The sequence below is a fragment of the Nocardia sp. NPDC059154 genome (assembly GCF_042755705.1).
Taxonomy (GTDB): Bacteria; Actinomycetota; Actinomycetes; order Mycobacteriales; family Mycobacteriaceae; genus Nocardia.
In genome coordinates this window covers 1-106,171 of record NZ_JBHZCS010000038.1, presented here as the reverse complement: position 1 = coordinate 106,171, position 106,171 = coordinate 1, and the positions used below count along the sequence as shown (strand labels likewise).

Annotated in this window: 100 protein-coding genes, 1 tRNA gene, 5 pseudogenes and 1 riboswitch; of the genes and pseudogenes, 46 read left to right on the top strand and 60 right to left on the bottom strand. The window is 67.6% G+C overall.

All coding sequences use genetic code 11. The features are described 5' to 3' along the window. Positions 1 to 179: 179 nt before the first annotated feature. On the top strand, positions 180 to 542 hold the full coding sequence (locus ACFXN1_RS29745) for a hypothetical protein (RefSeq protein WP_379444308.1): 363 nt from the start codon (positions 180 to 182) through the stop codon (positions 540 to 542). Between the two features lie 30 nt (positions 543 to 572). On the opposite strand, the gene ACFXN1_RS29740 is transcribed toward ACFXN1_RS29745, so the two are convergent. Continuing rightward, positions 573 to 1,211, bottom strand: coding sequence for a helix-turn-helix domain-containing protein (locus ACFXN1_RS29740; RefSeq protein ID WP_379444309.1), 639 nt, complete (start codon positions 1,209 to 1,211; stop codon positions 573 to 575). Between the two features lie 74 nt (positions 1,212 to 1,285). Here ACFXN1_RS29740 and ACFXN1_RS29735 point away from each other — a divergent pair, with 74 nt between their 5' ends. Both ACFXN1_RS29735 and ACFXN1_RS29730 read left to right on the top strand, forming a co-directional pair. Next, entirely contained in the window at positions 1,286 to 2,032 is a 747-nt protein-coding gene (locus ACFXN1_RS29735) for an AzlC family ABC transporter permease (RefSeq protein ID WP_379444311.1), read from the top strand. A gap of 43 nt (positions 2,033 to 2,075) precedes the next feature. Continuing rightward, entirely contained in the window at positions 2,076 to 2,393 is a 318-nt protein-coding gene (locus ACFXN1_RS29730) for an AzlD domain-containing protein (RefSeq protein ID WP_379444312.1), read from the top strand. A gap of 53 nt (positions 2,394 to 2,446) precedes the next feature. On the opposite strand, the gene ACFXN1_RS29725 is transcribed toward ACFXN1_RS29730, so the two are convergent. The 8 genes from ACFXN1_RS29725 to ACFXN1_RS29690 form a co-directional block, all read right to left on the bottom strand. Beyond that, the gene (locus tag ACFXN1_RS29725; protein WP_379463718.1) at positions 2,447 to 3,175 is read right to left on the bottom strand and encodes a dienelactone hydrolase family protein; all 729 of its coding nucleotides are present in this window, start codon (positions 3,173 to 3,175) and stop codon (positions 2,447 to 2,449) included. Positions 3,176 to 3,570: 395 nt separating this feature from the next. After that, positions 3,571 to 4,245 carry a hypothetical protein gene (locus tag ACFXN1_RS29720; RefSeq protein ID WP_379444314.1) on the bottom strand — a complete coding sequence of 225 codons (675 nt, stop codon included), beginning with the start codon at positions 4,243 to 4,245 and terminating at the stop codon, positions 3,571 to 3,573. A gap of 13 nt (positions 4,246 to 4,258) precedes the next feature. After that, on the bottom strand, positions 4,259 to 4,654 hold the full coding sequence (locus ACFXN1_RS29715; protein ID WP_379399034.1) for an acyl-CoA thioesterase: 396 nt from the start codon (positions 4,652 to 4,654) through the stop codon (positions 4,259 to 4,261). A gap of 95 nt (positions 4,655 to 4,749) precedes the next feature. Next, positions 4,750 to 9,654, bottom strand: coding sequence for an NAD-glutamate dehydrogenase (locus ACFXN1_RS29710; RefSeq protein ID WP_379444315.1), 4,905 nt, complete (start codon positions 9,652 to 9,654; stop codon positions 4,750 to 4,752). 455 nt (positions 9,655 to 10,109) lie between these two features. Continuing rightward, entirely contained in the window at positions 10,110 to 11,786 is a 1,677-nt protein-coding gene (ettA, locus tag ACFXN1_RS29705; protein WP_379398976.1) for an energy-dependent translational throttle protein EttA, read from the bottom strand. A gap of 10 nt (positions 11,787 to 11,796) precedes the next feature. After that, on the bottom strand, positions 11,797 to 12,246 hold the full coding sequence (locus ACFXN1_RS29700) for a single-stranded DNA-binding protein (protein ID WP_354834641.1): 450 nt from the start codon (positions 12,244 to 12,246) through the stop codon (positions 11,797 to 11,799). Between the two features lie 130 nt (positions 12,247 to 12,376). Then, positions 12,377 to 13,321, bottom strand: a complete 945-nt coding sequence (locus ACFXN1_RS29695) for a threonine/serine dehydratase (RefSeq protein WP_379399035.1) — start codon at positions 13,319 to 13,321, stop codon at positions 12,377 to 12,379. 11 nt (positions 13,322 to 13,332) lie between these two features. Further along, positions 13,333 to 15,372, bottom strand: a complete 2,040-nt coding sequence (locus ACFXN1_RS29690) for a cytochrome c oxidase assembly protein (RefSeq protein ID WP_379444322.1) — start codon at positions 15,370 to 15,372, stop codon at positions 13,333 to 13,335. A gap of 203 nt (positions 15,373 to 15,575) precedes the next feature. Here ACFXN1_RS29690 and ACFXN1_RS29685 point away from each other — a divergent pair. Further along, positions 15,576 to 15,649 (top strand) — tRNA-Arg (locus ACFXN1_RS29685). Between the two features lie 98 nt (positions 15,650 to 15,747). Beyond that, positions 15,748 to 16,686: a tyrosine-type recombinase/integrase gene (locus ACFXN1_RS29680; protein WP_379444323.1), complete on the top strand. Its 939-nt coding sequence runs from the start codon at positions 15,748 to 15,750 to the stop codon at positions 16,684 to 16,686. 472 nt (positions 16,687 to 17,158) lie between these two features. Here ACFXN1_RS29680 and ACFXN1_RS29675 read toward each other — a convergent pair whose 3' ends face one another. The 4 genes and pseudogenes from ACFXN1_RS29675 to ACFXN1_RS29660 all read right to left on the bottom strand — a co-directional run. Next, the gene (locus ACFXN1_RS29675; RefSeq protein WP_379444324.1) at positions 17,159 to 17,944 is read right to left on the bottom strand and encodes a hypothetical protein; all 786 of its coding nucleotides are present in this window, start codon (positions 17,942 to 17,944) and stop codon (positions 17,159 to 17,161) included. Between the two features lie 9 nt (positions 17,945 to 17,953). Next, complete coding sequence (locus ACFXN1_RS29670) at positions 17,954 to 18,265, bottom strand: hypothetical protein (RefSeq protein WP_379444326.1); 312 nt, start codon at positions 18,263 to 18,265, stop codon at positions 17,954 to 17,956. Between the two features lie 49 nt (positions 18,266 to 18,314). Further along, positions 18,315 to 19,082 (bottom strand): hypothetical protein, encoded by a 768-nt coding sequence (locus tag ACFXN1_RS29665; protein ID WP_379444327.1) that lies wholly within the window; start codon positions 19,080 to 19,082, stop codon positions 18,315 to 18,317. Positions 19,083 to 19,338: 256 nt separating this feature from the next. After that, a pseudogene (locus ACFXN1_RS29660) lies at positions 19,339 to 19,611 on the bottom strand (transposase family protein); the annotation flags it as partial. A gap of 292 nt (positions 19,612 to 19,903) precedes the next feature. Between ACFXN1_RS29660 and ACFXN1_RS29655 the strand changes: the two are divergent. Further along, entirely contained in the window at positions 19,904 to 20,743 is an 840-nt protein-coding gene (locus tag ACFXN1_RS29655; protein ID WP_379444328.1) for a hypothetical protein, read from the top strand. On the opposite strand, the gene ACFXN1_RS29650 is transcribed toward ACFXN1_RS29655, so the two are convergent. Both ACFXN1_RS29650 and ACFXN1_RS29645 read right to left on the bottom strand, forming a co-directional pair. Then, on the bottom strand, positions 20,740 to 21,447 hold the full coding sequence (locus ACFXN1_RS29650; RefSeq protein WP_379444330.1) for a GntR family transcriptional regulator: 708 nt from the start codon (positions 21,445 to 21,447) through the stop codon (positions 20,740 to 20,742). The two genes, ACFXN1_RS29655 and ACFXN1_RS29650, sit on opposite strands and share 4 nt — an antisense overlap. Positions 21,448 to 21,921: 474 nt before the next feature. Further along, complete coding sequence (locus ACFXN1_RS29645) at positions 21,922 to 22,536, bottom strand: class I SAM-dependent methyltransferase (RefSeq protein ID WP_379444331.1); 615 nt, start codon at positions 22,534 to 22,536, stop codon at positions 21,922 to 21,924. A 484-nt stretch (positions 22,537 to 23,020) separates the two neighbouring features. On the opposite strand from ACFXN1_RS29645, the gene ACFXN1_RS29640 reads away from it, so the two are divergent. Further along, a complete protein-coding gene (locus ACFXN1_RS29640) occupies positions 23,021 to 23,218 on the top strand; it encodes a hypothetical protein (protein ID WP_379463717.1) in 198 nt (65 codons plus the stop codon). Positions 23,219 to 23,654: 436 nt separating this feature from the next. On the opposite strand, the gene ACFXN1_RS29635 is transcribed toward ACFXN1_RS29640, so the two are convergent. Then, complete coding sequence (locus ACFXN1_RS29635; RefSeq protein WP_379446118.1) at positions 23,655 to 23,894, bottom strand: hypothetical protein; 240 nt, start codon at positions 23,892 to 23,894, stop codon at positions 23,655 to 23,657. Between ACFXN1_RS29635 and ACFXN1_RS29630 the strand changes: the two genes are divergently transcribed. Together ACFXN1_RS29630 and ACFXN1_RS29625 are read left to right on the top strand one after the other, a co-directional pair. Then, positions 23,778 to 24,017, top strand: a complete 240-nt coding sequence (locus ACFXN1_RS29630; RefSeq protein ID WP_379399036.1) for a hypothetical protein — start codon at positions 23,778 to 23,780, stop codon at positions 24,015 to 24,017. The genes ACFXN1_RS29635 and ACFXN1_RS29630 overlap by 117 nt on opposite strands. Positions 24,018 to 24,355: 338 nt before the next feature. After that, on the top strand, positions 24,356 to 24,559 hold the full coding sequence (locus tag ACFXN1_RS29625; protein ID WP_379446110.1) for a hypothetical protein: 204 nt from the start codon (positions 24,356 to 24,358) through the stop codon (positions 24,557 to 24,559). Between the two features lie 369 nt (positions 24,560 to 24,928). Here ACFXN1_RS29625 and ACFXN1_RS29620 read toward each other — a convergent pair whose 3' ends face one another. Continuing rightward, positions 24,929 to 25,573 carry a TetR/AcrR family transcriptional regulator gene (locus ACFXN1_RS29620; RefSeq protein ID WP_379446111.1) on the bottom strand — a complete coding sequence of 215 codons (645 nt, stop codon included), beginning with the start codon at positions 25,571 to 25,573 and terminating at the stop codon, positions 24,929 to 24,931. 79 nt (positions 25,574 to 25,652) lie between these two features. Here ACFXN1_RS29620 and ACFXN1_RS29615 point away from each other — a divergent pair, with 79 nt between their 5' ends. The 8 genes from ACFXN1_RS29615 to ACFXN1_RS29580 all read left to right on the top strand — a co-directional run bounded on the left by ACFXN1_RS29615 (position 25,653) and on the right by ACFXN1_RS29580 (position 34,637). After that, positions 25,653 to 26,570 carry a TIGR03620 family F420-dependent LLM class oxidoreductase gene (locus ACFXN1_RS29615; protein WP_379446112.1) on the top strand — a complete coding sequence of 306 codons (918 nt, stop codon included), beginning with the start codon at positions 25,653 to 25,655 and terminating at the stop codon, positions 26,568 to 26,570. 375 nt (positions 26,571 to 26,945) lie between these two features. Further along, positions 26,946 to 30,131, top strand: coding sequence for a BTAD domain-containing putative transcriptional regulator (locus ACFXN1_RS29610; protein ID WP_379463716.1), 3,186 nt, complete (start codon positions 26,946 to 26,948; stop codon positions 30,129 to 30,131). Between the two features lie 73 nt (positions 30,132 to 30,204). Beyond that, on the top strand, positions 30,205 to 30,642 hold the full coding sequence (locus ACFXN1_RS29605; RefSeq protein WP_379399013.1) for a DUF4267 domain-containing protein: 438 nt from the start codon (positions 30,205 to 30,207) through the stop codon (positions 30,640 to 30,642). 7 nt (positions 30,643 to 30,649) lie between these two features. Continuing rightward, the gene (locus ACFXN1_RS29600) at positions 30,650 to 31,111 is read left to right on the top strand and encodes a DUF2871 domain-containing protein (RefSeq protein WP_379446114.1); all 462 of its coding nucleotides are present in this window, start codon (positions 30,650 to 30,652) and stop codon (positions 31,109 to 31,111) included. Further along, positions 31,108 to 32,559, top strand: coding sequence for an amidase family protein (locus ACFXN1_RS29595; RefSeq protein ID WP_379446116.1), 1,452 nt, complete (start codon positions 31,108 to 31,110; stop codon positions 32,557 to 32,559). The genes ACFXN1_RS29600 and ACFXN1_RS29595 overlap by 4 nt, the downstream gene beginning before the upstream one ends. A 25-nt stretch (positions 32,560 to 32,584) precedes the next feature. Further along, positions 32,585 to 33,892 (top strand): FAD-binding oxidoreductase, encoded by a 1,308-nt coding sequence (locus ACFXN1_RS29590; protein ID WP_379446117.1) that lies wholly within the window; start codon positions 32,585 to 32,587, stop codon positions 33,890 to 33,892. Between the two features lie 210 nt (positions 33,893 to 34,102). Continuing rightward, entirely contained in the window at positions 34,103 to 34,399 is a 297-nt protein-coding gene (locus tag ACFXN1_RS29585) for a DUF899 family protein (RefSeq protein WP_379445929.1), read from the top strand. Beyond that, positions 34,365 to 34,637, top strand: coding sequence for a hypothetical protein (locus ACFXN1_RS29580; protein ID WP_379445930.1), 273 nt, complete (start codon positions 34,365 to 34,367; stop codon positions 34,635 to 34,637). The genes ACFXN1_RS29585 and ACFXN1_RS29580 overlap by 35 nt, the downstream gene beginning before the upstream one ends. 51 nt (positions 34,638 to 34,688) lie before the next feature. On the opposite strand, the gene ACFXN1_RS29575 is transcribed toward ACFXN1_RS29580, so the two are convergent. Continuing rightward, on the bottom strand, positions 34,689 to 34,964 hold the full coding sequence (locus ACFXN1_RS29575; protein WP_379445928.1) for a hypothetical protein: 276 nt from the start codon (positions 34,962 to 34,964) through the stop codon (positions 34,689 to 34,691). A gap of 238 nt (positions 34,965 to 35,202) precedes the next feature. Here ACFXN1_RS29575 and ACFXN1_RS29570 point away from each other — a divergent pair, with 238 nt between their 5' ends. After that, positions 35,203 to 36,126 carry an esterase/lipase family protein gene (locus ACFXN1_RS29570; RefSeq protein WP_379445927.1) on the top strand — a complete coding sequence of 308 codons (924 nt, stop codon included), beginning with the start codon at positions 35,203 to 35,205 and terminating at the stop codon, positions 36,124 to 36,126. A 23-nt stretch (positions 36,127 to 36,149) separates the two neighbouring features. On the opposite strand, the gene ACFXN1_RS29565 is transcribed toward ACFXN1_RS29570, so the two are convergent. After that, positions 36,150 to 37,037: an alpha/beta hydrolase gene (locus ACFXN1_RS29565; protein ID WP_379445926.1), complete on the bottom strand. Its 888-nt coding sequence runs from the start codon at positions 37,035 to 37,037 to the stop codon at positions 36,150 to 36,152. Positions 37,038 to 37,042: 5 nt separating this feature from the next. Beyond that, complete coding sequence (locus ACFXN1_RS29560) at positions 37,043 to 38,551, bottom strand: flavin-containing monooxygenase (protein ID WP_379445925.1); 1,509 nt, start codon at positions 38,549 to 38,551, stop codon at positions 37,043 to 37,045. A gap of 127 nt (positions 38,552 to 38,678) precedes the next feature. On the opposite strand from ACFXN1_RS29560, the gene ACFXN1_RS29555 reads away from it, so the two are divergent. Next, a complete protein-coding gene (locus tag ACFXN1_RS29555) occupies positions 38,679 to 39,932 on the top strand; it encodes a PucR family transcriptional regulator (protein ID WP_379445924.1) in 1,254 nt (417 codons plus the stop codon). 469 nt (positions 39,933 to 40,401) lie between these two features. Further along, a complete protein-coding gene (locus ACFXN1_RS29550; RefSeq protein ID WP_379400970.1) occupies positions 40,402 to 40,638 on the top strand; it encodes a hypothetical protein in 237 nt (78 codons plus the stop codon). A gap of 157 nt (positions 40,639 to 40,795) precedes the next feature. On the opposite strand, the pseudogene ACFXN1_RS29545 reads toward ACFXN1_RS29550, so the two are convergent. Then, positions 40,796 to 40,933 (bottom strand): annotated as a pseudogene (locus ACFXN1_RS29545) (GMC oxidoreductase); the annotation flags it as partial. A 306-nt stretch (positions 40,934 to 41,239) separates the two neighbouring features. Here ACFXN1_RS29545 and ACFXN1_RS29540 point away from each other — a divergent pair. Next, positions 41,240 to 42,421, top strand: coding sequence for a PucR family transcriptional regulator (locus ACFXN1_RS29540; RefSeq protein WP_379445923.1), 1,182 nt, complete (start codon positions 41,240 to 41,242; stop codon positions 42,419 to 42,421). Here the strand turns inward: ACFXN1_RS29540 and ACFXN1_RS29535 are convergent. The 8 genes from ACFXN1_RS29535 to ACFXN1_RS29500 form a co-directional block, all read right to left on the bottom strand. Then, positions 42,385 to 43,038 (bottom strand): TetR/AcrR family transcriptional regulator, encoded by a 654-nt coding sequence (locus ACFXN1_RS29535; RefSeq protein ID WP_379445921.1) that lies wholly within the window; start codon positions 43,036 to 43,038, stop codon positions 42,385 to 42,387. The genes ACFXN1_RS29540 and ACFXN1_RS29535 overlap by 37 nt on opposite strands. Positions 43,039 to 43,118: 80 nt before the next feature. Next, on the bottom strand, positions 43,119 to 43,814 hold the full coding sequence (locus tag ACFXN1_RS29530; RefSeq protein ID WP_379445920.1) for a transporter: 696 nt from the start codon (positions 43,812 to 43,814) through the stop codon (positions 43,119 to 43,121). A gap of 72 nt (positions 43,815 to 43,886) precedes the next feature. After that, the gene (locus ACFXN1_RS29525; RefSeq protein WP_379445919.1) at positions 43,887 to 45,179 is read right to left on the bottom strand and encodes an NAD(P)/FAD-dependent oxidoreductase; all 1,293 of its coding nucleotides are present in this window, start codon (positions 45,177 to 45,179) and stop codon (positions 43,887 to 43,889) included. 6 nt (positions 45,180 to 45,185) lie between these two features. Continuing rightward, positions 45,186 to 46,511 (bottom strand): saccharopine dehydrogenase family protein, encoded by a 1,326-nt coding sequence (locus tag ACFXN1_RS29520; protein WP_379445918.1) that lies wholly within the window; start codon positions 46,509 to 46,511, stop codon positions 45,186 to 45,188. 244 nt (positions 46,512 to 46,755) lie between these two features. Next, positions 46,756 to 47,406, bottom strand: a complete 651-nt coding sequence (locus tag ACFXN1_RS29515) for a GAP family protein (protein ID WP_379442627.1) — start codon at positions 47,404 to 47,406, stop codon at positions 46,756 to 46,758. Between the two features lie 43 nt (positions 47,407 to 47,449). Then, positions 47,450 to 48,466, bottom strand: a complete 1,017-nt coding sequence (locus ACFXN1_RS29510; protein ID WP_379442626.1) for a hypothetical protein — start codon at positions 48,464 to 48,466, stop codon at positions 47,450 to 47,452. Beyond that, positions 48,463 to 49,797 carry a Dyp-type peroxidase gene (locus tag ACFXN1_RS29505; protein WP_379442625.1) on the bottom strand — a complete coding sequence of 445 codons (1,335 nt, stop codon included), beginning with the start codon at positions 49,795 to 49,797 and terminating at the stop codon, positions 48,463 to 48,465. Before ACFXN1_RS29505 ends, ACFXN1_RS29510 begins: the two co-directional genes overlap by 4 nt. Before the next feature lie 11 nt (positions 49,798 to 49,808). Next, positions 49,809 to 50,330, bottom strand: a complete 522-nt coding sequence (locus ACFXN1_RS29500; protein ID WP_379400982.1) for a hypothetical protein — start codon at positions 50,328 to 50,330, stop codon at positions 49,809 to 49,811. Between the two features lie 163 nt (positions 50,331 to 50,493). Between ACFXN1_RS29500 and ACFXN1_RS29495 the strand changes: the two genes are divergently transcribed. Continuing rightward, positions 50,494 to 51,507, top strand: a complete 1,014-nt coding sequence (locus tag ACFXN1_RS29495) for an AraC family transcriptional regulator (protein ID WP_379442623.1) — start codon at positions 50,494 to 50,496, stop codon at positions 51,505 to 51,507. A 2-nt stretch (positions 51,508 to 51,509) separates the two neighbouring features. Here the strand turns inward: ACFXN1_RS29495 and ACFXN1_RS29490 are convergent, their stop codons facing one another. From ACFXN1_RS29490 to ACFXN1_RS29470, 5 genes are all read right to left on the bottom strand, one after another. Next, on the bottom strand, positions 51,510 to 52,613 hold the full coding sequence (locus ACFXN1_RS29490; protein ID WP_379442622.1) for a family 43 glycosylhydrolase: 1,104 nt from the start codon (positions 52,611 to 52,613) through the stop codon (positions 51,510 to 51,512). 127 nt (positions 52,614 to 52,740) lie between these two features. Beyond that, a complete protein-coding gene (locus ACFXN1_RS29485; RefSeq protein WP_379442621.1) occupies positions 52,741 to 53,913 on the bottom strand; it encodes a serine hydrolase domain-containing protein in 1,173 nt (390 codons plus the stop codon). 94 nt (positions 53,914 to 54,007) lie between these two features. Continuing rightward, positions 54,008 to 55,288 (bottom strand): RNA polymerase sigma factor, encoded by a 1,281-nt coding sequence (locus ACFXN1_RS29480; RefSeq protein ID WP_379442619.1) that lies wholly within the window; start codon positions 55,286 to 55,288, stop codon positions 54,008 to 54,010. A gap of 11 nt (positions 55,289 to 55,299) precedes the next feature. Next, positions 55,300 to 55,719, bottom strand: coding sequence for a YciI family protein (locus tag ACFXN1_RS29475; protein WP_357011886.1), 420 nt, complete (start codon positions 55,717 to 55,719; stop codon positions 55,300 to 55,302). Positions 55,720 to 55,839: 120 nt separating this feature from the next. Next, positions 55,840 to 56,256, bottom strand: a complete 417-nt coding sequence (locus ACFXN1_RS29470) for a serine hydrolase (protein WP_379442618.1) — start codon at positions 56,254 to 56,256, stop codon at positions 55,840 to 55,842. A gap of 83 nt (positions 56,257 to 56,339) precedes the next feature. Between ACFXN1_RS29470 and ACFXN1_RS29465 the strand changes: the two genes are divergently transcribed. Then, positions 56,340 to 57,710 (top strand): flavin-containing monooxygenase, encoded by a 1,371-nt coding sequence (locus tag ACFXN1_RS29465; protein WP_379442617.1) that lies wholly within the window; start codon positions 56,340 to 56,342, stop codon positions 57,708 to 57,710. Positions 57,711 to 57,731: 21 nt separating this feature from the next. Here ACFXN1_RS29465 and ACFXN1_RS29460 read toward each other — a convergent pair whose 3' ends face one another. Both ACFXN1_RS29460 and ACFXN1_RS29455 read right to left on the bottom strand, forming a co-directional pair. Continuing rightward, entirely contained in the window at positions 57,732 to 58,784 is a 1,053-nt protein-coding gene (locus ACFXN1_RS29460; protein ID WP_379442615.1) for an AraC family transcriptional regulator, read from the bottom strand. Positions 58,785 to 58,788: 4 nt separating this feature from the next. Next, positions 58,789 to 59,427: a TetR/AcrR family transcriptional regulator gene (locus ACFXN1_RS29455; protein WP_379400954.1), complete on the bottom strand. Its 639-nt coding sequence runs from the start codon at positions 59,425 to 59,427 to the stop codon at positions 58,789 to 58,791. Positions 59,428 to 59,508: 81 nt separating this feature from the next. On the opposite strand from ACFXN1_RS29455, the gene ACFXN1_RS29450 reads away from it, so the two are divergent. Both ACFXN1_RS29450 and ACFXN1_RS29445 read left to right on the top strand, forming a co-directional pair. Further along, positions 59,509 to 60,930, top strand: coding sequence for an amidase (locus ACFXN1_RS29450; protein WP_379442614.1), 1,422 nt, complete (start codon positions 59,509 to 59,511; stop codon positions 60,928 to 60,930). A gap of 130 nt (positions 60,931 to 61,060) precedes the next feature. After that, positions 61,061 to 61,414 (top strand): hypothetical protein, encoded by a 354-nt coding sequence (locus tag ACFXN1_RS29445; protein WP_379400952.1) that lies wholly within the window; start codon positions 61,061 to 61,063, stop codon positions 61,412 to 61,414. A 60-nt stretch (positions 61,415 to 61,474) separates the two neighbouring features. On the opposite strand, the gene ACFXN1_RS29440 is transcribed toward ACFXN1_RS29445, so the two are convergent. Together ACFXN1_RS29440 and ACFXN1_RS29435 are read right to left on the bottom strand one after the other, a co-directional pair. Continuing rightward, positions 61,475 to 61,723: a hypothetical protein gene (locus tag ACFXN1_RS29440; RefSeq protein WP_379429231.1), complete on the bottom strand. Its 249-nt coding sequence runs from the start codon at positions 61,721 to 61,723 to the stop codon at positions 61,475 to 61,477. A gap of 7 nt (positions 61,724 to 61,730) precedes the next feature. Beyond that, a complete protein-coding gene (locus ACFXN1_RS29435; RefSeq protein WP_379442613.1) occupies positions 61,731 to 62,426 on the bottom strand; it encodes a PucR family transcriptional regulator in 696 nt (231 codons plus the stop codon). A gap of 306 nt (positions 62,427 to 62,732) precedes the next feature. On the opposite strand from ACFXN1_RS29435, the gene ACFXN1_RS29430 reads away from it, so the two are divergent. Then, on the top strand, positions 62,733 to 64,295 hold the full coding sequence (locus ACFXN1_RS29430; protein WP_379442612.1) for a xanthine dehydrogenase family protein molybdopterin-binding subunit: 1,563 nt from the start codon (positions 62,733 to 62,735) through the stop codon (positions 64,293 to 64,295). Between the two features lie 6 nt (positions 64,296 to 64,301). Here ACFXN1_RS29430 and ACFXN1_RS29425 read toward each other — a convergent pair whose 3' ends face one another. Then, a complete protein-coding gene (locus ACFXN1_RS29425) occupies positions 64,302 to 64,727 on the bottom strand; it encodes a DUF6636 domain-containing protein (RefSeq protein WP_379442611.1) in 426 nt (141 codons plus the stop codon). A 187-nt stretch (positions 64,728 to 64,914) separates the two neighbouring features. Beyond that, a riboswitch (M-box (ykoK) riboswitch) is annotated at positions 64,915 to 65,093 on the top strand. A gap of 340 nt (positions 65,094 to 65,433) precedes the next feature. Between ACFXN1_RS29425 and ACFXN1_RS29420 the strand changes: the two genes are divergently transcribed. After that, complete coding sequence (locus ACFXN1_RS29420; RefSeq protein WP_379442632.1) at positions 65,434 to 67,206, top strand: NRAMP family divalent metal transporter; 1,773 nt, start codon at positions 65,434 to 65,436, stop codon at positions 67,204 to 67,206. Positions 67,207 to 67,362: 156 nt separating this feature from the next. On the opposite strand, the gene ACFXN1_RS29415 is transcribed toward ACFXN1_RS29420, so the two are convergent. The 3 genes from ACFXN1_RS29415 to ACFXN1_RS29405 all read right to left on the bottom strand — a co-directional run bounded on the left by ACFXN1_RS29415 (position 67,363) and on the right by ACFXN1_RS29405 (position 69,396). Beyond that, entirely contained in the window at positions 67,363 to 67,638 is a 276-nt protein-coding gene (locus ACFXN1_RS29415; RefSeq protein WP_354834502.1) for a hypothetical protein, read from the bottom strand. Between the two features lie 248 nt (positions 67,639 to 67,886). Continuing rightward, entirely contained in the window at positions 67,887 to 68,795 is a 909-nt protein-coding gene (locus ACFXN1_RS29410; protein WP_379442609.1) for a LysR family transcriptional regulator, read from the bottom strand. A 46-nt stretch (positions 68,796 to 68,841) separates the two neighbouring features. Then, on the bottom strand, positions 68,842 to 69,396 hold the full coding sequence (locus tag ACFXN1_RS29405; protein ID WP_379442608.1) for an inositol oxygenase family protein: 555 nt from the start codon (positions 69,394 to 69,396) through the stop codon (positions 68,842 to 68,844). A 184-nt stretch (positions 69,397 to 69,580) separates the two neighbouring features. Here ACFXN1_RS29405 and ACFXN1_RS29400 point away from each other — a divergent pair, with 184 nt between their 5' ends. After that, on the top strand, positions 69,581 to 70,348 hold the full coding sequence (locus ACFXN1_RS29400) for a glucose 1-dehydrogenase (RefSeq protein WP_379442607.1): 768 nt from the start codon (positions 69,581 to 69,583) through the stop codon (positions 70,346 to 70,348). A 33-nt stretch (positions 70,349 to 70,381) separates the two neighbouring features. Here the strand turns inward: ACFXN1_RS29400 and ACFXN1_RS29395 are convergent, their stop codons facing one another. The 7 genes from ACFXN1_RS29395 to ACFXN1_RS29365 form a co-directional block, all read right to left on the bottom strand. After that, entirely contained in the window at positions 70,382 to 72,064 is a 1,683-nt protein-coding gene (locus tag ACFXN1_RS29395) for a bifunctional metallophosphatase/5'-nucleotidase (protein ID WP_379442605.1), read from the bottom strand. Between the two features lie 73 nt (positions 72,065 to 72,137). Next, positions 72,138 to 74,072, bottom strand: coding sequence for an AAA family ATPase (locus ACFXN1_RS29390; protein ID WP_379442604.1), 1,935 nt, complete (start codon positions 74,070 to 74,072; stop codon positions 72,138 to 72,140). A gap of 67 nt (positions 74,073 to 74,139) precedes the next feature. Continuing rightward, positions 74,140 to 74,421, bottom strand: coding sequence for a hypothetical protein (locus ACFXN1_RS29385; protein ID WP_379442603.1), 282 nt, complete (start codon positions 74,419 to 74,421; stop codon positions 74,140 to 74,142). Positions 74,422 to 74,571: 150 nt separating this feature from the next. Beyond that, positions 74,572 to 75,717 (bottom strand): LLM class flavin-dependent oxidoreductase, encoded by a 1,146-nt coding sequence (locus ACFXN1_RS29380; RefSeq protein ID WP_379442601.1) that lies wholly within the window; start codon positions 75,715 to 75,717, stop codon positions 74,572 to 74,574. Between the two features lie 10 nt (positions 75,718 to 75,727). Further along, a complete protein-coding gene (locus ACFXN1_RS29375) occupies positions 75,728 to 76,723 on the bottom strand; it encodes an ABC transporter substrate-binding protein (RefSeq protein WP_379442600.1) in 996 nt (331 codons plus the stop codon). Continuing rightward, positions 76,720 to 77,523: an ABC transporter ATP-binding protein gene (locus tag ACFXN1_RS29370; RefSeq protein ID WP_379442599.1), complete on the bottom strand. Its 804-nt coding sequence runs from the start codon at positions 77,521 to 77,523 to the stop codon at positions 76,720 to 76,722. The genes ACFXN1_RS29375 and ACFXN1_RS29370 overlap by 4 nt, the downstream gene beginning before the upstream one ends. Next, positions 77,496 to 78,308 carry an ABC transporter permease gene (locus ACFXN1_RS29365; RefSeq protein ID WP_379442597.1) on the bottom strand — a complete coding sequence of 271 codons (813 nt, stop codon included), beginning with the start codon at positions 78,306 to 78,308 and terminating at the stop codon, positions 77,496 to 77,498. The genes ACFXN1_RS29370 and ACFXN1_RS29365 overlap by 28 nt, the downstream gene beginning before the upstream one ends. A gap of 133 nt (positions 78,309 to 78,441) precedes the next feature. On the opposite strand from ACFXN1_RS29365, the pseudogene ACFXN1_RS29360 reads away from it, so the two are divergent. Next, positions 78,442 to 78,678: pseudogene (locus ACFXN1_RS29360) on the top strand (protein kinase); the annotation flags it as partial. 219 nt (positions 78,679 to 78,897) lie between these two features. Here the strand turns inward: ACFXN1_RS29360 and ectB are convergent. Next, a pseudogene (gene ectB, locus ACFXN1_RS29355) lies at positions 78,898 to 80,145 on the bottom strand (diaminobutyrate--2-oxoglutarate transaminase); the annotation flags it as partial. A gap of 209 nt (positions 80,146 to 80,354) precedes the next feature. On the opposite strand from ectB, the gene ACFXN1_RS29350 reads away from it, so the two are divergent. The 3 genes from ACFXN1_RS29350 (at position 80,355) to ACFXN1_RS29340 (ending at position 82,952) form a co-directional block, all read left to right on the top strand. Further along, positions 80,355 to 81,158, top strand: a complete 804-nt coding sequence (locus tag ACFXN1_RS29350; RefSeq protein WP_379442595.1) for an ABC transporter permease — start codon at positions 80,355 to 80,357, stop codon at positions 81,156 to 81,158. Continuing rightward, positions 81,151 to 81,966, top strand: coding sequence for an ABC transporter permease (locus tag ACFXN1_RS29345; RefSeq protein WP_379442593.1), 816 nt, complete (start codon positions 81,151 to 81,153; stop codon positions 81,964 to 81,966). Before ACFXN1_RS29350 ends, ACFXN1_RS29345 begins: the two co-directional genes overlap by 8 nt. Positions 81,967 to 82,070: 104 nt before the next feature. Next, positions 82,071 to 82,952, top strand: coding sequence for an ATP-binding cassette domain-containing protein (locus ACFXN1_RS29340; protein WP_379442631.1), 882 nt, complete (start codon positions 82,071 to 82,073; stop codon positions 82,950 to 82,952). Here ACFXN1_RS29340 and ACFXN1_RS29335 read toward each other — a convergent pair. Then, the gene (locus tag ACFXN1_RS29335) at positions 82,916 to 83,557 is read right to left on the bottom strand and encodes a DUF4389 domain-containing protein (protein ID WP_379442591.1); all 642 of its coding nucleotides are present in this window, start codon (positions 83,555 to 83,557) and stop codon (positions 82,916 to 82,918) included. The genes ACFXN1_RS29340 and ACFXN1_RS29335 overlap by 37 nt on opposite strands. Before the next feature lie 331 nt (positions 83,558 to 83,888). On the opposite strand from ACFXN1_RS29335, the gene ACFXN1_RS29330 reads away from it, so the two are divergent. Genes ACFXN1_RS29330 through ACFXN1_RS29315 form a run of 4 tightly spaced genes read left to right on the top strand, consistent with a single transcriptional unit; the run spans position 83,889 to position 87,844 of the window. Beyond that, on the top strand, positions 83,889 to 86,393 hold the full coding sequence (locus tag ACFXN1_RS29330; protein WP_379463715.1) for a nitrate- and nitrite sensing domain-containing protein: 2,505 nt from the start codon (positions 83,889 to 83,891) through the stop codon (positions 86,391 to 86,393). A gap of 11 nt (positions 86,394 to 86,404) precedes the next feature. Beyond that, entirely contained in the window at positions 86,405 to 86,833 is a 429-nt protein-coding gene (locus ACFXN1_RS29325) for a roadblock/LC7 domain-containing protein (protein ID WP_379400929.1), read from the top strand. Continuing rightward, positions 86,830 to 87,267, top strand: coding sequence for a DUF742 domain-containing protein (locus tag ACFXN1_RS29320; protein ID WP_379382751.1), 438 nt, complete (start codon positions 86,830 to 86,832; stop codon positions 87,265 to 87,267). Before ACFXN1_RS29325 ends, ACFXN1_RS29320 begins: the two co-directional genes overlap by 4 nt. Before the next feature lie 16 nt (positions 87,268 to 87,283). Beyond that, positions 87,284 to 87,844 (top strand): ATP/GTP-binding protein, encoded by a 561-nt coding sequence (locus ACFXN1_RS29315; protein ID WP_354835302.1) that lies wholly within the window; start codon positions 87,284 to 87,286, stop codon positions 87,842 to 87,844. 340 nt (positions 87,845 to 88,184) lie between these two features. On the opposite strand, the gene ACFXN1_RS29310 is transcribed toward ACFXN1_RS29315, so the two are convergent. Continuing rightward, the gene (locus tag ACFXN1_RS29310) at positions 88,185 to 88,505 is read right to left on the bottom strand and encodes a hypothetical protein (protein ID WP_379400928.1); all 321 of its coding nucleotides are present in this window, start codon (positions 88,503 to 88,505) and stop codon (positions 88,185 to 88,187) included. 462 nt (positions 88,506 to 88,967) lie between these two features. Between ACFXN1_RS29310 and ACFXN1_RS29305 the strand changes: the two genes are divergently transcribed. Continuing rightward, on the top strand, positions 88,968 to 89,594 hold the full coding sequence (locus ACFXN1_RS29305) for a DUF4254 domain-containing protein (RefSeq protein ID WP_379436958.1): 627 nt from the start codon (positions 88,968 to 88,970) through the stop codon (positions 89,592 to 89,594). Positions 89,595 to 89,644: 50 nt separating this feature from the next. Here ACFXN1_RS29305 and ACFXN1_RS29300 read toward each other — a convergent pair whose 3' ends face one another. Genes ACFXN1_RS29300 through ACFXN1_RS29290 form a run of 3 tightly spaced genes read right to left on the bottom strand, consistent with a single transcriptional unit; the run spans position 89,645 to position 92,236 of the window. After that, positions 89,645 to 89,992, bottom strand: coding sequence for a hypothetical protein (locus tag ACFXN1_RS29300; RefSeq protein ID WP_379436956.1), 348 nt, complete (start codon positions 89,990 to 89,992; stop codon positions 89,645 to 89,647). After that, the gene (locus tag ACFXN1_RS29295; protein WP_379436955.1) at positions 89,993 to 91,141 is read right to left on the bottom strand and encodes a fatty acid desaturase family protein; all 1,149 of its coding nucleotides are present in this window, start codon (positions 91,139 to 91,141) and stop codon (positions 89,993 to 89,995) included. Positions 91,142 to 91,171: 30 nt separating this feature from the next. After that, positions 91,172 to 92,236, bottom strand: a complete 1,065-nt coding sequence (locus ACFXN1_RS29290) for a ferredoxin reductase (protein WP_379436953.1) — start codon at positions 92,234 to 92,236, stop codon at positions 91,172 to 91,174. A 222-nt stretch (positions 92,237 to 92,458) separates the two neighbouring features. On the opposite strand from ACFXN1_RS29290, the gene ACFXN1_RS29285 reads away from it, so the two are divergent. Then, the gene (locus tag ACFXN1_RS29285; RefSeq protein WP_379436952.1) at positions 92,459 to 93,070 is read left to right on the top strand and encodes a TetR family transcriptional regulator; all 612 of its coding nucleotides are present in this window, start codon (positions 92,459 to 92,461) and stop codon (positions 93,068 to 93,070) included. A gap of 19 nt (positions 93,071 to 93,089) precedes the next feature. On the opposite strand, the gene ACFXN1_RS29280 is transcribed toward ACFXN1_RS29285, so the two are convergent. Both ACFXN1_RS29280 and ACFXN1_RS29275 read right to left on the bottom strand, forming a co-directional pair. Further along, on the bottom strand, positions 93,090 to 94,424 hold the full coding sequence (locus ACFXN1_RS29280) for an MFS transporter (RefSeq protein WP_379436950.1): 1,335 nt from the start codon (positions 94,422 to 94,424) through the stop codon (positions 93,090 to 93,092). A 78-nt stretch (positions 94,425 to 94,502) separates the two neighbouring features. Beyond that, positions 94,503 to 95,486, bottom strand: coding sequence for a helix-turn-helix transcriptional regulator (locus tag ACFXN1_RS29275; protein ID WP_379436949.1), 984 nt, complete (start codon positions 95,484 to 95,486; stop codon positions 94,503 to 94,505). A 347-nt stretch (positions 95,487 to 95,833) separates the two neighbouring features. On the opposite strand from ACFXN1_RS29275, the gene ACFXN1_RS29270 reads away from it, so the two are divergent. Next, complete coding sequence (locus ACFXN1_RS29270) at positions 95,834 to 96,667, top strand: SDR family NAD(P)-dependent oxidoreductase (protein ID WP_379436947.1); 834 nt, start codon at positions 95,834 to 95,836, stop codon at positions 96,665 to 96,667. A gap of 128 nt (positions 96,668 to 96,795) precedes the next feature. Continuing rightward, the gene (locus ACFXN1_RS29265; RefSeq protein ID WP_379436946.1) at positions 96,796 to 98,220 is read left to right on the top strand and encodes an MFS transporter; all 1,425 of its coding nucleotides are present in this window, start codon (positions 96,796 to 96,798) and stop codon (positions 98,218 to 98,220) included. Positions 98,221 to 98,244: 24 nt separating this feature from the next. Here the strand turns inward: ACFXN1_RS29265 and ACFXN1_RS29260 are convergent, their stop codons facing one another. Both ACFXN1_RS29260 and ACFXN1_RS29255 read right to left on the bottom strand, forming a co-directional pair. After that, positions 98,245 to 98,892: a response regulator gene (locus tag ACFXN1_RS29260; RefSeq protein ID WP_379436944.1), complete on the bottom strand. Its 648-nt coding sequence runs from the start codon at positions 98,890 to 98,892 to the stop codon at positions 98,245 to 98,247. 4 nt (positions 98,893 to 98,896) lie between these two features. Further along, positions 98,897 to 100,069, bottom strand: coding sequence for a sensor histidine kinase (locus ACFXN1_RS29255; RefSeq protein ID WP_379436942.1), 1,173 nt, complete (start codon positions 100,067 to 100,069; stop codon positions 98,897 to 98,899). 108 nt (positions 100,070 to 100,177) lie between these two features. On the opposite strand from ACFXN1_RS29255, the gene ACFXN1_RS29250 reads away from it, so the two are divergent. Then, on the top strand, positions 100,178 to 101,119 hold the full coding sequence (locus ACFXN1_RS29250) for an ABC transporter ATP-binding protein (RefSeq protein WP_379436941.1): 942 nt from the start codon (positions 100,178 to 100,180) through the stop codon (positions 101,117 to 101,119). Positions 101,120 to 101,121: 2 nt separating this feature from the next. Continuing rightward, positions 101,122 to 101,865, top strand: coding sequence for a hypothetical protein (locus ACFXN1_RS29245; protein WP_379400914.1), 744 nt, complete (start codon positions 101,122 to 101,124; stop codon positions 101,863 to 101,865). A 72-nt stretch (positions 101,866 to 101,937) separates the two neighbouring features. Here the strand turns inward: ACFXN1_RS29245 and ACFXN1_RS29240 are convergent, their stop codons facing one another. After that, complete coding sequence (locus ACFXN1_RS29240) at positions 101,938 to 102,141, bottom strand: cold-shock protein (RefSeq protein ID WP_040813159.1); 204 nt, start codon at positions 102,139 to 102,141, stop codon at positions 101,938 to 101,940. 393 nt (positions 102,142 to 102,534) lie between these two features. On the opposite strand from ACFXN1_RS29240, the gene ACFXN1_RS29235 reads away from it, so the two are divergent. The 4 genes and pseudogenes from ACFXN1_RS29235 to ACFXN1_RS29220 form a co-directional block, all read left to right on the top strand. Next, entirely contained in the window at positions 102,535 to 102,969 is a 435-nt protein-coding gene (locus ACFXN1_RS29235) for a flavodoxin family protein (protein ID WP_379436939.1), read from the top strand. A gap of 252 nt (positions 102,970 to 103,221) precedes the next feature. After that, positions 103,222 to 103,800: a PadR family transcriptional regulator gene (locus ACFXN1_RS29230; RefSeq protein WP_379400912.1), complete on the top strand. Its 579-nt coding sequence runs from the start codon at positions 103,222 to 103,224 to the stop codon at positions 103,798 to 103,800. Continuing rightward, complete coding sequence (locus ACFXN1_RS29225) at positions 103,797 to 105,824, top strand: FAD-dependent oxidoreductase (protein WP_379400911.1); 2,028 nt, start codon at positions 103,797 to 103,799, stop codon at positions 105,822 to 105,824. The genes ACFXN1_RS29230 and ACFXN1_RS29225 overlap by 4 nt, the downstream gene beginning before the upstream one ends. Next, a pseudogene (locus tag ACFXN1_RS29220) lies at positions 105,824 to 106,171 on the top strand (hypothetical protein); the annotation flags it as partial. The gene ACFXN1_RS29225 and the pseudogene ACFXN1_RS29220, both read left to right, overlap by 1 nt.

Here is a 106,171-nt window from a genome sequence, read left to right as displayed (position 1 = left end):
GGCTTGAGATCGAGGGTTTCGATGCGCGCGGCGAAGCGGTCGGCGACCACCGAACCCACCGTGCCCAGCCGGAACGAGACGGTCTTCGGGAGTCCGGTCGGCTTCTTGACATCGTTCACGGGTCAGATGATACTTCCCTCGAAACATTCAGAGCCTGAATGATTTAGGGAGTGAAGGAAATGGACGCGTACACCGGAATCGCCATCGCGAACGCGGCGGTCGCCTTGATCTCGGGAGTCTCCAGCGTGGTGGGCATGGCACGGCCCGCGATGGCGGTGCCGGACGGTGGCCAGATCAATACGGGCACACTGTTTTTCGCGTATGCGTACGGGGCGCGGGCGGTGCCGCTGAGCATCGTGATGCTGATCCTGCTCGCGGTCGGGGCCCGTAGCGGACTGGCGCCGATTCTGGTGGTCGCCGGACTGGCTCAGATCGGCGACGCGGTCATCGGTGCGGGACGGCGCAACTGGCCGATGGCGGCCACCTGCGTCGGATTGGCGGCCGTGCACCTGCTGTCCGCCTGGTGGGTGGCCGGTCAGTGAGATCAGCTGCGCCGCAGCCGGATTCGCGGATCAGCTGTATTCGCTGACCAGCAGGGCCCAGGTGCCCGGTTCGAGAGCCTCGAAGACGTGCGGCAGATCGCCGGGGTAGCAGATGTAGTCGCCGGGCCCGAGTTCCACCGGATCCTCGGCGAGCCCGACCTTGGCGCGACCGGCGCACAGCACGATGTGCTCGACGACGCCGCGGGAGTGCGGGGCGGAGTCACGGGGGTGGCCGGGTTCGGCGGTGACACGGTAGACATCACGGCGAGCCGCAGGCGGGGAGGCCGCGAGCAGGGTGGTCCGGTACTCGGACCGCGCCGAGGCGAGGACCTGGCCCTCACCCGCGCGGATCACCTGAACCTGCGGGGTCGGCGGATCCAGCAGCCGCGAGAACTGGATGTCGAGGGCGAGGCAGAGCGCCCACAGCGTTTCGATGCTGGGGTTGCCGGAGCCCGATTCCAGTTGGGACAGTGTGGATTTGGCGATCCCGGCGCGACGGGCGACCTCGGTCAGCGAGAGTCCGGAGCGAGCCCGCTCCCGGCGCAGAGCGGCGGCGATCGCCTCCTGCGGCGACGCGGGCGCCTGCTGCGGGGACGTCGGCGCCTGCGGGGCAGACTCGGGCACCTGCTGGGCAGACACGGGCTCGGAGCGGTCGGACTGCTGGGTCATGGTGGCGTTCACAGTACCGGGATGTCGGCACGTCCCTTTGACGAACCTGGCCAGTTGTGTTCATTATAGAAAACATGCGTTCGGCATGGCGAACACTCGATCGGGGTGTGCTCACAGGTATCGCGGCGATCTGCCTGGCAGTCGCCATGATCGGCGTATCCTACGGCGCTACCGCGGTGACCTCCGGACTGCCCGGCTGGCTGCCGGTGCTCATGAGCGTCGCCGTGGTGGCCGGCGGCTCGGAATTCGTCTTCATCGGCATTCTGACCGCCGGCGGCGGGCTGGTCGCCGCCGTGCTGGCGGGACTGCTGGTCAACGCCCGGCACCTGCCCTATGGACTGTCCGTGCCCGATGTGGTCGGCACCGGCTGGCGGCGTCTGCTGGGCACCCACGTCATGAACGACGAATCGGTGGCCATGGCCCTGGCCCAGCCGGATCGGGATCGGCGGCGCGCCGCCTACTGGGTGTGCGGGCTCTCGGTGCTGGCCGCGTGGCCGCTGGGCGCGGCGCTCGGCGCCATGCTCGGCGCGGTGGTGCCCGACCCCAATGCGTTCGGTCTGGACGCCGTCTTCCCGGCCGTACTGTTCTCGCTGGTGCTGCCCGCCTTGCGCGAACCCCTCACCCGCACAGCCGCTCTGGCCGGCGCGGTGGTCGCCGCGACGACCACGCCGTTCCTGGGCGCGGGGCTGCCGGTACTGCTCGCGCTGACCGCGGTACTGCTGGTCGTGCGCCGCGCGGGCGCGAGCGAAGCCACCACCACCGCGAACGCGGATCAGGCGGCGAGGACCGAGAGCACCACCGCTGCGGCTGGGACCGTGTGATGCGGGCGATCTTTCGACGGCTGGGCTCCAGGAGCGCGCGCCGATGACCAAGACTCTCCTGGTGGGTGCCATGGCATTGGCCATGGGCACCTTCGCATTCCGGTTCGCCGGGCCGCTGTTGCGCAGCCGGGTCAGAATTTCGCCGCGCACCATCCGGCTGCTGGAGATCGCGTCGGTCGTGCTGCTCACCGCGCTGGCGGTCACCACGCTGGTGCCCACGGGCAGCGGCCAATTCGGGTGGGCGCTGCCCGCGGGTGTGCTGGTCGCGGCGGGGCTGGCGTGGAAGCGCGCGCCGCTGCTGGTGGTGATCCTCTCCGCGGCGGTGGTCACGGCGGGGCTGCGGATGCTCGGCGTGCACTGAGGAGCGACTCCTCGGTGTCTGCTGAAGAGCAAATCCTCGGCGTGCCGAATTCGCTAGCCGCGCAGCAGGTCCGCGAGCCGGGCCCAGGAATCCTCGGCGACCTCGGGCCGGTACCAATCGCGGCCAGGGAAAAGGAAGCCGTGCGGGGCGTCGTCGTAGACCACGATCTCGTGCTGGATATTGGCCGTGCTCAGCGCCTCTTCGAGTTCGTCGCGAGCCTCGGGGTCGATCAGCGGATCCTCACCGCCGAAGAACAACACGACCCGGCCCGTGATGCCGGGGGTGGCTTCGATGGTGGGTTCGGGTGTGGACAGCGGGATATCGGTATTGGTGAGCCAACCCGGGTAGAACGCGGCGGTGGCGGCCAGCGGGAGTTGAGTGGCGGCGTAGTAGGCGGCGTGCCCGCCCGCACTGAAGCCGACCATGTTCAGCGAGACCGCGCCGCGGCCGCGCAATTCGTCGAGACAGGCCGAGACATCGTCGACCACCCCGGGACGGGTCAGGGTGCGCAGCAGTTCCAGGCCGCGTTCCCGGTCGACGTGCAATTCCAGCTCGGCGCGCGGCGCGACGCGGTGGAACAGGTCCGGCAGGACGGCGATGACGCCCAGGGACGCCAGGCGGTCGGCGGCCGCTCGCGCCGTGGCGTGCTGGCCGTAGATCTCGTGTCCCACAACGACTCCGGGATACTCACCCGTTTCGGCCTGACGGGCCAGATAGGCGCTCATCACGGCATCGCCGACCTTCAGGTCGATCCACTCGGTCACGATCGCGGCATCGCTCATGCCGCCAAGGTAATCGGCACGGAGCGGGGCGACCAATCATTGCGGCTATACCGGCCATCGCGATTCCGATGGCCGGCGGACCGGCTGTCGCGTCAGCCGCCCACGGCGGGCGCGAAGGCCGGAGCCAGCAGGGCGATGCCCAGCGCCACACCCGCGAGAATGCATCTCAGGATCGTCATGATGATGGCCCCTCCCTGGTTGCGTTCGGCCCGACTCGAACGTATCCGGGCTCGAAAAACCTTACGAGCCAGGATATTCGGTGCCCCGCGCATTGGGGGCGGGTTCGGGCCGGGACTCGGTGCCGGAAGGGCGGCAGAGCCTCAGTGCCGGAGCAACGGCAGAGCCTCAGTGCCGGAGCAACGGCAGAGCCTCAGTGCCGGAGCAACGGCAGAGCCTCAGCGCGGGAGCAACGGCAGGGCGGGGCCACGACGGCGGGCCACCGAACCGTAGCGGGCGTCCAGGCGCAGCCAGGTACGAGCCGCACGCACCCGCACGATCTCGTCCACCGGGATGCGGCGGGAGTCGGTCTTCTCGCCGCCGTGCGGAATGAAATCCATGGCGGCGAGGGCGAACACCACCCGCATGGGCACCTCGACCTGCTCGCCGCCACCGGACACGGTCAGCACCGTCTGATCCAGCAGGGCGGCCGGCGGGCCGTGCTGGCTGCCGTGCTCCTGCGCCAATTCGGCTCCGCGCTCGGCCAATTCGACGAGTTTGCGGGCGGGCACGTCCTCCACATGGACGAAGCCCACCTCCGGCGGCAGCGCGGCGCGCCAGGCGGAGTCCATGGCATAGCCGAGCCCGAACGCGGCGCCCGCGTCCGGCCCGCGCAGCCCGGCGAGGACGGCGTCCGCGCCGACGGACACATCGTCCATCCCGAGGTTGGCCACCACCGTGCGCACCGCCAGCGCCTCGAATCCGGTGGTCGCCCAGGCGGAGACGTAGCGGTCCCCGCGCCGGCGCAGCCGGATAACGGCCGCCGGGTCGAGGCGAAGGGCGTGCGTGATGAAGGTGGCCAGGTTCTCGCGTTCCGCGGGATCCGGAACGTGCAGGGTCAGCTGTCCCGACAACGGTCGTTCTCGGTCAGTCGGCCAGCCACTGCGCGAGGTAGTTGCGTTCCTCGGCGGTGAGGCGGCGTAGGCGCTGGGTGTCGATGTCGAAGGCGGCCAGCTGGGTGGAGGCGATCACCGCCGGCGGGGAGTCCGGGGCGGCGCCGGCCGCGCGCACCTCGTAGCCGACGGTGAAGTCCACCGCGCGCAACCGGTCGATCCACATGGACACGTCCAGCGGCGAATCCTCATGGCGGAGCTGGCCCTTGTACTGCACCCGCAGATCGGCCAGCACACAGCCGGACCGCAGCGCAACCGTCGGTCGCTCATCCAGGAACAGCCACGGAATGCGGGCCTCCTCCAGCAGAGTGACCATGCGGGCATGGTTGATGTGCTGGAAGGCGTCCATATCCGACCAGCGCACCTCCACCGTGGTGTGGAAACGCTTCGGCTCGGCCGAGACCGGGGACTCCCCCGGACTCGGCGCTGCCGTCTTCGCCTGGCCGTTCAGCGAACCGACACTCGTCAACGCGGTACCTCCGATTGCGCACCCACCCCACTCACCATGCTGCGCACCTGCCGCGCCGCAACCGACAGCGTGGCCAGATCGTGGGTTCCGGACTCGAACAGTTCCGACAGGGCAGAGCGCGCACGGCCCAGCCGGGACTGGTTCTTGGACTCCCAGTATGCAATCTTCTCCTCGGCCGTCTCCTCCGGGTCACCGCCGGAGAGCACGTCGAGGGTGAGCGAGCGCAGCGAGCCGTACATATCATCGCGCAGCGCGAGCCGGGCCAGCGCGTGCCAGCGATCACCGCGCTCGAGGTGGCTGACCGCCTGCAACAGCCAGTCGATCTTGAGGTGATCGTTGAGCGCGTAGTACAGCGCGCCCACCTCATCACCGCTGCGATCGGTGATGTCGGCGATATCGAGCACATCCAGCAGCGGGAACTGGTTCAGCAGGCCGAACACCTCGGTGGCCAGCTCCGAGGGCGCGCCCTGCTCGACGATCGCCTGGGACTGCGCATTGAGACTGTCGATGTGGTGACCGCGCAGCCAGCCCGGCACCTTGGGCGAGAGCGTACGCACACCCTGCGCGTAGCGATGGATCTCCGCGCCCACCGCGACCGGCTGCGGGCGGTTGTTGAGCAACCAGCGCGAGGCCCGGTCCAGGGTGCGCTTGGTCTCCAGTTCCAGCACGTCTTTCATCCCCGTGGAGATCTCCGCGGCGCGAATACGACCCCACACCGAGTGCAGATCGAAGATCTGGGTCGCCGCGGTGAAGGCGCGGACCGCGTCGGAGGCCGAGGCCCCGATCTCCTCGCCCAGGCGGAAGGCATATGTGATGCCGCCCAGGTCGACCACCTCGTTCACCAGCATCGTGGCGGTGATCTCCCGGCGCAGGCGATGCCGCTTGATGGCCACACCGAAGCGGGTGCGCAGCGGGGTCGGGAAGTACAGCGGCAACCGTGCGGAGAAGTACGCCATATCGGGCAGATCGCTGGCCAGCAGATCGGCCTTGAACGAAAGCTTCACGTGCGCCATGAGATTCGACAGCTCCGGCGAGGTGAGGCCGGTGCCCTCCTCGGCGCGATACTTCATCTGCGCGTCGCTCGGCAGCGCCTCGAGCTCGCGGTCCAGGCCACGGCGTTCCTCGAGATCCTCGATGACGCGCTGGTGCACATTGAGCATGTGCGGGGCCTCGGCCCGGGACATACCCATAAGGATGTTCTGGGAGACGTTGTCCTGCAGCACGAGTGCGGAAACCTCGTCGGTCATGGAGGCCAGCAGCGGATTGCGCTCGACCTCGGGCAGCTCGCCGGAGGAGACCACGCCGTCGAGCAGGACCTTGATATTGACCTCGTGGTCGGAGCAGTCCACACCGGCGGAATTGTCCAGCGCGTCGGTGTTCATCTTGCCGTCGTGGCGGCAGAACTCGATGCGGCCCAGGGCGGTGACGCCGAGGTTGCCGCCCTCGCCGATCACCTTGACCCGCAAGGCGTTCGCGTTCACCCGGACCGCGTCATTGGACTTGTCGCCCACCTCGGCATTGGTCTCGGTGCTGGCCTTGATGTAGGTACCGATGCCGCCGTTCCACAGCAGTTGCACGGGGGACTGCAGGATGGCGCGGATCATCTCCGGCGGCGACAGCGAGACGACGTCGGCGGCCAGGCCGAGCACCTCGCGGACCTGGTCGCTGACCGGGATGGCCTTCACCGTGCGGTCGTAGACCCCGCCGCCCTCGCTGATCAGGGACCGGTCGTAGTCGGCCCAGGACGAGCGCGGCAGCGCGAACATGCGCTCTCGCTCGGCGAAAGACGTTGCGGCATCGGGGTTCGGGTCCAGGAAGATGTGGCGGTGGTCGAAGGCCGCGACCAGCCGGATGTGGCGCGAGAGCAGCATGCCGTTGCCGAACACGTCACCGGACATGTCGCCGATGCCGACCACCGTGAAGTCCTGCGACTGGGTGTCGATATCCATCTCGGCGAAGTGCCGCTTCACGCTCTCCCACGCGCCCTTGGCGGTGATGCCCATGGCCTTGTGGTCGTAGCCCACCGAACCGCCGGAGGCGAAGGCGTCGCCGAGCCAGAAACCATACTGCAGGGCAACATCATTGGCGATATCGGAGAAGGAAGCGGTGCCCTTGTCGGCGGCGACCACGAGGTAGGTGTCGTCGGCGTCACGGCGCAGCACCCGCTCGGGCGGCAGCACCGCGCCGGTGGCGCGATCGACATTGTCGGTGACGTCGAGCAGGCCGGAAATGAAGGTGCGGTAGCAGGCGATGCCCTCGGCCTGCAGCGCCTGCCGATCGGCGACCGGATCGGCGGTCGCCGCCGGCGGCTGCTTGACCACGAAACCGCCCTTGGCGCCGACCGGCACGATCACCGCGTTCTTCACCGCCTGCGCCTTGACCAGACCCAGGACCTCGGTGCGGAAGTCCTCCAGGCGGTCCGACCAGCGCAGGCCGCCGCGCGCCACCGGGCCGAAGCGCAGGTGCACGCCCTCCACCCGCGGGGAGTAGACGAAGATCTCGAATTGCGGCCTGGGCTTGGGCAATTCGGTGATCTCCTGCGGTTCCACCTTGAACGACAGGTAGTCCCGCACAGTGCCCTCGGCGTCGGTGACGTAGTAGTTGGTGCGCAGGGTGGCCTTGATCAGGCCGAGGATGGCGCGCAGGATGCGGTCGGCGTCCATGCTCACCACCTCGTCGATGCGGTGGCGGACCGCGGCCTCCAGCTCGGTGGCGTGGTCGGGATTGGCCGAGTCCGGATCGAAGAGCGCGGTGAACAGCTCGACGAACATGCTCGCCGCCTCCGGATAGGCCAGCAGCACGCGCGTGATGGCGGCCTGGCTGTACTGGAATCCGGCCTGCTGCAGGTACTTCGAGTAGGCGCGCAGGATCGCGACGCCGCGCCAGTGCAGGCCGGCGCGCAGCACCAGCTCATTGAGGCCGTCGGCCTCGGCGCGGCCGTACCAGAGCGCTGCGAACGCCTCGGTGAAGCGTTCGCGTAAACCGCGCACCTGGGCGTCGAGCACGTCGAGCCGGCTCACGGACTCCACCAGTTCGGCGTCCATGTTCCGGTCCAGCGCGCTGCGCAGCAGCTCGGGACGGGCCAGCAGGCCGAAGTCGTAGATCCACTGCTCCGGACCCTGATCGCGCTCGACGGGGTGCGGGCGCTCGTCGATCACCTCCACGCCGAGGCTCTGCAGCAGCGGGAGCACCTGGCTCAGCGAGATGCCGCCGCCACCACCGATGTAGAGCGTGAAACGCCAAGAGCCCGGGTCGGAGTCGGACCAGCGGTACAGGTGCTGGTCGATGCCCCCGTCGGGCAGCCGCTGCAGCCGCAGGATGTCGGCCACGGCACGGGTGGGCTCGAAGTCCTCCTTGTAGCTCTCCGGCAGCGACTCGGCGTAGCGCTGCGCCACCGCCGGGTCGAGCACGGTGGAGTTGGCCACCACATCGCGCAGGTGGTCGTCCCAGGTGCGGCTGGCCTCGGCGAGCAGGTGCTGGATGCGCAGCCGGTTGGGCTCGCCGGTATCGGCCACGATGCCCTGATCGGGCAGCCGGACCGTGAAATACACACTGGCGAGGTCACTTTCGGACACGCGTGCCGAATAGTCGATGGATACGCCGCCCAGCTCGCGCACCAGGATGTCCTGCATCTCCAGGCGGACGCGGGTGGTGTAGCGGTCACGCGGCAGATACACCATGCAGGCCACGAAGCGACCGTAGCCGTCCATGCGCATGAACAGCCGAACCTGGCGGCGCATACCGACATTCAGCACCGCGCTGGCGGTGCGGCGCAGTGCCTCGCCTTCGGAGGAGAACAGCTCGGTGCGCGGGAAGGCCTGGATGACCTCCAGCATCTCCTGGCCGGAGAAGGAGTCCAGGTCGAAGCCGCTGGACTCGATGATGGAGCGCACCCGGCGGTCGATGACGGGGATGTCGAGCACGTTCGCGTGCAGGGCGGTGACGGTGAAGACGCCGATGAACAGGTGCTCGCCCGTGACGACACCGGAGTCGTCGATCTCGGCCACGCCGACGAAGTACGGGTAGACCGCGCGGTGCACGGTGGCCGGGACGAGGCCCTGGGTCAGCATGAGCAGCGGCTGGTCGCCGCTGTTGTCGGGGACCCGGAAGTCGGTACCGACATTGGGGCGCAGCACGCCGAGGCTGGTCTCCGGCACGATGATGGACTTGGCCTGACCGTCCACGGTGCTGCGCTCGTAGCGGGCGTAGCCCAGCACGGTGAAGTGGCCGTCGGCCAGCCAGCGCAACAGATTGGCGCAGTCGGTGAGATCCGTTGTGGGAAAGGCGGATCTGCCCGCGGTGGCCGCGGTGTCGAGCTCGGCGGCGACCCGCTCCTGCGCCTCGCGCATGGCCTCGGTGTCCTCGATGACCCGGCGCACGTCGGTGAGCACGTCGGGCAGTGCCGTCTCGATCTGCTCGAGCTGGGCGCGGCTGGTGGCGGGGTGCAGCTGCACGTGCATCCAGGACTCGGGCAGGCCCGTGGTGCCATTGGCGTCGACCTCGTGCGGCACCGCCGTCTTCAGGCGGCCCGCGGCGTCTCGGGTCACCTCGAAGATGGGGTGCACGACCTCACTGACACTGACGCCGATCCGGCTCAGCGAGGAGGTCACAGATTCGACCAGCAGTGGCATATCATCGGTCACCAGCTGGATGGCGACGCCGAGCCCGGCCTCGTCATCCGCATGGTACACACGAACATTCGCGGTGCCGGGGGTGCGCTGGATGCCGAGATCCAGATGGCAGCGGAAGATGTGAGTGGATGTCGCGGGGATCGCGCAGTCAGCATCGCCGGCGTCGACGTGGCGGAAGTACGCCTCCTCGAGGGATACGAGATTGCCCCGCAGAGACGCGGGCAAACTCGCAGCCCAGGCCGCGCTGGACAATTCGGACGAGACCGTCATTTCGCCAACTCCTCGGATTCGGTTCCGTAACAAAGTGACGCCGATGCGAGAGTAGCTGGGCGCAAGAACTGCCGGGCTGAATTCCTCTCAATGCCGCGCCGCGTCTAATCATACGGACGAACCGGACGGTTCGGCCGTCGCCGACTTCGTCCGATATCGCCAGGTCGCATACGACAAACCTTGCACCAAAACAGTTTTCACGCACAACTGCGAATGCGAAACCGCTGAGTTCGCTATTCGATAACCGTTCATCTGGCCGGTCACGGCCCGCCATCCAGCGGGCCGCGAACCGTCCGGCAAACGTCTTCGGCCCGACGAAACGGTGATCAATCGACCATTCTTCGATGGACCGTACGGAATCCAGCGCTCGGTAGCGGACCGATGACGGACGCGATCCGGCTACCTCACCCGGGTCAGCGGGTGAGGGCGGCGGTGAATTCGGTTGGGGTGGCCCGTTATCCGCGGGTCAGCTTGCGGTGGGTGACGCGGTGCGGGCGCGCCGCTTCCGGACCCAGGCGCTCGATCTTGTTGGCCTCGTAGGCCTCGAAGTTGCCCTCGAACCAGAACCAGGAGGCCGGGTTGTCCTCGGTGCCCTCCCACGCCAGGATGTGGGTACAGGTGCGGTCGAGGAACCAGCGGTCGTGGGAAATGACCACCGAGCAGCCGGCGAAGTTCTCCAGCGCGTTCTCGAGCGAGCTCAGGGTCTCGACATCGAGGTCGTTGGTGGGCTCGTCGAGCAGGATCAGGTTGCCGCCCTGCTTGAGGGTCAGCGCCAGGTTCAGGCGGTTGCGCTCACCACCGGAGAGCACACCGGCCGGCTTCTGCTGATCCGGACCCTTGAAGCCGAACGCCGAAACGTAAGCGCGGGAAGGCATTTCCTGATTGCCGACCTGGATGAAGTCCAGCCCGTCGGAGACCACCTGCCAGACCGTCTTGTTCGGGTCGATGCCGGAGCGGCCCTGGTCGACGTAGCTCAGCTTGACCGTCTCGCCGACCCGCACCGCGCCGCTGTCCGACTGCTCCAGACCAACGATGGTCTTGAACAGCGTCGACTTACCGACACCGTTCGGGCCGATGACGCCGACAATGCCGTTGCGCGGCAGGGTGAACGACAGATCCTTGATCAGCTGCCGGTCGCCGAAACCCTTGTCCAGGTGGTCGACCTCGACGACCACATTGCCCAGGCGCGGACCGGCCGGGATCTGGATCTCCTCGAAGTCCAACTTGCGCATCTTCTCGGCCTCGGCGGCCATTTCCTCGTAGCGGCCCAGACGCGCCTTGTTCTTGGCCTGCCGCGCCTTGGCGCCGGAGCGGACCCAGGCCAGCTCCTCCTTCAGGCGCTTCTGCAGCTTCTGGTCCTTCTTGCCCTGCACCTCGAGGCGCTCGGCCTTCTTCTCCAGGTAGGTGGAGTAGTTGCCCTCGTAGGGGAAGGTGCGGCCGCGGTCCAGCTCGAGGATCCACTGCGCCACATTGTCCAGGAAGTACCGGTCGTGGGTGACGGCCAGCACCGCGCCCGGGTAGCTGGCGAGGAACTGCTCCAGCCACAGCACCGACTCGGCGTCGAGGTGGTTGGTGGGCTCGTCGAGCAGCAGCAGGTCGGGCTTGCTCAGCAGCAGCTTGCACAGCGCGACGCGACGGCGCTCACCACCGGAGAGGTTGGTGACCGGCTCGTCCGGCGGCGGGCAGCGCAGCGCGTCCATGGCCTGCTCGAGCTGGGAGTCGACGTCCCACGCGTCGGCGTGGTCGAGCTCCTCCTGGAGCTTGCCCATCTCCTCCATCAGCTCATCGGAGTAGTCGGTCGCCATGAGCTCGGCGATCTCGTTGAAGCGGTCCAGCTTCACCTTGATCTCGCCGAGGCCCTCCTCGACGTTGCCGCGCACGGTCTTCTCTTCGTTCAGCGGCGGCTCCTGCTGCAGGATGCCGACCGTCGCGCCCGGCGCGAGCCAGGCATCGCCGTTGTTCGGCTGGTCCAGTCCCGCCATGATCTTCAGCACACTGGACTTACCCGCGCCGTTCGGGCCGACGACACCGATCTTGGCGCCGGGAAGGAAGTTCAAGGTCACATTGTCGAGCACGACCTTGTCGCCATGCGCCTTTCGCACCTTCACCATCTGGTAAATGAACTCAGCCATATCGGCAAGCCTAACTGTGTGTAGTAGCGGGTTCTCCGGCAGTGTCCGCATCCACGGACAGCCGTTCCACGGGTTCGGTCCGGTCGGTTCGACCGAAGGTTTTGCGCACCACCGGGGCGGTGCAACGACCCAGGTCGGGACCCAACGCCAGGGCCCGCATCTCGAGGTCGGTGCGCTCCGCGCCATCTCGGGTGGTGTACTCGTTCGAGCGCAGCTGCCCGTACGCGATGATCGGATCACCTCGCTGCAGTGACGCCTCGACTCCTTCGATGATCCCCCGTCGCCAACAGTTTACGGTGAGGTACAGGGTGCCACCGTCCACCCAGTCCCCCGCGCCCTGATCGTAGCGGCGAGCAGTACTGGCCAACCGGAAACTCAACAGCTGTTCACCGTTCTGCAGCGCGCGCCGCACCGGATGGGTGACGATCCGGCCGATCACCGCGGTGTTCGCCTCGTACATTGCACTCCCCCTTGTCGATTCGAGCCTGTGCCTGCCGTCGACCTCAAGGTTCCCGCGCGGGCGCGGGCGGCGACAGGACCGAATCGGCGAGTGTGGACAACTCGCGGGATGTGGATAGGTTCGCGGCGCGCTACAGCGTCGCCAGGTCGGTATTGGCCCCGCACAGCACGATCACCGGCCGCTCCCCCGGCGCCGGCACGTACGCGCCGCTCTGGATCGCCGCCACCGCCGTGGCACCGGCCGGCTCCACCACGATGCGGAACTCGCGCCACAGATACTCGCGCGCCATCACGATGGCATCGTCGCTGACCAGGATGGAACGCACCGCGTAGCGCTGCGCCACCTCCATCGCGATATCGCCGATCCGGTTCGCGCCCAGGGAATCCGAGGCCACGCTCGAGACCTCGACATCCACCGGGTGCCCGGCCGCCAGCGCCGAGTGCAGGGTCGGCGCGCCCTGCGGCTCGACCCCGATCACCCGGCCACGCAGCCCCAGCGCCGCCGCGACACCGGCGACCAGACCGCCGCCACCGACCGCGACCAGCACGGGCGGCCTGCCCCGCACCTGTTCCTCGATCTCGAGCCCGACCACACCCGCGCCCGCCACGATCTCGGGCAGATCGTAGGCGTGCAGCTGCATGGCGCCGCGCTCGGCGGCGAGCTGGCGGGCGTACCGGTGCGCCTCGGCGTAAGTCGTTCCGTGCCACAGCACTTCGGCGCCGTGCGACCACATGGCCGCCACCTTGGTGTGCGAGGCCGACTCGGGAACCACCACGGTGCACGACATTCCGCGCAACGCGCTCGCCAGCGCCGCCGCGATCCCGGCATTGCCGGCCGAGGCCAGCACCACGTGGGTCTTGTCACCGCGCGCCTGCAGCAGCGCGTTGAGACAGCCGCGCACCTTGAAGGTGCCGCCGTGCTGGAGGTGCTCCAGCTTGAGGGTCACCGGGACCGGGCCGCGCGGGCCCAGGATGTCGGTGTGGAAGACGGGGGTCTTGCGGGTGTGACCGCGCAGCAGGCGGCGGGCCTGCCGCACATCGGATCGGTAGAGCCGCTTGACTTTCCGGGTCGCCATGGCGACGTCGTTCACTTGCGCACCTCTCCGTCACGCCGGGCGAGCTCGGCGAACATGGCGTTGTACGCCGTCAGGTCCGCGTCGTCGTCACGTTCGGCCTTGCGATCGAGCCGGTTCGCCAGGCGTTTGTCGCTGCGTGACCACTGGATGAGCAGCGCCAGCATCACCACCACCAGCGGTACTTCACCGCTGGCCCAGGCGAGGCTACCGCCGGTGTGCTGATCGGCGAGCAGATCATGGTTCCAGGACAGGCCCAGACCGCGATAGAACCAGCCGCCCATCACGGTATCCATGCTCATCAGCGCGATGCCGAAGAAGGCGTGGAAGGGCAGCGAACCGAACACCATGCCCAGTTTGGTGAGCGGCTCCACCGGGCGCGGCTTCGGATCGATGCCGATCACCACCCAGTAGAAGAGGTATCCGCTGAGCAGGAAGTGCACGTTCATCACCAGGTGCGCGCCGTGCGTGCCGACAAACTTGTCGAAGATGCCGCCCAGGTACAGCGCGTAGAAACCGGCCACGAAGAACACCGAGGCCACCACGGGCTGCGTCATGAAGCGCGACACCGGATTGTGCACGGCCGCCAGGATCCATTCGCGCGGCCCGGGCGGTGCGTCCCGACCGGCCGGTTGAATCGCCCGCAGCGCCAGCAGCACCGGGCCGCCCAGCGCGAACAGGATCGGGGCCAGCATGGACAGCATCATGTGCTGGGCCATGTGCACGCTGAACATGGCCGGGGCGTAGCGGCCGACACCGGAACTGGTGGCGATCAGCAGGGTGGCGCAACCCGCGAGCCAGGCAATGGTCCGGCCGACCGGCCAGGAATCGCCGCGCTTGCGCAGCCGCAGCACACCCAGCACGTAGACCACGGCCAATACGAGCGCGAGGGTCCCGAAGACGAGGTCGAAACGCCAGTCGAACAGCAGCCGCTCGATATTCGGCGGGCCGGCCAGGTTGTAGCCGATCTCCACCTCGGTCGGCGTGGGCACCGTGCGCAGGTCCGGCGGCGGAGTGCGGCCCAGGCCCACGGCCAGGCCGACGGTGGCCGCGAAGATCAGCGCCTCGACGCCCGCGAAGCGAATGAGCGCGCCGCGATCCTGCGGATCCTTCTCCAGATCCGGGATGGCGCGCTGCCGCTGCAGGAACCCCACAATGCCGAGCAGGATCAGCGCGGCGGCCTTGGCCAGCACAAGCTTGCCGTAGGTGGTGCTGAACAGATCCGACAGCGGCACCCGGACATAGGCGTTGATCACACCGCTGATCGCGATGACCACGAATGAGACGGTCGCCACTTTCGAGAACCGGCGCACGGCGAGCGCGGTGTGTTTGCCATCCCGCAGTGCGTAGGCCAGCACCGCGAACAGGCCGCCCACCCAGAAACAGGCCGAAACCAGGTGCAGGATCAGGCTGTTGGTGGCCAGATCGTGCGCGCCGCCCGACGAGGAATGCCCGGTCAGGGCGACCGGCAGCAGCGACAGCACCGACAGCCACAGCAGTACCGGCGTCCAGCCCCAGCGCAGCGCCACCCGGCAGCCGATGGCCAGCACCACCACCATGAACACGGTGAATCGCCACGACCCGGCCACATCGACCTTGTCCGCGGCGCGCCACACCTCCTCGGGCCGCAGCGAATCCTGCAGTGGTTGCCCGGTGGTGTCCGACAGGGTCAACGGCACCAGCAACGCCGCCGCGGCCGCCCAAGCCAGCGCCGCGTTCCCGGCGCGCCGCAACGCCCGATACCCGCCCACGTCGAGCAGCCCGCTGCGCTGCGGCGGCACGAAGAACGCGGCGAACAGCAGCGACCCGACGGTCAGCGCCGCCGAGAAATCCGCGACCGCCCGCACCGCCGGCAGCCCGTAGGTGGTCAGCGGTCCCGGATCCGGAATGCCCAGCAGGGTCAGCGCCTGCGCCGCGGACAACGCCACGACCAGTGCCGCGACCAGCGCGGTCGCCGCGCCACCCAGTGCCGTGATCGCCGCGAACGTCACCCCCGAACCCGACCGATTCGCCGAAACATCCGATCCTGCGGGCGGGTCCTGCACTGACGACATGGGCCCAGCGTAGTTCGGAGCGCCCGTCCAGACTCCCCTGGGGTTTCCGGTCCTCCGGTCTGCACAACCGCCCCGACGCGCCGAACAGTTGCTACGCGACCCAGCTTTGCTGATCTGGACGCTCGCTATACTTAACGCGCTGGACACCGAGATCGATTTCGGTCAAGGTGTTTGGAGCCCGCATCACCGCCGATGCCCGCACTGCCTCCGTAGCTCAGTTGGATAGAGCAAGGGCCTTCTAATCCCTAGGTCGCAGGTTCGATTCCTGCCGGGGGCGCATCGGGTGCCTGACCAGCGTAAACGCTGTCAGGTTCACCAATACCCAGCCCGTACAAGGCTCAAACACCAAGGAACTTTCACGATTAGACTCGTGAGATGGGGCAGGATCTCGACGCCATCTGCGAGCTTCTGGAGGACTTCGTCACCGAGCTACGGCGCACCAACAAGGCCAAGGGCACCATCGACGTGTACAGCCGCGATGTCGGCTACTTCGTCGATTTCCTGAAAGCCCAGTCCCCGCCGATCGAGCCCAACGCCGACGCCCTGACCCGCGACACCATCGGCGCGTACATCATCGATACGCTCAACCGCGCGAACCGCCGGACCGGCAAACCCCTCACGCCGGAGTACGCCAACCGCCAGTACCGCAGCCTGCAACAGTTCTGCGCCTACCTGGAATCCGAAGGCATCCTCGAGTCCAACCCGTTCGACAAGATGAGCCCGCCCCACGTCCCCGAGAAGCCGGTCCCAGTGCCGCCGATCGAGGATCTCCGGAAACTGTTAGCGGCCTGCGAAGGCACCGACTTCGAAGCCCGCCGAGACACCGCGATCATCCGCTTGCTCACCGATATCGGCCCCCGGATCGGGGAGATCGCCGCTCTTGAAATCGACGCCCTCGACTTCCAGGAGAACACCGCTCTGGTCATCGGCAAGGGTCGCCGGCCCCGCGTCCTCCCCTTCGGCGACAAGACCCGCATCGCCTTACGCCGCTACCTCCGGATCCGTGCGCGACATCCCAAGGCCGCCAACGACAATCCCGCCCTCTGGCTCGGCAAGCGCGGCCGAATGACCAGCTGGGGCATCTACCAAATCCTGGAGCGCCGTGCCGAGGCTGCGGGCATCCCCCACATCCACCCCCACCAACTCCGGCACTTCTTCGCCCACAACTGGCTTGCCAACGGCGGCCAAGAGCAGGACCTGATGATGCTGGCCGGTTGGCGATCCCGCCAGATGATCGGCCGATACGCTCGCGCCACCGCCGAGGCCCGGGCCCGCGACGCCCATCGCAAGGCTCGGCTCGGCGACAAGCTCTAACGATTTGTGACCAACAAAGCTGCGCGGAGAAGGTAGACGAACTTCGAGACCGTCATCGCATCTCACCGCTCTACGGATCTGGCCACCTTAACCAGCCCCGTCAATACAGCGAGGTTGCCCACCAAGACCGGGGCTACGATCAAGCTAGCGACGATATCGTGCGCTTCGAAACCTATCCGTATCGACTCGAATATTATGACAGCACTGCATACGGCCGACAGAGCAGCGATTGCGTAATAGATTGAACGGAGTCCGTGGAATGGAAGTTGGGCAACAACAGCGCCCACTACCATCAAAACAATGGCGATCCTTACCACAGCCAGATTCGCACCATCGACCAGATACGATCCGTTGTGTTTGGGGCTCAGCGAGGAGTCGAACGCCCACAAGCACACAGGTAGAGGGATAAGCCCTGCCAGGGCTATCCGACCTTCAGGTGGAAAAAACCGTCGCTCAACCGACTCTTGTGGGTTCACGCGATCGACCATGGGGCAGTTCCGCCGAGCACACTGGAATCACTAAACGTGGATGTGAGCGGATCCGGCCATTGCCCATGCGGAAATCCACTTACATCGCTAGCAATTGACTTGAGATTGGTGAGAGCAGTCGCTTGTGCGCCGAGTAGAGCAGTCAAAGCGGCAACGGCACCCCAGATCGCGGCCGCATCAATACCTAGCTCAATCGTCTCTGTAGCGATCCCAGCCCAAGCATAAACGACCGTTCCGATCGCGAATGCTACGGCTGCTGTTACCTCAATCAGCTTAGTAAGCAGAGCACCAATCACCGCGTAGAAAGTAAATCCACCCGCCGCTGAGGCCATCAGCGCAAGCGCGGCTCCGCTACCCATATCACCGATGCGCTTCGCTGCGGTGTTTTGCGCCGTGTTCGTCTTGCCATAAGACACCTGGCCCGTGCCCTTCCAAACTCGGTTTACCGACAGCACATTGGGATCAGTAGCAGCCTGTGCAGAAGTAGCAGATTTCTTTACTTCGTTCCAATCCCACGCGGTTTTGGCCAACACAATGGGCGCGAAGATACCCTTGACAATGTCACACAGCGTTCGCCAAATCCGCTTACCAGCAGCACAGAAAGCATTGACAGCGGTTTTCAATGCGTTTTTGACGGCGCTTGGAATATACCAGTGATCAGTTTTCGCATCAGCCAAACTTGGGAGACCATCCAGCTTCCCACTGAACTCGTTGAGCTTAGACTGAACTTCCTTGATCAGCGCCCTGAATAGGTCTTCGTTGAATTCCATTGCGCACCCCTACCACAAATTCTTGAACTGATGGGTATTGTTGGCTTCTTCGGCATCATAGGTAGTAGCGGCAGTACGCAACCCTGTACCGACATCATGGAACCGCTGAACACCCTCTTTGCATCGATCCGAAACAGTATTGACCAGATCATCCATCGGCGATACCATCATTTGAAATATTCCCGCTTCAGTGCGGTTGTAATGCATATCCGGCAACTTATCAACGATCTTTTGCAGTTCGCCGGACTCTTGGTCCCAAACCCCAGCTTCTGTCCGCAACGTGTCAGTTGCAACCTTCACTTGCTGCGCTGTTGGACTCACGCTTTGTAGCTCCCCTTCTCACCTACACTCGGTTCTAACTTAGGTCCAACTATAGGGACCTTAGGTGATTCATTCCTTCGTTGATTAGCAGGTTTAGATCCGCATTTCTTCCGGCAGATCCAGGACGCGCAGCAGCCATGTGTTCGCGCGCGTCGGCAATCGCTTCCATTATTGCCCATCTGATCGAAATACTGTGCTGCTCCAGCGCCCAGGTCGCCGGCACGCTGCACGCCACCAAGCCGATTGCAGATACCTTGGCAGTCACCCAGCCATCAGAGCTTTCGCTCTGCCCAACAAACGTCGGTGGTTCCAAGGAAGGCCCAGGAGACTCCATTGCCGTGAGTACAGCATTGGCTAAATGGTCAATCGACATCGTCGGCTGGTTCACGGAGCGAATGAACTCAGGTTGCACCGGAGGTGTCGTGTCGAAGTCTTCGATCCTCAGGGTCGCCACCCGTTCGAGTGCCTCGACGTCGCCTGGCATCATGGCCTGGATACTTGCTTCGATGGCATTGTTCGCCGCTTTCACAACCGCCGCACCGAGTTGACGAGGATCGATGCGGTGATTCCAATCATCGGCCACACCAACATCGAGGATCTGACCATCAGCATCGATTGTGACGGTGATTACACCACTATCGTCGTTTCCGACCGCCGTATGCCGTCGCCGGGGCCGAGCGCCATCGAGCGCCGTTGCAAGAGCCGTTGCATAGTGGCTGAACCTAGCAAGATCCGCTAACAGATCACCCGAATCTTCTGGCTCTGTACTGGTTTCGGCCAACATACGACGAATGAAATCCTCTGCGTCGCTGCTCATCTCGTTCCTCTCAACCATATGAGAACATCGTTCAGACAGCCGTCGGATCAAGTACCTTCGACCCCAGCCTCATCTACTTAGGCTTTGATCTTCACGCCGTACTTCCACAAGACTTTCGGCATAGGCTTGACTGCAGCCTGAACGATATTCCCCCTCACTCAACCCCAGTCACCCGCAGGCGATTTTCGGCGACAGTATCACACCGCGAGATCCACAGCCCAACAGCAACTTTCACGGATCCGGGCGTTAGGGTAACCGCGATTTCCCGGACCGGCCGCGGGCAGCGTCTGTGGGTGAATAGCTGTGCGATGGCGCGTTCGCCACGGCAGCGCAGCTTCGCGTGGGCTCGATTGGCCTGCTTCTGCGATTCCGGCTTGTTGCGCCCCACGTACGGGGTCAGCAGGCCGTCGACACCGTGATATCCCTTGTCCGCCAGAACGATCAGTCCACAGCGTTGCAGCTCGCGTGCGATCTGCCAGATCCAGGCAGCCTTCGTATCGTGCACGCTGCCGGGCAACGCGCCGGACACCACCTCTTGGTGACATAGCGCCACGCGGTCGTCGTCGAGGATCACGCGCTACAGCCTGTCGATACATCCGCCGAGCTAGTGATCGATACAGTGCGTTTCGTTGCAGTGCACCAAGATCCGACTGAGGGAACGTTCACGTGGGATTCGATCTCCTAGCGACCGCTGAAACCGTGATCCGTAGGTCGCGATCTTGTCGCCATCGGCGGGCCTAGTTAGCGCCGTGACCAGGCAGCGATCGATTCGGTTACGCAACAACCCACGAGATGCCTCCGCCATCTGGACAATCGGAAGGGTGACGGAGTTGATACTCACCGACGAGCGGCGCACTGAGCTTGCGGCGTTGTTGGATGACGAAGCCAGACTGCGGGCCGAGTACCCCGTGGTCGCGGACTACCTGTCGACGGCGCCGATGCTGGCCGGCACTGGCGACGAGCGTTCGGACGCCGCCTTCGATCTTCGACTGGTTCACTACTTGACCGGAGGCGAATCGGCGACGGGTAACCCCTACTGGGACATTGTCAGCGGGTCGGTCTTCGAACATGACAACCGGCGCATGGTCAGCGGTGGCCGCGCGAACGGCAGTTCGCGGCTCGGCTACGCCCAAACAGTGCTGCAAGCCGCTTACGCCTACGCAATCCCGTCGCCCGAAACCATCGGTTGGGTCTCCCAATTCTGCTCCGGCAGGACAATCGTTGAACTCGGCGCTGGCCGCGGCTATTGGGCCGCACAGCTGGCGAGGGCCGGGCTGACGGTGGAAGCCTACGACTCCGAACCACCGGACACGGCTGCTAACCCATCCTTCCCGGACACCGCGGGCCAGCAGGATGTTTGGTTCGCCGTAGGAGATCTCGATCAATACAAGGCACAGAGCGACGACCAGTCAGAACGCGTCTTGTTCCTGTGCTGGCCACCGGGCTGGGGCAGCCCGATGGCTTCCGAAGCACTGGCCGAGTTCGAACACGCGGGTGGCAACCAGCTGGTCTTCATCGGAGAACCCAAGGGCGGCAAGACCGGCGATGATGCGTTTTTCGACGTCCTCGCCGCGCGCTGGGAGCTGGAAACACAAGACCCGCAGTTTGTTTCGTGGTGGAATCTCTCCGACGTCGCTCAGGGATGGACCCTTCGACCCTAACCGCGGTAACCATCCTCAGGGTTGAGCGCCATCCGGAATACGAAGGCGTCGTAGCGATCTCGCGGATATGAAACGTCAGACACCATCAAGACCCGGTCATCGGCAGCTAGAAACCGCTGGTGGACCGTCTTGACGAGATCTCCAGGTGGTGTCTTCAGCCACGCCGCATGCGTTGGCGCAGGAAGTCGATCGGCGACAGCTTCTTCCAAGAAGGCAGCTTCCGATGAGTCTTCGACGTCTACAGGATGGAACGTGTCCGAGATCGAGATCGGCCGTCCGTCTTCGGTGGCCCTGGTGACGACATGCGAAATCTCCTCGCCGACAGCAACTCCCAAATTCTGGGCTAGTTCCTCGGTCGCCTGCACGCGATTCACATCACGTTCGATCCGGACGTCGTAATCCGATTCGTTGCCGAAGGTGGTCTCAGGGCTCTCCATCTGACGTTCAGGCGAGATCCTCACCAGGTTCGGGCGATCCACCACAAATGCCCCGCGGCGCTCGACGGTATAGACGAGCCCCAGACTCGTCAGGAGCTCTATGGCCTGCCGGATGACGATTCCAGAGACGCCGTTGCGCGCCGCCATTTCCGCTTGGCTTGGCAGCTGAGTGCCACCCGCTAGAGCCCCTGTGCGGATCCGCCGTGCGTAATCGCCTGCGATGGCTACGTAGGCCGGTTCAGACATAGAGCACACCCCTTCCTTCATGTCAGCCACCTAATGACAACGACGTTCAGTATACGCAGTTGCGTATACCCAGTATCAATAATGCACAACAAAGCATATGAGCTGGTCGCATGCGTTGTGCGCGATCTTGAAGCCATCAACCCCATCGCTGCGTATACCCAGGCATTGTGTGTATACGCAACTGCGTATACGCTGAGGTTCTCGCAGCGCTGTCCTGGCCGCGAGAGACCGAATTCTTCACTGACACAAGGGAGTTAAGCGTGCGTAGCAACCACAAGCAGCCGATGAGGGACGGCAGTTTGGCGGCGGTCCTTCGGTGCACGTCCCCCGCAGGCCCGCGGACCCGCGCCCGGAACGGTGGGCAGTCAACGGCAGTTCCACCTCGCGAACCGGATTGACCTCCCGCGCGCCCCGGCGGACGGCGTAGCGGAACATGCCGGAGAGCACCGAGCGGGCGCTGGCGAGGTCACTTCAACGGTGCTCGCGGGGCGATTCTTACCGACACCCCGGAACCCCGGTGCGGCGCAGCCGATAGAGGTGGACCATCCTGGCCGCCACCTTCAGTAGGGGCACGTCGTCGATGATTGTCCAACCTGGGAATGCGGCCGTGATGTCCGCCGGTGCGGCGCCGCGGGGCAGTGGGCCATGGCGGCCCAGTTCGAACGCGACCATGAGCAGGGTTGCGTCTGCGGCGGCGACGGTGTCCACCTGCCGGGCCATGGTGTGCCGTTCGGGGTCGGTGAGGCCGTGGAAGACACCGAAGTCCAGAATCAGCCGGTATCCCGTGCCGACCTCGGCCGGGAGGGCGGTGATATCGCCTTCCAGGAAGCGGGCATCGACGCCGGCGGCGCGGGCGCGCCTGGTAGCGAGCCGGATCGCCTTCGGCACGATGTCGACCCCGGTGACCCGCCAGCCGCGGCGGGCCAGTTCCACGGCGTGCCCGCCGGTGCCGCAGCCGAGATCCAAGGCGGTCCAGGAGGGCGGCTGTGCTCCTGCCTGCTCCTGATCGAATTCGGCGGCCAGTATGTGGGATACATCGCGCTGCCGGGCCGCTACTTCCCATGGGCGAAATCCCAGCGCATGCGCTACCCGATACCTGAAAACGCCCATGCTCGGTCCTCCTACGCGGGTCATGATGGGCAACTCGGAACGGCGGTAGGCGCGGCATCGTCATCGGCGGGCCGCGATCGTGTGGAGGATATGGGATCGGGTGGGCGCTGATAGTCAGGTGTGCGGTCGCGGCGCGTTGTGACCACGTAGATGCGGACCGTCGATGCTCCCGAAGAAGCATCGAACGGAGATCGCGGATCAGGCACTCCGGCTATCTGGGTAGACGGCAAACCACCACAGCTGAAGCTCGCCATGGCGCCCGCCGCTGCGGCCGGGACCGGATCGGCGCAGCTATGTCGTCACCCTGCACCGCCGGTATCACGACGAGCTGACCGGTCTCGTCCTCGCCGCCGTCGGCGACCTCGCGCCCGGCCGCGAGCGACTGCGCGCCGGCCTCACCGCCTACCTCGACGCCTGCCTCGCCACCCGGGGCACCAAAGCCTTTCTCGCCCAGTCCCGCACCGAGGCCGATCTGCTCGACGAGGTGACCGCCCGCAATCAGCTGGTCGCCGCGGCGATCGCGCCCGATATCGAGCAGCTGGGCTGGGCGGACCCGCCCGCGGTGGCGCACCTGGTCATCGCCATGGTGGCCGAGATCGCGCTCACCGAACTGTATTCCGATGCGGCCCGCCCCGACCTGCGCGCCGCGCTCACCACATTGATCGAGCACACGCCGACCTGACCGCCGTCGCCGTCACCGCCCGTAGTGGGGTTCCGGTAGTAATCGCGGGAAAACAACGGATATGACGGTTCGGCCTGGTCGTGAGCATGGCCAGGGGATGTGTCGCGAACCCCCGAGCGCGTGACGTTGCTGCGGAAAACCGCTGCCCCCGAAGCTGTCTCACGAACGAAGGTCTGCGGACATGGCACCTACGAGTTCGCATTGGATGCGACTCTCTCGCACCTGATGCGAGCGGACAGAGCCAACCTTCCGTCGGGCCTGATCAGCGGCTACGTCGAACATCGTTGGATGCGGGAAAGTCGCGTCCGGCTATGCCGGTGAATTCCGACGTCAGCCATCGGCGAACTGTGACGTCGGTCGGTGCGGCCGAGATCCGTTGATATCGGCGAAAAGTGACGTCGCCGACAAGCATGTCTCATTCGCCGGGTGCGTCAGTTCACTCGAGCGCGGCTCTGCACCGCTCGCAGGCACGGGTGTTGTTGGGGAACCACCTCAACCCCTGCAGGCGCACAGCCAGGGCATCGACACCTCGACCGCCGTCGGCCGCATGTTCTTCCAAATCCCCGGCGCGATAGCCAAGTTCGAGCATGCCCTGATGTCCGAACGCACTCGCGGCGGGCTGGCCGCCGCTCGCGCCCGAGAATGTACTGGTGGCCAGAAAGCGAAACTCGGCCACCGCCAGCCCGGCAGATGTACGACGAACTCGACGAGCAAGGTAAGCGTCGCTATACCATCGGCCAGATTGCTGCCGAGTTCGGTGCCACCCGCCCCACCATCTACCGGCACCTCGGCAAGATGACCCGATAACGTCACCACACCCCATCCGACCAGGCGCTACGTGGACTCCGTTGGATTTTCAGCGATCGCTACTGGAACCCGACTCCGCCGCTTTCGCACAACGGTGAGGCGCACACCATTTCGCGCGCCACCTGAACTTGTCGAAGGCCTCGCGGCCGCGGCGGCCGAGGACGACACCGAACGTTTTGCGATTCCGTAGCGCACGCTGATCAGCCTGTTGCAGAACGCATTTGGGCTGCTCGGAAGAATCTGCCACACGAAAATCTCCGGCTGTGACTGTTCGTGGCGTTCAGGTCCCACCGCCACCCGGCACTGGGGCCACCGACAGGGGGAGGTCCCTTGAAACGCACCGTGATTGTCCTGATCGCCGCCAAGCCTCCACGTGAGCCCCGGTACCCGCTGCCGGTGCTGCTGGCCGCCGCCCTGGTCACCCTGGTGACGGGTGAACTCAGCGGCCACTGGGATCTGGCCGTCACCCTCGGCTCGGCAATGTGCGGCACCGCCACCGCCTACTACAAGGGGGTGGCGGCGCTGAAGAAGTAGGCCCTGGCCCGTGTACGGCTGACCCGAGCACTGACGGCGGTCGACTCCTGCGGGAGCTCACCGCCGTCATGGTCGTTGAAACGGGCCAGCCACTTCGGTTAGGAATTGGGCCTCTTCGATGCAGGCTTCATACGCTCGAGCTTTGCGGGATGAAGATAGAGAGACTCGATCAGCGCATGTGTGAGATCCTCCAGAGCTCTCGCCGATTGGTTCGATGACCGGGCCACGCGCACCGTAGACCGGCAGGCCCGGTCCCGGCGGATTCCGGCATCATCGTGCGGTAGTGCGCGACGGGATCTGCGGAAATGCTCGAACTGCTGGATTATCAGCGGCGTTGGCGTGGCCGCCGGATCCCGGGCATCTGCACCACTATCCCCGGGTTCCACAGTCACGAGTTTCCGTGGAGCCCACCGCCTCTGCATTGTTCCGGGCGATCGGCCGGGTGAGGACTCCGCACAGGACCAGATCGAGCAGGCGGTCGACGGACGCGTCGTCGGCCGATCGGTCGCCGGTCCATGCGATGGCCGTCGCCATGCGGACCAGGTCGTCGACGGCGACCCCCGCCCGCGCGTACCCGGCCCGCTGCGCCTTCGACAACAGGCCCTCCGCAGCAACCATGGCCGCTGCACAGTGCGGCGCCAGCGGGTTCCCTGGGGTCTCGAGCGCGCGCACGATCTCCTCCGACAGCCCGCGGACCCGACGAATGTGTGACACCAGCGCGGCCAGCCATTGCCGCAGCACGTCCTCGAGATCGGTTTCGGCACACAGGGATTCCGCCAGCGCAGTCACCTCACCCAGGCTCTCGCCGACCACCGCGGCAATGAGGTCCTCCCGCTTCGGGAAATGCCGGTACAGCGTGGCCGCGCCGACCCCGGCACTGCGCGCGATCTCGTTGAACGACACCGCAACACCCTCGGTAGCGAAGGTGGCGCGCGCGGCCTCGAGCACGCGTGCCCGGCTGCGCCTGGCATCGGCCCGCACACCGCCCGGCGGGGGCGATTGAGCATCGCTCACGAACTACTCCTTGCTCAAACGGAATACCATTCCATATATTCGGAACGGTATTCCAAATCATAGATCACCGAGGTTGACCGTGACTCTTCCACCGAACATGCCGCGCACCGGACTCTGGGTGAACGGCCTCGATCTACAACCACCCACGATGGTCGCCGAACTGGCCGCCGAACTCGAGGCGACGGGACTGGGCGCGATCTGGCTCAGCGAGGGGCTCGCGCACGACCCGTTCGTCACCGCCGCCGGGCTGCTCGCCGCGACCCGGTCGCTGGTGGTGGGTACCGGGATCGCGGTGATCTACGGCCGGCATCCCCATTGGATGCGCGCCTCGGCGCGGGCGGTGCTCGACGCGCACCCCGGCCGATTCCTCTTCGGCCTCGGGACGTCGAATCCCCTTGTGGTGGAGGGAGTCCTCGGGCTGGAGTACCGCAAACCACTGGCCGCGCTGGGCGAATACCTCGACGAGCTCGACCAGCCCGACGCCCTGCGGGGCCGGCTCGGGCTACCCGACCCCGGCCCGCTGCCCCGCGTGCTGGCCGCACTCGGCCCGCGCGCCCTGCGGTTGGCCGCGGACCGCGCCGACGGTGCGATCACCTATCTCGTTCCGCCCGAACATACTTCGCAGGCTCGCGCCATTCTCGGTCCGGAGCGCGCACTCGTGGTCGAGCAGGCTGTCGTGGTCGGAAGCGACGACGACAGCGCCCGCACCCGAGCCCGGGCGCATGTCGGTGCGTACCTGTCCAATCCCGGATACCGTGACAGCTGGCGCCGGCTCGGATTCACCGACGCCGATCTCGCCGGAACCGGCAGCGATCGGCTTCTCGACGCCCTGGTCGCCGTCGGCCAGGACGAAGTAGACCGGCGGGTCGCGGCCCACCTCGCCGCCGGCGCCGACCACGTCTGCCTGCAGGCTCTGCCCGCAGAACCGTTCACCATCCCGGTGGAGCAGTGGAAGCTACTGTCCTCCATGGAGATCGGTCATCCAGCTGGTCGGTAGCTGCTGCCTCCGGACAAACTGGCGAGCAGACCACACTCGCCAGGTTCGTCGATCTTCTGTGGCATGCTGCCGACGGGGACGGGCAGCGCAGTCACGGTGAGGGACTTCGATTGTGAATCGCGCCTCCCGCAACGGCCCCGAAATCCCCTGCGCCGACACCGATCCGGTCCTCGCGAACGTCGGCCATCGTCGGCTTCCGCCTGAGCTGGTTCGATGGCCGCGATGCGGCGAGGACCCGGGTTGGCCCAGGTTGACGCGAGGCCCGGCGCCACGCAGGATCGATCGTGAGATGGACGATTCATGCTGGTAGGGCTATTTGGTCCGGTGGTGGTGGAGGCCGCGGACGGGACGAGGGCGTCAGTCGGGGGGCCGCGGGTGCGGGCACTGCTGGGGTTGCTGGCGCTCGAAGCCGGGCGAGTGGTGCCGGTGGCGCGACTGGTGGACGGGGTGTGGGGGGAGGACCCGCCGGCGGGGACCGGGAATGCGTTGCAGACCTTGGCGAGTCGGTTGCGCGCAGCGGCGCCGGGGGTGGTGCGGAGTGACGGGGGCGGGTATGTGCTCGAACTGGCGCCAGAGGACGTCGATGTGCATCGGTTCACGCGTGAGGTCGTGGCGGGGCGGGCATTGCTCGCGGCCGGGGAGGCCGAACGAGCCATCGCGTGCTTCGATACCGCGCTCGCGTTGTGGCGCGGGGAGCCGTTGATCGATGTGGGGGAATCGGAGGTATTGCGCGCCGCGGCACTGCGATTGACCGAGCAGCGGCTCGAAGCAGTCGAACTGCGAGCGGACGCCTTGCGAGCCTTGGGTCGAGGCGGCGAGGTACTGGGTGAGCTCCGCACGGAAGTCGCGGCACATCCGTTCCGGGAGACGCTGGCCGCGCGACTGGTGCGGGCGCTGGCAGCAGCGGGACGAAAGTCCGAGGCGATACAGCAGTTTCAACGAACCGAGGCCCTGTTACGTGAGGAGCTCGGCACGCCGCCCGCCGAGGTACTGCGCTCGGCCCTGGCCGAAATTCACACGACAACCACTGATCCCGCAGTCGACGGACCTGCCTTCGAAACGGCGCGCGGATCGGGTCGTACGGGAGTTGCGGCAGCATCCCGAACCACCGGGGCATCGAAGGTGTCCGTGCGGCTGCTGCCCCGGCGGTACACCAGCTTCGTCGGACGCGGACGCGACGTGGAAGGTGTGCGGCAGGCGTTGCGCGAGGCCCGACTGGTGACACTGTCGGGTACCGGGGGCGTGGGAAAGACCCGGTTGGCCGCCGAGACGGTTGGGGCGCACGCCATGGACTGGGCGGATGGTTACGCCTTCGTCGAACTGGCCGCACTCGAGCGAGAACGAGCCGACCGGCCTGCCGTGACCGCGGTCGGAGTGGCGATCGCGAACGCGCTCGCACAGTTCGAGCGACCCGACGAACTGTCCACGGAGTGGGCCGAAGTACTGGAGCGGACGCTGTCCGGCCGCCGAATGCTGTTGGTACTCGACAACTGTGAGCATGTCGTGGAGGCGACCGCGCGCCTGATCGACGATCTGTTGCTGCGGCTGCCCCTGCTGCGGGTGCTCACCACGAGCCGGGAGCCGATCGGCGTGGAGGGCGAACGACTGTATCCGGTCCGGACCTTGGACCTGCCCGAAGCCGACGCGGATTTCCTGACGGCCACCGCATCGCCCGCGGTCCGGCTGTTCATCGACCGCGCCACCGCGGCACTGCCGGATTTCGCGCTGTCCGAAAGCAATTCCGCGGATATCCGCGCCATCGTGCGCAGCCTGGACGGCATGCCGCTGGCCATCGAACTGGCCGCCGCCCGCCTGCGGACCCTGCCGCTGCCGGACCTCAGCGCGCGGCTCACCGATCGCTTCCGGCTGCTCACCAACAGCACTCGCCATGCGGTCCCGCGCCATCGCACCTTGCACGCGGCCGTCGCTTGGAGCTGGGAACTGCTCACGGCTGCGGAAGCCGCCGCGGCCCGGCGTTTTTCGATATTCGCGGGCGGCGCGACCTTGGACGCCATCACCCGGGTGTGCGGTCCGGACGCCATCGACACGGTCACCTCACTGGTGACGAAGTCGTTGGTGGACTTCGATGGACAGCGCTACCGAATGGTCGAGACCATCCGGGCCTACGCGACCGCGGAATTGACCGCGGCCGGCGAGGCGGACGAGGTCGCCCGCGTCCACGCCGACTGCTTCCTGGAATTCACCGACGCCGCCGCCCACGGATTACGCACTGCCGCACAGCCCGATTGGCTCGCGCGGCTGATCGCCGAACACGGCAATTGCGAAAGCGGGCTGCGCTGGGCGCTGGACGTCGGTGACGGTGAGCGTGCGGTTCGCCTGTACGCGAATCTCGTCTGGTATTGGCTGCTACGCGGGTTGCACGGCGACATCTCCGAACGCCGCCGCGAGGTCCTCGCCCTGCTCGGCGACACACCGCCGCCGGGGTGCACCGGGGCCTATCTGGCCTGCCGATACGCCGAGGAGCTGCCCGCGTACTTCACCAACATCTGGTGGGGCCAAATCCGGGAGAGCACGGGGCAATTCGAGCGGCTGACCCGCGCGGCCCTCACCGAGGATCGGCCCCCGCACCCGATGTTCGTGCTCATCCTGGCGCTGCGTGACCTGCTCGCCGACGACGACAGCCTGTTGACCGCGTGCACCACCTCCGGCGATCCATGGCTACGCGGAAATGCGCTGATAGCAAAAGGTTTCGATGAACTCGGCGGCGACCATCCGGCCCGCGCCCTGCCCACCCTGGAGGCGGCGCTGACCTGCCTGAGCGCGCACGGTGACACCCGCTCACACAGCCGCGCCCTGATCTCCCTGGCCAGCTACCGGACCCGGATGCTCGGCCTGGACAGCGCCCGACCGCTGATCGCGAGCGCGCTGGAACTGCTCAGTGCCGACCTGGGCGCCGGTGAGCGCATGGGCGTGCTGCTCTTCGCGGCGGAGATGCACCTGGTCGGCGGCGATACCGGAGGCGCGGCAACATATCTCGAGCGGGCCGAGGCCCTGATCACCCCGCACATCATCCCCGCACCCGGGCGTTTCCTGGCGGGGACGCAGGCGCACCTGGCCCATCTGCGCGGCGACAACGACCGCGCGATGGACCTGTACCGGCGGATGTCCGAGCATCCGCTCCCCGCCGCCCCGCCGCCCGCCGGACGCCACGACACCGTCCGTTTCGTGAACCCGGTCTTCGTGAGCACCGCGCACGCGGCGACCCTGGTCGCAGCGGCGCGGCCGGACGACGCGCTGCGCGAGCTGGCCCTGCCCCGCGATCTGGCCGCCCAGACCTCGGCGGCGCTACTGGCCGAGGTCGGTATCGGTTATGCCCTGGTCGCCCTGGCGAAGGGCGCCCCGGGGCGCGCGGCCCGCATTCTCGGCGCCACCGACCGGATCAACCGGAGAGCCGGGGTGATCCGCATCGGCCCGTTCCGGCGGCGGGCGCTCGACCAGGCGGAGGCGGCGCTCGGGCCCGTGCGCCTGAGCGCGGAATTCCTGGCGGGCGCCCGGCTTCCGGACGAGGCGGTGCTCGAACTGCTGCGCACAGTTCGCTGACAACGACCGTCAGCGAACGGTACGGACCGCACTGGATGCTCGGGACGCGTATCCCACAGATCCAGGAGTGCTCATGTCCGTCCCCCCGAACACGGAATCAGCTGTTTCCGTGCGTGGTTCCCGCCGACTCGGCGAACGTCTCGGCACGGCCGGCGCCGTACTGGGCGCCGGGTTCATCATGTCCGTCGGCGGCGGTTATCTGCTCGCCCCGCAGCGAATGGCCTCGGGGTTCGGCTTCACCGAGTGGCCGCACGTTGAGGCCGACGGCTTCCTGAACGTCAAAGGCGTCCGCGATGTGGTCACCGGCTTGATTCCGCTCGCCCTGCTCGCGGCCGGGCAGCGCCGCGCCGTCGGCGTCACCGTGCTCAGCCTCGCCCTCATCCCGACCGGCGACATGCTCACCATCCTGGTGCGCCGCGGCTCCACCGCCACCGCCCTGAAGGTGCACGGCTTCACCGCCGCCCTGGTGGCCGCCAGCGGCGCGCTGCTGCTGCGCCGTGAAAACCGGTGAGCGCCCGATGAACCCGATGAAAACACTGGTCAATACCGCTCACATATACATGATCATCGGCCTGATCTCCGGGTTCTACTACCGCGAGATCACCAAGGCCGAACATTTCACCGGGCAGACGGAGCTCGGTGTCGTGCACACCCACGTACTGGCGCTGGGCATGCTGTTCTTCCTCATCGTGCTGCCCCTGGAGAAGCAGTTCACGCTCAGCGCCCGGAAAAGCCTGTACGCCTGGTTCTTCTGGCTGTACAACATCGGCCTGGCCATCACCATCGCGGTCATGACGCTGCACGGCACCCTCACCGTGCTGGGCAGCAGCATCAATAAGGCGATCGCGCTCTGCGCGGGTCTGGGCCACATCCTGCTGACCGCCGGGCTGATCGTCTTCTTCATCACCCTCGGCAAATCCATCGGCGACAGCCGAACACCGCGCACCGCAGCGGTATTCGCCGAACGGGAGGCATCGTGACGACCGGCCGGGACGACGCGCTGTGGACGCGGGACGCGGTCTCGCTGGCGGCGCTGATCGCCGAGGGCGAGGTCACCGCGGCCCAGGTCGTCGAGGCGCATCTCGAACGCATCGAGCAGGTCGATTCCGAAATCGGCGCGCTCACCACGGTATTCGCGGAGACCGCGCGCGCGGAGGCAGCCGCGGCCGACCGCAGGGTGCCGACCGGGCCGCTGCACGGGGTTCCGGTCACCGTCAAGAACAACCTCGATGTCGCGGGCAGCCCGACCACCTGGGGCGTGGCGGCCTTCGGACAGGCGGTCGCGACGGCGGACGCACCCGCGGTGTGCGCACTGCGGCGAGCCGGGGCGATTGTCATCGGGCGAACGAACATGCCGGACTTCGCCACTCGCTGGCACACCGACAACGACGGGGCGGGCCCGACGGTGAATCCGTGGTACCCGACCCGCAGCCCGGGCGGTTCCAGCGGCGGTGACGCCGCCGCGGTAGCCGCGGGCATGACGCCCCTCGGCCTGGGCACCGACTTCGGCGGTTCGCTGCGGATACCCGCCGCGTTCTGTGGAGTCGCCTCCCTGCGCACCACGCCCGGCCGGGTGGCGGTGGCCTCGAGCCTGCCCGGCGCCGCACCCGCACCGACGAACCAATTGTTCGCGGCACCAGGGCCGTTGGCGCGCACCGTGCGCGATCTGACGACCGCCTTCGAGGTCCTCAGCGACAGTGCTGACCCGCGCGATCCCGGATGGATTCCGGTGCGTGACGCGAACGATACCGCCCTGCCCGCGGTCGCCGTCACGCTCGGTGACGATATCGATCCGCAGGTGCGGGCCGCGCTGCTCGGCTGCGCCGACGCCCTCGAACGTGCGGGATATCCGGTGGCCGAACTGGATCCGCCGCACTTGGGCGAGGTGGCGGCCGACTACGGCCGATTGGTCTCCACCGAGGTGGTGGTCCAGCGCCGCGACGCCATGCGGCGAGTCGGCAGCGCCGGACTGAACACCTTCGTGGACGCGGCGATCGACCTGTTCCCGCCGCTGGATCTGGCGGGCTACATGACCGCGCTGGGTGAGCGCCTCACCCGCCGCGTGGCCTGGTCCCGCTTCCTCGCGGAGCATCCGATCGTGCTCGGCCCGGTCTCGGACGAACTGCCCTGGCCGGTCGGCTACGACCTCGGCGGCACCGCACAGGTCGCGACCATGTATGCGGCGCACCGCCTCACGATCGCCGCCAACTACCTGGCCCTGCCCGCCGTCACGGTCCCCGCGGGCGTCTCGGCCGAGGGTCTTCCCATCGGGGTCCAGTTGATCACCGCCCCATTCGCCGAGCGCCGCGCGCTGACTGCGGCCGCCCATATCGAAGCGGCCTTTCCGATGCCCACACCCATCTCCCCTGCCACCGACCCGGCCACCCGGGCCCAGGCTCCGTCCAGTGCCTCGGGCACGACGCGGTGACCATTTTTTAGCGAAAGGAATCCAAATGTCCCACAACACATTGCGATCTGCTGTGCGCGGACGGGTACTGCTGCCGGGTGACGAGGAGTTCGATGCGGCACGAACACCGTGGAATCTGAATATCGACCAGCCGGTCGCGGCCGTCGTGCACGTCGAGGACACGGAGGATATGGCCGCCGTGGTCGGCTACGCGCGTGACGCGGGCCTGTCGGTGACCGCGCAGCCCAACGGCCACGGCGCTTCCGGTGATACCGCCGGCACCATCCTGGTGCGCACGCGCCGGCTCGATCGGGTCGAGGTGGATCCGGCGCGGCGACGTGCCCGCGTCGGCGCGGGAACCAATTGGGGCCAGCTGCAGGCGGCGGCCGCCCCGCACGGCTTGACCGGGCTGGCCGGAAGCTCCCCGGTGGTCAGCGTTGTCGGCTATACCCTCGGTGGCGGATTGTCGTGGTTCGGCCGCAAATACGGTTGGGCGGCCGACAGCGTCCGGGCCTTCGACATCGTCGATGCCGACGGTCATCAGGCCCGGGTCACCACGGAGTCCGACCCGGAGTTGTTCTGGGCATTGCGTGGCGGCGGCGGGGATTTCGCACTGGTGACGGCAATGGAGTTCGATCTGTTCGCGGCGCCGGCCTTGTTCGGTGGCCTGATCGCCTGGCCGGCCGAGCAGACCGAGGCGGTCCGTGCGGCCTTCCAGGACATCACCGATCACGCACCGGCCGAGCTCACGGTCTGGCTCAATCGGCTGGAGCTGCCGCAGGCTCCGCCGGTAATCGCGATCGCCGCCGCCTACCTCGGCGAACCGGCGCGTGGACGGGACCTGCTGCGACGGCTGGACACGATCGACGGCATCCTCGCGGATACGCGCCGGGAATTGTCCCCGGCCGAGTTGGGCGCCATCGTCAACGAGCCCACCGCCCCAGGCCCCGGACTGCTGCGTGCCGAGCTACTGACCGCACTGGACGAGACCGCCGCCGAGATTCTGCTGCACGAGCCGATCGATCCAATGATGGCCATCCAGATCCGGCAGCTGGGAGGTGCGCTCGCCGAGCCCACCCGAGGCGCGGTTCCGCCGTTCGCGGAGCCCTACGCGCTGTTTCTGCAGGCGACCGGCTCGGACCCCGACACAGTTGCCGCGGTACACGCCACTCAGAAGCGCATCATCGCCGATCTGGGCGCGCGGGTCAGCGGCCGCAAACCGTATACCGTCCTGTCCGCCGGCGACAGTGTCGCAGAGGTTTTCGACACCGGCACCTTGGACCGGCTGCGAAAGCTCAAGCAGGCCCGCGACCCACACGGCGTGTTCCGCGCCAACTTCCCGATTCCCCACTGAACCTTCGGTTTCGAGCCCCTCGGGCACCTCCGCGCAGCACTGCCCCGCCGATCGTGATCGGCGGGGCAGTGCTGCGCCCGCGATCAGCTGTCCCAGCCCCCGGAACATCCGATGCCGCGCTGACCGGTGCCACGCGGCAGGGAGCGAGGAGGCATCGAGTAGTGTCCAGAGCAGGGTGAAGTCGATGGCATGCCGGTCTAGGAGGTCCGTATGTCTACAGCTTTTCCGAATGAGTCGCGGGAGTATCGCGAGGCGCGTGAGGCGCTGCTTCAGCGGGAGGCCGATCTCCAGCAGCTGATGGAGTCCGTTGCGGCGCAACGGAAATCACTTCCGCCCGGCGGCGAGGTCCCCGAAGATTACGTGTTCGATCGAATCGGCGACGACGGTGCCGCAACGACAGTGCGTATGTGCCAAGGCCCCCATCGAGCGAGTAGCGGCGTTCGCACACGACAGGGGGTGGCGACACACCCGGGTGCTGTCGGCGGCGAACTCCAATTTTCGGAGTGACTACGGCGGCGACAGTGCTGCCGGCCACCCGGTACCGCTGCTGACCGTGTTCAAGCGCTCGCCCGACGGCACGATTCGGCTGCACTGGGCAAGCGAGCTCATGTTCGCACCACCGGATGATCCGTGGCAGAACCCAGAGCATCCCGACACGGTGGAACCGCTCTGGACACTGTTCGATCTGGCCACATCGCCCCGGTTCCGCCAATGGCGAGTTCGACACCTACCCGCGAACTGGTGACGACGTCGCGGTTCCTCACCCGGCGATTGTCGGCGAGCCGATCGAGCCGGGCTAGGTGAAGTGGGCGTCGGAGTGGAAGAGGAGTTGCCAGTATTCGCTGCGGATTGCGTCCCATAGGTCGGCGAATTTGGTGAAACGTTCACGGGCCCAGCACAGGTCGTGGCAGGTGTTGTCGTCGAAGGCGGCGGGGTCGGGGGGTCGGGCGGCGTTTGTGACGGTGAGAGCGAGGATTTCGATGCTGCTGCCGATCATGCGCCATGCGGCCTGTTTTCCGCCGACGGAGGTGTAGCGGGTCCGTTGTGTGCGATGTGCGGGTGTTGCTGACATGTATCGCGATCCGGGGTGGGGTGAACGGTGCTGTCGACTGTCCTCCTCCGGCACCGGTGCGATCAATTGGGGAGGAGTCCAACAGAACGTCCGGGGTTGCCGCGTCGGGTTGGAGATTCCTACCGGGGTTCAGACGAACCACCGTGAACGTCGAGATTCCAGAAACACTCCTCCACCTGCGGGGAATTTATAGGACTAGACTGAGAGAAAAAGTTCGTTCGTTTTCTTGGAGCTCGACATGGGCATACGCGAATGCGTCGGCTCGGTTCTGGCCACCACCGCGATTGCCTTGGTACCGAACGTCGTTGCGCCCGGCATTGCCACAGCCGCCGATCCGCTACCGGAGGCGACTTTCGAGCAGATGGTTGCCCGGGAAGCCTGGTTCGTGGTGTCCGGGCAGGATCCCGCACAATCGGCGCCCGGCGTGAATGTGCCGTGCGCACCGTCGGCGGCGCATCCGCGGCCGGTGGTGCTCGTGCACGGCTTTCCCGCCAATCAGTACAACGGGTTTGCGCATCTAGGGCCGAAGCTGGCGAATGCCGGGTACTGCGTGTACTCCCTGAATTACGGCGGGACCAACGCCTTCGACGGCGGCGTCGACGGGGTGGCGGTGTCCGTGCCGCAGGTATCCGCCTTCATCGACCGCGTGCGGGCCGAGACCGGCGCCGCCAAGGTCGACCTTCTCGGGCATTCCGGTGGCGCGTTCGTTTCGCTCTACCTCGCGAAGACCGACCCGGCAGCGGCTGACCGGATCGGCGCGGTCGTCGTCCTGGCACCACCCACGAACGGAATCACCGGCGGACTTATCGGCGGCGCAACACAACTCGGGCTACGCGGGCTTTTCGCGAGCGTATGCGGGATCTGTGAGGACGTCTCCCCTGGCTCGGCGGCGATGACCCGGCTGCACGACGGCCCGATCGCCCGGACCGGCATTCGCTACACCACCATCGTGTCGGCGCACGACGCCATGGTGTCCCCGCCCGCCACCGCGGCCATTGCCGAGGGTGGCGTCACCGACCTCGTCGTCCAGGACCAGTGCCCGGACGACCCGGTCGGGCACAGCGGCTTGGCGTACGACCCGAGTGTGGACGCGATGATTCTGAACGCGCTGGATCCGGGGCGGCCCATGCCGGTGCGGTGCGGGAGCGGGCCGCAGTTCTGACCTGCCGATCGCGGACGTGGAGGTCACCGCAATACAGCGGTGAGGAACTCGAGCTGGTCGGCCACCGCCTGCTGCTGCCACGGGCCCTGATAGATGTCGAAATGGTCGAGGGGGTACTCGCGAATACGCGCCCGCGGACCGGCTTTCGCAGCGACGCGCAGGGCCGCGCTCGGTGGCGCGACACTGTCGTTCGTGCCGACCTGCACCAGGATCGGACAGGGCACGCGCCTGGCGAACGTGGTGGGCCGGTTCAGCCCGACTTCCAGGGCGGCCCGAGCGCATACCTCGTTACGCCAGGTCGGTCCCGCGACCGGGATGACAGCCTCCACCGCGCCCGGGCTGGTCATGATGGCCGGCGATCCGGGCGGGCCGACGATCGGCACGTAGTGCGGCGGTCGCTTGGCGATGCTCCGGGCGAGGTCACGCAACCCGTGCCCGGCCGCGCGTGCGAGGTAACCGACACCGGCACGGCGCATGACGTGCGCCAGCGTGGCGAGTCCGTCCATCGCGGGGGTGATCGCCACGATCGCCGTGATCCGCCGGTCCTGGGCGGCGACCGCGACGGCATGGCCGCCGGAGTAGGAGGTCCCCCAGAGCACAACGCGTTCTGGGTCGACGCCGGGCAACTGCCGAGCGACGGCGATTGCCGCGTGGTAGTCCTTGCGCTGCTGTCGGTACGAAACACGCTGTCGTGGAGCGCCTTCGGAGTCTCCGAAGCCACGGTAGTCGAAGACCAGGACGTCGTACCCGGCCGCGACGAATGGTTCGGCATACCCGAGCAGTCCGGTGTCGCGGGTGCCGCCGAAGCCGTGCGCCATGACCACACACGGACGCCCGGGCTCGCTGCCCACCCCAGGAAAATGCCATGCGGCGCAACGGGTTCCATGGCTGGTGAAGGTGATGTTCCGCATCGCGCTCACCTCGCCGCGGCCACGGTCGCCGGGGCGGCGAAGGTGAACCGCAATGCGGTGTCGTGCACCGGACTCTCGCGCAGACGCTCGGCGTCCTTCTCGTAGGCCATCTCCACTGTCCACGGGCCGCGAGTTCCCGCCCGCGGGAACCCCGCGATCCCCCGCTGGACATAGCCGGAGTGCAGGTCGTCCACGAGCGGCACCCGCTCCATGGCCGGGTCGGCCGCCGCCGGCATGACGGTGTGAAAACCGTTGGCGTCCATATGATCGAGCAGACGGCAGAAGTGCTCGCAGACCAGATCGGCCTTGAGCGTCCAGGAAATATTGGTGTAGCCGACCACGAAGGCCAGGTTCGGCACCTCGGAGAGCATCATCGACTTGTAGACCGTTGTCCGCGGCAGGTCCACCGGTCGCCCGTCGACCTCGAACCGGATCCGGCCGAAGGGCGACAGGTTGAAACCCGTTGCCGTCACGATGATGTCGGCGCTGAGCTGCTGACCCGATTCCAGCAGGATGCCGGTCTGCGTGAAGCGCGCGATGCGGTCGGTGACAACCGAGGCGCGGCCGCTCGACAGCGCCTTGAACAGGTCACCGTCCGGCACCACGCACACCCGCTGCTCCCACGGGTTGTAGCGGGGCGTGAAATGCGTGTCGACATCGAAATGGGCGGGCAGTTGCCGCCGCACCATGGCGATCAGCAGCCGGCGCGCCGAGCGCGGGGCGCGCTTGCAGGCCTTGTAGATTCCGCGGGTGATCATGATGTTCTTCCGCCGGATCAGGGTGGCGGCGCGTTCGGCGCCCAGCACCCGGTTGAGAGCGCCGGCGATCACGTCCACGGCGGGCAGCGACATGACGTAGCTCGGCGACCGTTGCAGCATGGTGACGTGGGCGGCGCTGCCCGCCATCGCGGGAATCAGCGTCACCGCCGTCGCGCCGCTGCCGATGACGACCACGCGTTTCCCGGCGTGGTCCAGATCCGCCGGCCAATGCTGCGGGTGCACGACGCGGCCCTCGAATTCGTCGAGGCCGGCGAAATCAGGGGTGTATCCGGCACGGTGGTCGTACATTCCGGTGCCCAGGAACAGGAATCGCGCCGTGAATCGCACCCGCTCCGCGCTGCCGCCGTGTTCGACGAGGACCGTCCAGCGCCCGGTGGCGGAGGAGAACTGGGCGTCGAGCACCCGGTGACCGAATCGAATGTGTTCGGACAGACCGTTTTCCGTGATGGTGTCACGCAGATAATCCAGGATGAGATGCCCGTCGGCGATCGACTTGCGATGCGTCCACGGCTTGAAGCCGTAGCCGTAGGTGGGCATGTCCGAGTCCGAACGCAGACCCGGATATCGGAACAGGCTCCAGGTACCGCCGATCGAGTCGCGGGCTTCGAGCACCGCGAAGGACGTGCCGGGGCGGCGGGTCGCGAGGTGGTAGGCGGCATCGATACCGGATATTCCGGCGCCGATGACCAGAACATCGAAATCGGTGGTGTCGTGGTGGCTGGACGGGATCGTCACGAAAGGTCTCCTGGGCCGCAGAGAGGCGGGGCTGTGATTCGGTTCACGTTAGGAGCGAGGTCGCCGCCGGGGTATGTCCAACGGGCCAGCATTTGCCCCCGAAAATGTGCGGCGGCACACTGGGTGCATGAATGGTCCCGATCCGGCACCCGAACTCGTCGACCTCATGGGCCGAGTGGCGGAGTTGATGCTGGCCGATCTCGACCAGCTGGTCGCCGAGATGGATGCCGCCGAGATCGAGCTGTCCCCCATGGTTGGCGCCGACGCGGCACTGATCGCGGACATGACGGCCAGCAATCGCGCGAATGCCGCACGGCTGCTGACCGTTCTCGCTCGCCGGGAGTCCCGCACCTCCCCGATCGACGTGCCGCCCGAAGCGCTCGACGTCGCCCGCACGGTCGCGCGGCGCGGCATGGATCTCGACGTGATCTTCCAGTCCTATCGGCGTGGGCAGAACACCGCGTGGCGGCACTACCTGGCGCACGCCACGCGGATCGCGGGATCGGGTCCGCTGCTCGTGCCGCTGCTCGAGATCTCCGCTCAGCGCATGTTCGAGTACGTCGATCAGGTTGTCGGCCGGGTCATCTCGGTCGCTCAGCGTGAACGCGAGGAGATCCTCGGTGGCGCGCTGGCCCGGCGCGCCGAGACGATCCGGCTGATTCTCGACGGCGCGCCGATCGACAACCGCCGGGCGAGCGAGCGGCTCGGATACGACCTCGCCGGCACGCACACGGCGCTCGTGCTGTGGTCTTCGCCGGCCGGTGAGGTCCAGGGCGCGCTGGAGTCCGCGGCGGCGATGCTGGCGCGGGCCGGTGGGGCGCGGCCCCCGCTCACGCTGTCCGCGGGCAGCTCCACACTGTGGGCGTGGGTGGGCACCCGTTCCGCCTTCGCGGTCGACGGCCTGCGCGGCGCGCTGGGTGCGGCCCACCCGGGCGTCCGGGTCGCGGTCGGCCCGGCGCGCTTCGGCATCGCCGGCTTCCGCCGCTCGCACGAGGCGGCGCTGGGGATGCACAACCTGCTCGCCGGGCAGCCGGACGCCGCGCGGGTCACGCTCTTCCACGACCTGGAGGTCACCGCGCTGACGGCGGAAAATCCCTCCCGCGCAGCCGAATTCGTCGCCGACACGCTGGGTCCACTGGCGGCGGACACTCCCGCTGCCGCCCGGTTGCGCGAGACCCTGCGCGTATTCCTGGAGGAAGCCGAGAACGCCCCGCGTACCGCGGCCCGCCTGCACACGCATCGAAACACGGTGCTGCAACGCGTTTCTCGCGCCACCGAGCTGCTCGGACATCGGCCGGGCGAACGCCGATTGGCCGTCGAGCTCGCACTCGAACTCGCCCATCGAATCGGAGCCCGCGTCCTGACTCGCACCGACACGTAGCCGGACGCGGGTGGCCCGGTTTCCGGAGAACTGACATAAGGGCATTTCGACCGCGAACTCGCCATTCGTGTCCTTACATGCCTGTTGACAGCGTCACACCACCCCCCCTAAAGTCGAATTCAATTCGAGATTGGACTACTGCCCGGCCCGTCGGCCGGTCGCGGTTTCAGCGCCCGTCTGTGGCGACAGCAAATGAACAACAGAAGCGGAGTGGGCCCATGCCCGAGAACCAACGCGCGAGGTCGGCCGAATGACCAGCGCACATCCTTCGTGCACCGCCGGCTCGACCGGTGGGCCCGATAGTGGGAGCTACGGCGGGCGTTGGACGGACCTCGGAACAGAGCCGCCGCGGGCACCCCGACCGTCGCACGAATCGACGCTCCGGTCCACAAGGCCCACGAGATCGCCGAAACCGCCGGGATCCAGCCATGTTCCGGCCCCGAGTGACCCGCAGCGAAAGGCGGTGCCGATGACTCCCATCGAGAGCGAGATGCTCGAATTCGCGACCGCCTGGGCGCCGTACGGCGGGAATGACGCCGAGGCGTTCGTACGTTTCGGCTTGAGCCCGAAGGAGTTTCACGCCCGTCTCATGCGGCTGTTGACGTCTTCGGCGTCGCAGGTGCTCACCGGGGCGACCGCGTCCACGCTGCGCAAGCAGTGCATGGAGCGATTGCGTCACCCTGCCGTGGATACTCCCGCCCGGTAGCGGACCCGGTACGGCGTGCAGGCGATCCGCCTGCACGCCGTCGTTTCCGGTATCGACCTCATGAGCAGCGCGTAGGGCCTGCTCACCCATTCATGTCCCCGCAGTGGGGAGTCCGCCGCGAGTCACTCGGCCTGCGCGGCGGAGGCGAGAGTCTCGCTTATCCCGAAATCCCGGCATCGGCCGCGATCAGGTCGGCTGCCTTCTCGGCGATCATGATGGTGGCCGCGTTGGTGTTGCCGCGCACGACCGTCGGCATGACCGAGGCGTCGGCCACGCGCAGACCTTCCATGGTCCGGCGTCAACGCGGTCATCAGCGATTCCCGATCGGTGCGATAGTTCAGGAAGGCACATCGGGGTTCTCGGACAGCCGGGCGGCCAGCACGGATCCTGCGGAACCCGCGCCCACGACGACATAGTCGTACACAATCGGCACCTCTCTTCGCTTTCGCATCGAACTCGGGCCGATATGGCCCAGACACTATCGATCTCGATACTGCAAGCGAAGCCCCGGTCCACACCATGTGCCCGAGTCGGCGGATCCGGGTTGCCGACTGTGTTCCAGCACACAACACGATCTCGTCATTTTCGTACTATCGAACGCATGACAGCCCTGATCGGACCGCCCGCCAACGGGTCCGAGGCGGTTGCCCGCACCCTGCTCGCGGACGTCGACGACCTCACGAGTGAACTGGTCGGGCGCATCCGCACCGTAGACCATGCCTACGCGGAAACCGCCGCCCTGCCGGAAGCCGTGCTGCACACCGCCGTCCACGACAATCTGGAGGCCATGCTCGGCCAGCTCGCGGGCATCAGCGGGCGACGGCTACAGGCGGCCACCGAGGTCGGCAGGGCCAAGGCCGAACTGGGTATTCCGCTCGCCGCACTGCTGCACGCCTACCGGCTGGCGGGCCGGCTGATCTGGGAGCGGTCCCTGGCCACCGCGGACCGATCCGGCGAAAGCATCCTGCCCACACTGGGTTCGGAGGTCTGGCGGCTCATCGACGACTACTCGAGCGCGGCGGCCGACGCCTACTCCGGCTTCCTGACCGAGCGTGTCACCAGGGCCGACGCCGAACGGCAGGCCATGCTGCGCACCTTGTTCTACAGCGACACCGACGCCGCGTCGCTGGCCGATATCGTCCGCATGCTGCACCTGCCGCGGGCCGGTGTCTTCGTCGTCGTACACGCCGAGTCCGGTGTGCCGTCCACCAATCCGGTGCCGGGCGCGGAGGGCGGGCTGCGCGCGGCCTACGTGCACTCGGTGTGGTTGACCGAATCGGATGCTCGCATCGGGCTGCTCAGCCTCGGAAATCAACGCGCACTTGATCATTCGCTGACCCGGCTCCGGCAGATCGTGAGCGGCCGGGTCGGCGTCAGCCGCATCTTCACCACACTGTCGATGACCGGCGCGGCCGTGCGCGAGGCCGAACTCGCCGCCCGCTGCACCCACCCCGGCTCGAACGCCGTCACCGTCTACGGGCACACCCCGCTCCCGCTGGTGCTGGTCAGCGCGCCCGAGGCCGCCCGCAGCCTCGCCGACGAAATCCTCGGCCCGATCCTCGAACTCGACGACGAGGACCGTGACAGCCTGCTCGACACCCTCGATCTATGGTTCGACTGCGGCGGATCGAACACCGAGGTCGCGCAGCGGCTGAACTACCACCGCAACACCATTCACTACCGTCTCCGCAGAATCGAGACCCTCACCGGGCGTCGCTGCTCGGATCCCAGATCCGCCGCGGAGCTCTATGTCGCGCTCCGCGCGGTTCGGCTCGGCTCCTGACTCGAGTCCGTGCCCGGTAGCTGCGGCGGTCCGTACAGCGCGGATATCCAAATGTTGTAGAGCACGTCGACGACCCGCTTCGGATCCGCTTGCGGGGCACGACCCAACGCCTGGGTCAGATAGCGTTCGTCCATCCAAACCAGGGCACGGGCGGTTTCGGTGACATCGAGATCGGCGCTGATGCGGCCGTCGGCCTGATCGTCGGTGATGCGTTTGGCGGTGGCGTCGATGAATCGTTGCACCAAGCCGCTGTACGCAGCGTCGACCTTCTCATCGCTGCCGGCCGCATCCGATAGCGCGCTCAATACCGCGCCGTGCTCCAGGTAGACCTCGGCCAGTCCCTCGAAAGCCGCCCGGGCATCGTTGAGCAGGTCGGTCCCCACCAACCAGCGGTCGACCATCCCGAACACTTCCTGCCCGAGTTCGTCGGTAACCCGCAACACGAGGTCGTGACGGTCTCGGAAGTGGACGTAGAAAGCCGGACGCTTGAGCCCGGTGCGGCTCATCACCGCATCGACGGTCATCTCACGAAACGGCCGCTCGCTCAGGAACTCCTTTGCGGCGTCGAGGATCTCGCGTTCCGACTCTTTCGGATCATGCTTCGGGCGTCTGCTCATCGTGTCCTCACTACTTCACGATAAAGGTGACCCCGCGCAGCCGCCGCCGGGCGTGTCCGCCTATCGGCCAGGTTCCACCATCATCTGGACCGCCCCCGGCTGACCACGGGCTGATCGGATTCCGTTCGCTCGTTGTGGCGGTGCAATGCGCGATAGCCGTAGTAGTACATCATCATCTGGAATCCCCAGGTCGCGAGCGCACCGATATAGAAGAACGTGTGGTTCTCGTCATCGCCGGGTATGTGATAGAAGTCGTACGTCGCGGCGATGACGAATCCCGCCGCGGTGGCAAGGACCACCCCGATCGCCTGTCCTCGCTCATCGATATTCCAGAGCCGTCGCGCGAAGTAGAGCAGGAACAGGGACGTGATGACGTTCACCACGACATAGAAGGTCGCCCCGGCGACGCCTATCCGGTCGGCGAATATCGACAGGTACAGGCCCGCGACGGTGGCAAGCGCGAAGACGGCGATATCGATTGGCAGCGAAGGCTTGTAGCGGTGGGTCACCTTCATCAACCCCAGGACGAGAATCAACGTGATTCCGACGGCCCTGGAGAACGCATCGAAAAAGAGCGCGATGTGGTACATCGGGTTGTTCCGAGGAGCGCCGAACAATGCGAAGAAGAAGAAATTGGTGCCGGAGGTCGCAACGATGGTCCATTCGAGGCCGAGTAGGTAATTCCGGAAATTCCGAATGAATTTCCAGCCATAGGTGAACCCGACGAAGATCATCCAGAGATCGGCGATTAACAGCAGTAAGTTCTTGATTTCCATGGTCATCTCTTGTGTTCGAAGGCCTGGCGGCCGTGTTCGAAGGGCCCTGCCTGCTGCCGGGCCCGTCGTTGATCAGTGGCGTGCCAACCGGTCGGACAGACGGTCACCCAGCCAGCCGAGTTCCAGTGCCGGTCCGCTGACGAAGCTGGGCCAGAAGCCGCCGCGGCCGTGCCAGATGGTTGTCAGGTCCTCGGGCATGGGTTCGCCGGAGAGCCGACCGGCCAGCATGTGGCCGACATACTGGGCTTGCGCGAAGCCGTGCCCGTTGCACGCCAGCGAATACAGCACGTTGGGTGAGGCCTCCCCCGCCACGGGCAGCCAGGAGGAGCTCATGCCGATCCAGCCGCCCCACGCCCGTTGCGGCGCGACATCGTGCAGCCCGGGAAAGCGGTCGCGGAAGCCACGTACGAGGTCGTCGACGATACGCGCCGACGGGGTCCGGGCGAGCAGCGGACCGCTGGTCGTCTCCAGGCGCCGGGTACCGAACACGATCGAGTTTCGCGGGGTGACGCGATAGCTCTCCAGGATCATGTGCGCGGTCACCATGGGCGCCCGACTGGTCCAGCCGATTTCGTCCAGGCGTTCCGGGGCGATCGGCTCGGTTTCCACCAGGGACGTCCATACCGGCGAGACCAACCGGCGCGGCGCGATCGAGAGGTTCTTGCTGTAGGCGTTGGTGGTGAGCAGCGCTTGCCTGGCACGCACCTGGCCATTGGCCGTCTCGATGGTCACCGCGCTGTCGCCGTCGGTGACGTCCTGCACGCGAGTGTGCTCGAAAACCCTTGCCCCCGAAGCGAGGATGGCGTCGCGCAATCCGAGGACGTACTTGGCCGGATTCAAGGTTCCGCCGATGCCCTCCCGCATACCTCCGAGGAAGCCGTCCGGGAGGCCCGCCGCTCGCCCCTCGACGAACTCGGCCGACGACCCCGCCTCTGCCATGATCTTGGCGTTTCGGCGCGCCTTGCGGAGCTGTCCCTTCGACACCGCGGCCTGCACGATGCCCACCTTCTCGAAATCGCAGTCGATGGCACGATGCTCGATGGCGTCCTGGGTGAATTCCACTGCGGCTTCGGCGAACTGGAACAGCGCCCGGACCTTGCTGCGGCTGAACAGCAATGCCAGCAACGCCGGGTCGGCCGCGATCGAGTTGGTCATGTAGCCGGCGTTGCGTGAGCTGGGGCCCCACCCGCAGGTTTCGGCTTCGAGAAGCACGACGTCGGCACCGGACTCGGCGAGCCGCAGCGCCGCCGTCATGCCGCCGACGCCACCCCCGATGACGGCGACGTCGCACGTGATGTCACCGGTGAGTGCGGGCTCGCCGGTGATGGGCGGTGCGGCCCAACCGGTTTCAGTCAAGAGATCCATGTGCCGTCACCGCCCGCCCTGCTCGGCCGAGGCACTCACCTTGCGCGACGTCACCGCCGAGCTCGGTGCGACCAGCGCCTCGACGACCTCATGGGCTTGCGCCCCGCCGGTCTTGGCGAACGTCCGGTAGAAGAGCTCCGGCTCGGCCCAGTCCTCGGGGGCCAGGACGCCGGACAGATCGCCCAGTTCCTGGATGGCCAGCACCATGAACGCCGCGGTCGCCGAACCGGTGGCGGAGGCCATGTCGGTCCAGGCGGTGCCAGGACCGCTGACCGGCACTCGACGCACCGAAACCACACGTTCCCCATCACGTTTGCCGATCAGGCGCACATAGTTCGTCCCGCGGAACGCAGGATGCTTACCGGCTGCTGCCGTCGCCAGGTACTTCAGCACCTCGCGCGCACCGATCTCGCCGCGGCGAACCGTGCCCCACAGCCCCGACAACGCGTACTTCCACACCCGGAGCGAGCCGGTCTTGTCGGTCATCACGTCGTTGACGAAATCGATCGCCTGGTCCATCGAGATCTTGTCCTGCTGCACCGCCACGGCGATGCCGCGCATGATGCCGTTGACGGGCGGCGGATCGAGCGCACCGAGCACCCGAATCCGGTCGGCGCCCGGCCAGCGCCGCGGCATCGTCACCGCCTCGGGATGCGCACATTCGTAGAACCGGTAGCCATCGCCGAAGCTGTTGCCCAGCGCGAACACATCGGTTTCGAGGAAGGTCTGATGAGTCACCGCGCGTCCGTGCTCCCAGGTGTGACAGGGTCCGGCATAGCCGCGAATCGCATGATCGAGCACCGCCCGCCCGTACGGCACCGGCCCTTCGTCACCGGTCACCCAGCACACATCGATGCGCTCGACCGTGTCCATATCGCGGGCCGCGTCGGCCGCCATCACATTGGTCAGTCCGGGTGACGCGCCACATCCGACGAAGATCGGCACGCCGGCCTGCCGCGCCCGGGCATCGAGTTCCATTGCGGCGAGGGTGCTTTCCTCATCGTCGTCGAGGTCGAGATAGGGCACCCGCTTCTCGAGGCACGCCTCCATCACCGGCTCCGCGGTCCGGTTGTAGGGCCCCGCGCCGAGCACGACGAGTGCGGCGCCCTCGATCGCGTTGCGCAGCGCGACCCCGTCGAACAGATCGAACGAGCCGATCGTCACTTCCTTGGTCGGCAATGTCGCGACGAACGCCTCGAGCGCCTCCGGCCGGATGTCGTACAACTCCAACTTCCAGCCGCCGCCCCCGGCCGTTTTGGCGAAGCGATCGATCGCCACGCGGCACATGTCACCTGCCGCGCCGATGAAGACAATTCTCTTTGCTGTGGTCATGGTCACAGGCTAGAGCGACACTTACGCGGTGTCAATGACGCTATGTAATTTTAAGCTGGCCGGTACATGATCGACATTTCGCCTGGTCGGCATCGGTGTGGTGTGGAAGTGGGCCGGAGTTCTGGACCGCGGAGTGCGGCGAACCGTGCAACGACAGCATGAGACCGTCTCGGGCCGTTGAGCTTCCGCCGACGGCCCGAGACGGTGGTGAGACACTGTGTGGCACAGTGCGATCAGTACCTGGTCAGAATCCGCTCAAGCCCTTGGCGAAGGCGGTGGTGCCCATCACCATGAACACCACGGCGATCACAGTGTGGTTGTTCGCCTGTAGCCAGTTCTTCAGGCGCGCCAGCGCGCCGCGCAGTTGATTCGCCGCGACGGCGTAGCCACCCACGGGGACGACCACCGATGCCGCGCCCAGAAAGACGAAGACGGCGATTGCCGCGGCAGTGCCGGCCGGGTTCAGCCCCGAGGTGCCGATAGTCACGCCCGCTGTGATGCACAGGAGCAGGTTTTTCGGATTCAGTAGCGACAGCAGTAGACCGAAGCCGGCAGCCTTGGCTACTCCGAGTTCATCGATGGCTTTCATCCAGCCCGGTATCGAATCGTCCTTGCGGCTGCCCCACTGACGGAAGGCGATGAACACCAGCAGCAGTCCCATGGCGATCTTGATCACGGAGGCCGCGGCGGAGGGCCGGCCCGCCGAACTCATCAGCCCGGATGCGGCAGCGGCTGTCACGAGCCCCGTGACCGTCAGGATGCCCGTCACCCAGCCGAGCGCGAAGCCCGCGCTCGCCCGGCCGGCGTTGGCGGAGAGCAGCATGAGGATGGCCGCCACCACCGGAATGGGTGACAGCGCAACGCCTATGGCCAGTGGCAGCAGGTCTCCGATCACAGGTCCCACCTCTGCGGCATCGGGCCGGCGTTTGCAGCCGCGGTCATTTCATCGCCGCGAGGTTGCGCCAGAAGTTGGCGAGGCTGTCGGTGCCGCCGAAGAGGGTGGTGAAGTTGGTGGAGTCGGCCATCACGATGTCGCCGGCGCGTTCGACGGTGGGGGGCAGCCACAGCAACGTATTGAACTCGGTGTTGCCCGCCTCGATGAACGGGTGGGGACGGGACAGTTCGATGGGCTGACGCGCGAGCAGGCGCACCGAATCGCTTTCGGGCTCGGTCAATTCGTAGTGGGGCAGGTGCGGGTGGAAATTGAAGGTGGTGACGTCGTCGAGCAAGCGCGGGGTGTCGAGGTCACGGAAGGAGGTGAGCGGCGCGATCGAGCGAGTGCCTTCGACGACGGCGGGTCGCAGGCCGTAGACGTTGTGCACCGGGACGTTCAGGGCGGTCATCAGCGAGCGGGTATAGGCGCCGAACCGCTGCTGGCGCGGCACCAGCGGATCACCGTGGTGTTCGAACTCGATCTGGCGCTGCTTCAGGTCATCGGTGAAGCCGACGTCGTGGTGCGGGGCGAGGAGCAGGCAGGTGCCCTCGCGCTGCAGCCACTGCTGGATTGCGGCGATCTCGTCGGGAGCCGCTTCCTCCTGCGCGAGAAGGTGATCGAGGCCGAACACCATGAGGGTGTCGGTGTCGGCGAGGATGCGTTCGTCGATGGGCTGTTTGAATCCGGCCTGGTCGATGCGCTGGAACACCGCCACCGGATGCCCCGTCACCTCCCCGGCTACCCGCTGGAAGTCGAGGGTGGAGCGGTGGAACAGTTCGAGGGTGCCCGCGATGCCCTGCAAGAAGTGCGCGGCATCGTATTCCGGCGTCTCGTAGGCAGGCCAGGTGGCCTGGCGCACCTCGGTCATGGTGGAGAAGCGGTTGTCCAGTTCGGACGTATCCCGTTGCGCCTCCCAGGGATAGCTCCACGACCAGTAGATGCTGACGCGCCGCTTGCCGGGGGTGTAGGGGCGGGCCAGGTGGGCCTGGTTGTAGGTACGGGCCGGGGTGAACGATGTCATGCTGCTGCCTCGATATCGGTGAGAGTGGTCAGGTAGCGCAGGGCGCGCAGCCCTGGCAGGAAGAAGTAGGCGCCGCCTCGGAGGCTGGTGAACGCCGGAATTCCGGTGATGGTCTTGCGAATCGGACGCTTCGGGATCTTGAACTCCAGCGTGCCGTCCTGGTTGCCGATGATCGGATCCCGCTCGTTGCCCAGTTCGTGGAACGACTTGTCGTTGACCCACACGTTCTGCGCGAACTCGAACTGGCGCACCAGGCTCGCGCACAGCACGAAGGCCGCGATGCCGCGGTCGGCGCCGTCGTCGGGGGCTCCCTCCGGCAGATGCGGCCCATAGGTCGCGCCGCGGCGAATCATGCGGCGGCGCTGCATGTTCACGCCCGTATCACGTGGATTCATGCGCCGGATATGCGACCCGAGCGGCACCGCGTAGCCGTGCGGATCCATCTGTTTGTAGTTGAAATCGTTGTTGCGGCTCATATCCGCACCCAGTTCCGGATCGTCGGCCTCCGGGGCGAGGACCAGCGGCGCGCCACTGCGCCAGCGGCCCATCAGTTTCGCCGCCACCAGCTCCTGTTCCTCGGCGGTGTCGCCGTGCTCGGCCATGAAGTCACGGAATCGACCCACGTGTTCGCGCAGGCGGCGATAGGCCATGAAGGTGCCGTTGCGCGAAAGCACCTCGGGCTGCGGCAGATCCAGCGGCGGCCCACTCTCGTCGTCGTAACCGAGGATGAACTCCCCGGCCTTCAGCGGTGCGCCGCTGCCCGGCGTGGGCTCCTCCCCCGTACCTTCGATCACCGGCTGCGACAAGCGATCCCGATAACCGAAGTGGTCGTGCGCGTAGCCGAACGGCGGTACGGCCTCCAGATCCAGCGACGACAGCACCGTGACACCCGGGCAGGCGGCAAGGAGTGCATCGTGTTCGGCCACCCGTCGGTCGCGTTCGGCGGCGTCACGGGCGAAGAGGATGACGATCGCGTGCAGATCGTCACCGGCCGTGCCGTCGATCCAATGGTCGGGATGGTTGGCCCCGGCATCACCCAGGACTTCGGCCCGGGCGGCCATGCCCTGGCGGAATTCCTCCGGGAAACTCGCCAGCGCGTCGGCCGGGACGCCCAGGGCGCGCAGTCCGGTCCAGGTGAAAGCCACGGACACCCACTGCTTGTCGGTGTCCACCGAGTCCTGCAAGTCGGCGACCGAGGGCACGCGGTCGGCCATGGCGGCGAGCCACGCACGCGCACCGGCGGCATCGGTGAAGGACAGGAACTCGTAGCGTCCGGTCAGCGCCGGCACCCGGGTCAGCAGGATGTGCTGGATATCGTCGAATTCGAGCATCACGACTCCCGCTACTGCATCTCGTCGAGCATGTCGGAGAACGCCGCTTTGAGCCGCAGGGCCTTCTTGACCTCGTCAGAGGTCACATACGGGTATTCGCCGTATTCGAGGAAGCTCGGGAACTGGTGCTTGCGGAAGAATTCGATGGCGGCGGCCCGATTGGTGCGCCAATCCTCGGGAAAGCCTTCGAGATTCACGAAGGCGGTGGTGATGCCCGTGGACAGGAACAGGTCGAGCGCGTCCTCGAGGTACTTGTCGAAATCGGTGTCGAAGATGCCCTGATACTGGAAGGTCAGGCCGTCGCCGATATCGAACAGCACCCACCTCAGATAGTGCAGCCGCAGCGGCGCAAGCACATTCGGATCCTGTTCGACCGCGGCCTGGATGACCTTGCCGTGTTCCCGGATCGCCGTCTCATGACCCGGCTTGACCTTGGCGACGATAGAAAACCCATAGTTAGCTGGTGTGCGGGGATAGACCGGGCCGTAGCGCCCCTGTTCGTACTCGAAGTACCCCGTCTCGGGGATCGCCATCGCTGCTGGCTTGGACCAATCCTCGTTGCTTGTGGCCACGTCGTCATCCCTTCCTTCGGTCCGGCTTCGGTTGCTGGAACGAAACCCACTGTAGGCAGCGCAGGGACCGACGGCTTATCATTACGGGACAGGATGCTGATCATTTCGGGACGTCGGAGAATCGGTGAAACCACTGGCCCGTTACGCGGCGCTGAACGAATACGTGGAGCTGTGCCGATCGCTGGGCATCGACCCGGTGGGGCTGTTGCGCGCGTCCGGCCTGGACCCGGCCGGTCTGAGCCTGCAGGACCGCTGGGTGCCCGCCGCCGCGATCGCCGAGCTGCTCGAGCACTCGTCCGTCGCGACGAACTGCGCAGATTTCGGGCTGCGCCTGGCCGAGCGCCGCCGCTTCGCCAATCTGGGTCCGCTGAGCCTGGTGGTCCGCGAGGAGCCCGACGTCCGCAGCGCTCTGACCGTGATGTCGCGGCACGAGGACACGTACAACGAGGCGCTGCACACCCGCCTCACCGAACAGAGCGGCCTCGCCAGCATCCGGCTGACCCTCGATATCGGGCAGCCCGGCGATACCCGCCAATCCGTCGAACTCGCCGTCGGCGTGCTGCACGGCCTACTCGCCGGTTTCATCGGTGCCCCGTGGCAGCCGGTGGAGGTCCGCTTCACCCACCCCGCCCCGCCCGATCTGCGCGCCCATCACCGGGTCTTCGGACCGCAGGTGACCTTCGAGCAGGACTTCAATGGAATTCTCACCTACACAAGCGATCTCGATGCGCCCAATGCGATGGCGGATCCACAGCTGCGCGCCTACACCCAGCGGCTGCTGGACCCCGTCCACCCGGTCCGTCCCGCGACCACCGCCGACCGCGTCCGCGAGCTCATCGAACTGCTCCTCCCCACCGGCCGCTGTTCGGTGGAGCAGGTGGCCCGCAGCCTGGGCGTCGACCGCCGCACCGTCCATCGCCGCCTCGCCGCCGAAGGCGAGACCTTCAGCTCACTACTGGATTCGACCCGCGCCGAACTGGCCCGCCACATGGTCGCCAACCCACGCCGCTCCCTGACCGAGACCGCCGAACTCCTCGGCTTCTCCGCCCCCGGAAACTTCTCCCGATGGTTCCGCAAACAGCACGGCTGCAGCCCCGCACAGTGGCGCCGCACCCGGGCATCGGCCGAGGCGACCTGACCTCAGCGCCGCGGCTCGGGCGTCACCGGGGTTCCCGGAGCGTTGTGGTCTCTGCCGTCGATCACGATGGGGGCGTCGGGGCCGAAGGCCATGCCGAATTGCGGGCGGCCGTCCTTGCCGAAGTACATGGGCTGGACGCGGATGCTGCGGCCGGGCCAGCCGGTGCCGGGTTCGAGGCGGGCGTGGTAGGTGATCCAGGGGCGGCCGTCGATGGTGAGGAATCCGTTGTGGCCGGGGGCGATGGCGCCGGGACCGCCGGGGAGTACGGGGCCGCCCGATTTGGTCCAGGCGTCGGGGTCCATGGGGTCGCCGCCGCGCGCCAGTTCGAGGAGGCCCAGGCAGTAGGTGTCGTCGAAACTGGCGTTGGCGGAGAAGGTTGCGAAGAGGCGGCCGTTGGGTGCGATGAGGGGTTGCGGGGCCTCGTTGATCAGGAGGTCCGCGTCGTTGGGGACGGTTTCCCAGGCGGCGGTGGGTGTTGCGATGCTGACGCGGTCGCCGATCGGCGTCATGGGATCCGACATGCGGACCATGCAAATGTCTTGTACGCGTGTGTCATCGGGGTTGCGCAGGCAGGACCAGAAGAAGTAGCCGGCGCCCGCGTACTGCTGGTAGGTGCCGTCGATGGCCCAGCCGCCGGGCAGGTTCAGCGGCCCGAGATATTCGTAGGGGCCCGTCGGGTCGTTTCCGGTGGAACGCAGCGCGTACATCCGATGGGTCTCGTTGCGGTCGTCCTCCTGCCCCGCGAAGTAGATCCACCACCGGTCGCCGATGTGCACGAGTTCCGGAGCCCAGATCTTGGTGCAGGCGGGGGCGGGGCAGTCGGGGTGCTCCCACACCACCTTCGGCTCGCTGTCCTCCAGTCCCCCGAGGGTGTCCGAGCTACGGATCACGATGTTGTCGTCGTTGTAGAAGTCCCCCTGCACCAGGTGGAATCGGCCCCGGTAGTAGGTCATGCTCGGGTCGGCCCCGGCGGCCAGCACCGGATTGGTGAATACTTCGCTATGCGCGCCGGTTGCCGAGGCCTTCGGCGTATTGCCCCCTGCGACCATCGTTCCGACGCCCACCGTCAGAACACCGACCAGCCCGACGGCTCTTCGCCAACCCACCAGCACCACCTCCAGCAAACGTCGAGAATTCAGTCTCGACGCCGTCGTGGGCTAGTTCAATCACATACGGAAAGCCGCAGGACTGCACAGCGATTCGCTGGGACTCCACAACGATCGGCTGCGCTGCTCACCGGCTCTCGGCGCACAGGGCATGGTCGATCAGGGCGCCGGCCACGTTCTCCTGGTCGCGGATGTGTTCCGGAGTGTCGCCGCGCGCCTCGGACATGGACACCACGGCGCTTCGCGTGCCGTCCTCGGTGACGCCGTTGAGGGTGATGTAGCCGCCGTCCCCGCCCTCGTGACTCCAGTAGGTTCCTCCGCAACCGAGGGGCCGTTCGGCCAGGCCGAGCCCGTATCGGCCACCGGGCCACAGCTGTTGGAGTTCCGCACTCACCGGGACGGTCTGCTTCATCTCCGTGAGCTGCCGCGCGGGGAGTAGCCGGCCGCCGAGCAGCGCGCGGAAGAAGCTGTTCTCGTCCCGGGTGGTGGTGACCCACGAAAGGATCTCGTGCTCAACGGGTATCTGATCGGTGACGTCCATCTCGGCGCCGGGACCGAAGAATTGGTAGGCCCGGGCGTGCGGCTCGGGCAGGGTGGGCGAGGCGCCGGTCCACCGGGTCTGGTCGAGCCCGAGCGGGCCGAGGATGCGGGCTTCGATCTCCTGGTGGGCGGGTCGGCCGGTGGCCTGCTGAATGATCGTGCCGAGCAGGACATATCCGGTATTGGAGTACTGCCAGCCCTGCCCGGGTGGGAAGTCCGGCGCCTGGGCCATGGCACGGGCCACCAGCTGCTCGGGACTGTAGAGGTCGTAGCGCTGCTGGTAGTACTCCTCCGGCGTGGTGTATCCGGGCAGGTCGTCGTGAATACCGCTGGTGTGCTGGAGCAGGTGGCGGATGGTGATCCGGCTGCCGTCGTTCCCGTTGCCCTGCACGACTCCCGGCAGCCAGCGGTCGACCGTGTCGTCGAGAGTCAGCGTGTGCTCGGCCTCGAGTTGGAGGACCACGGTGGCGACCAGGGTCTTGGCGGTGCTGGCCATGCGGAAGTAGCCGTCGGAGGGGACCGGGAGGCCGGTGTTCAGGTCGGCGGTGCCGCTGATGGCGACCGATTGCCCGCCGTCGGGTGTGATGACGCGGGCCTGCACGCCGCTGATGCCGAGGGCGTGGATCGCTTCGGTGTCCTGACGCAACTGCTCCACGAGCGAGGAACCGGTGGGCTGGGCGACCGCGGTGGCCATCTCGGCGACGAGCAACGCGGCGGCGCCGAGGGCAACCGAAAGGCGCCCGCGCAGAGTCGAAGTCATGACTGAACGCTAGTTTCGCCACCGCCCCGGCGTAATCCGGCACATCCCCAGAATCGGCATGGGGGAAATCCCCGAGCGCGACCCGAGGAGCTGGTCAATCCAGTTCGGCAAGTTTGGCTTCGAGCAGGGTGCGTTCCTGGTCATTGCCGCACAGGGCGATGGCGAGGTCGAATTCGGTTCGGGCTTCGGCTGTCCGGCCCAGTCTGGCGAGCAGTTCCCCGCGGACGCTCGGGAGCAGATGGGAATTCGGAAGGGCCGCAGCCGATCTAAGGTCGTCGACGATGGCGAGGGCCGGGGCTGGACCCTCGGCCATGGAGACCGCGACGGCCCGGTTGAGGTCGATGATCGGGGACGGCGAGAGCCGGGCCAGGGCTTCGTAGAGCAGGACGATGCGCGGCCAGTCGGTGGCCTCGACGGAGTCGGCGACGGCGTGACATTCGGCTATTGCGGCCTGCAGACCGTAGGCGCCGAGGCCGCGGCCGATGCGGGCTGCCTGGTCGAGGGCGGCGCGGCCGCGGCGGATGGCCGCCCGGTCCCAGCGCATTCGGTTCTGGTGTTCGAGCAGGATCGGCCGGCCGGTGGCGTCGGTGCGGGCGGGGAAGCGGGCGGCGGTCAGTTCCAGCAGAGCCAGCAATCCGTGGACCTCGGGCTCCTCGGGGACGAGGCGGGCCAGCACCCGGGCGAGGCGCTGGGCTTCGGCAGCGAGGTCGAGGCGGATCAGGTGTGCGCCGGAGGTGGCCGAGGAGCCTTCGGTGAAGATCACGTAGACGACGTTCAGGACCGAGCCGAGCCGGGCGGCGCGTTCGTCGGCCGGAGGGATGGCGAACGGAACCTGTGCCACCGCAAGGGTTTTCTTGGCGCGGGTGATGCGGGCCTGCACCGTCGCGGTGGGCACCAGGAAGGCCTTGGCGATCTCGTCGCTGGTCAGGCCGCCGACCACGCGCAGGGTCAGCGCCACCTGTGCTTCGCGGGACAGCACCGGATGGCACGACACGAACATGAGCGCGAGCACGTCGTCGTCGATCTGATCGGGATCCCAGAGCGGTTCCGCCCCTGGCGTTTCCGCGGGTGTCCCGCCGGTGGCGACCCCGCCCTCGCCCAGGTCGCGGGCGAGGGCGCGGTACCGGTCGTCGCGGGTGGCGCGGCGGCGGAAGGCGTCGATGGCACGACGCCGGCCGACGGTGAGCAGCCAGCCCGCGGGATTGCGTGGCACGCCGTCGCGCGGCCAGGTCACCAGCGCCTCGGCCAGCGCCTCCTGGGCGAGGTCTTCGGCCAGGGTGAAGTCGCCGGTGTAGCGGGCCAGGGCGCCGACGATGCGCGCGGATTCGATGCGCCACACCGCGGCGACGGCGTCACGACCGGTGGGGTCGGCCATGGCTCAGCGGCTCACAGCTGCCCGGTGGCCTCGCGCCAGGCGCGTTCCTTCTGGATCCACTCGTTGTCCTGCGGGAATTCGTCGATGGTGGTGACGCGCCGGATCTCGGTCTTGAATCCGGGACCGAACGACGGCGCCCGCCTGGCCCATTCGACGGCCTCCTCCTTGGAGGCCACGTTCAGGATGTAGAAGCCGCCGAAAAGCTCCTTGGTCTCGCCGTAGGGTCCGTCGGTGACCAGCGGCGGCTCCGACGAGAAGTCCACCACCACACCCTCTTCCGCACTGTCGAGACCCTCGGCGGCCAGCAGGACCCCGGCCCGGATCAGCTCGTCGTTGAAGCGCCCGACGGATTCGAGCACCTTCTCGAAGTCGGCCTCGGCCATGGCCGCATTGCCCTCGTCGCTGGCGCGCCAGATCAGCATGTACTTCACGGGATTGTCCTCCTTGTCGCGGGTCGCTGTCCGACCCTCTCACACCAAGGTCGAACGACCTCCCCGACAGATCGACACGGCCGCGAAAAAAGATCGACAGGGCCCGATCGCCACGAGTGGTCAGCGACAGCCGCCGAGCTGTTGGAGTACCGCCCGGTAGCGGGTGTGCCATTCCGCGTTGCCCTGGCCAGCGAAGTCCCCGTCGCCAGTGAACTGCACGGTATGCGCGAGGTGCACGCCCGTCAGGCAGCCCGCGGGGCACGCTTCCATCCCGGCGGGCTGCCACAGCTGCTGGGAGAGAATCTCATTGAACGGCTGGTCGTAGACCTTCTCCAGCAGCCAGGCGAGCACCTGGGTGTTCGCGCTGTTGTAGTTGAAGTGGACGCCCTGGGGTTCGACCCCGGGCAGTGATTTCAGGAATTCGTGGCGAAGTAGCCGGCGACGAGCGTTCCTCGATGTACGAATTCGAGGGCACGCTAACGGCGCCGCGACCAACGGGGCGTCGAGTGTGCCGATCTGGTTGTCCGGTTTCCCCACTCTTCTGGCCGGATCGGCCCTCCTGGATTCGCGGCTCCGGCGGGTTGAATCCCCTCATTCTTCGGCACGCGAATGGAGAGTCCATGGCAGACAAGGAAACTCAACCGGCACAGCGTCGAGTGTGCATCGTCGGCGCCGGTCCGGCCGGGCTGTCCGCGGCGCGGGCACTGAAGCGGCTGGGCATCGCCTATGACCAGTTCGAACGGCATTCCGATGTGGGCGGTATCTGGGATCTCGACAATCCGGGTTCACCGATGTACGAGTCCGCGCACTTCATTTCGTCGCGGAAGACCTCGGGATTCTTCGACTTCCCGATGCCCGATTCCTATCCGGACTACCCGGGCAATCGGCAGATCCTCGACTACACACGGGCTTTCGCGGATGCCTACGGGTTGCGCGAGACCGTCCGGTTCAACACCGAGGTGACCGATGCAGAGAAGGACGGCGACGACTGGCTGGTGACCCTCGCGAACGGCGCGCAACATCGCTACCGGGCCGTCATCTGCGCCACCGGCGTCACCTGGGCGCCCCGCCGACCCCGGCATCCGGGCGAATTCGCCGGCGAGATCCGGCACTCGTCGGAGTACCGCAGCCCGCTGGAGTTCCGTGGCAAGCGGGTACTCATCGTCGGCCTGGGCAACTCGGGGGCCGATATCGCGTGTGATGCCGCAGCCAATGCGGCCGCCGCATTCGTCAGCATCCGGCGCGGCTATCACGTGATTCCCAAACATGTCCTCGGGATCCCGAGCGATGAGCTCGCCGATACCGGGCCGCAGCTGCCGCTCTGGCTGGAGCGGCCGTTCTTCCAGGCGTTACTCCGGCTCGTTCAGGGCGATCTCACCAAATACGGTCTGCCCGAACCGGATCACAAACTGTTCGAATCGCATCCGCTGCTCAACAGTCAGCTCGTCCACCACCTCCAGCACGGCGATGTGGCGATCCGGCCGGATATCGCGAGCCTGGACGGCACTCGGGTCCGGTTCGCCGACGGCAGCAGCGAAGCGGTCGACCTGGTTCTCTACGCCACGGGCTACGACTGGGCGATCCCCTATGCCGAGCGGCATTTCACCTGGAACGAAGGACGACCGGATCTGTATCTGTCCGCGTTCAACCGGCAGCATCGAAATCTGTTCGGGCTGGGCTATCTCGAGGTCAATTCGAGCGCCTACACCCTGTTCGATCACATCAGCAATGTGCTGGCGCAGTACCTGCACGATCAGGACCATGCCCCGGCGCGGGCGGCGGCGTTCGACCGCTTGATCGCCACCGATCATCCGAAGCTCAACGGCGGCATCAACTTCCTGCCCACCGCACGCCACCGCGCCTACGTCGACGCCCGCGCGTATCACCGCTACCTGGGCGCGCTGCGCAAGCGCCTGGGCTGGCAGACCCTCACCCCGGGCATGTTCGACGCGGTCGGATCCGCCCGCGATGTCCGGCAGACGCAGGCCTGAGCGCCCGGCACGGCACCGGGCTCACTCCGGTTCTCGCCGTATGGAACTCGGCGGATACCCGGTCCAGCGGATGTACGCGCGTCGGAATTCCCGGATATCGCTGTAGCCGACTTCACGGGCGACCGCGCCGATGGACAGTCCGGATCGGCGCAGCAGGAAGATCGCGCGCCGCTCCCGCACCCGGTCCCGCACCGTGCTGAAACTCGCACCGGCGGAGGCGAGTTGGCGACGCAGGGTGCGCTCGGTGACATGCAGGTGGGCGGCGACCTCGGCCATGGTCGGCGGATGGCGGAGGTCGCGCTCGAGCATCGCCTCGACGGCCACCACGATGTCCGGGGCCGGACGGCCGACATCCAGCAGCCGCCGGCAGGCCTCGATGGCGATGGTCCGGGTCGGCGCACTATGGGTGGGCATCGGAAGCTCCAGTGCGGCAACGGGAATGACCGCGCGGTTGGCTCCGGCGGAGAAGTCCACCGGGCAGCGCAGGAAGCGGTGGTACTCGGCGGCGTACGGCGGGGGCGGATAGCCGAGTTCCACCCGGGTCGGCGACCAGCCCGGGCCGAGCACCGAGCGCATCAGAATCAGCACGCTGCACAGCACTTCCTCGCACAGGAAGGCGAGCAGCCGGGGTTCGGGCCGGCGCTCGTGCAGCCGCAGCGCGACCTCCTGGCCCGAGCGCTCGACCTCCACATCCATCAGGGTCCCCGATGCCTGATGCAGATCGATCCCGACCGACAGCGCGTCGCCGACGGTGGCGCACGAGCGCATGGCCACCCCCAGCATCCCCATCGACAGCAGGCTGTCGCGCATGCCCACCCGCATGCCGAGCGGCCGGCCGGGCAGCGCCTCCACCGCGCGACGCAGGACGGTCACGGCTTCCTGGAACGACACCTTCACCGAGTCCACCGCGACCAGGCTGTCCGGATCCAAACCTGTTCCCGCGAACCAGGATTCGACGTCACAGCCGTCACGCCGCCCGATCTCGGCGACCCCGATCAGCACGGCGGGCGGAATGATCGGCAGGTCCAGCCGGGCGTCCACCCGGTCCCGGTGCCGCACGGCGGGGTCGGTCACCGCGCTACTCCTGCGGTGCCGGCTGCCGCCTGAGTTGCAGGGCCGGCTCGATATGCCCGCTGTCGAGCAGGAATCCGAGGAACATCGCACGGAAGGCCGCGTGCACGGTGTCCGGCGGCAGCGCACCCGGCGAGGCCAGCTCGTGCAGCGCGAGCCCATGCGCCAGCGCCGTGAAGGCAGGCGCCATGGCATCCGGATCCGGGGCCCCGGCCGCCCGCGCGCCCGCGGCGGCGGCCCGGCGCGCGGCGGTCAGCGCGCGGGTGACCGCGTCACGGGATTCCGGCCGACGCGCCGCGTGCAGGTAGGCCTCGAACAGCGCAAGGGTTTCCGGTGTGCGCGGCGTGGCGGCCGCGGTGAAGGCGGCCGCGATCTCGTCGGGTGAACCGTGCGCCTCGGCGAGCGACTCCGCGATCGCGATCTGGGTGTCGGCATCCTCTTCGGTGTAGACGCGCAGCGCCTCCTCGGTCAGCGCGTCGATGGAGTCGAAGAAGTAGCCGACGGTGGTCAGCGGCAGCCCGGCCTTCTCGGTGACCGCTCGATGGGTCACCCCGGCCACGCCGACCTCGGCCGCCACCTCGACTGCGGCTTTGAGCAGGGCTGCTCGCCGAGCCAGGGCGCTCGGGCGATGGCGGCGTTCGGTCACGCCACCCACCCTAGTCGCTCTCTGTAATTCCTTACAGATTTACCTGGGCAAAGTCTGTAAGTTCTTCTAGGCTTGCTCGGCATGACGCCCCTCCACGCCTTTCGCGACGATGCCCTCGGCGAACACGACGCGGTTGCCCTCGCGGACCTGGTCCGCGCCGGCGAGGTGAGCCCGCGGGAGCTCGCCACCGCCGCCATCGACCGGGCCCGCGCGGTCGACCCCGAGCTGCACGCGGTCGCCTGCCCGCTCTACGACTCCCCGCGCTATGCCACCCGGCCCGGCAGCGCGCTGTACGGGGTCCCGACGTTCGTGAAGGACAACACCGATGTCGCGGGCCTGCCGACGAACCATGGCAGCGAAGCCTTCCGGGCCCGGCCCGCCGCGAAGGACGGGGCCTACACCCGCCAGTTCCTCGGCACCGGACTGACGCTGATCGGCAAGTCGCGACTGCCGGAGTTCGGCTTCAACGCCTCCACCGAGTACATGACCGAGCCGGCCGCGCGGAACCCGTGGAGCCTGGCCCATTCGATCGGCGCGTCGTCCGGCGGCTCGGCCGCGCTCGTCGCCGCCGGCGTCGTCCCGATCGCGCACGCGAACGATGGCGGCGGATCCATTCGCATTCCGGCCGCGTGCGGCGGACTGGTCGGCCTCAAGCCGAGCCGCGGCCGCCACGTGGACGGTGAACAGGTGAAACACCTTCCCGTTCACATGATTTCCGAGGGCGTGGTCACACGCACGGTCCGCGATACCGCGGCGTTCGTGGCCGCCGCCGAGGATGTGTGGCGCAATCCGAGACTCGCACCGGTCGGGGCGGTGCACGGACCGGCCCAGCGCCGGCTGCGAGTGGGGCTGATCATGCACAGTGTCACCGGCGCCGAGGTCGACGTGCCCACCCGGGCGGCGGTCGAGCACACCGCGAGCCTGCTGGAACGGGCCGGTCACATCGTGGAACCGATCACGCTGCCGGTCACCGCGCAGTTCGCCGCCGACTTCGTGCAGTACTGGGCATTGCTCGCCGATCTCGCGGTCAGCACCGGGAAGATCATCCTGGACCGGTCCTTCGACGCCGCCAAGGCCGACGGCCTCACCCGCGGCCTCCGCGACCATCACCGCCGCACCCTGCACCGCACCCCGGGTGCGCTGCGGCGACTGCGCCGGGTGCCGGCCGCCTACGCCCGGATGTTCGCGCGGCACGAAGTGGTCGTCTCGCCGGTGCTCTCGCACACCACACCGGAACTCGGATTCGTCTCGCCGACGGTTCCGTTCCCCGAATTGATCGAGCGGCTCACCGGTTACGTGGGCTATACACCGTTGAACAATGTCGCCGGAACCCCCGCCATATCGCTGCCCATGGGCCGAACCAGCACGGGACTGCCGGTCGGCGTGCAACTCTCCGGTGCGCACGGCGACGAGCGAACCCTTATCGAACTGGCGTATCTCCTCGAATCCGAACAGCCATTCCCGCGTATCCACCTCCCGACGGAGGGCCAATTGCTGGGATGATTCCCGAAATGACGCCTGAGAATCGGGCATTCTCTCCGAAATTTCAGGACATTACTCGCACGTAGCCGCAACACCGGGTGCATTCTGGACTACAGGTAAGGAGTCTTCTCGGTTCGAGGGAGGTAGGGACATGGTCAGGGTGACGGCGGTCAAGCCGAACGGAGAGCACTGGCATCCGCATCCCGGTGACGCCATCGAGGACCCGGGCGAAGGCCCAGCTCTGGTGCTGTGCCTGCTCGGCATCGCAAGCCTCGGCATGACACTCACTGCCGCCGCGTCCGGCTACCACGGCTGGGCGATACTGGGCGCGATCGCGACCGCGGTGCTCATCGTCTCGGGTTTGCTGATGATCCGCTTCGAATATTTCCGCGAATTCAAGCGGGAGCAGCGTGCCGGGCGCCAGGGGCACAACCCTCTGGTCCGCGGGGCATGGCGTCCGCGTCAGGTCAGTTCGTGGCAGGCGCGGCGTGGAGTCGAGTCGTGACCGGTCACCCGGCCACGACCCGGAACTGAACTACTGAACTACTGAACCGAAAACGATCGGCTAGTCGGAGGTGACGGAAAGCAGGCCGAATCGGTTGACGGCGGCGTGATTGTGGCCGTCGGCGCTCGTGATGACCACCTCGGCGGGATTGGTCAGGGCAATGCAGCAGAAGAGCCCGTCATCCTGCTGAATGCCGAGCGACAGGAACCGATGATTGTTGGCCTGCTGCCACTCGTCGAGAGCGGCGTAGAGCCCTCGCATGGTGGCACTTTCGAAGTAGACGACATTGTGCTTATTGAGTTCGGACACCGACCGATCATGCACCGGCCGCCATCAGGGCGGCCCGCAGATCGATGCGATCGTCGAGGCGGGACAGGTCGCGCCCGGTCAGGCGCTCGATCCGTTCGATCCGGTAGTGGACCGTATTGACGTGCAGGTAAAGGGCTTCGGCGGTGCGGGTCCAGGAGCCGTTGTGGTCGAGGAAGGCGATCAGGGTGGCGCGCAGGGCCGCATGCGAGTCGTCCTCTTCGAGCAGGGAACCCAGGACGCGGGTGCGATAGGCGTCACGGATCGGTTCGGGGACGCCGGCCAGGAGTTCGTGCAGGGTGGCCAGATCCTCGGCGGCGGTGACGCCGGAGCGCAGGGCGTGGGCGGCGCGGCGGGCGTGGGTGGCGCGGATGCAGGCATCGGGGAGGTCGGCGAGCCCGGACGCGGTCGAGATACCCACGGCGAGAGTCGCATTCGGGTCGCAGGCGGCGACCGTGGGGTGGGCCGCGCGCAGGCGGTCGAGCAGGTCGGGACGGTCGGGGATGAGGGCGAGCGCCTGGTCGCCGTCGGTCGCGATCGGGGTCGGCGCGTCGATCAGCTGGGCAACCAGCTCGCGCAGGGCGTCGGCGGCGGCCACGGGATCGCGGTGCGCGACGGTCGCGCACAGCATCCGGTACGGGCCGGGCTCGGCAGCGCCGAGCGAATCCACCTCCGTCGCAACGGAACCCGTCTGTGGCGCGCTCATCCGGAGTACGAACTCCGTTGCGGCACGGTCGCGTTCGTCCCTCCGCCAGCGTCCGGTCGCGGTACCGGCCCAGCACGTCGGCGATCTCGTGCACCAGTCGCGGCGGGGCGTGCGATCCGGCGGGTAGGTGCAGATACCACCGGTCGTAGGCGGAATCCGATTCCCCGACAGGATGATTCGACTCCGGCGCCCCGCGCAGTTCGCGCCGCACGGTCGCGGCGGTCGCCACCCGGGCCCCGGCCGATGCGGCCAGCACCCGCCCGGCCGCGGTGACCAGTGCGCAGGGCAGCCCGCCGAGCTGTGGAGATGCTGGTCGAGGACATCGTGGTGCTGGCGGCCCTGCGGTTGCGGCGGCCGGTGAAGCTGGAATACACACGCGCGGAACAGTTCTACGGTGCGACCACCCGGCATCCGTTCACGGTCCACATCAAGGCGGGCGCCCGCGCGGACGGCCGGTTGTCGGCCCTGCAGGCGCGGGTGGTCTCCAATACCGGCGCGTACGGAAACCACGGTCCGGCAGTGCTCTTCCATGCCGTCGGTGAGTCGATGGCGGTGTACCGCTGCCCCAGCAAGAAGGTCGACGGATATTCCGTCTACACCAATACCGTCCCGGCCGGGGCTTTCCGGGGTTACGGGCTCGGGCAGGTGGTGTTCGCCATGGAGTCGGTGATGGACGAGCTGGCCCGCCGGGTCGACCTCGACCCGCTGGTGTTTCGCGAGCGCAATATGATCGGCCCCGGCGAGCCCATGGTCACCCCCGGCGGCCACGAGGAGGATCTGCACATCGCCAGTTACGGCCTGGACCAGTGCTTCGGCATCATCCGCCGGGCCCTGGCCGAACCGTTTCCGCCGGCCCCGCCGGGCCGGCTGACCGGCAGCGGCACCGCCCTGTCCATGATCGCCACCGGACCGCCCGGCGGACACTACGCCGACGCCCGGATCACATTGCTGCCCAATGGTTGCTACGACCTGGCGGTGGGCACCGCGGAATTCGGCAACGGCACCACGACCGTGCACCGGCAGATCGCGGCTCAGGAGTTGGCCACCGTCCCCGACCGCGTCGCCATCCGCCAGTCCGATACCGATGTGGTCCGCCACGACACCGGCGCCTTCGGGTCCACCGGCACCGTGGTGGCAGGCAAGGCGGTGCTGTACGCGGCGCGCAAGCTCGCCGCCGCGTTGTGTGCCACCGCCGCAACACATCTCGGCGTTGCTGCCGAGGACTGCGAGCTCGGCGCGGACTCGGTGCGCTGCGGCGATCGCCGCATCTCCCTGCAGGCGCTGCACGAGTTGTCGGCCGAGTCCGGGGAATCCCTTGCCGCGGACGGTCATTGGGGCGGCACACCCCGCTCGGTCGCCTTCAATGCGCAGCTGTTCCAGGTGGCGGTCGATCCCGATACCGGCGAACTGCGCATCCTGCGCAGCGTGCACGCCGCCGACGCCGGCCGGGTGATCAACCCGATGCAGTGCCGCGGCCAGGTGGAAGGCGGTGTCGCCCAGGCGCTCGGCGCGACCCTGTTCGAGAATGTCCGCCTCGACGAGCACGGCGCGGTCACCACCGCGGCCTTCCGCCGCTACCGTCTGCCCGCCTTCGCCGATGTACCCCGCACCGAGGTCACCTTCATGCGCACCTCGGACGAAATCGGCCCGCTGGGCGCGAAGTCCATGAGCGAGAGCCCCTTCAACCCGGTGGCCCCCGCCCTGGCCATTGCCCTCCGCGACGCCACCGGCATCCGCTTCACGGACCTGCCGCTCACCCGGGACCGCATCTGGCAGGCCCTGCACAACCGCCGGACCCGCCTCCCGGTCCGCGCGGCCACGCCCAGCCGCGCCGAATTGGCCCTGCTCACGGACTATCGAAAGCCGTAGGGCCCGTCAGTCGATGGTGTAGGCCTGGCGGGAGAGGCGGAAGCCGTGGCCCGCCCCGGCGCATTCGACGTAGTCGGTGGTGCTCAGGCAGGTGAGGCCGCCGACGGTGACGTTCGTGCCGTAGTCGAGGACCGCCGCGGTGGATTCGACCAGACGGTCGCCGTGGCAGTGGAAGTCGACGACGCCGGTGCTCTCCAGGACCAATCGGTCCCCGTACTGGAGGTGGCAGCTCTCCGGCCGGGGCGGGGTGGCGTAGTCGTGCTGGGAGATCTCGCAGGCCGCGGTCGTCGCGGAGACGATGCAGCCGATATTTCCCGACGGTGTGCGGAACTGCACGAAGTCGGGCGGTGCCGCCTGGGCGATCGCCGGGCCCAGCGTGGACACGGCGATCAGGGCGGCGGCCCCGGTCAGGGCACGGATCGGAAATTGCATGTCGACTCCCCGGTTCGGCAGGTTTACCGGTTGATCGTCGCCACCGCCGGATGCGATAACGGACCCGGCGGCCATGAATGTTTGCCACGGAGTGGCCCTGGTCGGACCGGGTTGGGACACAAGGGATTACGAGGAACCGACCGGCCCGGATTTGACAAGCGGAACGACCGGGCTCACCATTGCCCAGTCAGCACCTCGCTAGGCGAGGCTCCTGTACGAACACAGGCCACTGATCCGACGACGTCGAGAGACGCCCAGGGTTAGGACAGATCACCCCGGATTAAGGGGTGATCCGAAGTGGCTTCCCGGGCCGCGAGCCCCCGGATACGTCGTGCAGTGCCGAAGCTCTGACGAGAGGGGTGCAGGGTCCACGCCATCGCGCGGGGCCCAGATCCCTCTTGCTGTGCGCGATGCGACACCCGATGTAGTGACGTCCACGTACGTCCCGGCGGCAAGGAGGTGAGGGACGAACAATGAGTTCCGGCGATAGTCCGTATCCGACTATGGATTTCACTCCCCCGACGTCCCCGGCTTGCCGCATTCCGGTCACCGGCTGACCCGTTTCCCGCACAGGCGTGCCCGGCGTTCCACCGCCGGTCGGTAGCCGCGCGTGCCCCGGGCCGGTCGATCCGTGCCCGAACTCGCTCGGCGGCCGGGCGTATTCCGCACGCCCGCACACCTGATGATCGAAAGCGAGGGACAGGCCATGGCCTTCTTCGCGAACGGCTCCAGCCGCCGCACCTCCACCGTCGCCGTGCCCGCCGCAGCCGGCCGGCCCGCCGCCGACATCCACCCCACCGGCGCCGTCATGGACAGCGCGCACATCGGCGATATCGTCGGCGCGCTCGGCTCCATCGGCCGGCACGACACCCTCGAAGGCCGTTCCCGCCTCCAGCGTTTCCGCATGCTGCTGGCCATCATCGGGCCCGGCCTGATCGTCATGGTCGGCGACAACGATGCCGGTGGCGTGGCCACCTACGCGCAGGCCGGACAGAACTACGGCATGGCGCTGGTCTGGACCCTCGTGCTGCTGATCCCGGTGCTCTACGTGAACCAGGAGATGGTGGTCCGTCTCGGCGCGGTCGCCGGAGTCGGCCACGCGCGCTTGATCTTCGACCGCTTCGGCAAGTTCTGGGGCGCGTTCAGCGTCGGCGATCTGTTCATCGTGAACGCGCTCACCATCGTCACCGAGTTCATCGGTGTCTCCATGGCGCTCAACTACTTCGGGCTGCCCAAGGGCGTCGCCGTGCCGCTGGCCGCGGTCGCGCTGTTCGCCATGGTGGCCGGCGGTTCGTTCCGGCGCTGGGAGCGGTTCCTGTTCGGGCTGATCGCGCTGAACATCGTCATGTTCCCGCTGGCATTCCTGGTGCATCCCAAGGCATCCCAGGTCGCGCACGGATTCCTGCCGTCCTTCCCGGGCGGGCTGAACTCGACGCTGCTGCTGCTCATCGTGTCCATCGTGGGCACCACGGTCGCCCCGTGGCAGCTGTTCTTCCAGCAGTCCAACATCGTCGACAAGCGCATCACCCCCCGCTGGATCCGCTACGAGCGCATCGACCTGTGGGTCGGCATCGTCGTGGTCATGGTCGGCGCGGTCGCCATCATGGCGGCGACCACCTTCGGCCTCGCGGGCACGGCCGCGGTCGGCAACTTCACCGATGCCGGGGCCGTCGCCCACGCGCTGCACGACCACGTGGGCACCACCGCCGGCGCGCTCTTCGCCATCCTGCTGCTGGACGCCTCGCTCATCGGCGCCAATGCCGTCGGCCTGGCCACCACCTACGCCCTCGGCGACACCCTGGGCCGGCGGCACTCGCTGCACTGGAAGGTCTCCGAGGCGCCGGCCTTCTATATCGGATACGCGGCGCTGCTCGGCGTCGCCGCCGCGGTGTCGTTCAGCCCCGATCATGTGCTGGGCCTGCTGACCCAGGGGGTGCAGGCGCTGGCCGGCGTGCTGCTGCCATCGGCGACGGTGTTCCTGGTCCTGCTCTGCAATGACAAGGCCGTGCTCGGCCCGTGGGTGAACACGGTCAGGCAGAACATTGTCGCCGGGGTCATCGTCTGGTCGCTGGTGCTGCTGTCGCTCGCGCTGACCGCGGCCACCTTCTTCCCGGACCTGACCACCACGACCCTCGAAATCGGCTTCGGCGCGGGCGCGCTGGTCGGTGTCCTGGGCGGGGCGGGCATGCTCATCGCCTGGCAGCGCGGCCGGCGTCGCCGGGCCGAGCGGACCGCGGCCGAGTTCGGCGGACTGGATCCGGATCAGGTGGAGGAACTGGACTCCACTCGCCTCACCAAGGCCGAGCGCAAGGCCATTCTGGAGGCGGACCGCGACACCTGGCGCACCCCCGCGCTCGACACCCTGGCGCGACCGGCGTTCTCCACGGCGCGCACGGTGGGTATGTTCGCCCTGCGCGGCTACCTGCTGCTCGCGGTGATCCTGGTGGGCGTCAAGATCTTCCAGTCCATCGGCGGCTGATCAACCACGGCGCGGCCGCAGTTCCCGCACATCGTCACCGATGCGCTTGGGCTGCGGCCGTTTTCGATGAAGTTCAGCAGGGTGCGGGATGAAATCGGACGGCACCACACAGGTTTGGACGAATCCGGTTCGGGGAATACCCGGGGTGCACGAACGTCAGAGATCGTCGAGATCGGGAATGGGGGGCAGAACCGGCTCTGGCCACTCCTCCAGGGTTGCCACCTGCAGGTGGATGAAGGCTGCGATGCGGTGTCGGGCCGAGGACGGGAGTCGCTCGATATCGGCCGGGCTCAGGACGTGCGCGCCGAAGGAGTGGGACTGTGGCGCTTCGGGGTCAGGCGATTCGGGAACAACCTCTAGCTTTGGCCGCGAAGCAGTGGCCGGAATGTCTGGCTCATCCGGGTCTGCAGCAGCGGCGGCGGTTCGCACCATGCCGTGACCATAACCCTTTGATAACGCCCACGGGGAGGCGTTGGCGCACTTGTGTCTTCGGGCTGCGAATTCAGCGAAGCCATTGTATTGGCGAGATAAATGTGCAGGCAGCGGCGGCCCTTCGGAAATTCGGTGGGCCTGCGCCGGAACACTATGGTGATGGGCGTCACTCTGTCAACACTTCGGACAAAACTCCCCGGAATGGCGCGAAACCCCCTGGACTCCCCCCGAAAACTCCCGCGGGCGATTCAGAGTGGGCGGCGCGCAATGGCATACAAATCACGCGCCGGACCGGTCGGCTTCTGTCCGATCGGCCATACCGCACGCAGTTGTCGTTCCAGATCCAGACCGGTCACCGTGGGCGATATCAGGATTCCCTCGGCCAGTTCGGTGGCCACCGCCAGGGAACTCAGCACGCCCGGCGCGATGCCGTCGGCAACGGCGGTCTTGATCGCAGTGGTCGAGGACAGCTCCAGCGCGACATTCGGCTCCCAGCCCGGCATTCCGGCGGTCATGGCGCGCTCGAAGGAGTTCCGGGTGCCCGATCCGGGTTCGCGATAGATGAGCGGGCTGCGCGCCAGTTCGGCCGCGTCGATCTCGGACCGGCGGGCCCAGGGGTGACCGGGCGCGACCACCACGACCAGCCGATCCCGGCCCACCACATGGCTTTCCAGTTCGGTCGGCAGGCGCGGGCTCTCCACGAACCCGATCCCGGCCCGGCCCTCGAGCACCGCCTTGGCGACCTCGGCCGAATTGCCCGATTCCAGGGCGATGGAGGTATCCGGCATCCGGGCCCGTAGGCCCACCAGCCATTTCGGGAACAGGTACTCCGCGACGGTCTGGCTGGCCGCCACCCGCAGCCGCGAATCCCGCTGCGCGCGCAGGCTGTCGATCCCGGCGTCCAGCCGCGCGGCCGCATCCACGACAGTGCGCGCCCATTCGGCGATGAGCGAGCCGGTCGCCGTCGGCCGCGAGCCGAGCGTCGTCCGCTCCAGCACCGGCACGCCCACCAGCTGCTCGAGGTAGCGGATGCGCGAGCTGGCGGAGGGCTGACTGATGCCGTGCGCCTTGGCCGCCCGCCCGAGACTGCCCAGCTCGATCACCGACAACAGCAGATCGAGGGCGGCCAGATCGGGGACGCGCGGGGACAACGGCACAGAGCGAGTCTATGCAGGCCGCCCGGCCGGGCCCGGCGACCCGCGGTCAGCGAGTGGCGGCCACCCGCTCGACCACCGGCCGCCAGGCCTCGAGGGGATGGACGGTCAGGCCGACCACCTTGCCCGCGTCATCGGCGCGCCGCAGCGCGAGGGCCGCGGCGAAATCGGGATCGCACTCGAACGCCGTGATCTCCGCGGGCGTCATGGGACCGCCCTGCGCGATCAGGGTGCGCCGGCTCGACGGCGAAAGCACCTCGGCGTGCACCGAATCCGTGGCCGCCAGATACCGCTTGGCCACCACGTGCAGTTCGACCAGCCGCGCGACCCGTGCGCCGAGCAGGGCGCGGACCGCGTCGCCGCCGTGGACTCCGTGTCCCGCGTCGTCGCCGGGCACCAGCACGTGCCCGATGTCGTGCACCAGCCCGGCCACCTGGAGTTCCTCGTCGCCGGGAAAGTCACGGCGCAGGAGCTCGGCGCACTGCCGGTCGTGGTCGAGGATGTCGACCGGATCGCCGCTGCGGTCGGGCATGTCCCAGGCGTCCGCGCAGCCGGCCAGCAGGGTCATGAGTTCGTCGACGGTGCCGATCGGCGCGCGGTTCACGCCCGCACCCTACGGGAATACCCGTGCCGCCACCCGGGTTGAAGTGGTTGACATATCAACAATATGGATTCGGGTGCGCCACCGAGCCGATTCGCAACACATCGGACACTATTCAGCAAACCAACTGTGTGACCGGCGAACGGGTCACCACGCCTGGCGCCGGTTCCTCTGGAAGGAGCCTCCCATGCACGACCTGAGCGGCAAGACGATTCTCATCACCGGCGCGGCCCGGGGCATCGGCGCCGCGGCCGCCCGGCAGGCGGTCGGGGCCGGGGCGAATGTCGTGATCGCCGACGTGCTCGACGAGGAGGGCAAGGCGCTCGCGGCCGAATTGGGCTCGCGGGCCGCCTATCAGCACCTCGACGTCACCTCCGAACTCGACTGGACCACCGCGCTGGCCGCGGCCTGCGACGCCTTCGGCGGCAGCGTGCACGGCCTGGTGAACAATGCCGGCATCTCGACCGGGGAGCTGCTGGCCAATGAATCGGTAGAGCACTTCCGCAAGGTCATCGACATCAATCTGGTCGGCGTCTTCCTGGGCATGCGGACCTTCATCCCCGCGCTCAAGCAGGCGGGCGGCGGATCGATCGTCAATATCTCCTCCGCCGCCGGGCTCATGGGCCTGGCCCTGACCGGCAGCTACGGCGCCTCCAAGTGGGCGGTGCGGGGGATCTCCAAGGTGGCCGCCATCGAGAACGGCACCGACCGGATTCGAGTGAACTCCGTGCACCCGGGCATGACCTACACACCGATGACCGCACAGGTCGGCATCCAGCAGGGTGAGGGCGGCTATCCCAATACCCCGATGGGCCGGGTCGGCGAGGCCGATGAGATCGCCTCGGCCATCGTCTTCCTGCTCTCGGACGCGTCCTCCTACGTCACCGGCGCGGAACTCGCGGTGGACGGCGGCTGGACCGCCGGCCCGACGGTGAAATACGTGATGGGCCAATAGCACTCCAAGGCTCCCGGTCGAGGGGTTCCGGCGCTAGTGCTTCTCGATGCGGCTCGCGGGCGGGGTGACCGCCCCGCGGCCGCGCAGGTAGTTCTCCAGGGCGTCGAGATCGATGGGGCCGACCAGGGTTTCGCGGCTCTGCTGGAACACGGTGAAGCCGTCGCCCCCGGCGGCCAGGAAGTTGTTGGTCGAAACCCGGTAGACCGCCACGGGATTCAGCGGCTGCCCGGCCACCCGGACGCTGCCGTCGACCACCTTGTGTCCCTTGGGCGCGCCGTCGGAGTAGGTGTAGGTGATGCCCGCGACCGACAGCACGCCGGGCTTGCTGACATTGTCCCATTGCTGCTCCAGCAGATTCAGGATCTGCTGTCCGGTCAGCGCCACCGCCACCACCTGATTGCCGAAGGGCTGCACGGTGTATGCCTGCTCGTAGGTGATGTTGCCGCCGGTCAGCCCCGCGCGCACCCCGCCCGGATTCATGAAGGCCGCCACGGCCTGCACGGTGGTCATGGCGTCGAGCATGGCGTCGGCGATGACATCGCCGAGCGGGGAATCCCCGGCCGGAGCGGGCTCGGCGGGCACCGGCGCGGTGGCCTGGCCGATCACCCGCTCGGCCAGTGGTTTGGCTTGTCCGGCAAAGTAATCCACCAGCTGGGTGGCGGCGGGCGCGGGCGTGACATCGCGGGTGACGACCCGGTTGACGGCCTTCGCCTCGACCTTGCCGTCGTGGAAGCGCAGGGTGACGTCGGTGACGAGGCGGCCGAAGGAGGCGGCCTGGGTGACCACCTTGCCGTCCAGTGTGCAGTTGTAGGCCTGGTGGCTGTGCGCGGTGAGCAGCACCGACACCGCGGCATCGGTCCGGTGGGCCAGTGCCTGGACGTCCGGTGAGATGCCGTGGCAGCCGTTGTAATCGACCGGGCCGCCGTGGGTTTGCTGGGCGCCGCCGTCGTGCAGCAGCGCCACCACGGTTTCCGCACCCGCGGATTTCATCTCGGGCACGTACTTGCCGATGGTGTCGGCCTCGTCGCCGAAGCGGTAGCCGCGAATGCCCTCGGGCGTGACGATGTGCTCGGTGTCGGTGGTGACGACGCCGATGACGCCGATCTTGTGGCCGCCCAGTTCGAGCATGGTCCACGCCTTCAGCCCGGGCGGCAGCTGCCCGTTGCCGTCGGTGACATTGGCGGCCAGGTACGGGAACTTCGCCCCGGTGAACGGCTCGCCCGGCGTGCAGCCGTCGGCGGCGCATCCGCCCTGCTGGAGTCGGCGCAATTCGTTGACGCCGTGGTCGAATTCGTGATTGCCGACCGCGGAGGCCGCGACACCCACCGAGTTCAGGAAGTCGATGGTCGGCTCGTCGTGGAACAGCGAGGAGACGAGCGGGCTGGCCCCGATATTGTCCCCGGCCGACAGGATGGCGCTGTCCGGATAGGCCGCCTTCAGCCGCGCCAGATGTGCGGCCAGGTACGCCGCTCCCCCGGCGGTGTACGTCCCCACCTTGCCGTTGGCGCCGTCCGGCGGTTGCAGATTCCCGTGCAGGTCGTTGATCCCGAACAGGTGTACTTCACCCGGTTGCGCCTTGGGCAGGTCGCCGGTCGACACCAGCGGCACCGCGGTCGAGGTGGCGGGGGCCGGGTTGTCCGCACCGCCGCAGCCCGCCACCAGGGCCAGACTCAGTACCGCCGCGCACAGACCCAGAACACGCCGCCGACCGTTCATACCTGTCGACTGTGTCAGACGCGGTCGACGGTCGCACTACGACAGGGTGAATTCCGACGTCTCCGAGCCCTGTTCATCGAGGCCGCGATCCTCCCTGTTCACCCCGGCCACGGTCGGCGTGGTTCACCCAGGCCACGATCTGCGCGCGATTGGTGAAGCCGAGTTTGGTGAGGATGTGCTGCACATGGTTCTGCGCAGTGCGCTCGGACAGCACCAGGGCGGTGGCGATCTCGCGATTGCTCAGCCCCGCGGCGACCAGCTGCGCCACCTCCCGCTCGCGTGGGGACAGCACCGCCCGCGCGGACGCCTCGGCGGCAATGCTCCGCAGTCGGTCCGTCCACGGCGGCATGCCGATCGAGTCGGCCTGCGGCAGCGCGGCTTTCGCCAGTGCCAGCGCCTCCTCGGTCGCCCCGCCCGCCAGCAGCACCGCGGCCAGATCAGTGCTCGCCTCGACCACGAAACCCTGGGCGCCGATGTCCCGGCAGATCTCCAGCGCGGTCCGCAACTCGCGTTCCGAGGCTGCCGAATCACCCAGTGCGGCGGCGAATTTACCGAGCCAGAGCGGCACCGGGCCGAAGTAGTGCGCATTGCCCGCACCGCTGACGACGTGCCGATCGCGGTAGGGCCGCAGCTGGTCGGCGAACCACGCGATATGGGTGGTGTACCCGAGCGCCAGCGCGATGGATCCGCCGACGGTCATGACGATCAGCCGGAAGAACGGCGGAATGTCCCAGTCCGGTGGCGGTCCGAGGCCGCGGTACAGCCCCGCCGCGTCGTCGAGACGTCCGCTCTCCGCCAGGGGGAACGCGGGACCCAGCACGGCGAACAGCTGGTTGCGGACCTCGCCGCGCTGGGCGGCAGGCGGAATTTCGAATGCCTCGTCCGGATAGCCGCGGTGGTGGCCGATGGTGCCGAGCAGCGATCGGTAGGCGCCGAATCCGGCCGGATGGCCCAGGGATTCGGCCAGTTCCCGCGCGTGCCCCGCCACCCGCAGCGCATCGTCGAACCGGGCCCGGGCCTGGGCCTGGGCCAGCGTGGCCTCGGTGAGCAGCACGTGCCAGGTGGCCATGGGTCCCCCGGTGTGCCGCGCACACCACCGCAGCCGCGACAGTTCCGTCTCGACCGCGGTCAGATCGCCGCTCTCCCATTGATTGTCGATGGCCCAGAGCCGGCCCCACAGCTCGGTGCCGGGCCGCCGCGCGGCGATCGCGACGGGGAAGGCGTCATCGAGGATGGCGGCCGCCCGCAACATTTCCTGGGCGCGGGGTGGCGCGGTGGCGAGGCGGCCGCGCACCACTTCCCGCAGCGTGGCGGGCAGGCGCAGCTCGTCGCCGGCGGCGCCGCGCAGGCCCCGCCCGAGTTCCCTCAGATAGAAGGGGTTTCCACCGCTCATCCGGTAGGCGGCGGCGGTAATGCGTTCGGGCACGGCACGTTCGGCAGCCGCGCTCAGGCAGGCTGCGGAGCTGCCGTGGGACAGCCCGGTCAGGTCCAGGACGTCGGTCACCGGTTCCCGCAGCAGTTCCGGCGCCACGGCCCGCCAGCCCGCCTCGGCGTCGGCGGAGGTGTCACGGGCGTTGGCGCACACCAGGATTCGCTGCTCGCGCCAGCCCCGCACGATGTGCTGCAGCGCCAGCAGCGACGGCTCGTCGGCCCAGTGGATGTCGTCGAGCACCAGCAGAACGGGCTCGTCCCCGGCGAGCCGGTCCGCGAACCCGTCGAAGAGCCGCGTCCGGCCGGTCGCGGGATCCTCGATATCGGGCTCGGCTGCGTCGAAAGCCTGCCGCCACAGCCCGAACGGCGGAGCATCCCGAGCTTCGAGCGCCCGTGCCCAGAGCGTGCGGCCACCCCGCATTCGGACCCAGGTCGTGAGTTCACTGGCCAGGCGGGTCTTGCCGATGCCCGCCTCGCCGCGGCAGATGATCAGCCGCGGCGTGCCGTGCGCCGCCTGCTCCCATCGCCGGCACAGGTCGGCGAGCTCGCGCTCGCGCCCGATGAACTCGGTCGACACGGATACCTCCGGACCGCACGTTACTCGCACGCCACGCCTCTCCGCCCGGAATGCGGATCACCGACCGCTACCCGCGCCGGTCGGTGATCTCGCCCTCGAAGGCCTCGATGGTGGCGTCCGGGCCGGGTGCGATGCCGGTGCGCTCGAAGGCCGGGAAGAGCCGTTCGGCGGCGAATCTGTCGGCCGCGGCGGCGGATTCCCAGACGTCCACGATGTGCAGGGTGCCGTCCAGTTCGCCGACGATGTGCAGCAGGTTGCCCGCCAGGGGCTCGGGCCCCAGCGCCTCGTGCACCTCCCGGTACCGCTGCAAACCGACGCCGGGCGTGTGGCTGATGTGGATATAGGACATGGTCTTCTCCTCTCGGAGTCACCCGCGGTGGGTGCTGCCCGAAGCGTAGGAAGACCTGTCCCGCTGCCGCTTCCGCCGAATTACTCACGGCACGTACTCACCGGCCGCCGCGCCCTCGGGGTGCTGCGGCCGGGCCCGGCTACTTCGGGTCTAGCTGCTGGACGCGTTGGCGAACGGGGTCGAGACGGGAACGGCCGGGCGGCGGATCGGGCGCTGCCACAGGCCCTTTCGCTCCAGGATCGGCAGCACGCCCTCGCCGAACCAGTAGGCCTCCTCCAGGTGCGGGTAGCCGGAGAGCACGAAGTGGGAGATGCCGGCCTTCGAGTATTCGACGAGGCGTTCGGCCACCTCCGCGTGCGAGCCGACCAGCGCGGTGCCCGCGCCACCGCGCACCAGGCCCACACCCGCCCACAGGTTCGGGGCGATCTCGAGCCGGTCGGTGCTGCCGTTGTGCAGCTCCGACATCCGGCGCTGCCCCTCGGATTCGCTGTTGGCCAGGGCGTTCTGGACGCGCTCGATATCGGCCGGGTCGATCCCGGCCAGCAGCTTGTCGGCCACCGCCCACGCCTCCTCGGAGGTGTCGCGGGTGATGACGTGGATGCGCAGGCCGTAGTCCAGCTTGCGGCCGTGGTCCACGGCCAGCCCGCGGATCCAGTCGAGCTTGCGGCTGACCGCCAGCACCGGTTCACCCCAGGTGAGATAGGTGTCGGCGTACCGGGCCGCGACGGGTCCCGCCGGGGCCGAGGAGCCGCCGAAGAACACCGGCGGCACCGGATCGGGCCGATTGCTCAACAGCGCGTTCTCGACGTGAATGTGCTCGCCGCGGAACGTGACCGGCTCGTGCGAGTTCCACAGCGACCGCACCACATCCAGGAACTCTCCCGTCCGGGCGTACCGGGCCTCCTTGTCGGCGAAGTCGCCGTAGGCCGCCTGCTCCAGCGGTTCGCCGCCGGTCACCACATTGATGAAGAGCCGTCCCGCGGAATGCCGTTGGAAGGTGCCCGCCATCTGCGCGGCCAGGGTGGGGCTCATCAGGCCCGGGCGCAGGGCCACCAGGAATTTCAGCGTCTCGGTGGTCTCGACCAGCATGGCGGTGGTGAGCCAGGCGTCCTCGCACCAGGAGCCGGTGGGGGTGAGCACGGCCTCGAAGCCGTTGGTCTCGGCGGCCGCGGCGATCTGGTTCAGGTAGTGCAGCGAGGCCGGGCGGTCACCCGACATCGGGGTGCCGTGCCCGCCGGCCACCAGGCCGCGGGAGTCGCCGGAGGTGGGCAGGAACCAGTGGAACGACAAGCTCATGCGGGGACTCCTAGGAGGTGAATCGGTCGTTGTAGCGGGTGTCGATGAAGTCGGCGATCCGGACCTTGCCCGGAATCAGCTTGGCGTCGGAGAAACCGTCGGCCACTTGCTGTTCCGCGGCGATCGTCGCGTCATCGAGCGGGTGATCCTGGTAGTTGGCGCGGTTCACGGCCAGGAGCGTGACGTCGTAGGGCACCCCGGTGATGGCGGCCGACTGTTTGGCCCAGTCCTCCCGATGCCCGGTGATCCACCCGTGCGCACGCTGGATGCGCAACAGCAGGTCCCGGACCGCGGCCGCATTCGCCTTGTTCTGCAACGTCTTCGAGCCCGTGACGAAGAAGCTGTCCGGCTTCACGTAGCCGGTGCCGTCCACCAGTACCCGATTGCCGCTCAGTTCGGCCTGGGCCACATAGGGATCCCAGACCGTCCAGGCGTCCACCCGCCCGGTGGACAGCGCGGCGAGCGCGTCGGCGGGTTGCAGGTACTGCGGTTCGATATCGGAGAAGGTGAGCCCGGCCTTGGTCAGTACCGACAGCAGGTGGTAGTGCGCGGAGCTGCCCTTGGTGACCGCGATCTTCTTGCCGCGCAGGTCCTTCGGATCCTTGATCGACGAGTCCTTGGGCACCACCAGACCGTTCCCGGCCGCCCCGGAGTCGTAGGAACCGATGATCTTGATCTGGGACTTGGCCGCCGCCGCGAACACCGGCGGGGCGTCGCCGACGCCGCCGAAGTCGATGGATCCGGCATTGATGGCCTCGAGCAGGGGCGGTCCGGCGGTGAAGGTGGCCCATTCGACCTTGTACGGGAGTCCCTTGCCCTCGCCGGAGACCTCCAGCAGGGCTTGCAGCGCAAGACCTTTCTGATCACCGATGTGCAGGGTCACCTGTGACAGGTCCACCGATCCGTCCGCGTTCACGCCCTTGGTGTCGTCATTGCCCGACGAGCACGCCGCGCTGACGAGGGCCGTGGCGACCGCCAGGGCGGCGAACAGGCGCTTGGATCTCATTCGGTGGTTCCTTCCGGGGTGACACCCAGCTCGGCGAGCAATGCCGTACGCAGGGCCAGGAATTCGGGATGGTCGCGCCGGCGCGGACGCGGCAGGTCGATGGGGATCTCGCGGGCGATGCGGCCGCCGTCGAGTACCAGGGCGCGATCGGCCAGCAGCACCGCCTCGTCCACGTCGTGGGTGACCAGCAGCACGCCGGGCCGATGCCGGGCCCAGAGGTCCAGTACCAGGCCGTGAATCGTGATGCGGGTCAGGGCATCCAGGGCGCTGAAGGGTTCGTCGAGCAGCAGCAGCTCCGGCTCCCGGACCAGAGCGCGGGCCAGTGAGGCCCGCTGCGCCTCACCGCCGGAGAGGGTCAGCGGCCAGGCCTCGCCGCGGGCCGCCAGGCCCACCTCGGCCAGCGCGGCTGCGGCGGCGGCCCTGGGGTTTTCGTGGCGCAGTCCGAGAGTCACGTTGTCGCGCACGCGTTTCCACGGCACCAGGCGCGGTTCCTGGAAGGCGACCGCGACCTCGCCGGACACGGTGAGCTCGCCGCCGGTCTCGTCGTCCAGGCCCGCCAGTGCCCGCAGCAGGGTGGATTTACCGGAGCCGCTGCGCCCGAGCAAGGCCACGAACTCGCCGGGGCGGATGTCCAGATCCAGTCCGTGCAGGACCCGGCGTTCGCCGAAGTCCTTGACCAGACCCCGAATTCGCACCACCGGGGAATCGGCCGCTACCGGGGCCGCCGCCGTCTCCTCCAGTTCGGCCAGCGTCGCCGCGATCACCGAATCGGTCAGGGTGCCAGGAAGCTGCGTCGCCATGACAGCGCTCTCCTCTCGATGGAACGAACGAGCGCGTCGGTGAGCAGTCCGAGCACGCTGTAGACGAGCAGGCCGACCACGATCACGTCGGTACGCAGGAACTCGCGGGCGTCGTTGATCATGAAACCCAGACCCGCGTCGGCATTGACCTGCTCGGCGACAATGAGCGCCAGCCAGGCCACGCCCAGCGACTGACGCAGGCCGACCAGTGTCTGCGGCAGCGCGCCCGGCAGCACGATGTGGCGGATCAGGCCCGCCCGGCTCAGCCGCTGCACCCGGGCCAGCTCGGCCAGCTTGCCGTCCACGCCGCGGATACCCGCGAAGGTGTTGAGGTACAGGGGAATCGCCACCCCGAAGGCGACCAGCACGATCTTGGGCAGCTCCCCGATCCCGAACCACAGGATGAACAGCGGGATCAGGCCGTAGAACGGCAGCGTCCGCAGCATCTGCATGAGCGGGTCGACCAGGTACTCCCCGGCCCGGCTCAGCCCGGCCAGCAGGGCCAGCCCGATGCCGGCCACCGCGCCGATGACGAAGCCCAGCGCGGCTCGCTGCAGCGACACCGACACGGCCTTGGTGAGCGTGCCGTCCTTGATCAGGTCGACGGCCGTCTGCACGACGGTCACCGGGGAGGCGAGCAGCCGCTCGGGCAGTACGCCGGTCGCGCCGGCAATCTGCCAGACCACCACCAGCAGCACCGGCGCGACGAAGCGCGCCAGCACGGAGACGCTCGGCAGGCGTGGCCGGCCGGTAATGGGCCTGGCCTGCACGGCAATTGCGGACACGACAGCACCTCGGGCGAACGGGGACGGGGACGGTGGCGGCCGCGGGCCTTCGTCCGCCACACCCCGACCCTGCCGGTCCGGCTCCGCCCGGTCACCGGTTGTAATCCGCGTGATTCTGGGCTTGCCCCCGCCCCAGCTGCCACAGGTGGACGGCGACAGCCTGCGCTCACTGCTGCACCGGCACGGGCCGGGCACGCCGGAGGACGCGGTCGCGGTGGTCGAGCAGGTCGCCGCCGCGCTGGACGCCGCGCATCGGGACGAGCTGCTGCACCGGGACGTGAAGCCGGACAACATCCTTGTCACCCATGAGGGCTTCGTCTACCTGGTGGATTTCGGGATCGCGCAGTCGGTCTCCGACGAGTCGCTCACCTAGGACGGCGGGGCGGTCGGCTCCTTCCGCCGCGTTCGCGGTCCGGAATCGGCAGAAGTGCGCCTCGGGTGCGCCCAAGAACGACGCGGCCCTGCTCGCCTGGTTCCAGCAGCATTTCACGACATGGAAATAGGTGGTGCCGGGTTCCCTCCGCAGCTGGGGACCCGGGACAAGGTCGGCACCGGTGTGGGGGGTGGTCGGAGTCCAGTGGGCTTCGCGGAGAACTTCCACAACGCGGGTGAGAATGCCCAGGCCGTGGGTGATCTCGTCATCGCTGACGGTCAGGGGTGGGAGCAGCTTCACGACTTCGTCGTTGGCGCCGGAGGTTTCGACCAGCAGGCCGTGCTCGAAGGCGACCTGGCAGACCTTCTCGGCCTGCGAGGCGTCCTCGAAGACCAGGCCGTGCACCAGGCCGCGGCCGCGGGTGGAGATGCCGGTGAAGGATTCGGTCAGCGCGACCAGGTGCTCGTGCACGCGCGCACCCTTGGCCAGGGTGGCGAGCTGCAGGCGGTCGTCGGACCAGTAGTGGCGCAGCGCGACCTCGGCGGTGACGAAGGCGGCGTTGTTGCCGCGGAAGGTGCCGTTGTGCTCACCGGGCGCCCACTGGTCCAGGTCCCGGCGCATGAGCACCAGCGCCATCGGCAGGCCGTAGCCGCCGATCGACTTCGAGAGCGCGACGATATCGGGGGTGATGCCCGCGACCTCGAAGGAGAAGAACGGGCCGGTGCGGCCGCAGCCCATCTGCACGTCGTCGACGATGAGCAGAATGCCACGGGCCGAGCACAATTCGGACAGCTGCCGCAGCCATTCGGCGCGGGCCACATTGATCCCGCCCTCGCCCTGCACGGTCTCGACGATGACCGCGGCGGGCTTGTCCAGCCCCGACGAGCTGTCGTCGAGGGCGCGGCGCATCCACGAGAAGTCCTCGGGCTCATCCAGATAACCGTCGTAGGGCATCGGGGCGGTGTGCACCAGCGGGACGCCCGCGCCGGCGCGCTTGGCGGCATTGCCGGTGACCGACAGCGCGCCCAGCGTCATGCCGTGGAAGGCGTTGGTGAAGTTCAGGACGGTGGTGCGGCCGGTGACCTTGCGCGCCAGCTTGAGTGCGGCCTCGACGGCATTGGCTCCCGTCGGGCCGGGGAACTGGACCTTGTAGTCCAGCCCGCGCGGGACGAGCACCAGGTCGCGCATGGCCTCGAGCAGCCGGCGCTTGGCGACGGTGGACATGTCCAGGGCGTGGGTGATGCCGTCGCCGAGCAGGTAGTCGATCAGCGCCTGCTTGAGCAGCGGGTTGTTGTGGCCGTAGTTGAGCGCGCCCGCGCCGGCGAAGAAGTCGAGGTATTCCTTGCCGTTCTCGTCGGTGAGCCAGGCGCCGCTGGCGGTGTCGAACACCGTCGGCCAGGAACGGCAGTAACCACGCACATTGGATTCGAGAGCCTCGAAAACGTTCGTGTCGGCAATGGTCATCAGCGGTCCTAGCGTCGCAACTAAGTGAAACGCTGATGTTTCTATCACAGGAACCAGGCCGTGGAACCGTTTTCCCGCGAATCGGACGCGGATGCTCCGCGCGTGACGCACACCGCAACAAACCGGCATCGAGCATAACTCGGTCCCGCGCGAGGGGGCCACGCAACTCCATTGCACGACAACGACCGCACCCGTAGTGTCAACCTCTTGTGCGCAGCGACGTGGGGGTCTACTGGCAGCTGGCCAAGGCAGGGTTTCGCAGGCAATCGCATTACCGGCTCGCCATGCTGGCGGGCCTGTTCACCAATCTCGTGTTCGGCTTCGTGCGGGCGGCCGTGCTCATGACGGCCGTGCGCGTGAACAGCGGATTCGGCGGCTACGACCGCGGGACCATCGGCGCCTACATCTGGCTGTCGCAGGGGCTGCTGGGCGCCATCGCCTTCTGGACGCTGCCCGACATCGTGGAGCGCATCCGCACCGGGGACGTCGCCATCGACTTCCTGCGGCCGATCGACATCCAATTCGCGCACCTGGCCGAATATCTGGGCCGGGCGGCGTTCTCTCTGCTACCGCGCGGCATACCCAGCATTCTCGTCGGCGTGCTCACCTTCGGGCTCGCGTTCCCGGATACGCCGGGACCGTACGTGCTGGGCGCCCTCAGCCTGCTGCTGGCGATGACGCTGTCGTTCCTGTCCATGTTCGCGGTCAGCCTGGCCGGGTTCTGGCTCATCGAGACCCGTGGGCTGCGCGCTCTGCACATGATCCTGGGCACCTTCCTGGCCGGGCTGTTCGCGCCGGTGCACCTGTTTCCGAGGTGGTTGCGCGACATTGCCTACGCCACGCCCTTCCCGTCCATGCTGCAGTGGCCCATCGATGTGCTGTCCGGTCGCACGGCCGGCCGGGATGCGGTGGAAATCGTTGTCGTGCAATGCTTCTGGTTGGTCGTGCTAGTGGGCGCCGGGCAGCTGCTACTGCGGGCCGGGCGCCGCAAACTGGAGGTGCAGGGTGGGTGAGGCACGTCCCTCCCGGCTGACGCCCTACCGTGCGGTGCTGGGTTCCCGGGTGCGCGCGCAACGCGCCTATCCGCTGTCCTTCGCCGCGGATGTGGTGAGCGCCTTCCTGATCGGGCTGGTGGAGTTCGCCGAGATGTGGGTGATCTTCCACAATGTGCCCCGGCTGGGCGGCCTGGATCTCAACGCCATGCTGCTGCTGTTCGGCATGAGCAACACCTGTTTCGCCATCGCCGACATGGTGGTCGGGCACGCCGACACGCTCCCCACCTACATCCGGATGGGCAAGCTGGACGCCTTCTACCTGCGACCACAACCCCTGCTGCTGCAGCTCATGACCAGCGATATCCAGCTGCGCCGGGTGGCGCGCATCGCGGTGGCCGCCACCGTGCTGTCATTCGGCCTCGCACGCAACGACATCCAGTGGACCCCGGCGCACCTGGTGCTGTTCGCCGTCACGGTGCTGTCCGGAATCGCCATCTTCGCCGGGCTCTTCGTGTGCGCGGCCGGGGCGCAGTTCTTCCTCATCGACGGCGCGGAGCTGACCAACGCCTTCACCTACGGCGGGTCGTACGCGTCCATGCAACCCACCTCGGTGTTCCCGGCACCGATGAAACTCGTGTTCGGATTTCTGGTTCCGGTCGCCTTCACCTCGTATCTGCCCGCCATCGCGCTGCTCGGGCTGCCCGGGCCCGCCCTGCTGCCGAGCTGGCTGGCCTGGGCGGCGCCGGTGGCGGCGGCGTGGGTCTGGGCAGCCGCGCTGTTCCTGTGGCGACTCGGGACCAGGCACTATCAAGGAGGCGGCGGGTGAACGGTGACATCATCGATATCGAGGGCCTGACAAGGACTTTCGTACTGAGCAAGAAGGAGGGCGGCTGGCGGCGCCGGCGCGAGGTGCTCACCGCGGTGGACGACATGAGCTTCGGGGTCGAGCCGGGCGCGGCGGTCGGCTACATCGGTGCGAACGGGGCGGGCAAGTCCACCACCATCAAGATGATCACCGGCATCCTGGTGCCCTCGGCCGGTCGGCTGCGCACCTGCGGGCTGGACCCGGTGCGGCAGCGCCGCGAGCTGGCCGGGCGAATCGGCGTGGTGTTCGGGCAGCGCTCGCAGCTGTGGTGGGATCTGCCACTGCGCGAATCGTTCTCGATCCTGGCCGCCATCCACCGGCTCACCCCGGCGGCGGCGCGCACCCGCACCGCCGAGCTCGTCGAGCAGCTGGAGATGGGCGGCACCCTCGACACCCCGGTCCGGCAGCTGTCGCTGGGCCAGCGCATGCGCGCGGAAGTCGCGGCGGCTCTGCTGCATTCGCCCGAACTGGTCATTCTCGACGAACCGACCATCGGCCTGGATGTGCTGTCCAAGCAGCGATTACGCGAATTCCTTCGCTACGAGCGCAGCCAGCGCGGCACCACCCTGCTGCTCACCACCCACGACATGGGCGATATCGAGCGGCTGTGCGAGCGGGTGCTGGTGGTGGATCACGGCCGGCTGGTCTACGACGGCTCACTGACCGGTCTCGGCGCGACTGTCGGTGCGCAACGGGTGCTCACCGTCGATCTCGCCGACCCCACCCCCGACCTGGCCGACCTGCCCGGCGCCAAACTGCTCGACAGTCAGGGCGCGGGCATGCGGCAGCGGCTGGCCTTCGACACCGAGACCACCACTGCCGCACAGCTGCTCACGGCCGTCTCGGCACGCGCCGAGGTCCGCGACCTGTCCATCGAGGAACCCGATATCGAGGACGTGGTGCGGCGCCTCTACGAGGCCGCGGCGTCGGGCTCCCTCGCGCCCTGATCGAGCCGGAACGGCGGGTAGGCGTCGGTCATCAGGGACGCATAGGCGCGCACCCGCACCGTCCAGCGGTTGACGCCCATGGCGAAGTCGTACAGACCCCGCGGATACGCGCCGGTGAACAGCAGGCCGATGACGGCGACGATCAGCAGGATCGGCAGCAGTGACAGCTGATTGCGGCCGCCGCCCATGAACGCGGCGACGATCAGATACTGCGGAATCGCCAGCAGCCACCACTTGATCAAGACCATCCAGCGATTCAGTTGCTCGGGATAGTCGACTTCCAGATCAGCCGGGTAGTCCGGATCGGGTTGCAGGCTGAACGGCGGGTAGCGGTCGGTTCCCAGTTGCGAGAGCGCGTAGAAACGCACTCGCCAGCTCCAACGCAGCACGCCGACATTGAAATCGAAGAGCCCTCTCGGATACGAGCCGGTTATGAGGATCGCGAAGAAAGCGATGATGCTCACCACGAGATACGCGATGCTCAGGAAGATCAGCACAACATAGTGTGGAATGGCGAGTATCCACTTGACTATCCACATCCAGCGGGACAACCCCGGGTCGAGGTCTCCTCGCACACGCACCGGATAAGCGGGACTGGGCTGCATGTCCGTCACTCCTCTCGAGCGCGGCGGCCTCCTTCCGGCTGCCGCCGGAACAGCGGTGAGCCGTTGTTCACCCCAATGTTTCCCCGGCGACGCGAAGATCACATCTGCTTCTCACACATTGTGACCAGATTTGTAATAGCGCGCGCGACGGCGAGTTCCGCACACCACATCGACTTGTTTCGAATTGCGGCCCGGGGTCGGGTGTGCGACGTTGCTGACTATTCTCCATGTGCCCGGCCCGGGTCGGCACGACAGCTGATTTACGGGAGACCGAGTGAGAGTGCGTCCGGCGAAACTGTTGCCTACAGGTAACGCAAAGCTCACGCCGCCAATGGAATTGATCCGGCCACGCACTATCCGGGCTCGTCTGCGCCGCATTCTGATCCTGTCGGTGGCGCTGGTTCTGGCGCTGCTGACGATCGTCATCACCCGCGAGGTGAACGACTACCGCGACACCGGGGACACCGCCCAGTCGGTCCATCTCGCGCTGGCGGTACAGGACCTGGTCCACGAGGTGCAGCGCGAGCGCGGTCTCACCAATGGACTGCTCGGCGGCGACAACGCGTCCCGCACGGCGCTCGGCACTCAGCGCCTGGCCACCGACAGCGCATTGCAGGAGCTCAACTCCACGCTGAACCAGCAGCCGCCGGGCGCCGATCTGGTGCGCACCGCGCTCCAGCAGTTCTCCGGAGTGACCGCCACGCGCGCCGATGTGGACGCCGGTCGCGCCGACCGGTCGGCCTCGTTCACCTTCTATACCAATGCGATCGGCACGCTGAACCAGGCGCGGCCCGGCCTCGATCACGCTCTCGACAGCCGGCTGTGGCGGGGGCTGCAGAGCCTCTACGCGCTCGGCGACGTCAAGGAGTTCACCGGTCAGGAACGCGGCTTCCTCAACGGTGTCTTCGCCGCGGGCGCGTTCGCACCGGGCGAGTACGTGAAGTTCCTCGATATCCGAGCGGCCAAACAGGCCGCGGTGACGGCCTTCGAACGCGATGCCACACCCGCGCAGCGTTCGCAGCTCTACACCGCGATGCGAACCGACGAGTCGGCGCGGGCGGGCGACGCGGAGACCATCGCCCTCGCCTCCGAGCGCGGTCCGATCACCGAATCGGTCAACCCCGCCGACTGGTGGCGCCAGATGAGCTCCATCATCGACGGCGAACGTACCGTCCAGCGCAATATCGGCGGCGAGATCACCTCCCGGGCAAGCGAACTGCGCCGCGACGCCGCCCTGCGCCTGTCCCTCTACGTGCTGGCCGCCCTGCTGGCCATCGCCGCCGAGGTGGCGCTGGTGATCGCCACCGTGCGGGCGATCGTGCGGCCGCTGGCCGAGCTGGCCGAGGAGGCCGACCGGGTGGCCGGTAAACGACTGCCGCAGCTCATCGAAGCCTGGCAGACCTCCGAGGGCGCGGACCCGGACCCGCCCGAACCGGTGCGCGCCGATGAGAGCGCGGGTGCCGAGATCGTGTCCGTGGCACGGGCTTTGGACCGGGTGCAGACCACCGCCTACGAACTCGCCTCCGCGCAGGCGCGGCTGCGCCGCAACAGCACCGAATCCATGGCCAACCTGGCGCGGCGCAATCAGAATCTGGTGCGCCGCCAGCTCGGGCTGATCAGCGAGTTCGAGCGGGAGGAGCTCGACCCCAGCACACTGGCCAACCTCTTCGAGCTCGACCACCTGGCCACCCGCATGCGGCGCAATGCCGAGAGCCTGCTGGTGCTGGTCGGCGAGTCCAGCCCGCGCCGCTGGTCGAAACCGATTCCGCTGACCGACGTCATCCGCGCCGGCCTGTCCGAGGTCGACGATTACCGGCGGGTGGTGCTGCGCCGGGTGGACGAGATCTCCATCGCGGGCGCGCATGTCAGCGAGGTCGCGCACATGCTGGCCGAACTCATCGAGAACGGGCTGTCCTTCTCCCCGCCCGATCTGGAGGTGGAGATCTACGGCCGCCGGCTCGGCTCGCGCTACATGCTCGCCATCGTCGACCACGGCGTCGGCATGCCGCCCGACCAGCTCAGTACCGCCAATGCCCGCCTGCGTGGCGAAGCCGACTTCCTCGTAGCGCCCACCCGCTTCCTGGGCCACTATGTGGTCGGCCGGCTGGCCCGGCGCCTGGGCATCGAGGTCGAGCTCACCGTGTCCCCCACCAGTGGCGTGGTGGCCCGGCTGCTGCTGCCGGGCGACCTGCTCGGCGACCCCGGCGCGGAACTTCCCGCCCCGCCCGAGGATTCGAAACACGCTGCGGGCGCGCAGCTTCCGACGGTCGCCGACACCATGCCGGACCCGAAACCGGGCCGCCACAGCTCGGGGCACACCCCCGGCTCCGGCGATACGGAACGCCCGCGGCCTGCGACACCCGTCCACGACGACGTCGCCAATGGCGCACCCGCGAGCCCGAACTCGATCAAGCTCGTTCCGCTGCCCACCCCCACCCCGACCGCTCCGCCGCACACCCCGGCGGCCCCACCGCACGCCACCGCCGCCGAGCGTCTCTTCGGCGGGCCGACCACGGGTTCGTTCGCCATTCAGCTGCCGACGGCAGGGCCCCCGGCGGGCCCGGTTCCGGCGAGCTCACCGGGAGCGACGACCGAGGTTTCGGGAGCTGTCCCGGAGGTGCAACGTACGCGAAACGGTCTCGTCAAGCGGAACCGGAAGACTCGCGAGAATCCGGGCGTCACACCGGGCGGCGCCCAACCGGCGGCCGCACGGCCGGCCGCCCCGCCGGTCGCGGACCGCTCCCCCGACGAGATACGCAGCATGCTCGCCGGATTCCGGTCCGGCCATCAGCGCGGGCAGACCGGCGAACCGCCGCGGCCCGGATCGACAGCATAGGAGGACACCGGGTGACGACCCACTACACCGACACCGATCCGCACACTTTCAACTGGCTGCTGGCCGACTTCGTGCGTACCACCGACGGGGTGCGCGACGCCGTGGCGGTGTCCTCCGACGGACTACTCATGGCCATGTCCCAGGGCCTGGACCGGACCGCGGGCGACCGGCTCGCCGCCATCGTCTCCGGGCTCACCAGCCTGGGCCGAAGTGCTTCGCGCAGTTACAATTTCGACGGCCTGCGGCTGATCATGATCGAGATGGGGCGCGGATTCCTGCTGGTCTCGGCCATGAGCAATGGCAGCTGCATCGGCGTGATCGCCGACAACGGCGCCGATGTGGGCCTGGTCGGCTATCAGATGGCCGTGCTGGCCGACCGCGCCGGCGCACTGCTGACCCCCGCCCTGATCACCGAATTGCGGGAGTCCTTGAGCCGATGAATGATTCGCATCGGTTGCCGGACGCGCGCATGATCGCGCCCGGCCGCCCGCGCGGCTGGTCCGGTGCCGCCGCGTCCGAAAAACCCACGCGAGATACGAGATTGGCCGACGATGAGGAACAGGTGGTGCGACCGTTCATGATGACCTCGGGGCGCACCACGCCGGTAGTCGACGGCCTGCGCATCGAAACCCTGGTGCGCGCCACCCCCGCGGCGCTGTCCGCGCCGCTGCGGTTCGAGCTGGAACGGGTGGTGCGACTGTGCCAGCGCCCGCACTCCATCGCCGAAATCGGTGCGGCCCTGCGGGTTCCGATCGGGGTGGCGCGGGTGCTGGTGAGCGATCTGGTATCCGAAGGACACGTCTCGGTCGGCCGGACCGATGAACTCTCCACCGCTGCTCTGGAAAGGATCCGGGACCTTGTTCGGAACCTCTGACCCCGCCGACGTACCGCTGGCCTCCTCGGTGAAAATCGTGACCAGCGGTGGATTCGGCGTCGGCAAGACCACTTTCATCGGAGCGATCTCGGAGATCGAGCCGCTCGCCACCGAAGCCGCCATGACCGAAGTGTCGGTGGGACTGGACGATCCGGGCCTGGCCACCGGCAAGACCACCACCACCGTGGCCCTCGACTTCGGCCGCATCACCCTCGACCCCAGCCTGGTGCTCTACCTGTTCGGCACCCCCGGCCAGGAGCGATTCGAATTCCTCTGGGACGACCTGCTCGACGGCGCGCTCGGCGGCGTCATTCTGGTCGACACCGGCCGCGTCGAGGACTGCTACCCCGTGCTGGACTTCTTCGAGCAGCGCGGCACCCCGTTCGTGGTGGCGGTCAACCGCTTCGAGGCCGGACCGCGCTTCGCGCTCGACGAGGTCCGCGAGGCGCTGGACCTCTCGCCCACCATCCACCTCATGGATTGCGATGCCCGCGACCGTGAATCGGTGAAACTTGTCCTGGTGGCCCTGCTCGAGCAGATCCTCCAGGCCCGCCGGGCTCCCGCCCTGGCCGTCTGACAAAAAGATCGCCCCGGATGCGAACGCACCCGGGGCGATTGCCCGAAAACCCTTCGCTCTATTGCGAATTAACGGCCGAAGGATCCCGTCCACAGGGTGTTGAGCAGACCACCCAGGGCCGCGCTACCGGTGTTCAGCACGCCGTTCAGCGCAGCGGAACCAGTCTGGATGATAACCGGGATCATGTTTCAACCTCTCTCTAGTGGACGCCGCCGTCCGGGATTTCCGTTCGGCGACCGGACCCACACTGCCGAGGGACACTGAGGCGAACCTTGTCGGTAGCTGAGAGGTCGCTAAGACGGGCTGTGCGACCCGTCACAGGGAGAGGACCGTCCAGTTCCTACTGCGGCGGCGCCGCGCCCGCCGAATACAGGCTCACTTCGCCGTCCTCCCCCAGAAACGCGTTGACCAGCATCGTTCCGCTGGAACGTAATTCGTCGGGGTCCGGCGCGGCGGTCGTGACGGAGACCTGCGGCAGCGCACCCCAGTTCACGACAAACCGATCGGGCGGTCCGTTGTCGCTGGACAGATGCGCGAGACGGAACACCGACACCGTCCGGCGAACAATCAGATTACGGACGACTTCGGCAATTCGCTCGGGGTCTTCCAGCGCGAACATGAAACCGAATCGCAGTTCCGGCGATGACGCATAGGCGGGCACGAATATCGAGGCTAACGGACTACGGCGCGTCGCGCCCTCGGCGCGCCGCACAGATAGCTATTCATAAGCCTTGGTAACCGAACCCGTCGACGGCAAGCCTCGCCCCGGTCGAGCCCAGCCCTCGAACCTGTCTCACACACCGCCCGCAGAGGTGTCGATCGGCCTTCAACCGCCGCGGCCATGTGACCGTCTTGTAATGCTGTATAACGATTTTCAAGCAGCTTCGCCGATCACGCGCCGGATGGTTGCGCCCCTCCGACTATCGCGCTTTCCTGAATATGTCCCGCATTATCGGACAGTCTTCTCATCGCATCGTCGCGGATTTCCCGGTTACTTCACCGTGTCGCTGGTGGTGGGCTGTTGCGTTCCGGGTGCGGGGCTGCGCCGGAGCCGAGGGGAGCCCCTCCCCGAAACCCCCTCGGCCCTGGCGCATCCACGCATGCGACGCCGAGGGTGGGAATCATGGCAATCGACTACACCGGAGCGGGTTTCGGGGCCGAGCTCCCATCGCCATCAACGCTGTTGCGCGCCTTCCGGGAACCGGTCAGCTCCGATCGTCGCGATCGCGACGTCCTCGAATCAGCCCACGAACTGGTGCGATGCCACGAGCATCGATATCGCGCCCTGGACACGGCGCATGCCACCGACGCCACCCCCGACGATGTCGCCGACAGCACCCACCGTGTCGACCGGATCGACGAGCGCCGGGCCGAACTGGTGGCCCGCATCGACGACTGGGTGGCGGTGAACATTCCGCACCGCGCCGGGGCCTCGTTGCACACCGAGACCCTCGGCGCGGTCATCGACCGGATGGCCGCGAAATGGGTTGCCGCACAACGGGCTCTGGGCAATACCGAGTCCGAGCCGGCGCGGGCTTCGAAAGCAGGCGACGGGCGAGCGCGGCCCCACCATGGGGTGGAGAAGGAGACACACCGCGCGGTGGCGCATCGCATCAGCGAGGACCGGCCCCGCCGCGGGGTGGACACGGAGGCCCACCTGCAGTGGTACCGGCTCGCCGAGCTCGCCGACGGCTATCGGGATCTGATCACGGAGGTCGCCCAGCATCGCCGGCGACTGCCGACCTGGTGAGGAGCCCGACTCTCGGGGCTCTCAGGGGCTTCGCCCCCGCACCCCGAGAGCTAGCGCGGGTCGATGACCTCTGCGTCGATGACGTCGGAATCGGTCAAGCGCTCGCCACTGACCGGCTTCGTCGCCGAATCGTCCTGTGCGGGTGCGGATTCCGGGGCTTCGTCGACCTCGTCGTCGAGGTCGTCGGTCAGGTTCGCGGCGCGCTGGGCGGCCGCGTCCTGCGCGGCAGCGGCGGCAGCCTCACGCATCTCGATGGCGTCGGTGATCCAGTCACCGATCTCGCGGGTCACCTCGGCGACGGTGCCGGTGATGATCGAGGCGATATTGCCGACGTGTCGTGCTCCCGACGACGTCAATTCCTGGATCAGATCCTTGTTGCTCTCGAATTTGGAAATCATTTACACGCCCACTTCGCTCGCCTGCCCCCGGCGCATCACGATAACACCGGCCTGTGCTGAATTCTTGACAAGGAACGGCGGCAGCGCCAGCTTGAACAGCTTCAACCACACCGAACCGATCTGCCGGGAGAAGCGTCCGGTGTTGTAGGGCAGGCCGTGCTTTTCGCACAGCGCCTTCACCTCGGGGGCGATTTCCGGGTACCGGTTGGCCGGCAGATCCGGGAACAGGTGGTGCTCGATCTGGTGCGACAGGTTGCCGGACATGATGTGGAAGAGCTTGCTGCCCTTGATATTGGCCGAGCCCAGCATCTGGCGCACGTACCACTCGCCCTGGGTCTCGTCGGCGCACTCCTCCTGGGTGAACGTCTGTACGCCGGTCGGGAAGTGGCCGCAGAAGATGATCGAGAACGTCCACAGGTTGCGCACGATATTGGCGGTGAAGTTGGCCGCCAGCGTGGACAGGAACAGCGGTCCGGTCAGCGCCGGGAAGACCACATAGTCCTTGAGCACCTGCCGGCTGGCCTTGCGCCACTGGCCCTTGACCAGCGTCTTGACCTCCTGCCAGGACTTCTTGCCCCGGACGATGTTCTCGACCTCGAGGTCGTGGCCCATCACGCCCCACTCGAACGCGACCATCAGCGCGAAGGCGTAGAGCGGGTTGCCCAGCCGCAGCACGTTCCAGCTCTGCGCCTCGTCCACGCGCAGGATGCCGTAACCGATGTCGCGGTCCATGTCGAGGATGTTGGTGTAGGTGTGGTGCATGTAGTTGTGCGAGTGCCGCCACTGGTCGCCCGGGCAGACCGTATCCCATTCGAAGACACGGGAATTCAGGGTCGGCTCACGCATCCAGTCCCACTGGCCGTGCATGACGTTGTGGCCGATCTCCATATTGTCGAGAATCTTCGACGCGCTCAGCGCGGCCACGCCCGCCAGCCAGAACGGCGGCAGGAAGCCCAGGTAGAGCAGGCCGCGACCGGCGATCTCCAGGCCGCGCTGGGCCTTGATGACCTGGTAGATGTACTCGCGGTCCCGGTCGCCCAGGTCCGCGGTGATGCGGGCGCGCAGCGCGTCGAGCTCGCGGCCGATCTCCTCGACCTGATCGACGCTGAGCACCAGCGGGCCCTCGGTGGTTTCGGTGAGGATCGCCATGATCCCTCCTGTTCAGATGGCAGAAATGAGTCAGAGAGCGAGGTCGACGTCCCCGACGGGGGCGTTGATGCAGATCTGGATGGGCTGATCCGGGTCGCCGTCGAGCTCCCCGGTGCGCAGGTTGCGGGTGCAGCCGCTGCGCTTGACGGCCGTGCAGGAGAAGCAGATGCCCATGCGGCAGCCGTACTCCGGGCTCAGGCCCGCGGATTCGGCCTGCTCGAGCAGGCTCGCACCGGTGTTCTCGGCGACCACGTCGCTGCCGGAGAAGGTCACCTTCCCCTCGGCGTCGGCCGGGTCCACGACCGCGGTGGTGAGGGTGAACTCCTCGCTGTGCAGCCGATCGCCGAGCTGTTCGGCCTCGTAGACGGTGCGTACCGCGCCCATCAGGCCGGGCGGGCCGCACAGGTAGGTCTGCGCGGTCGGGAACCAGGGAGCGAGGGACTCCAGCTCGTCGTAGCCGAAGTGGGCGTCGCGCTGGGTCTCCGGATAGCGGAATTCGATGCGGACATTGCCGTGCTGCATGGCGATCGCCTCGAGTTCCTGGCGATGCGGCACCCATTCCGGAGAACGGTTGTAATGCAGGAACAGGATGCGGCCGCGGTAACCCTCGTTGGCGAGGGTGCGCAGCATGGACAGCACCGGCGTGATGCCGCTGCCGCCGCTGATCAGCACGATCTGCTCGGGCCGCGACTCGGGCAGGTGGAACACGCCGGCGGCGGGCTCCAGGTCCACCACCATGCCGGGAATCGCGTTCTCGTGCAGGTGGTTCGAGACCAGGCCGTGCGGGTGGGCCTTGACGGTGAGTTCGATGTGCCGGTCGCGGCGCCCCTCGGCATTGACCGGCGAATAGCAGCGGGTGTGGCGGACGCCGTCGATCACGACACCGATCTGCACGTATTGCCCCGCCACGTGCCCGGACCACTGCCGGGCGGGCTCGAGGGTGAGGGTGACCGAGCCGACCGCGCTGCGCCGCACGTGGGTGATCTCGGCGCGCATCGAGCGCCGGGTCAGGGTCGGGCGCACCAGCTCGAGGTAGCGATCCAGCGGGTGCGGGGTGGTCATTGTCTTCTGCACCAGGTCGAGTAGTCCGACCATGTGAGCCTCCTGTCGCGTCGCCCGGCTGAGCGACGCCTCTTCGCAGTCGATGCGCCTCCGGCGTGACCTCGATGTCATACCGGACCCCGATACGGTTTCGGTGCACATCTGTACACTGAAATAGTGTGCCGGGCGAAGCCACTCCAGTTCAACCGGCAGTTCGTGTGACCCACACGACATTTTGCGAATGGAACGAATGTGAACGCATGTATGGTGATCGAGATGAGCGAGCAGGCAGCTACCCGAGTAGAGCGCAAGGAGCGCACCCGCGCGGCGCTACTCGACGGCACCCTCGCCCTGGCCGCGGACCGCGGCTTCGCCGCCCTGTCCCTGCGTGAGATCGCACGCTCGGCCGGCATCGTGCCCACGGCGTTCTACCGGCACTTCGCCTCACTCGACGAACTCGGCACCACGCTGGTCGAAGAGGGCGTGCGTCAATTGCGCTTGGCGCTACGGGAAATGCGGCGCACCCCCAACCCGACGCTGGCGCAGACCGTGCGCTTCGTCTTCGACCAGGTCGACGGCAAACGCGATCTGTGGGGCTTCCTGATTCGCGAACGCCACGGCGGCTCGGCCGCGCTGCGCGGGGCCATCGCGGTCGAAATGCAGCTCATCGAACGGGAATTGGTGGTCGACCTGTCCCGGGTGCGGGCGCTGGACGCGTGGTCACCCGATGATCTGGAGCTGGCCGCGGATCTCATCGTGTCCACGGTCGCCGACCGGATCGCCGACTACCTGATGGCCGAATCCCGGGAGAGCGTGCGGACCGTGGAGCGTGCGGTGCTGCAGGTGCGGCTCATCGCGCTCGGCATGGGTGCGTGGCGGCCCTCATAAGTGTGGTTCGTCCCTGAAATCAGCGGCCGCGCACATCATCTCCACGCACCGGCAGCAAGAGCATCAGGCCGACGATCAAGACGAGTAGCAGGCCAACGATTCCCGCCCGCTCGGCGTCGAAGGCCCAGACGAAGAAGCCGAAAAGGGTTGGGGCTAAGAATGATACGGCGCGACCAGTGGTGGCGTAGAGCCCGAACATCTGACCCTCGCGGCCGGGCGGGGACACCCGGGCCAGGAACGAGCGTGCGGAAGCCTGTGCGGGGCCGACGAATACGGTCAGCGCCAGGCCGAAGATCCAGAACATGAGCGGACCGGACAGCACCAGCAGGAACGCTCCGCACACGATCATGCCCGCCAGCGAGGTGACGATCACCGCCTTCGGGCCGGTGCGGTCGTCGAACCGGCCGCCGACCAGCGCGCCCAGGGCCGCAACCACATTCGCGGCAATGCCGAACAGCAGCACATCCGAGTCCGCGATGCCGTACACCCGCACCGCCAGGATCGCGCCGAAGGTGAACACCCCGGCCAGGCCGTCCCGGAACACCGCGCTGGCCAGCAGGAACGCCACGGTACGCCGATCGACGCGCCACAGTTCCCGGATGTCGCGGAAGAGCACCCCATACGAGCGCAGGAACGACCGGCCCCGCACCGCCGCACCGGGGTCGGCCGTGGTGCGCGGCACCTCGGGAACGAACAGGAACAGCGGCACCGCGAATCCGGCGAACCAGACCGCCGCCAGCACCGCGACCAGGCGGATGTTCAGCCCGTCCTCGATCGGCACGCCGAGCAGTCCGCGATAGTCGCCCTTGCCCGCGATGAAGCCGACATAGCTGATCAGCAGCAGGATGATCCCGCCGAAATAGCCCATGGCCCAGCCGAACCCGGACACCCGCCCGACATTGGCGGACGTGGACACCTGCCGCAGCATGGCGAAGTACGGCACATGCGAGAGCTCGAACGTCGCCGAACCCACGCCCAGCAGGGCCAATCCCAGCCATAGGTAGTGGTAGTCGGCATGCACGAAGAACATGGCCGCCATCACCAGCACCGTCACCGAGGTCAGCAGTCCCAGCGCCAGTTTGCGTCGGGCGGTGGCGTCGAACCACTGCCCGGCCACCGGCGCGGTCACCGCCACCACCAGCCCCGCCGCTCCGAGCGCCCACCCGAGCCAGGCGCTGGGCGAGATCCCGCCCGGCAGATCCTTGCCCACCTTGTCGGTCAGATACACCGAGAACACGAAGGTCAGGATCACCGCGTTGAACGCCGCGCCCGCCCAGTCCCAGAACCCCCACGCCAGCACCGTCGCCCGCCCGGTCGCCTGACCCACGGTGACGTCTCCCGAGCGCTCGCTCATGCAGCGCAGACTAGGCGACCCACTCCCCTCCCGCGCGACATCCGCACACCCCGCGCGTCACGCACATGCGAGAACCGCTCACGCCCAGGCTCGGTCGTCGATCGCGAGGGTTCGGCCGTGGGCCTGCTCGACGTGTTCGGACCAGGGGCGACGGCGCTCTTCGGTCGTCATGGACAGCAGGGCGTGGAGTTTGTCCCAGGCTTCGGGGTCGGACGGCGTCCAGACCTGCATCCACGCGCCGGCGATGGAGGGCAGGGACATGCTGGTCATGTACATCTCGAGTTCGCCGACGGCGAGGTTGCGGATGATGCGGGTGCGGCCCAGTGGGAGGGCGACGTCGTTACGCGCCCAGAGTTCCGCGAAATGCGGGCTCGCCGAGACCATGTCGTCGATGAACTCCACCCATTCGGGGTCGCCGAGGTTGCGGGCGTACGCGGCGCGCAGGTAGCCGACCATGCGGGCCAGGTGGTCCGGCTCCGAGTGGGGCGGGTAGGGCGTGCAGCACTCGTCGGCCAGGAAGACCTTGCGCAGCACGTTCCGGGAGCCGCTCATGAACATCGGATACATCGTCACGTAGGCGGTATTGCAGGCCAGCACATCGTATTTGGCGCTGAACAGGGCGGCGGGCAGCGGATGCATGTGGTCGAGGATGATCTGCACCTCCTCGGGCACCAGCTCCTCGGCGATCGGCGTCGGCGCGGTCGGAACGTCGGCGAGCCGGTACAGGTGCGCGTGCTCCGCGCCGTCCAGGCACAGCGCCCGGGCGATCGCATCCAGCACCTGGACACTGCAATTGATGTCGCGCCCCTGCTCGAGCCAGGTGTACCAGGTGATCCCCACCCCGGCCAGCTGCGCCACCTCCTCGCGCCGCAGCCCCGGGGTACGCCGGCGCGCGCCCGCGGGCAGGCCGACATCCTCCGGGCGAATGCGCGCCCGCCGCGACTTCAGGAAAGTCGACATCTCCTCGCGCCGGGCCTTGCGCACCGACCGCGAATTGCCATTGCGCATCGCCACCTCGGTGACGACATCGGTCACCTCACGGGATCCTGTTCCTGACACCATGACTCCATGGTGGCGACAACCGCGATCGGTATCCAGGTGGTACCAGTACCGGTATAGGCAGGCTCCTGGTATCAGGATCCGGCCCGGCGCAGACGATCCCGGCATGTGATGTGGCGCGGTCGACCCACGACAACGACCTGACCACTGGTGCGGGCCGCAAGAGCTTCATGTGCGGTCGCCGGCCTTACCCTGCGCTACAGCAACGGGGCAGTCGAAATCCGAAACCCTCGAGCGCGAGCACATCCTGCGCTCAAACATCTCTTTTGCGCCATCTGGCCGTTCCTCCATGGCCGCATCTGCGGCGTACAACGGGGCATCGCATCTCCGCGAACCTCTAGGAAGCAAGAATGAGCAAGCAGAAGAACTGGTTCGTTACCGGCGCAGGTCGAGGATTCGGTCGAGAGTTCGCCACAGCGGCGCTCGAGCGCGGCGACCGCGTGACGGCCACGGCGCGCCGGAAAGACACGTTGCGGGACTTGGCCGATCGGTACGGGGAGGCGCTGTTACCGTTGCCCCTGGATGTGACCGACCGAGCGGAGGCCCAGGCTGCGGTCGACGCGGCGGTCGAACGATTCGGCGCGCTGGATGTGGTTGTCAATAATGCCGGCTACGGGTTGTTCGGGGCGGTCGAGGAGATCACTGACCAGCAGTTGCGGGATCAACTCGAGGTGAACCTGTTCGGGGCCTTCCACGTCACGCAGGCGGTGCTGCCGATCCTGCGTAAGCAGGGGGCAGGGCACATCATTCAGATCTCCACCATCAGTGGTATCGCGAGCTTCCCGAACCTCGGTGGATACAGTGCGTCGAAGTGGGCGCTCGAGGGGTTGTCGGAGGCGTTGGCGCAGGAAGTCGCGGGATTCGGGATCAAGGTGACACTTGTCGAGCCCGGACAGTTCGCCACCGATTGGGCCGGCAGCTCGGCGGTGCACGCTGATCCGCTGCCGGAATACGACAGCCTGCGCGCCAGGTTCGACAAACAGCAGTCGGCGATGCCGGCGAAGTTCATCGGGGATCCCAAGGGAGTGGGCCCGGCACTGCTCGAGGTGGTCGACGCCGAAGAGCCTCCGCTGCGCGTGCTGTTCGGCGCCATGCCGACCAGCCTCGTTCCCTTCCTGTACGAGCAGCGGCTGCAAACGTGGAAGCAGTGGGAGCCGGTTGCTTTGACCGCCAACGGGCACTGAACCGGGATCAATCCGTGAAAAGGCAGCTGCGCCTTTGAAATAAGACCCAGCTGCGCCACCAGGTGGTGCCAGTACCCGTATAAACAGACTCCTGTCCGCCGGTTCGGCCGCCGCGCACGCTGATTCCCATGACACAGAGCCTGACCCAGTCTCCACCCGCGGCGGCTCCCGCCCCGGTAGCCGTCCGACGTCCCCTCGCAGTCCTGACCGTCATCCTGCTCGGCCAGTTCATGGCCGTACTCGACGCCTCCATCGTGAACGTCGCCATCCCCGCCATCCGAACCTCCCTGCACGCCACCGGTTCCGGGCTGCAGCTCATCGTCTCCGGATACGTGATCGCGTACGCGGTGCTGCTGGTCACCGGCGCGCGGCTGGGTGACCGGTTCGGGCAGCGCACCCTGTTCGTCACCGGGCTGGCGCTGTTCACCCTCACCTCGCTGGCGTGCGGGCTGGCCTGGAGCTCCGGGGCGCTCATCGTCTTCCGGTTCCTGCAGGGCGTCGGATCGGCGGCGATGGTGCCGCAGGTGATGACCATCCTGCAGCGCTCCTTCACCGGACCCGCCCGGGCGCGGGCGCTGTCGGCCTACGCGACCGTCATTTCCGGCGGCATGGTCGTCGGCCAGATCCTCGGCGGCCTCATCGTGAGCAGCGATATCGCCGGAACCGGCTGGCGCGGCGTGTTTCTGGTGAATGTGCCGATCGGCCTGGCCCTGCTCGCCGCCGCCCCGCGCATCCTGCCGGCCGTCACCACCGGCGTGGACCGCAGACTCGACCTGGCCGGTCTCGCCGTCCTGACCGCATCTGTGCTGGCGCTGGTGCTGCCGCTGGTGTTAGGGCACGAACAGGATTGGCCGCTGTGGACCCGAATCATTCTGGGCGCGTCCGTGTTCGGCTTCCTCGCCTTCGCGTTGGTGGAGCGCTGGGTGCACCGCCGCGGCGGGGAACCGCTCTTCGCCGACCGCGTACTCCGGGCCCCCGGCCTGGTACACACCGCGGCCACCCTGTTCCTGGTCATGTGCACCTTCGGCGGCTGGGTATTCGTCCTCACCATCCACCTCCAGTCCACCCTCGGCTACAGCGCTCTGCACGCCGGACTCCTGTTCCTCCCCAATGGCGTGACTTTCGGCCTGGTGAGCCTGAATTGGACCCGCATCCCCGCCCGCTTCCACCGCGCCATGATCCCCGCCGGCCTGCTCATCGCGGCCGTCACCACCATCGTCATGGGCCTTTTGATGCGGAGCGGCCACGATATCGGCCCCCTCGACCTGACCGTCTTCGCCCTCATGGGCATCGGCTACGGCCTCGCCTTCAGCCCCCTCATGGCCCGAGCCACCAGCAAGATCCCCCTCGCCCTCGCCGCCGACGCCAGCGGCATCCTCGTCACCTGCGTCCAACTCGGCGTCGTGATCGGCGTGGCCGCCTTCGGCACGGTGTTCCTCACCCTCGCCGGTTCCACCGCCCTCTCCGCTGCCCACGCCGTCGGCACCACCGCCACGGCCGAGGGCATCACCATCCTGGTCGCTGCGGCCCTCGCGGCCAGGGCCGTCCGCTGACCCGCCGACCGCTGGGGATTCGAATCAGCGGTCGACGAAGCCGGATTCGTAGGCCAGAATCACCGCCTGGGTGCGGTCCCGGGCATCGAGTTTGGTCAGGATGCCACTGACATGGGTCTTGACGGTCTCGGGTCCGATGTGGAGTTGGTCGGCGATTTCCCGGTTGGACAGTCCACGCGTCATCAGCAGGAGGACGGTTTCCTCACGGTCGGTGAGACCGGCGCGAACGAGTTGCTCACGGGCGCGCGGATTCCCGCGCCCGTGAGCGAGCGCGCGGACGGCGGCGGGATACAGCAGCGAATCGCCGGTTGCGACAGTCCGCACCGCGTTGGCGATTTCGGCGGGGCGGGCGCGTTTGAGAAGGAACCCGTCGGCGCCGGCGCGCAGGGCGGCGTAGACGTAATCGTCGTTCTCGTACGTGGTGATCACCAGGATCTTCGGTGGCCGCGCGGTGGAACGCAGAATCGCGCGGGTGGTCTCGATGCCGTCCATCAACGGCATTCGCACATCCATGGCGATCACATCGGGATTCAGCTGTCTGCACAGCGAAACGACGGCCACGCCGTCGGCGGCCTCGCCGATCACCTCGATGTCGGGCTGGGCGTCGAGGATCGCGCGCAGGCCCGCACGAGCTAGTGGTTCATCGTCGACGAGCAGGACTGTCACCGGCATTCGATCACCTCCGGACCTCGATCGGTAGCTCGACTCGGACCTGCCACCTGCCGTCCTCGGCACCGAGCCGCACCGATCCGCCCAGCAGTTCGGCACGCTCGCGAATGCCGCGGAGCCCGGTTCCGACGCCGGCGGAGATCGGGCCGATCAGCTCGTTGGCGATATCGAGGTCGAGCCGGTCCGGCCCGGACCGGACCCGAACCTCGATCGGCACCCGTCCGGCGTGACGCATGGCATTGGTGATGGCCTCCTGCAGGATTCGGTAGCCCTCCCGCGAGACCGGACCCGGAATCCGGTGCAGCGGACCGATTACGATTGCGTCGACCGTCGCACCGGCGGACCGGGCTGCTTCGAACAGCCGCTCGGCGTCCGCGAGGGTTGGTCTTTCATGGATCGGACGGTGGGGCTCGCGCAGCACGAGCAGGACGCGATCCAGATCCTCGAGTGCGGCCCGCCCGGTGTCCTCGATGGCGGTCAGGGCGCGTTCGGTGAACTCGGGGTCGCCGGTCGCCCGCGCGGCACCGGCCTGCAGGACCGCGGCGGTCAGGGCGTGGCCGATCGAATCGTGCAGTTCGCGCGCAATTCGATTGTGTTGCAGCAGTTGCTCGGTGCTCTCCTCCAGGGCTCGCAGCCGCTGCGTCGCGGACGGCGCCAGCAGCGTGCGTGCCGCGGCGGTGACCAGGTCGCCCAGGACGATGACGACGATGCCGAGCAGGGCGATGGTCAGCGGTATCAGCAGCCCGAACCACCAGTGCGGGTGCATGATTCGGACGATGGCGTCGTGGGCGGGCGGGCTCCCGGTCGCCGCGCGCACCAGGTCCCGGGTGAGCAGCACGACCGGCACACACGTTTCCAGCAGGATCGCGCTCAGCCCGAGCCGGACTTCCAGCCACAGCACGGTCCGCCATCGATCCGACCGGTCCACCGAACGGGCGGCCGTGATCGAACGTTGGGGCGCACCGTGTTCGCGGTGGATCAGGAACAGCTGTGCCTGCAGACCCTCCGCCAAGCGTGTCGCAGGGACCAGCCCGACCGGTACGGCGAGCGCCGCAGGCAGGTACCAGTGGGTGCGATCGATGTACAGCCACACTGCCACGACGGCGAGCGGCAGCGCCAGATGCAGCCCGCGCGAGTACGTCACCGGATCGGAAAGGCGTGACGCGACCGAACTGATCATGGCTTCATCGTGCCAGCCGCCTTCCGGGGCTCGGCTCCCCCGAATTGGGGAGACGATTCACCCGGCAGCGGGAGGACACGGCCGCGACGCGGAACCAGGCTGAGGTCCATGACCACCATCGACCTTCACGAGCTGACCAAGGACTACGGCCCGAAGCGGGTGCTGGACCGGGTCACCTGCGCGGTGCAGCCGGGCCGGGTCACCGGTTTCCTCGGTCCCAACGGCGCGGGCAAGTCCACCACGATGCGGCTCGTGCTCGGCCTGGATCGGCCGACCTCGGGCCGTGCGACGGTGGCCGGTCGCCCGTTCACCGCCGCGCACCGTCCGCAGTGTCTCATCGGCGCACTCCTCGACCCGTTCGCGATGCATTCGGGCCGGACCGCGTTCGCGCACCTGTCGGCACTCGCCGCCGCGGGCGGGATTCCCCGGCGGCGCGTGGACGACGTGCTGGGGGCGGTCGGTCTCGAGACCGTGGCCGGCAAACGGATCAGGACGTTCTCGCTGGGTATGCGTCAGCGGCTCGGGATCGCCGCCGCGCTGCTGGGCGACCCGCCGGTCCTGATGCTCGACGAGCCGTCCAACGGGCTCGACCCGGAGGGCATCATCTGGCTGCGCAGCACGCTGCGCGGCCTTGCCGACGAGGGCCGGACGGTGTTCGTCTCCAGCCATCTGATGACCGAAACCGCGTCCTTCGCAGACCATCTCGTGGTGCTGGGTCGTGGCAGGGTCCTCGCCGACTCCGGACTCGACGACTTCATCGATCGCCATGCCCGGCCGCGGGTCCGGATTCGCACCGACTCCCCCGAACCCTTGCGCACCGTGCTGACCGATGCCGGCTTCGATCCGGTCGCGGATGATTCGGGGCGCTGGTATGTCAACGGGGCGCGGGTCGGCACGGTCGGTCCACTGCTCGTCCGGGCCGGGGTTGCGGTCCTCGAACTTGCCGACGAGTCGGGAACTTTGGAGCAGGCGTACCTCGCTCTGACAGCGGACGCCGCCGAGTTCGCCTCTGCCAGCTCGGCCCTCGCGACACCGGAAAAGGTGATGTGACAATGTCTTTCACAGCCGTCCTGCGCTCCGAATGGATCAAGGCCCGATCGCTGCCGGTGCTCAGCGGCCTGGTCGCGCTGATGTTCGCAGCCACCGTGGGGTTTTCGCTGACCGGGACCGCCAGTCTCGGCAGGCACGACGCGGGCAAGCCGGGTTTCGATGCGCTGCTGATCTCGTTCTACGGCATCAATTTCGGTCAACTCGCCGCCATCTGCGTCGGAGCCGTCTGCGCGGCAGCACAGTTCAGGAACAACGGAGCGCGCATCTGGTTCGCGGCGGTACCGCGCCGGGGCCTGGTCTATTCGGCGAACCTTCTGGTGATCGGCGTGAGCACACTACTGGCGGGTCTGCCGACCGCGGCGCTGTGTTTTCTCGTCGGGCAACCACTGCTGGGGGCACACCGGGTGCGGGTCGATGATCCGGCGGCGTGGCGCGCAATCATCGGCTGTGCACTCTATCTCGCACTGATCGCCCTGTTCGCCGCCGGCCTGGCGACAATGTTCCGAAACGCCATGGCCGCCATGGGAATTCTCGTACCCGTGGTCCTGCTGCTGTCGTTCACCCTCGGCGACGTCACCCACGACGGCGGCCTCGTCCAATTCCTCCCCGACCGTGCGGGCAGGCAGGCACTCGTCCATACCCCCTCGGGAACCCTCGGCCCCTGGACCGGCCTCGCCGTCACCGGCATCTGGGCGGCCGCCGCGATGTGGGCCGGATGGGAAACCCTGCGCCGCAGAGATTTCTGACTTCTGCAGCGCAACGCCTCGAAAAAGCACGAAACCCGCGCCGATCGGCGCGGGTTTGTGTTGTGTCGGCTCCTAGATGGCGCGGACGTTCTGCGCCTGCGGACCCTTCTGGCCCTGGCCGATCTCGAACTCGACCCGCTGGCCCTCGTCGAGGGACTTGAAACCGGAGCCGGCAATCTCGGAGTAGTGGACGAAAACGTCGGGACCGCCGCCGTCCTGCGCAATGAACCCGAAGCCCTTTTCGCCGTTAAACCACTTCACACTGCCTTGCGACATTCTTTTTAAATCTCCCTGTTGCGAGCCGAGTGATCACATCAACAACCCGTGCTCGCTACCAGCATGTCACACTCCCGCAAGCCGGTCAGCAACGCCCCGATCAGCGGCGTCCCGCGCGCCGACGGCGACGGGCTCCGCACCCGCCACAGAAGCAACATGACAGCGCACCCGACCTGCGGTCTGCTCCGAATTAACAGCCCCACATATATGAAATGCCATAGTTCCAAAGTGATCGACGGAACCATGACCACCAGAATTGGCCGTCGCCACACCGGCACCGGCCCGAGCGTGCGAGTCCTATGACGGCCGACACACCGCTTCGGCGTCACGGTCGAGACTCGGCTGGTGTCTCCGAGCATGTCCGATCGATGCGCGTAGCGAAGGAGCATTGTGATGAAGGCCCTGATCGTGTGCGTTTCGGTGTCACATGGCAATACGCGGCGGGTGGCGGAGGCCATGGGCGAGGTACTGGAGGCCACGATCCTGGAGCCCGAGCAGGTCGAGGTGAGCTCACTCGGGGAGTACGACCTGGTGGGGTTCGGGTCGGGGATCTTCAACCAGATGTTCCACCCCCGGCTACGCGGGTTCGTACGGTCGCTGCCGAAAGCGGAGCGCGGCAGGGCATTCGTGTTCGCCACCAGTGGGTTTCCGCCGCAGCTGTGGCCGATGGCACGGCTGGTCCGGCGCGCTGGGTTCGACGTGGTCGACACCTTCTCGGTTCGCGCGTTCGACACCTGGGCACCGCTGCGAGTGGTCGGCGGCGTCAACAAGGGGCGGCCGGATGCCGGTGATCTCGAGGCGGCGCGGGTCTTCGCCGCCGAACTGTGAGCACGACGACGCTGAACAAGCGCGCCCGAATGTGTATTGGATCCGGAAAGACGTGGTGGTGTTCTTGTAGGTGATGTCCACCCGCAGCTTCGCGCCGCCGAATTCGTCCGGCGTGCCGGTGGCCTTGTCGACGGTGATCTGAAATCAGGTTCGCGACCGGCCGCGTCAACCGACACACCGGCGAGTCCGCACCACGCCGACACGTTATGCACTGAATTGCATAGTACGTCTCGTCTCAGTTACCCTGGCGGCATGGCCCTCGAACACGCGCTACTGGTATCGCTGACCGAACGTGCCAGCTCGGGATACGACCTGGCGCGCCGTTTCGACAAATCCATCGGATTCTTCTGGAACGCTACCCACCAGCAGATCTATCGCGTGCTCAAGCGCATGGACGAGCAGGGCTGGGTCATCGCGGAGACCGTGGCCCAGGAGGGCCGCCCGGACAAGAAGGTCTACACCGTCTCCGACGCCGGCCGGGCCGAACTGATCCGCTGGATCGCCGAACCCGCCGACCTGGAACCCATGCGCAATGAACTCGGTGTGAAGCTGCGAGCCGCCTCCCTCGGCGATGTCGGCGCGCTCACCGCCGAGGTGCAGCGCCACCGCGACCAGCACGCGCACCGGCTCGACCTGTACCGCACCTTCGAGAAGAAGGACTACCCCGCGCCGGATCAGCTCACCGGCCCCAAGCTGCACCAGTACCTCGTCCTGCGCGGCGGCATCCGCGTCGAGGAGGGAATCGTCGACTGGTGCGAGGAAGTACTCGACGCCCTGAAGCGCGACTCAGCCCGGTCGCAGGCGTCCGAACCGAAAGGCTCTCAGCGATGAGCGCGTACCCGCACCTGTTCGAGCCCCTGGACCTGGGATTCACCACGCTGCGCAATCGCGTGGTCATGGGTTCCATGCACACCGGCCTCGAGGATCGGGCCTGGCACACCAACCGGCTGGCCGCCTACTTCGCCGAGCGGGCCAAAGGCGGTGTCGGACTGATCATCACGGGCGGCTACGCCCCCAACCGCACCGGCTGGCTGCTGCCGTTCGGCGCCAAGCTGACCAACAGGACCGAGGCCTACCGGCACCGCGCCATCACCAAGGCGGTGCACGCCGAGGGCGGCAAGATCGCGCTGCAGATCCTGCACGCGGGCCGCTACTCCTACATGCCGACCAGCGTGTCCGCCTCCGCCATCAAGGCCCCCATCAACCCGTTCAAGCCCCGCGCACTCTCGTCCAAAGGCGTCGAGGAGACCATCGACGATTACGCGCGCTGCGCCTACCTGGCCAAGTTCGCCGGGTACGACGGCGTCGAAATCATGGGTGGTGAAGGCTATTTCATCAACCAGTTCCTGGCCGAGCGCACCAACAAGCGCAAGGACAAGTGGGGCGGCTCGCCGGAGAACCGCCGCCGCATCGCGGGCGAGATCGTCCGCCGGGTGCGCAAGGCGGTCGGACCGGACTTCATCATCGTCTTCCGCCTGTCCATGGCGGATTTCGTGGAGAAGGGCCAGACCTGGGACGAAATCGCCGCCGTCGCACGGGATGTGGAGGCCGCCGGCGCCACCATCATCAATACCGACATCGGCTGGCACGAGGCCCGGGTGCCCACCATCGTCACCTCGGTGCCGCGTGCGGCGTTCGTGGAGTGGACCGCGAAGGTCAAGGACCTGGTGAGCATTCCGGTGTGCGCGTCCAACCGCATCAATATGCCCGAGACCGCCGAGGAGATCCTCACCCGCGGCGACTCCGACCTGGTGTCGCTGGCCCGCCCGCTGCTCGCCGACCCGGACTGGGCGCGCAAGGCCCAGGACGCGCGGGGGGACGAGATCAATACCTGCATCGCCTGCAACCAGGCCTGCCTGGACCACGCCTTCCAGGCCAAAACCGTGTCCTGCCTGCTGAATCCGCGCGCCGGGCACGAGACGGAGCTGAAGCTGCTGCCCACCCGCCGGACCCGGAAGTTCGCCGTCGTGGGCGCGGGCCCGGCCGGACTCTCGGCCGCGGTCAGCCTGGCCCAGCGCGGGCACCACGTGGACCTGTTCGAGTCCGACGACAAGATCGGCGGGCAGTTCGACATCGCCCGCCGGATCCCGGGCAAGGAAGAGTTCAACGAGACCCTGCGCTACTACACCAGGCAGCTCGAAATCACCAGTGTGCGTGTGCATCTCGAGACCCGGGCCACCGCCGAGCAGCTCATCGCGGGCGGCTACGACGAGGTCATCCTGGCCACCGGCGTGAAGCCGCGCATCCCCAATATCCCCGGCATCGACCACCCGAAGGTGCTCACCTACGCCGAGCTGGTGCGCGACGGCAAGCCGGTGGGCAAGAAGGTGGCGGTCATCGGCGCCGGCGGCATCGGCTTCGACGTGAGCGAATTCCTCAGCGTCGAAGGACATCCCAGCCTCAAGCTCGACGAGTGGAAGGAAGAGTGGGGTGTCTCCGACGATCCCACCGTCCCCGGCTTCGTCACCACCCCCAGGCCCTCCCCCGCCGCCCGGGAAGTCGTGCTGCTGCAGCGCAAGTCGTCCTCCTTCGGCAAGGGACTGGGCAAGACCACCGGCTGGGTGCACCGGGCCGCGGTCAAGGCCAAGGGCGTCGAGCAGATCGGCGGCGTCAACTACGAGCGCATCGACGACCGCGGCCTGCACATCAGCTTCGGCGAGAAGCGCCAGCGCCCGCAGATCATCGAGTGCGACAACGTGATCCTGTGCGCGGGCCAGGAATCCGTGCGCGACCTGCACGAGCCGCTGCAGAACGCGGGCGTGAAGGTGCACCTCATCGGCGGCGCCGACCTGGCCGCCGAACTCGACGCCAAACGTGCCATCAACCAGGGCACCCGGCTGGCGGCGGCCCTGTAATGCCGAACCTCACCCGCCTGGGACTGCCCGGAGACGAGCAGTCCTGGGCGGCACTGGGTTTCATCGTCAGCGGCGGCCGCATGCAGATCGGCCGAATCGCCTGCACCCTGGGCGAGCCCGCCTGGGGCTTCGACGAAACCCATACCGCCCCCGAATCACTCGGCATCCCGTACCTGGAATCGACTACACCCGAAGCTGATTCCATGCCGGTGCATCCGAACGGCGTGACCACCGTCGATCACGTCGTCTACTGGGTGCCCGATCTGGACGACGCCGTCGCCGATCTGACCTCCGTCCTGGGCGTCCCGCCGCGCCGGCGCTTCTTCCCGCGCGGCCCGGAAGGACCC

Bases quoted from the DNA above. Each gene is read 5' to 3' on its own strand.
- ACFXN1_RS29745 (WP_379444308.1), top strand. From the start codon at position 180: ATGGACGCGTACACCGGAATCGCCATCGCGAACGCGGCGGTCGCCTTG.
- ACFXN1_RS29740 (WP_379444309.1), bottom strand. From the start codon at position 1,211: ATGACCCAGCAGTCCGACCGCTCCGAGCCCGTGTCTGCCCAGCAGGTG.
- ACFXN1_RS29735 (WP_379444311.1), top strand. From the start codon at position 1,286: ATGCGTTCGGCATGGCGAACACTCGATCGGGGTGTGCTCACAGGTATC.
- ACFXN1_RS29730 (WP_379444312.1), top strand. From the start codon at position 2,076: ATGACCAAGACTCTCCTGGTGGGTGCCATGGCATTGGCCATGGGCACC.
- ACFXN1_RS29725 (WP_379463718.1), bottom strand. From the start codon at position 3,175: ATGAGCGATGCCGCGATCGTGACCGAGTGGATCGACCTGAAGGTCGGC.
- ACFXN1_RS29710 (WP_379444315.1), bottom strand. From the start codon at position 9,654: ATGACGGTCTCGTCCGAATTGTCCAGCGCGGCCTGGGCTGCGAGTTTG.
- ettA (WP_379398976.1), bottom strand. From the start codon at position 11,786: ATGGCTGAGTTCATTTACCAGATGGTGAAGGTGCGAAAGGCGCATGGC.
- ACFXN1_RS29700 (WP_354834641.1), bottom strand. From the start codon at position 12,246: ATGTACGAGGCGAACACCGCGGTGATCGGCCGGATCGTCACCCATCCG.
- ACFXN1_RS29695 (WP_379399035.1), bottom strand. From the start codon at position 13,321: ATGGCGACCCGGAAAGTCAAGCGGCTCTACCGATCCGATGTGCGGCAG.
- ACFXN1_RS29690 (WP_379444322.1), bottom strand. From the start codon at position 15,372: ATGTCGTCAGTGCAGGACCCGCCCGCAGGATCGGATGTTTCGGCGAAT.
- ACFXN1_RS29680 (WP_379444323.1), top strand. From the start codon at position 15,748: ATGGGGCAGGATCTCGACGCCATCTGCGAGCTTCTGGAGGACTTCGTC.
- ACFXN1_RS29675 (WP_379444324.1), bottom strand. From the start codon at position 17,944: ATGGAATTCAACGAAGACCTATTCAGGGCGCTGATCAAGGAAGTTCAG.
- ACFXN1_RS29665 (WP_379444327.1), bottom strand. From the start codon at position 19,082: ATGAGCAGCGACGCAGAGGATTTCATTCGTCGTATGTTGGCCGAAACC.
- ACFXN1_RS29650 (WP_379444330.1), bottom strand. From the start codon at position 21,447: ATGAAGGAAGGGGTGTGCTCTATGTCTGAACCGGCCTACGTAGCCATC.
- ACFXN1_RS29645 (WP_379444331.1), bottom strand. From the start codon at position 22,536: ATGGGCGTTTTCAGGTATCGGGTAGCGCATGCGCTGGGATTTCGCCCA.
- ACFXN1_RS29605 (WP_379399013.1), top strand. From the start codon at position 30,205: ATGTCCGTCCCCCCGAACACGGAATCAGCTGTTTCCGTGCGTGGTTCC.
- ACFXN1_RS29600 (WP_379446114.1), top strand. From the start codon at position 30,650: ATGAACCCGATGAAAACACTGGTCAATACCGCTCACATATACATGATC.
- ACFXN1_RS29590 (WP_379446117.1), top strand. From the start codon at position 32,585: ATGTCCCACAACACATTGCGATCTGCTGTGCGCGGACGGGTACTGCTG.
- ACFXN1_RS29585 (WP_379445929.1), top strand. From the start codon at position 34,103: ATGTCTACAGCTTTTCCGAATGAGTCGCGGGAGTATCGCGAGGCGCGT.
- ACFXN1_RS29575 (WP_379445928.1), bottom strand. From the start codon at position 34,964: ATGTCAGCAACACCCGCACATCGCACACAACGGACCCGCTACACCTCC.
- ACFXN1_RS29570 (WP_379445927.1), top strand. From the start codon at position 35,203: ATGGGCATACGCGAATGCGTCGGCTCGGTTCTGGCCACCACCGCGATT.
- ACFXN1_RS29565 (WP_379445926.1), bottom strand. From the start codon at position 37,037: ATGCGGAACATCACCTTCACCAGCCATGGAACCCGTTGCGCCGCATGG.
- ACFXN1_RS29555 (WP_379445924.1), top strand. From the start codon at position 38,679: ATGAATGGTCCCGATCCGGCACCCGAACTCGTCGACCTCATGGGCCGA.
- ACFXN1_RS29550 (WP_379400970.1), top strand. From the start codon at position 40,402: ATGACTCCCATCGAGAGCGAGATGCTCGAATTCGCGACCGCCTGGGCG.
- ACFXN1_RS29540 (WP_379445923.1), top strand. From the start codon at position 41,240: ATGACAGCCCTGATCGGACCGCCCGCCAACGGGTCCGAGGCGGTTGCC.
- ACFXN1_RS29535 (WP_379445921.1), bottom strand. From the start codon at position 43,038: ATGAGCAGACGCCCGAAGCATGATCCGAAAGAGTCGGAACGCGAGATC.
- ACFXN1_RS29530 (WP_379445920.1), bottom strand. From the start codon at position 43,814: ATGGAAATCAAGAACTTACTGCTGTTAATCGCCGATCTCTGGATGATC.
- ACFXN1_RS29525 (WP_379445919.1), bottom strand. From the start codon at position 45,179: ATGGATCTCTTGACTGAAACCGGTTGGGCCGCACCGCCCATCACCGGC.
- ACFXN1_RS29520 (WP_379445918.1), bottom strand. From the start codon at position 46,511: ATGACCACAGCAAAGAGAATTGTCTTCATCGGCGCGGCAGGTGACATG.
- ACFXN1_RS29510 (WP_379442626.1), bottom strand. From the start codon at position 48,466: ATGACATCGTTCACCCCGGCCCGTACCTACAACCAGGCCCACCTGGCC.
- ACFXN1_RS29505 (WP_379442625.1), bottom strand. From the start codon at position 49,797: ATGCTCGAATTCGACGATATCCAGCACATCCTGCTGACCCGGGTGCCG.
- ACFXN1_RS29500 (WP_379400982.1), bottom strand. From the start codon at position 50,330: ATGGCGATCCCCGAGACGGGGTACTTCGAGTACGAACAGGGGCGCTAC.
- ACFXN1_RS29485 (WP_379442621.1), bottom strand. From the start codon at position 53,913: ATGACTTCGACTCTGCGCGGGCGCCTTTCGGTTGCCCTCGGCGCCGCC.
- ACFXN1_RS29480 (WP_379442619.1), bottom strand. From the start codon at position 55,288: ATGGCCGACCCCACCGGTCGTGACGCCGTCGCCGCGGTGTGGCGCATC.
- ACFXN1_RS29465 (WP_379442617.1), top strand. From the start codon at position 56,340: ATGGCAGACAAGGAAACTCAACCGGCACAGCGTCGAGTGTGCATCGTC.
- ACFXN1_RS29450 (WP_379442614.1), top strand. From the start codon at position 59,509: ATGACGCCCCTCCACGCCTTTCGCGACGATGCCCTCGGCGAACACGAC.
- ACFXN1_RS29445 (WP_379400952.1), top strand. From the start codon at position 61,061: ATGGTCAGGGTGACGGCGGTCAAGCCGAACGGAGAGCACTGGCATCCG.
- ACFXN1_RS29435 (WP_379442613.1), bottom strand. From the start codon at position 62,426: ATGAGCGCGCCACAGACGGGTTCCGTTGCGACGGAGGTGGATTCGCTC.
- ACFXN1_RS29430 (WP_379442612.1), top strand. From the start codon at position 62,733: ATGCTGGTCGAGGACATCGTGGTGCTGGCGGCCCTGCGGTTGCGGCGG.
- ACFXN1_RS29425 (WP_379442611.1), bottom strand. From the start codon at position 64,727: ATGCAATTTCCGATCCGTGCCCTGACCGGGGCCGCCGCCCTGATCGCC.
- ACFXN1_RS29420 (WP_379442632.1), top strand. From the start codon at position 65,434: ATGGCCTTCTTCGCGAACGGCTCCAGCCGCCGCACCTCCACCGTCGCC.
- ACFXN1_RS29415 (WP_354834502.1), bottom strand. From the start codon at position 67,638: ATGGTGCGAACCGCCGCCGCTGCTGCAGACCCGGATGAGCCAGACATT.
- ACFXN1_RS29400 (WP_379442607.1), top strand. From the start codon at position 69,581: ATGCACGACCTGAGCGGCAAGACGATTCTCATCACCGGCGCGGCCCGG.
- ACFXN1_RS29395 (WP_379442605.1), bottom strand. From the start codon at position 72,064: ATGAACGGTCGGCGGCGTGTTCTGGGTCTGTGCGCGGCGGTACTGAGT.
- ACFXN1_RS29385 (WP_379442603.1), bottom strand. From the start codon at position 74,421: ATGTCCTATATCCACATCAGCCACACGCCCGGCGTCGGTTTGCAGCGG.
- ACFXN1_RS29380 (WP_379442601.1), bottom strand. From the start codon at position 75,717: ATGAGCTTGTCGTTCCACTGGTTCCTGCCCACCTCCGGCGACTCCCGC.
- ACFXN1_RS29375 (WP_379442600.1), bottom strand. From the start codon at position 76,723: ATGAGATCCAAGCGCCTGTTCGCCGCCCTGGCGGTCGCCACGGCCCTC.
- ACFXN1_RS29370 (WP_379442599.1), bottom strand. From the start codon at position 77,523: ATGGCGACGCAGCTTCCTGGCACCCTGACCGATTCGGTGATCGCGGCG.
- ACFXN1_RS29340 (WP_379442631.1), top strand. From the start codon at position 82,071: ATGAGCTTCGGGGTCGAGCCGGGCGCGGCGGTCGGCTACATCGGTGCG.
- ACFXN1_RS29335 (WP_379442591.1), bottom strand. From the start codon at position 83,557: ATGCAGCCCAGTCCCGCTTATCCGGTGCGTGTGCGAGGAGACCTCGAC.
- ACFXN1_RS29330 (WP_379463715.1), top strand. From the start codon at position 83,889: ATGGAATTGATCCGGCCACGCACTATCCGGGCTCGTCTGCGCCGCATT.
- ACFXN1_RS29320 (WP_379382751.1), top strand. From the start codon at position 86,830: ATGAATGATTCGCATCGGTTGCCGGACGCGCGCATGATCGCGCCCGGC.
- ACFXN1_RS29305 (WP_379436958.1), top strand. From the start codon at position 88,968: ATGGCAATCGACTACACCGGAGCGGGTTTCGGGGCCGAGCTCCCATCG.
- ACFXN1_RS29300 (WP_379436956.1), bottom strand. From the start codon at position 89,992: ATGATTTCCAAATTCGAGAGCAACAAGGATCTGATCCAGGAATTGACG.
- ACFXN1_RS29295 (WP_379436955.1), bottom strand. From the start codon at position 91,141: ATGGCGATCCTCACCGAAACCACCGAGGGCCCGCTGGTGCTCAGCGTC.
- ACFXN1_RS29290 (WP_379436953.1), bottom strand. From the start codon at position 92,236: ATGGTCGGACTACTCGACCTGGTGCAGAAGACAATGACCACCCCGCAC.
- ACFXN1_RS29285 (WP_379436952.1), top strand. From the start codon at position 92,459: ATGAGCGAGCAGGCAGCTACCCGAGTAGAGCGCAAGGAGCGCACCCGC.
- ACFXN1_RS29280 (WP_379436950.1), bottom strand. From the start codon at position 94,424: ATGAGCGAGCGCTCGGGAGACGTCACCGTGGGTCAGGCGACCGGGCGG.
- ACFXN1_RS29275 (WP_379436949.1), bottom strand. From the start codon at position 95,486: ATGGTGTCAGGAACAGGATCCCGTGAGGTGACCGATGTCGTCACCGAG.
- ACFXN1_RS29270 (WP_379436947.1), top strand. From the start codon at position 95,834: ATGAGCAAGCAGAAGAACTGGTTCGTTACCGGCGCAGGTCGAGGATTC.
- ACFXN1_RS29265 (WP_379436946.1), top strand. From the start codon at position 96,796: ATGACACAGAGCCTGACCCAGTCTCCACCCGCGGCGGCTCCCGCCCCG.
- ACFXN1_RS29260 (WP_379436944.1), bottom strand. From the start codon at position 98,892: ATGCCGGTGACAGTCCTGCTCGTCGACGATGAACCACTAGCTCGTGCG.
- ACFXN1_RS29255 (WP_379436942.1), bottom strand. From the start codon at position 100,069: ATGATCAGTTCGGTCGCGTCACGCCTTTCCGATCCGGTGACGTACTCG.
- ACFXN1_RS29250 (WP_379436941.1), top strand. From the start codon at position 100,178: ATGACCACCATCGACCTTCACGAGCTGACCAAGGACTACGGCCCGAAG.
- ACFXN1_RS29245 (WP_379400914.1), top strand. From the start codon at position 101,122: ATGTCTTTCACAGCCGTCCTGCGCTCCGAATGGATCAAGGCCCGATCG.
- ACFXN1_RS29240 (WP_040813159.1), bottom strand. From the start codon at position 102,141: ATGTCGCAAGGCAGTGTGAAGTGGTTTAACGGCGAAAAGGGCTTCGGG.
- ACFXN1_RS29235 (WP_379436939.1), top strand. From the start codon at position 102,535: ATGAAGGCCCTGATCGTGTGCGTTTCGGTGTCACATGGCAATACGCGG.
- ACFXN1_RS29230 (WP_379400912.1), top strand. From the start codon at position 103,222: ATGGCCCTCGAACACGCGCTACTGGTATCGCTGACCGAACGTGCCAGC.
- ACFXN1_RS29225 (WP_379400911.1), top strand. From the start codon at position 103,797: ATGAGCGCGTACCCGCACCTGTTCGAGCCCCTGGACCTGGGATTCACC.